Consider the following 105,431-nt stretch of genomic DNA (forward strand, 5'->3'; position numbering starts at 1 on the left):
TCTTCACCCACTCGTTCAGCGTATGGGCCGAACAACCGATCTTCGCCGAAATCGACACGATCGCCTGCCAGCGCGACCCATGCTGACCTTCGTTGTCGAAGACCAGCCGCACCGCCCGCTCGCGCACCTCAGGGGAAAACTTGTTCGTGGTCTTGCTCATGATGCTCCATCCTACTCAGGAGTTGGAGCCTCCGGCAAACCCGGCGCGGTTCAGAATCACGCCGCCAGCAGATGATCAATGGGTCCTGAGTCTAGTGATCCACGTCGGTACTTCAGTCTTGCATCTGCGCCAATCCTGTTCAAGCGCATCCCGAGATCCTCTGCCCAACGCATCCGTAACGTCGGGATCATTGAGATGTTCTGTCGTCCTACTCGTTGTATAGCGCCACGTTGTGCGGAGAGAGTAACCTTTCTATTCGGTTGAGCTACAAGTCGAAACGAAGCCCTTGGTTTGGAGGTTCCGAGGGCCAGAGAAATCAGGAAGCAACTTTCACGGTACGGAAAAAGGCCCTCCGAAGAGGGCCGTTCGGTCGCTTTCAGATCATTTCATGCCGTTTTCCGGCAAAGTGGACAATTTATCTGCACTTCCAGATCGGGCGCTGCGTGGGGGTCAGCCGCATTTGCTCTGGCCGCAGCTGCCGCAGGTCATGCAGCCTTCCACCATGCGCAGGTCATAGCTGCCGCAGCTTTCGCAGGCCTTGCCGGGGCGGGCGCCGATGGCGACGACCTCGGCCTTGGGATCGGATTTCAGGCCCATCCCCTCGCCCTCGATGAAGCCGATGGAGATCAGGTGCCGTTCGATCACGCCGCCGATCGCCGCCAGGATCGAGGGGATGTAGCGCCCTTCCATCCAGGCGCCGCCGCGCGGGTCGAAGACCGCCTTCAGCTCCTCCACCACGAAGGACACATCGCCGCCGCGCCGGAACACGGCCGAGATCATCCGGGTCAGCGCCACGGTCCAGGCGAAATGCTCCATGTTCTTCGAATTGATGAAGACCTCGAAGGGGCGGCGGTGGTTCGCGATGATGATGTCGTTGATGGTGATATAGAGCGCGTGTTCGCTGCCCGGCCATTTCACCTTGTAGGTCTGGCCCTCCAGCGCGGCGGGGCGATCCAGCGGTTCGGACAGATAGACCACCTCGCCGGCCTGCACCGGGGCATGCGCCTCGGCCGGGGTCTTTTCGCTGCTTTCCGAAACCGTCAGCACCGAGCCGGTGACGGCATTGGGGCGATAGGTGGTGCAGCCCTTGCAGCCCTGATCCCAGGCGGCCATGTAGACCTCCTTGAAATCGTCAAAGCTGATATCCTCGGGGCAGTTGATGGTCTTGGAGATGGAACTGTCGATCCATTTCTGCGCGGCGGCCTGCATGCGGACGTGATCGAGCGGCGGCAGGGTCTGGGCGTTCACGAAATAATCGGGCAGGGGCGCGTCGCCCTTGAGGTCGCGCCACAGCTTCACGGCGTAATCCACCACCTCTTCCTCGGTGCGCGAGCCGTCCTTTTGCAGCACTTTGCGGGTATAGGCATAGGCGAAGACCGGCTCGATGCCGGAAGACACATTGCCCGCGTAAAGCGAGATGGTGCCGGTCGGCGCGATGGAGGTCAGAAGCGCGTTGCGGATGCCATGGGTGCGGATGGCCGCGCGCACGTCCTCATCCATCTGCATCATGTTGCCGCTGGCCAGATAGGCCTCGGCATCGAACAGCGGGAACGGCCCCTTCTCTTTCGCCAGATCGACCGAGGCCAGATAGGCGGCGCGGGCGATGGCCTTCATCCAGGCCTCGGTCTGCGCGGCGGCCTCGGGCGCGCCATAGCGCAGGCCCAGCATCAGCAGGGCATCGGCAAGGCCCGTGACGCCCAGCCCGATGCGGCGCTTGTTCTGCGCCTCGGCCTCTTGCTGCGGCAGGGGAAAGCGGCTGGCATCCACCACATTGTCCATCATGCGCACCGACAGCCGCACGAGATTGTCCAGCGCGGCGGGGTCCAGCCTGGCCTTGGGCGTGAACGGATCGGTCACCAGCGTCGCCAGGTTCACCGAGCCCAGCAGGCAGGCGCCATAGGGCGGCAGGGGTTGTTCTCCGCAGGGGTTGGTGGCGGCGATCGTCTCCACATAGCCCAGGTTGTTCATCTTGTTGATGCGGTCGATGAAGATCACGCCGGGTTCGGCGAAATCATAGGTATTGCGCATGATCTTGTTCCACAGATCACGCGCCTGCACCGTGCGATAGACCTTGCCGGCAAAGACCAGCTCCCACGGGCCGTCGGCCTTGACCGCCGCCATGAAGGCATCGGTCACCAGCACCGACAGGTTGAACATGCGCAGGCGGGCGGGGTCTTTCTTGGCCTCGATGAAGGCCTCCACATCGGGGTGGTCGCAGCGCATCGTGGCCATCATCGCGCCGCGGCGCGAGCCGGCCGACATGATGGTGCGGCACATCGCATCCCAGACATCCATGAAGCTGAGCGGGCCCGAGGCATCGGCGGCCACGCCCTTTACCTCGGCCCCGCGCGGCCGAATGGTGGAGAAGTCATAGCCGATGCCGCCGCCCTGCTGCATGGTCAGCGCGGCCTCTTTCAGCGCGTCAAAGATGCCGGCCATGCTGTCGGGCACGGTGCCCATGACAAAGCAGTTGAACAGCGTGACGGTGCGCCCGGTGCCGGCGCCGGCGGTGATGCGCCCGGCGGGCAGATACTTGAACCCCTCCAGCGCAGTGTAGAACTGCGCCTCCCAATGGGCAGGGTCTTTCTCCACCTCGGCCAGCGACCGGGCGATCCGGCGCCAGGTATCCTCGACCGAACCATCGACCGGCGTGCCGTCGGCCTCTTTCAGGCGATACTTCATGTCCCAGATTTGCTCGGCAATCGGGGCGACGAATCGGGACATGGGGGGATTCCTTCATATGGTGGTCTGCGAGGGGAGGCCCTACAGGATACGCTTATCTGCGACAATTGCAAAAGCTTGTCCTGCCCGGTCTGCCGCTCTATTTCCAAGGAGGAAAACGGGGGGCGGCATGGCCGATTTCGTCAATCTTCTGAAGCTTTGCGTCGGCGCGGATTCGGTCGAGGATCTGGAGGACTGGCAGCAGTCGCAGGCGCATCGCTGGCCCGAGGGGCGGGCGGTGCATGTCACCCGCATGTGGCCCAAACGCGAATCCGAGGTGCTGGCGGGCGGGTCGCTTTACTGGGTGATCAAGGGGCAGGTGCTGGCCCGGCAGCGCATTCTGGGGCTGGAACGGGTGTCGGGGGGCGACGGGGTCGAACGCTGCGCGCTGCTGCTCGATCCGCAGGTGATCCGCACCCAGGCGGCGCCGCGCCGGCCGTTTCAGGGCTGGCGTTATCTGGCACCCGATGACAGCCCGCGCGACCTGCCGCCAGGGCGCGCCCAGGACGATGCCCTGCCCGAGGATCTGGCCCGCGCCCTGGCCGAGATCGGGTTGCGCTGACGCCTGTCGCATTCCCGTTACGCAGCTGTCGTAACACCGGGGCGACCCGGCAGCGCAGGCCCCCGATGCTTTACGCCTACCGGCCCCGCGCGGGCCGCCTCTTTCCGCTCGATCCCGATCAGCCGCTGGCGGCGGCGCTGTGGATCGACCTCTATCGCCCCATGCCCGCGCAGGTCGCGGCGGTCGCGGCACTGGGCGTCACGGTGCCCACCCTGGACGAGATGGAGGAGATCGAGATCTCCAGCCGTCTCTATCGCGAGAACGGGTTGGATTATCTGACGGTCGTGCTGCCCGGCCTGTCGGAAAGCCGCAGCCCGACATCCGGGCCGGTAACCTTTATCCTTGGCCCCGACCGGCTGGTGACGCTGCGCCATTTCGCGCCCCGCCCGTTCGAGACCTATCCTGACCGTGCCGACCGTGCCGGCCCCGGCTGCGCCCGGCCCGACCGGATCCTGCTGGGCCTGCTGGAGGAAATCATCGGTCGGCAGGCTGACTTGCTGGAGGGGATCGGCCGGTCGCTGGATGCGGTGGCGGCCTCGGTCTATCGGCCGGCCGATACGCGCGCCCGGGCCGAGGCGCTGCAACAGGCGCTGGAACGCGCCGGGCAAGAGGGCGAATTGCTCAGCCGGGTGCGGCTGGCGCTGCTGACGCTGGAACGCGCGCTGGGCTATTTCGGGCAGGGCTTGGCAGAACGTGAGGGCGGCCCCGCGCTGCGCCCGCTGGTCAAGGGTCTGATCCGCGATGTGCAGGCGCTGGAGGTGCATGCAGATTTCCTGGGGCAGCGCGTCGCGCTGGCTTCGGATGCGACGCTGGGTATGATCAACCTTGCCCAAAACGTGACGGTGCGCATCGTGTCGGTCGTGGCTGCGCTGTTCCTGCCGCCGACGCTGATCGCGTCGATCTACGGCATGAACTTTGCCCATATGCCGGAGCTGGCGCAGCCCTGGGGCTATCCGGCGGCGTTGGTGCTGATGCTGGCCAGCGCGGTGGGCACCTGGCTGTTCTTCAGGTGGAAGCGCTGGCTCTAAGCGCAAAGCGTTCCAGCAGCCGGAACGGCCCCTCAGGCGGTTCGCCAAACAGGCACAGCGCGTCGAACAGAAAGGGGCGCGGCAGCACCGGCGCGAAATGGGCGCGCAGCCGGGCCTCGGCGCGGTCGGCCAGATCGGGGTCAAGCCGGTTGGTCAGCGTCAGGTGAAAGCGGAACTCCTCCAGCACAAAGGGATAGCCATAAAGATCGAGCAACGCCCGCTGGCGCGGGGTCAGCCGTTCAGGGCGGCGGCGCGCGATTTCGGCATCTGAAAGCGGGGCGCGAAACGCATCAAGCCCGGTCACCACCCGCGCCGCCAGATCGCGCAGCGCCGTTGCATCGCCCTCGGGCGTCAGCGCCAGAAACCCGTCATGCCGGCTGAGCTGCAAACCCGGCAGGCTGACCGGCGCCAGTTCCGCGGCCAGCCGCGCCAGGGCGGTCCGCAGTCCGGCGACGTCTTGTCCGGGCGCCAGGCGGAACGGCGCCTTGATGGTGCCGTGAAAGCCATAGCGCCGCGGGTCGGTCGTCATGTCGGCGGCGGGCAGGCCCAGATCGGGCTGCGCCACCGCCTGCCCGCGCGCCGCATCCCAGCCCAGCCAGCCGGCGGCCCTTGTGGCAAAGGCACCCTCGGGCGGGGCGTAATAGATGGCGTAGCGTTTCATGCAAAGCCCTCCGCAAACTCGAAACCCGGCCGGTCGGCCAGCGCCATCACCAGATCCCGCAGCCGCACCGCGATCGGCGACAGCGGCCGCCGCCGCAGGCTGAGCAGATAGTAAGGCGAAACCCGCACCTCGCGCGGCAGGTTCAGCGCGGCGAAACCGGCCGCGACCGGCGGGCGGGTCAGCAGCAGCGCCACCTCCTCCGACATGGCGGCGACCGCGTCGGATTGCGACAGATAGGCGATCATGAACAGGAGCGACGGGCTGTTCACCACATTGGCAGGCTCGGCCAGGCCGACAGCGGCGCAGGCCTCGAGCGTGGCCTCGCGGATCGGCGCGCCGCGTTCCTGCATGATCCATTCATAGGATTGCAATTCGGTCAGCGTGACCGTCGCCGCCCGCGCCAGCGGATGCCCGGCCCGCACCAGCAGCGCCAGCTTTTCGTCGCGCATGGCGCGCACGTCGAACAGGCGGCTGTCGAATTCCGGCAGCACCCTGCCCAGGGCAAAGTCGATCTCGCCCGCCGCCAGTTGCCGCAGCAATTCGCGCGAGGGCGCCACGTCCAGCGTGACCTCCGCCTCGGGCGCGATCTGCTTGAGCTTGCGGATCGCGGGCACCATCAGCCCGACCGCCGGCCCGGTCACCGCGCCCACGCGCACGCTGCCACCCAGCCCGGCCTCAAGCGCGCGGATCTCGGCCTCCATGCTGCGCATTTCGCGCAGGATGGCGCGGGCGCGGCGGATCATCACCAGCCCGGCTTCGGTCGGCTCCATCCCCTTGGGCTGACGCAGGAACAGCGCCGCCCCCGCCTGCCGCTCGATCTCGGCCAGCATGCGCGAGGCGGCGGGCTGGGTCATCGCCACCGCATCGGCCGCCAGTTGCAACTGCCGCTGTTCGGCGATCTCGGTGATCAGGCGCAGCTGCGCGGGTTTCAGGGTCATTGAGATACCATTTGAGACATGCAGAATGTGCGTAATGTAATTTTACTGGTATGGCAAGGCGCGGTAAAACCTGCCGCAGGTCCGCCAGCGAGGCAGGCCGCAGGAGGACGGGGCCCCCGGGAGAGGTCAGCCCCATGTCAGGGAGAGACAAGATGAAACTGAAAACCGTCGCCGCGGCGCTGGCGATGTGCGCCTCTTTCGTGGCCTATGGCGCTGCCGCCGAAACCGTCGGCATCTCGATGCCCACCAAATCCTCGGCCCGCTGGATCTCGGACGGGGATTCGATGGTGAAGGAGTTTCAGGCCGCCGGCTATGAAACCGACCTGCAATATGCCGAGGACGATATCCCCAACCAACTGGCCCAGATCGAGAACATGATCACCAAGGGCGTGAATGTGCTGGTGATCGCGGCGATTGACGGCACCACCCTGTCCAACGCGCTGGAAAACGCCGCCGCGGCCGATATCAAGGTCATCGCCTATGACCGGCTGATCCGCGACAGCGGCAATGTGGACTATTACGCCACCTTCGACAATTTCAAGGTCGGCGTGCAGCAGGCCACCAGCCTGGTGAACGGGCTGAAGGAACGCTTCCCCGATGTGAAGCCGTGGAACGTGGAACTGTTCGGCGGCAGCCCCGACGACAACAACGCCTTCTTCTTCTACGACGGCGCAATGTCGGTGCTGCAACCGATGATCGACTCGGGCGAGATCGTGATCGGGTCGGGCCAGACCGGCATGGACAAGGTGGGCACCCTGCGTTGGGACGGCGCGGTGGCGCAGGCCCGGATGGATAACCTTCTGTCGGCCAATTACACCGACAAGCAGGTTCAGGGCGTGCTGTCACCCTATGACGGGCTGTCGATCGGCATCCTGTCCTCGCTCAAGGGCGTGGGCTATGGTTCGGGCGATCTGAAGATGCCGATCGTGTCCGGTCAGGATGCCGAGGTGCAGTCGGTCAAGTCGATCCTGGCGGGCGAACAGTATTCGACCATCTTCAAGGATACCCGCGAACTGGCCAAGGTCACCGTGGGCATGGTCGATGCGATGCTCAAGGGCGGCGAGCCGCAGATCAACGACACGACCACCTACAATAACGGCGTGAAGGTCGTGCCGGCCTATCTGCTGGAGCCGGTGGGCGTGGACGCGACCAACTGGGAACAGATCCTGATCGGGTCGGGCTACTATACTATGGACCAGATCAAGTAACGCATCCGTAGCGATGCCCGGGGCCGCCTTCGCCGCGAGGGCGGCCCCGTTTTCCCAGACCGCCGAGGCCCGCCATGACCGCCCTTCTGGAAATGCGCTCCATCACCAAGACCTTTCCGGGCGTCAAGGCGCTGGATCAGGTGAACCTGATCGTCCGGCAGGGCGAGATCCACGCGATCTGCGGCGAGAATGGCGCCGGCAAATCGACCCTCATGAAGGTGCTGTCCGGCGTCTATCCGGCCGGGAGTTATGAGGGCGAAATCCATTATGACGGCGCGCTGGCGCAGTTCCGTTCCATCCGCGACAGCGAGGAACGCGGGATCATCATCATCCATCAGGAACTTGCGCTGGTGCCGCTGCTGTCGATCGCCGAGAACCTGTTTCTGGGCAATGAACGCGCCGCCAGCGGTGTGATCGACTGGCCCGAGACCTTTCGCCAGACCGAGTCGCTGCTGAAGAAGGTGGGCCTGCGGGAACCGCCGGGGGTGCAGGTCGGCAAGCTGGGCGTGGGCAAGCAGCAACTGGTGGAAATCGCCAAGGCGCTGTCCAAGGATGTGCGGCTGCTGATCCTGGACGAACCGACCGCCGCCCTGTCCGAGGCCGACAGCCAGGCGCTGCTGGACCTGCTACTGGAACTCAAGGCGCAGGGCGTCACCTCGATCATCATCAGCCACAAGCTGAACGAGGTGAAGCGCGTGGCCGACAGCGTGACGGTGATCCGCGACGGCACCACCGTTTCCACGCTGGATGCCCACAAGGAACCGATCACCGAAGATCGCATCGTGCGCGACATGGTGGGCCGCGACATGGCGCACCGCTATCCCGAACGCGACCGCCGCGCCGGCGAAGTGCTGTTCGAGGTGCGGAACTGGAATGTCTGGCACCCCGAACAGGCCGAACGCCAGATGATCCGCGACATCTCCTTCACCGCGCGGGCGGGCGAGGTGGTGGGCATCGCCGGGCTTATGGGCGCGGGGCGCACCGAACTTGCCATGTCGATCTTTGGCCGCAGCTATGGGCGCAACATCTCGGGCGAGGTGACGGTCAAGGGGCGCAAGGCCGATACCTCGACCGTGCCGCGCGCCATTGCCGCGGGTCTTGCCTATGTGACCGAAGACCGCAAGTCGCTGGGCCTGATCCTGGAGGAGACGATCCAGAAGAATACCAGCCTCGCCAATCTGGAGGGCGTCGCCGCGCATGGCGTCATCAACGAGGCGCAGGAAACCGACGTGGCCGAGAAATACCGCCAGGCGCTGCGCATCCGCACGCCCAGCGTGTTCCAGCGGGTGATGAACCTGTCGGGCGGCAATCAGCAAAAGGTCGTGCTGTCGAAATGGCTGTTCACCGGCCCCGAGGTGCTGATCCTGGACGAGCCCACGCGCGGCATCGACGTGGGCGCGAAATACGAGATTTACGGGATCATCAATGACCTGTCGGCCCAGGGCAAGGCGGTGGTGATGATCTCCTCCGAACTGCCCGAACTGCTGGGCATGTGCGACCGGATTTATGTGATGAACGAAGGGGCCTTCGTGGGCGAACTGACCGCCGCCGAGGCCACGCAAGAGCGCATCATGTCGCTCATCGTGACGGAATAAGGGGGGCAGGGATGAACCAGACCGGCAAGGGCGGCGTCAGCGCCTATCTGATGAAACACATGCGCGATTACGGGCTGCTGTTCGCGCTGATCGCGATCATGGTCTTTTTCGAGATCGTGACCGACGGCACGCTGCTCAAGCCCGTGAACATCACCAACCTGTTCCTGCAAAACAGCTATATCATCATCATGGCGCTTGGCATGCTGATGGTGATCGTGTCGGGCCATATCGACCTGTCGGTCGGTTCGGTCATGGGCTTTGTCGGCGCGCTGGCGGCGGTGATGCTGGTCACCTGGGACCTGCCGGTCTGGGTGGTGATCCCGATCAGCCTGGTGGTGGGCGCGGCCATCGGCGCGGCGCAGGGGTATTTCGTGGCCTTCTGGCGCATCCCGTCCTTTATCGTCACGCTGGCGGGGATGCTGGTCTTTCGCGGCCTGTCGCTCTGGCTGCTGGCGGGACAGTCGATCGGGCCGTTCCCCAAATCGTTCCAGGCACTGTCCAACGGCTTCATCCCCGACCTGTTCGGGGTGGGAAAGCCCAATGTGACCGCCCTTCTGGCGGGCGTCGTCGCGGTGGCCGTGCTGCTGTGGATGGGCCTGAAGACCCGCGCCCGCAATGCCCGCTACGGGATCGAGGATGAACCGATGGGCTTCTTTGTCGCCCGCAATGCCATCGTCTCGGCCGGGCTGATGTTCGTGATCTGGAAACTGGCGGGCTTTCGCGGGCTGCCGAATGTGCTGATTTCCATGGTGGTGCTGACGGTGGTCTATGCCTTTGTCACCGAACGCACCACGCTGGGCCGCCGGGTCTATGCCATCGGCGGAAACGAAAAGGCGGCAAAGCTGTCGGGTATCCGCACCGAAAGGCTGACCTTCTACACCTTCATGAACATGGGGGTTCTGGCGGCCCTGGGCGGGCTGGTCTTTGCCGCGCGGCTGAACACCGCCACGCCCAAGGCGGGTTTCGGGGTGGAACTGGACGTGATCGCCGCGGTCTTCATCGGCGGGGCCTCGATGTCGGGCGGGTCGGGCAAGATCGTGGGCGCGGTCGTCGGCGCCTTCATCATGGGCGTGATGAACAACGGCATGTCGATCATGGGCATCGGCATCGACTATCAACAGGTCATCAAGGGGCTGGTGCTGCTCGCCGCCGTGTTCTTCGATGTCTACAACAAGCAAAAGCAGGGCTGATCCATGTTCCTTTCGCAAATCCGTCTGGCGGACAGGCGCGCCGTGGTGGCGCGCAACGGGGCGGGGGCGCATGTCGTGCCCGGCGCGGCCAGCGTGATCGACCTGGCGCAGGCCGCCATCGCCGCCGGGCGCGGTCTGGCCGCCGAAGTGGCGGCGCGCGGGCAGGGCGAAGCGGTCGATCTGGCCGCCGCACTGGCCGAGGGGCGCGTGCTGTTGCCGGTCGATCACCCCGATCCCTGCCACATGCACCTGACGGGCACCGGCCTTACCCATCTGGGCAGCGCCGCGACGCGCAACGCCATGCATGCCAAGGCCGACCCGGAGACACTGACCGACAGCATGAAGATGTTCCGCATGGGGCTGGAGGGTGGCAAGCCCCGCCCCGGTGCCATCGGGGCGCAACCCGAATGGTTCTACAAGGGCAATGGCCATGCCGCCGCCGCGCCCGGCGCGCCGCTGGTCTCGCCCGGTTGCGCCCTGGACGCGGGCGAGGAGCCGGAGGTCGCGGGCATCTACCTGATCGGCCCCTATGGCACGCCCTTCCGGCTGGGCTTTACCCTGGGCAACGAATTTTCCGATCACGTCACCGAACGCGGCAACTACCTGTGGCTTGCGCATTCCAAGCTGCGCCCGGCGGCCTTTGGCCCTGAATTGCTGTTGGGCGACCTGCCGCAGCATGTGGAGGGCGCCAGCCGTATCCGCCGCGACGGCGCGGTGATCTGGGAAAAGCCCTTCCTGTCGGGCGAGGGCAACATGAGCCACACCCTTGCCAATCTGGAACACCACCATTTCAAATACCCGATCTTCCGCCAGCCCGGCGATCTGCATGTGCATTTCTTTGGCACCGCCACGCTGAGCTTTGCCGATGGCATCGCCTGCCACCCCGGCGACGAATTCGAGATCGAGGTGCCGGCCTTTGGCCTGCCGCTGCGCAACCCGCTGGTGCAGGAACCGCCGCAAACCGCCCCCGTCACCGTTCAACCGCTCTGAGGCGAAGATGACCTTCAAACCCGCCCCCTGGCCCCGCAAGCTGCGTTCGCAACACTGGTTCGGCGGCACCTCGCGCGATACGATCTATCATCGGGGCTGGCTGAAAAATCAGGGCCATCCGCATGATCTGTTCGACGGGCGCCCGGTGATCGGCATCCTGAATACCTGGTCGGATCTGACACCCTGCAACGGGCATCTGCGCGAACTGGCCGAAAAGGTGAAGGCCGGCGTGTGGGAGGCCGGCGGCTTTCCGGTGGAGGTGCCGGTGTTTTCCGCCAGCGAAAACACCTTTCGCCCGACCGCGATGATGTATCGCAACCTTGCCGCCCTGGCGGTGGAGGAGGCGATGCGCGCCCAGCCCATTGACGGCGCGGTGCTGATGGTGGGCTGCGACAAGACCACACCCAGCCTGATCATGGCCGCGGCCTCGACCGACATCCCGTCGATCGTGGTGACCGGTGGGCCGATGCTGAACGGCTATTTCCGTGGCGAAAGGGTGGGGTCGGGCACCCATCTTTGGAAATTCTCCGAGGCTGTGAAGGCCGGCGAGATGACGCAAGAGGAATTTCTGGAGGCCGAGGCCTCCATGAGCCGCTCCACCGGGTCGTGCAATACGATGGGGACCGCCTCGACCATGGCGTCGATGGCCGAGGCGCTAGGCATGGCGCTGTCGGGCAATGCCGCAATCCCGGCGGTGGACAGCCGCCGCCGTGTCATGGCCCAGATGACCGGGCGCCGCATCGTGCAGATGGTGAAGGACGATCTGAAACCTTCGGACGTGATGACGAAACCGGCCTTTGAAAATGCGATCCGCACCAATGCTGCCATTGGCGGATCGACCAATGCGGTGATTCACCTTCTGGCCATGGCGGGCCGGGTCGGCGTGGACCTGACGCTGGATGACTGGGACCGCTGCGGTCGCGACGTGCCGACCATCGTGAACCTGATGCCCTCGGGCAAGTATCTGATGGAAGAATTCTTTTATGCCGGCGGCCTGCCTGTCGTCATCAAGCGGCTGGGCGAGGCGGGGCTTTTGCACAAGGACGCGCTCACCGTCTCGGGCGAGACGATGTGGGATCAGGTCAAGGATGTGGTGAACTGGAACGAGGACGTGATCCTGCCCGCCGAAAAGGCGCTGACCCAATCGGGCGGCATCGTGGTGCTGAAGGGCAATCTGGCGCCCAAGGGGGCGGTGCTGAAACCGTCGGCCGCGACACCCGCGCTGATGGTGCATCGTGGCCGCGCCGTGGTGTTCGAGGATATCGACGACTACAAGGCCCGCATCAACGACGAGGCCCTGGATATCGACGAAACCTGCGTGATGGTGCTGAAGAATTGCGGCCCCAAGGGCTATCCCGGCATGGCCGAGGTCGGCAATATGGGCCTGCCGCCCAAGGTCTTGCGCAAGGGCATCACCGATATGGTGCGGATTTCCGATGCCCGCATGTCGGGCACCGCCTATGGCACGGTGGTTCTGCATACCTCGCCCGAGGCGGCGGCGGGCGGCCCGCTGGCAGTGGTGCAAAGCGGCGATTTCATCACGCTCGATGTGCCCAACCGCACCCTGCGGCTGGAGATTTCGGACGATGAACTGGCCGCGCGGCTGGCAGCCTGGCAGCCCCGGCATGAACAGGCGGCTTCGGGCTATGCCTGGCTGCACCAGCAGCATGTCGAGGGGGCCGATACCGGCGCCGATCTCGATTTCCTCAAGGGCTGCCGCGGGCGCGAAGTCGGCAAGGATTCGCATTGATGGCACGGGAAAAGATCGCGCTGGTCGGCATCGGCAAGATCGCCATGGATCAGCATGTGCCCGCCCTTGCGGCCTCGGCTGACTGGGAACTGGCGGCGACCTGTTCGCGCCATGGCTCCGTGCAGGGGGTGCCCGGCTTTACCGATTTTGCCGACCTGCTGGCGGAACGGCCCGATATCGGCACGGTCTCGCTCTGCCTGCCGCCGGTGCCGCGCTTTGACTATGCGGCGGCGGCCTTGCGGGCGGGGCGGCATGTGATGCTGGAAAAGCCGCCCGGCGCGACGCTGGCCGAGGTGCATGAATTGCAGGCCATGGCCACTGAGCGCGGGCTTACGCTGTTTGCCACCTGGCACAGCCGCATGGCGCAGGCGGTGGAACCCGCCCGCGCCTGGTTGGCCGGCAAGACCGTGAACCGCGCCCATATCACCTGGCGCGAGGATGTGCGCAAATGGCATCCCGGCCAGGATTGGGTCTTTGAGCCCGGCGGAATGGGCGTCTTTGATCCCGGCATCAACGCGCTGTCGATCCTGACCCATATCCTGCCCGCGCCGGTGCATCTGATCGCGGCGGATCTGGATTTCCCCGCCAATCGCCAGACGCCGATCGCGGCGCGGCTGCGGTTCAACGGCGGGGTCACCGCCGATTTCGACTGGCGGCAAGAGGGGCCGCAGACCTGGGATATCGAGGTGGCGACCGATGCCGGCCCGCTGGCGCTGCGCATGGGCGGCAATGTGCTGGAAATCGCCGGGAAGACCGTGGCGGGCGAAAGCTCGATCATGGGGGAATATCCCGCGCTCTATGCCCGCATGGCCGATCTGCGGCGGCGCGGTCAGTCGGATGTCGATCTGGCGCCCATGGTTCATGTGGCCGATGCGTTGACGCTGGGCCGGCGCGAACAGGTCGCGGCCTTTGATTTCTGAGCCGCGCGAAAGGACGAAGAAATGAGCTTTACCCCCCATGGCCGGCATCTGATCGCCGGCGACTGGATCGCCACCGACACGCAGTTCACCAGCGAACCCGCGCATGGCCCGGCACATCGCTTTTCGGTCGGCACGCCCGATCTGGTGGCGCGGGCCTGTGACGCGGCCGAGGCGGCCTTTGCCGATTACGCGGCCACCCCGCGCGAGGCGCGCGCGCGGTTTCTGGAAACCATCGCTGATCAGATCGAGGCCCGGGCCGAGGCGATCACCGAAATCGGCAGTCAGGAAACCGGCCTGCCCGCCGCGCGGCTGCAAGGCGAACGCGGGCGCACCACCGGGCAGTTGCGGCTGTTTGCGGCCCATATCCGGGCGGGCGATTACCTCGACCGCCGCACCGATGCCGCCCTGCCCGACCGTCAGCCCTTGCCGCGCCCGGAAATCCGCATGATGCAGCGCCCGGTCGGCCCGGTGGCGGTGTTCGGCGCGTCGAACTTTCCGCTCGCCTTTTCCACCGCCGGGGGGGATACGGCGGCGGCGCTGGCGGCCGGATGCCCCGTGGTGGTCAAGGGCCATTCCGCCCATCCCGGCACGGGCGAGATCATCGCCGAGGCCATCGCCGCCGCCATTGCGGCCTGCGATCTGCCCCAGGGCGTGTTCAGCCTGATCCAGGGCGGCAATCGCGAGGTCGGCGCCGCGCTGGTGAGCCAACCGCGGATCAAGGCCGTGGGCTTTACCGGCAGCCTTGCCGGCGGGCGGGCGCTGTTCGATCTGTGCGCCGCACGGCCCGAACCCATCCCGTTCTTTGGCGAATTGGGCAGCGTGAACCCGATGTTCATCCTGCCCGAGGCTCTGGCCGCACGGGGTGCGGCCATCGCAACCGGCTGGGCCGCCAGTTTGACCATGGGCGCGGGGCAGTTCTGCACCAATCCCGGCATTGCCATCCTGCCTCAGGGGGCGGCGGGCGATGCCTTTGTCGCCACCATGGCCGAGGCGCTGCGCGCCGTGCCGCCGCAAACCATGCTGACCCCCGGCATCGCCCGTGCCTATCACGAGGGCAAGGCCCGCTTCGACAGCCGCAATTCGGTGCGCCCGATCCTGTCCACGCAAAGCGAGGGGCGCATGGCCAGCCCGAACCTTTATGAGGTCGCGGCCGAGGCGTTTCTGGCCGATCACAGCCTGCGCGAAGAGGTATTCGGCCCGCTGGGCCTTGTGGTCCGGGTGACCGATGCCGACGCGATGCCCGACCTTGCCGCCGCTTTCGAGGGGCAGTTGACCGCGACCCTGCATATGGATGACGGCGATCTAGCGCTGGCCCGCCGTCTGCTGCCGCATCTGGAGCGCATGGCGGGCCGGGTGCTGGCCAATGGCTATCCCACCGGGGTCGAGGTTTGCGACGCGATGGTGCATGGCGGCCCTTATCCCGCCAGCACCAATTTCGGCGCGACCTCGGTCGGCACCCTGTCGATCCGCCGCTTTCTGCGGCCGGTTGCCTATCAGAACCTGCCCGCCGCACTCTGGCCCGGCGCGGCATGATGACGGATCGCTGGATCGCCATCGATTGGGGCACCTCGGCGCTGCGGGTCTGGCGCATGGCCGGCACGCGACTAGAGGCGCACCGCCATTCGGATGCCGGGATGGGGCGGTTGCACCCCGGTCAGTTCGAAGGCGCCTTGCTTGATCTGGTGGCCGACTGGGTGACCGAGGGGCCGTTGCGGGCCGTGGCCTGCGGCATGGTCGGGGCGCGGCAGGGCTGGCAAGAGGCCACCTATCGTGCGCTGCCCTGCGCGCCGATCGGTGCGCCGCTGCTGACCCTGCACCCCGCCGACCGCCGCCTGACGGTGCATGTGGTGCCGGGCCTGTGCCAGCCCGCCCCCGCCGATGTAATGCGCGGCGAGGAAACCCAGATCGCCGGCCTGCTGGTGCAGGAGCCGGGCTTTGACGGCATTGTCGGCCTGCCCGGCACCCATATGAAATGGGCGCGGGTCGCGGCCGGGGTGGTGCGGCAGTTCCAGACCTGCATGACGGGCGAACTGTTCGATCTGCTGGCCGGCCAATCGGTGCTGCGCCATTCGGTCGGCCCGGGCTGGGACGAGACCGCCTTTGCCGCCGCGCTGGCCGAGATGCGCGCGGCACCCGAACGACTGATCCCCGCGCTGTTCGGCCTGCGGGCCGAGGGGCTGCTGCATGCGCAATCGCCCGATGCCGCCCGCGCGCGCCTCTCTGGCCTGTTGATCGGCGCCGAGCTTGCGGCGACCCGCGCGCTGTGGGAGGGACAGGATATCGTGCTGATCGGCAGCACCGGCCTGGCCGCGCGCTATCAGACCGCGCTGGCGGCCTTTGGCCAGACCGCGCGCCTGCTGGAGGCCGAAACCGCAACCCTGGCGGGCCTTGCCGAGGCGCGCCGCCTGATCGGGGGAGAGAACGCCTGATGTCGCGTCCCGTCATCGCCATTCTGCGCGGGATCACCCCGCCCGAGGCCGAACCCGTCGCCGCCGCCTTGATCGCGGCGGGGATCGACCGGATCGAGGTGCCGCTGAATTCGCCCGATGCCTTTGACAGCATCGCGCAGTTGCTCCGCGCCTTTGGCGCGCGGGCACTGATCGGCGCGGGCACGGTGCTGAGCGTGGCCGAGGTCGAACGCCTGCACGCGCTTGGCGCCGGGCTGGTCGTGTCGCCCGATTGCAACCCGGAGGTCATCCGCGCCACCAAGGCCGCCGGCATGCAAAGCTTTCCGGGCGTGTTCACCGCCACCGAATGCTTTGCTGCGCTGCGGGCGGGGGCGGACGGGCTCAAGGTATTCCCCGCCTCGATCATGGGGCCGTCGGGCATTGCCGCGCTGCGGGCCGTGCTGCCGCGCCAGGTGCCGGTGCTGGCCGTGGGCGGGGCGGATGCGGGCAATCTGGGCGATTGGCTGCGCGCGGGTGCCGACGGGTTCGGCATCGGCACGGCGCTCTATCGTCCCGGCGACAGCGCCGAACAGGTGGCGGCCAAGGCCCGCGCGCTGGTCGCCGCCTATGATGAGGCCGCGCATGGCTGAGGTCTTTGACAATCGCCCGTGTTTTCTGGGCGAAGGGCCGCTTTGGCACCCCGACCGGCGCATGCTGTTCTGGTTCGACATCATCGGCAAGCGCCTGCTGGCGCGGGGCCAGGACGGCACGCGGGACTGGCAGTTTGACGAACATGTCTCGGCCGCGGGTCTGGTCGATGCGGCGACGCTGCTGATCGCCTCGGAAACCGGGCTGTGGCGGTTTGACATCGACAGCGGCACCCGCAGCCTGCTGGCACCGCTGGAGGCCGACCGCCCTGAAACGCGCTCAAACGACGGGCGGGCCGATCCCTGGGGCGGGTTCTGGATCGGCACCATGGGCAAGCAGGCCGAGCCGGGGGCGGGCGCGATCTATCGCTGGTATCGCGGCGCATTGCGGGTGATCGCGCCGGGCATCAGCATTTCCAACGCGATCTGTTTCGCGCCGGACCGGAGCTGCGCCTATTACGCCGATACCGCGCGGCAGATCATGTGGCGACAGCCGCTGGATGCCGAGGGCTGGCCCGAGGGCGACCGGGCGATCTGGCGCGACTTCACCGCCGAAGGCCTGTGGCCCGATGGGGCGGTGACCGATGCGGCGGGCGGTATCTGGCTGGCTCAATGGGGGGCGGGCCGTGTGGCGCGCCATCACGCCGACGGGGCCTTTGACCGCGCGCTGACACTGCCCGCGCCGCATGCCTCTTGCCCCGCCTTTGCGTCCGGGCGGCTGGTGGTGACCACCGCGCAAGAGGGGCTGGACCCCGATGCCCTGCGCGCCGCCCCGCTATCGGGTCAGGTCTTTGATCTGGGGCCGGTGGCGGGCGCGCGGGATGAACCGCGCGTCATGCTTTAGCCCAGCATCTCGCGCACCAGCGGGATGACGCGGGTGCCATACAGCTCGACCGAGCGCATCAGCGTTTCATGTGCCGTGGTGCCGGCGGAATATTTCAGGCTGAACCTTTGCAGGCCCAGATCGCGGATGGTGTCCGCGATCTTGCGCGCCACGGTTTCAGGGCTGCCGACATATTGGCTGCCGCCCTCGACCTCGGCCAGAAAGGCGTCGCGGGTGATCGGCGGCCAGCCGCGTTCGCGCCCGATCCGGTCATGCAGCGCCTTGTAGCCGGTGAACGCGGCCTCGCGCGCCTCGGCATCGGTGGCGGCGATCAGGCCGGGGGAATGCACGCCCAGCGGCTGCACCGCCTTGCCCATCTTCGCCGCCGCATCGTGATACAGCCGCACGAAGGGCAGAAAGCGGCGCGGATCGCCGCCGATGATGGCCAGCATCATCGGCAGGTCATGGCGCACCGCCCGCACCACCGATTCCGGGCTGCCCCCCACGCCGACCCAGGTGTGAATACCCCCCGGCCCGGCGGGCGGATAGACCGCCGGCACCGCGACCGGCGCGCGGTGCCGGCCCTGCCAGGATACCGCGCCGCCCTTGTTCACCGCCACGAACAGCGCGAGCTTTTCCTCGAACAGCATTTCGTATTCGGACAGGTCGTGTCCGAACAGCGGATAGCTTTCGACAAAAGACCCCCGGCCTAGAATGATCTCGCCCCGCCCGCCGGAAATGGCGTTCAGCGTGGAAAACCGCTGATAGAGCCGGATCGGATCATCGGTCGAAAGCACCGTAACCGCGGTGCCCAGCCGAATGCGCGAGGTGCGCGCCGCGATATTGGCCAGCAGGATCTCGGGCGCCGAAATCGCGAAATCGTCGCGGTGATGTTCGCCCAGATTGATCGCATCGACCCCGACCTGATCGGCCAGAACCGCCTCGTCGATCACATGGCGCAGCACCTGATCCTGCGGCAGCAGGGTGCCTTGCGCATCGCGCGTCACATCGCCAAAGGTATCGAGGCCGAATTCCATGCTCTGTCTCCTGTCCGTTGCGGGCAAGATAGGCAGGGCAGGGCGACTTGTCGCCCTGCGTGAATGCACAGGTCAGTTGCGCATCGCCGCAGGGTGTTCATCCTTCAACAGCAAGAGCAGCGCAGCGATGGTCAGCCCGACGCCCGTCAGCACGGTCAGCGGCGGCAGCGGGCGGCCAAGCACGATTTCCCACAGCAAGACCCAGGAGGGCACCAGATAGGTATAGGCCATGACCTTGGCCGCCGGCAGGCGCAGGGTGGCGAATTGCAGCGCGACAAAGGTCAGCGCGGTCGCCGCGACCGAGACATAGATCAGGCAGATCCAGACAATCGGCGGCAATTGCGCCCAGTCTGTTTCCAGCATCGCCCGGGCGCCATAGATCGCCAGCAGCAGGAACCCGGCGACCATGACACCAAAGCTGAAGGTCACCGCCGGTTCGCCCCGGTTCAGGCGCCGCACCAGCGGCGTATACAGCGCATGTGCTGCGCAGCCCCAGAAATACAGCCATTCGCCATGGCCGATCTCCAGCCGCAGCGCCGCCGACAGGTCGCCGCGAAAGATCACCCAGCCCGCCCCGACGGCTCCGACCGCCAGCGCCAGCGCCATCCGCCCGGTCGTGTGCTGGCGCAGGGTCAGCCAGCCGAACCCCGCCGCCATGACCGGCGTCAGGGTGAATACCGCCGCCGTCGGCACCGCCGCCGCGGTTTTCAACCCCTCGAACATCAGGACGAAATAGATGGCCAGCAGCCCGCCCAGCACCAGATAGCGCCATGGTGCCACCAGCGACTCGCGCCGCAGCTTGCCCTGCGCCACGGCGGCCGCCCCGACCAGCGCGCCCGCCAGGGCAAAGCGCGGCACGGTCAGCGCCGCCGGGTCGATCAGCGGCGCGGCCAGCGCCCCCAGCGAGAACGACCCCGCGACCAGCGCGGAAAAGGCCAGCATCGCCAGATGACCGGCCTGGGCAGGCGAAAGGTTCATGCCGCGCCCCAGCCCGCCGCCGCGCGGCGCAGTTCGGTCAGAAAGCTCTGGACCTTGAGCGTGCGGTGCAAATCGACATGGGTCACGAGCCACAAGGGCGCCTCCCAGTCGCTTTGCGGCGGCATCACCTCGATCAGGTCGGGCTGGCTGGCGGCATGGCGCACCGGCAGAAAGCCGAGGCCAAGCCCCGCATGCACCGCCCGCGCGGTCGAATCCGGTTCGGTCGCGCGAAAGGAAATCGCGCTTTCCGGCACATGGGCGCGCAGCCAGCGGTAAAAAGGCGCCCGGCTTTCCAGATTGTCATTGCCGATGAAGCGGTGGCGCGCGAAATCGTCGGCGCTTTCGGGCAGGCCATGCGCCTCGGCGTAGCTGCGCGCGGCGTAAAGCGCCGAGCGCATGCGGATCAGCGGCTGCACCACATAATCCGGCTCTTGCGGCTGGCTGCCGGCGCGGATCGCCACATGTGCCTCGCCATAATCCAGCCGGAAGACGCGCATGTCGGTCAGGAAACGGATGATGACCTGCGGATGGGCGCGCTGGAAATCGGCAAAGACCGGCGCCAGCAGATCGGCGATGCCGGTGATCGCCGTCACCAGCAATTCGCCCGAGACCACCTCGCCCTGGCCCTTGATGCGGCTGGCCAGCTGCGCGAACTGATCCTCGGTTGACTGGGCCACCGTCAGAAGGTCGCGCCCGGCCTCGGTGGGGGTATAGCCCCGCGCATGACGCTGGAACAGCTTGGCGCCCAGCCGTTTTTCCAGCGCGTCGATATGGCGGATCACCGTCGCATGATGCACGCCAAGCGCATCTGCCGCCCCCGATACGGTGCCCAGCCGGGCCACCTGAAAGGCGGTGCGGATCTCGTCCCAATTGTCCATCGCGGCCCCCGTTCTGCCGCGCCAGATTATCCGCGCCACCTGCGGCGTCCAGCACAAACGCGAAGGGCCGGGGAATGTCTCCCCCGGCCCTCTGACGTCTCTGTGCGGCGGGTTCAGGCCACTTCGAATTGCAGCGGCTTGACCTGCTGGAACATGCCGGTCGCCTCCAGCGTGTCCACCACTTTCGGGTCGATCGCCTGATCCAGATACAGCAGCGCGATCGCATCCTGCCCCACGCCCGACCGGCCAAGGGTGAAGTTGGCGATGTTCACGCCGTTCTTGCCCATGGTCATGCCCAGAAGGCCGATGATGCCCGGCACGTCCTCGTTGGTGGTATAGAGCATATGGGCGCCGACCTCGGCGTCGATATTGATGCCCTTGATCTGGATGAAGCGCGGCTTGCCATCGGCAAAGCAGGTGCCCGCGACCGAGCGTTCGCGCTTGTCGGTGACCATGGTCACCTTGACATAGGCGTCGAACACCCCGGTCTTGTCCTGCCGCGTGGTGGAGATCTGGATGCCCTTGTCCTTGGCCACGATCGGGGCCGACACCAGGTTCACATCCGGGTTCTGCGCCTTCAGCACGCCCGCGATGACCGCCTGGTTGAGCGCGGCGGTATTCATCTCGGCCACGCGACCGTCATACAGGATGTTGATCGCACGGATCGGCTCGTCGGTCATCTGGCCGATGAAGGCGCCCAGATGCGAGGCAAGCTTGATCCACGGCCCCATGATCGCGGCCTGTTCGGCGGTGACATTGGGCATGTTCAGCGCGTTCTGCACCGCGCCGGTCAGCAGGTAATCCGACATCTGTTCGGCCACTTGCAGCGCCACGTTTTCCTGCGCCTCGGTGGTGGAGGCGCCCAGATGCGGCGTCACCACGACATTGGGGTGGTTGAACAGCACGTTCTCGGTCGCCGGCTCCACCTCGAACACGTCAAGCGCCGCGCCCGCGACATGGCCGCTGTCCAGCGCATCCTTCAGCGCCGCCTCATCGACCAGACCGCCCCGGGCGCAGTTGATGATGCGCACGCCCTTTTTCGTCTTGGCGAGGTTCTCGCGCGACAGGATGTTGCGGGTCTTGTCGGTCAGCGGCACATGCAGGGTGATGAAATCGGCCTTGGCCAGCAGCTCGTCCAGCTCCACCTTGTGCACGCCCAGCGTTTTCGCGCGTTCTTCCGACAGGAAGGGGTCATAGGCGATGACCTTCATCTTGAGACCGACGGCGCGGTCGCAGACGATGCCGCCGATATTGCCGGCCCCGATCACGCCGAGCGTCTTGTTGAACAGCTCGACCCCCATGAATTTCGACTTTTCCCATTTGCCGGCATGGGTGGAGGCCGATGCCTCGGGCAGTTGCCGGGCCACGGCGAACATCATGGCGATGGCATGTTCGGCCGTGGTGATCGAGTTGCCGAAGGGCGTGTTCATCACGATCACGCCTTTCTTGGACGCGGCCGGGATATCGACGTTATCGACACCGATACCGGCGCGGCCCACGACCTTGAGATTCGTGGCGCTTTCCAGCAGTTTTTCGGTGACCTTGGTGGCCGAACGGATGGCAAGGCCGTCATACTGCCCGATGATTTCGGCCAGCTTTTCCTTGTCCTTGCCGAGCTTCGGCATGTAATCGACCTCGACGCCGCGATCGCGGAAGATCTGGACGGCGGTTTCGGAAAGTTCGTCGGAAACGAGAACGCGGGGAGCCATATCGCTATCCTTTGCGAATATCTGTTCACATTGATGCGCGGGGCGCATCCGGGGGATGGGGAAAGGGGGGGGCGCATCCGCGCCCCCGAAAGGATCAGGCCGCTTCGGTCAGCGCCGCGATCTCGGCCGCGAAGGCGTATTCGATCCAGGGCATCAGCGCGGTCACATCGGCGGTTTCCACCGTGGCGCCACACCAGATGCGCAGGCCGGGGGGCGCGTCGCGATAGGCGCCGGCATCCAGCGCCACGCCGGCCTTTTCCAGCCGTTTCGCCACATTCTTGGCAAAGGTCGCGCCGTCCGCGATGCGCGGATCGGTGAACTTCAGGCAGACCGAAGTGCAGGAGGCCGTGGCCGGATCGACCGCCAGATTGGCGATCCAGTCCTTGCCGGCGATGAAATCGGCAATCGCCTTGGCATTGCCTTCGCTGCGCGCGATCAGCCCTTTCAGCCCGCCCAGGGATTTCGCCCATTTCAGCGCGACCAGATAATCCTCGACGCAAAGCATCGACGGGGTGTTGATCGTTTCGCCGACGAAGATGCCCTCGATCAGCTTGCCCTTGGAGGTCAGGCGGAAAATCTTGGGCAGCGGCCAGGCCGGGGTATAGCTTTCCAGCCGTTCCACCGCGCGCGGCGACAGGATCAGCACGCCATGGCCGCCCTCGCCGCCCAGCACCTTCTGCCAGGAGAAGGTGGTAACATCGAGCTTGTCCCAGGGCAGGTCCATCGCGAAGGCGGCGCTGGTGGCGTCGCAGATGGTCAGGCCGGCGCGGTTCGCCGGGATCGCGTCGCCATTCGGCACGCGCACGCCCGAGGTGGTGCCGTTCCAGGTGAACACCACGTCGCGGTCAAAATCGACGGTGGCGAAATCGACGATCTCGCCATAGCCGGCCTTCTGCACCTTGGCATCCAGCTTGAGCTGTTTCACGACATCGGTGACCCAGCCTTCACCGAAGGATTCCCAGGCCAGCATTTCGACCGGGCGCGCGCCCAGCAGGCTCCACAGCGCCATTTCCACGGCGCCGGTGTCAGAGGCGGGCACGATGCCGATGCGGTAATCGGCGGGCACGCCCAGAATGTCACGGGTGAGGTCGATGGCCTCTTTCAGCTTCGCCTTGCCAACGGCGGCACGGTGCGAGCGGCCCAGCGGCGCGTCAGCAAGCATGTCGAGGGTGAAGCCGGGAAGTTTGGCGCAGGGGCCAGACGAAAAACGCGGATTTGCCGGGCGCGCAGCCGGGGCGATCAGATCAGCCATGGTATCCTTCCAGATATAAGCCTCTCGTTGGGGAGAGGTGTCCCGCTGCCGGGATTACGCGAAGGAAATCGGCTTGGCAAGCGGATTTATGTCGCTTGCGAAATATGACGTGCCGCTTTTGAATTACGGTTTGCGATCCGGCCCCCCGGGGCCGGCGCGCCAGCGGGTGACCAGTTCAACCTCCAGCAGCTTGAAGGCCAGATAGAGCGCAAGGATCAACAGCCCGCGCAGCCCCAGCATCAGCGCCTGAATCAGCCCGCCATCCAGCAGCGCCATGCCGCCATGGCGCTGCACCAGATCGACATTCGCCATGGTCAGCCGGATCACGTCAAAGGACAGCCAGGCCCCGGCCCCGCCGACCAGCCCCATCACCAGAAAAAGCACCCAGGCGGGGTAACGCGCCAGCCCGCGCATCTGCTCAGCCCGGCCAGATCATCGCGGTGGCGAATTGCACCCCCGCGATGAGGGCAGTCAGCCCGACGGCGAGCGAGCCCAGATCCTTGGCGTTTTTCGCCATTTCCGACCAGCCCGGGGAAAGGTGATCGACGATCTCCTCCAGCGCGGTGTTCAGCGCCTCTACCGCCAGCAGGGCCAGCACCAGCATGGCAAAACCCGCGACCTGCCCGGCCGAGGCGCCGCGCAGCAGCAGCGCGGCCAGCCCCAGCCCGCCCCACAGGCATTCATGCCGCGCGGCGGATTCGCGCAAAAGCCGCCGCAGCCCCTGCAAGGAATAGCCGGTCGCATCGACCAGATGCAGCAAACCGCTGCGCGGCGGCACCACCTTGGGCGGTTCGGACATGTTACATCGCCTCTGTCTTGCGGCAGGACGCGACGAGATCGAGGTCATCGCTGCGCACGCCGGTCTGGATATCCATCAGACCTAGCACGCTGTGGAACAGGTTGTCATGGCTGACGGCATCCGCACCCTTGGCGGCAAGACAGGCCTTGTCGATGCCCATGGCGCCGGCAAAACGTTCCGACAGCCACAGCACGAAGGGCACACGGGTCTGCACCTCGGGCGCCATGAAGGCGGGCGCGGCATGCAGATAGAGACCACCCTCGCCCAGCGATTCGCCGTGATCCGACATGAACAGCACCGCCGGCAGAACATTGGGCGCGGCCTCGGCCATGTCGATCGCATGGGCGACCACGCGGTCGGTTTGCAGGATCGAATTGTCATAGGCGTTCACGATTTCCTCGGGCGTGCAGTCCGAGAATTGCGCGGTCCGGCAATCGGGGGTGAATACGGCCGCGGCCTTGGGATAGCGCAGGTAATAGGCCGGGCCATGGCTGCCGATCATGTGCAGGACCAGAACGGTGTCTTCGGTCATGCCCTTGATGGTGGTGTCGATCACCTTGAAAAAGGCATCATCGGTGCATTCGCCCTCGGCGCAGGAGGCGGGGTCGAATTTCGCATCCACCCGCTGCCATCCGGTGCGCGCGGCAACTTGCTGATCGCCGGTATTGTTGTCCCACCAATCGGCCTTGACGCCGGCATGGGCCAGCACATCCAGCAGGTTTTCCGACCCCAGATATTTCGGGCGCGAATAGTCGTCGCGCGCGAAGGGCGAGAACATGCAGGGCACCGAGACGGCAGTCGAGGTGCCGCAGGAACTGGCCTGGGAAAAGTTGATGACATCGCGCTTGCGCAATTCCGGCGTGGTATCGCGGGCATAGTCGTTCAGGCCGAAATTCTGCGCCCGCGCGGTTTCGCCCACGAACAGGATCAGCAGGGCGGGCTTGTCGGCGGCAGACAGATGCGGGCCCTTTTTCGCATCGGTGCCCAGCGGTTTCGCGGCAACCTGTGCGCCGCGCATCTGATCCTTGCCGTATTTGAACAGTGCCGCGATGGTCGCACCGGGTTGATAGGCGCCCATCATCTCCTTGTGTTCGCGGATCACGGCAGAGTAGGCCTTGAAATCGGTCATCAGGAAGGCGACGGTCAGCGCGAACCCTGCGACGATAGAGGTCGGCCAGCGCCAGACAAGATGCCGCAGCGGCGGCCATTTCACACGCGGCCAGAACAGCAGCACCGCTGGCAGCACCCCGGTCAGCGCCATGTGGCGCAGGTAATCGGCGGTGATCAGGTGCTTTGATTCCGTGACCGTGGTTTCCATGATGTTGCGGATCATGTCGCGGTCGATCAGCACGCCCAGCGTTTTCTGGTAATAGGCCGCCCCGGCGGCGACCAGGATCAGCACGGCCAGAAACGGCCGGTGCAGCCAGGGCAGCGACACCAGACTGAGCGTGAAGAACGTCACGCTCCAGACCGCGAGGCCGATGCCGATGACATCCAGCGGCGCACCTTTGAACAGGGTGCTGGCGGCGGCCCAGAAACCGCCATTGCTCACGACCATCAGATAGGTCGCGACCACGAGATTGAGCGCGAGCGGGGTGGTTTGCGGCCGGCGCCACAGCGCACTGTCCCGCGAAAGGATCGTAGTCATTCCATAGCCTGCAAGAGTGAGGAACGGGGCCGGCAGTTCCCTGCCAACCCCAGGCCCGCAAGGGGCGCTTCAATGGCCGCGCTTGTGGCCGTCAATCATCGCCGTCACGAGGTTCTCGCGGTGGCGCCAGCTTTCCACGATCACGCCCGCGACATGCACCGCCGCCAGCACAAGGATCATCGTCGCCGCCATCTCATGCACCTCCTCCAGCCATTCCGCGCCCCAGAAGGCATCGGTGGTCTGAAGCCAGCCGGTCAGCGCGGTGGCGCCCACCGCCAGGATCAGCGCGACGATCATCGCCCCGCCCGCCGGGTTGTGGCCCAGAAAGCGCGGCTCGCGTCCGGCAAGCAGCGCGGCCAGATAGGCCAGCACCTTGCGCGGGCCCCTGACAAAGTCGCTGAACCGCGCGTGGCGCGGGCCGACAAAGCCCCACAGGATGCGCATCACGATCAGCGCCGCCACGCCATAGCCCGAGGCCTGATGCAGCGTCTTGGGGCCGTCTTCGGTCAGCCAGCACACCGCGATCAGCGTCAGCAACAGCCAGTGGAACCCGCGCACGAACGGATCCCAGACCTTGACCATGCCGGGGGCCGTGGCGCGATCACTCATCGCTGCCGACGATTTCAAAGCTGGCCGGGTCGATGAAGACCTCGACCTTCTTGCCGTCCTGATCCTTGCCATAGACCTCAAAGCAGCCATCCTCGGTCTTGATGTTGCTGATGGTCCAGCCCTTGCCTTCCAGATCGGCGCGCAGGTCGGCTTCGGGGCGCCACTGGTCTTGCGGCACGTTGCAGCGCTCTTCCGCCAGGGCGGGCACGGCGGCGGCCAGGGTGACGAGGCCGGCGATCAGGAACTTGCGCATCAGTTTCTCCTATATGCTCGATGCTTGATGGCGACCTGATCGCAGCCCAACCTTGCGGCCGGCTTACGGTTTTGGAGGGGCACAAGTTTTTTCCAGCCGCGGGGAAACGGCTCGCCTTGGCGCGGCGGCGGCGCTATCTCTGGGGGCATGAGATTGCTGCTTGTCGAAGATACGCTTGATCTGGCCGAGGCCGTCGCGGGGTTCCTGCGCGGCGAGGGGCATGCGGTGGATCACGCGCCCGACCTTGCCACCGCCGATGCGGCCTGGGCCGTGGCAGATTACGCCTGTGTCATTCTGGATCTTGGCCTGCCGGGCGGGTCGGGGCTGGAACTGCTGCGCGCCCGTCGCGCGGCGGGGGACAGGACGCCGGTCCTGATCGCGACCGCGCGCGACCAGATCAGCGACCGCATCGCCGGGCTGGATGCCGGGGCGGATGACTATGTGGTCAAGCCCTTCGATCTTCAGGAACTGGCCGCGCGCATCCGCGCCCATGCCCGGCGCGGGCAGGGCCAGCCGGCAAACCGTATTGCGCTGGCCGGGCTGGAGATCGACCGCGCTGCCGCGAAGGTCTGGCGCGACGGGGCCGAGCTGCGCCTGACCTCGCGCGAATGGTCGGTGCTGGATGCCTTGCTGGGCCAGCGCGGCCGCATCATGTCGCGCCCCGCGCTGGAGGAAACACTTTATGCCTTTGACGACACGATCGAAGGCAACGCGGTGGAGGTCTATATCTCGCGCCTGCGGCAAAAGCTGGGGCCGGGGGTGATCGAGACGCGGCGCGGTCTGGGATATCTGGTGCCATGAGCCGGGGCTGGTCTCTGGCCGGGCGGCTGTCGCGCCACATCCTGCCGCTGGTGGCGCTGGGCTGGGTTGCGACCATCGGGCTGGTGGTCTGGGCGCTGGACCATGAAATCGGCGAGCTGATGGACGAAGAGATGGAGACGGTGGTGCAGACCACCATCCTGCTGCTCGATTCCGCCGAACATGGCCACGGGCGCGACCCGATCCCGCGCGAGCTGGGTCTGACGCCCGACAGCGACGAACAGGTGCTGCGCGTCACCGCCGCCGATCTGCCGGTCTCTCCGGCGCCCTGGGGCGTGCTGAAGCGCGATGGTTTCAGCAATGCGCAGGGTTGGCGCGTGCTGCGCCGGCAGGCCGATGGCGCGACGATCGAGATGGGGCATTCCCTGGCCTGGCGGCGCGAGGAGGTGCTAGAAAGCACCAATGTCCTCGTGGTGCCCATGCTGCCGCTGCTGGCGCTGGTATTATGGGCCACGCGGCGCACCATGCGGCGGTCGATGTCGCCGGTCGGGCGCTTTGCCTCCGAGGTGACAGGGCGGCGGCCCGACGACCTGTCGCCGCTGGAAACCGGCGGCCTGCCCGATGAGCTGCGCCCGCTGGCGCTGTCATTCAACGATTTCCTGCACCGGATCGACGCGCTGCGGCAGGCCGAGCGGCACTTTGTCGCCAATGCCGCGCATGAATTGCGCACGCCGCTGGCCACGCTGCGCGCCCGGCTGGAAACCGGCGGGCCGGATGTGGCGGCGCAGGACATCGCCACGCTGGATGCGCTGACCCGCCGGGTGGAGCGCCTGCTGCAACTGTCGCGCGCCGAGGCCGGGCTGGGGCGCGAGGCCGGCGAGGCCGATCTGGTCCGCATCCTGCGGCTGGTGCTGGAGGAGGAGGCCCGCCACAGCCCCGGGCCGATCCGGCTGGATGACGGCGATGTGGAACGTCTGCCGCTGCGGGTCGATCCCGATGCGCTGGCGATCCTTTTGCGCAACCTGATCGAGAATGCGGTGCAGCATGGCATCGGCGATGTGCGGCTGCGGCTTTACCCCGAGGGGCGGCTGACCCTGTCGAACGCCGCCGCCCCCGCCGCGGCCTTTCGCATGGCCCCCTTTGACAAGCGCGACGGCTCGCCCGGCACCGGGTTGGGTCTGGCCATCGTGCAGGCCCTGGCCGAGGATCTGGGTCTGACGCCGGAATGGCGCATCGCCGAGGGCCGCGCCAGCGTCACGCTGGATTTCGCGCCGCTGCGTCAGGGCTAGGGCCGGGCGAACAGCACATCCGACAGGGCGTCGGGCAGGATGGGCTTGGGCAGGATCGGCACCCCCATCCGGGCCGCGCGCTGGCGCATTTCCTCGCTGCGATTGGCGGTGACCAGCCGCGCGGGCACCGCATCGCCCAGCCGGTCGCGCAGCGCCGCCAGACAATCCAGCCCGTCCATCCCGTCGCCCAGCTGATAGTCGATCAGGCAGATGTCGGGTTCGACCCCGGTCGCGTCGATCAGCTCCAGCGCCTCTTCGCCCGAGGCGACATCCAGCACCGTGACACCCCATTGTTCCAGCAGTTGCACCATGGCGCCCGACAGTTCCGCGTCGTTCTCCACCAGCAGCACCAGCCGGTCCGAGGCCTCGGGGTCGCGTTCGGCGCCGGGGCGGGCGGGGCTTTCGGGCAGGGGCTGCGCCGGCCCGGTCGCCGGCGGCAGATCGACGGCAAAGCATGACCCCCGCCCCGGCGCCGAGCGCAGGTCCAGCGGGTGCTGCAACAGCGCCGCCGCACGTTCCACGATGGCAAGGCCCAGCCCCATCCCTTCGGCGGCCGAGGCATGGGCATTCACCCGATGAAATTCGCGAAAGATCAGCGCCTGATCGTCGGGCGCGATGCCGGGGCCGGAATCGCGCACCTCAAGCCGCCACAGCCCGCCGCGCCGCCGCGCCGCCACCAGCACCGTGCCGCGCGCGGTATAGCGCAGGGCGTTGGAGATCAGGTTTTGCAGGATACGCCGCAGATAGCTGCGATCCGAGACCACCACCGCCTCGGTCGGGCGGATCACCAGCCGCAGCCCCTTCTTCGCGGCCATCGGGGTAAATTCGTCGGCCAGTTGCCGAAACAACGGGCCAAGCGCCACGCTGCCCGGCTCCACCGCCGCGCGGCCCGATTCCAGCCGCGAGATATCCAGCAGCGCGCCCAGAATTCCCTCGACCGACCCAAGCGCGTTCTGCGCCTTTTCCAGCGTCTTGCGGGCCGGCGCCGACAGCGCGTCATCGCTGAGCGAGGCCAGAAACAGCTTGGCCGCCGACAGGGGTTGCAAGAGGTCGTGACTGGCCGCCGCCACGAACCGCGCACGCGAGGCATTGGCGCGTTCGGCCAGCGCCAGCGCATCCTCCAGCTCCAGCGTGCGTTCGGCCACGCGGGCCTCCAGCGTTTCGTTGGTCTTGCTCAGTGCGGCCAGCGCGCTGCGTTCCGAGGTGACATCCGACAGCGACATGACAAAGCCGCCATCGGGCAGGCTTTGCGCGAAGATCTCGTAGATCTGCCCGCCCTCGCGCGTGACCTCCATCTGGAACGGATGCCGCCTGCGGTGGCGCTGCACCCAGTCGGCCAGCCGATAGGGGCCAAGGCCGGAGGGAAAGATGAACTGCCCGCGCACCTGTTCGAACAGGCTGTCGAACTGCATGCCCTGCCGCAGCCGGGTGCGCGGCAGGGTCAGGAATTCGGCCAGCCTTTCATTCCATCCGAGCAGTTGCAGCCGCGCGTCAAAGATGCAGACCCCCAGTTGCAGATGTTCAAGCGTGGCGCGCAGCACCGCCGCCTGATCGTCCAGCATGCGGCCCCGCGCCTCGCGTTCGGCGCGGATCAGGTCGGTCACCTCGGTTTGCAGGATGACGGTGCCGCCATCGCGGGTGCGATGTTCCGAGACCTGCATCCAGCGATCCGGCCCCATGCGCTGCGTCAGGATGAAATGGTGCTGCTCGTGCCGTTGCAGCCGCATCTCGATCCAGTCTTGCGGGGTCATCCCTTCGGGCAGGCCCAGAAAGGCCGAACCGGCGGCGATGCGCAGGTAATCGGTGAAATGCAGGCCCGGCACCAGCCGGTCGCGGATATCTGGCAACAGCGCGTTGAAGCGCGAATTGCACATGACCAGCACATCCTGCGGGTCGAACAGGGCAAAGCCCTCTTGCACCGTCTCGATCGCGGTGGCGAGGTTTTGCCGCGCCGCCTCGGTCTCGCGGCTGGCTTCGGCCAGACGGGCATTCGTGGCGTTCAGCAGATCGAGCGTGCGTTCCAGATCGCGGGTGCGTTCGCGGACCTGATCCTCCAGCATGGCGGCGCGCTGGAATTGCGCATAGGCGGCGCCGCGATCCTCGGTCATCTCCTCGGCATGGCGGATCAGCGCGGCGGCGATGGTCAGCAGTTTCTGGTTTTGCCGCTCGGGCGTGTCCTGCGGATTGATGAGCGACAGCGCGCTGTCGAGGTCGCGTTCGGCCAGCCCGTTCATGCCGCCGCCCCGGGCGGATAGAAGGCAAGGCCGGTCATGGTCTGGTTCACATGCATCGCCCCCACCTGTTCGCCATAGGTGGAAAAGCCGGTCACCCCGTGGCGCGCGAGGATGTCGGAGATCTCGCGTCCGCATTGGCGGCCCTCGGCCTCCAGCCGGCGAAAAAAGCAGTCAAAGCCCAGAATGGCCGCCGGCGCCCCGTCGCGCGACAGGCGGGCCAGTTCCTCGGACAGGTGCCCGGCCATGTCGCGCGATTCCGCCAGCGTCAGGATCAGCCCCTCGGCAATGGCGGAAAAGAAGATCAGCGATCCGTCCGGTTCGGCGCTCTGAATGGCGCGGGCATGGTGACGGCCGCCCACCCGCACCAGCACCGGATGGGTGGCAAAGACAAAGGGTGACAGCAGCTCGGGGCGCAGGCCCAGCAGGCGGGCATATTCCTCGGCGGCGGGTTCGTCATTGATGCGCGCCACAATGCGATGCGCGGGGTCGGCATGGGTCACCACCATGCGCGCCCGCGTCGGTCGCAGATGATCGAGCGAGAAGGGCCGCACCCGCCCCTGCGACCGCAGCAGCGTCAGCACCGCCGCATTGCGCAGCACCTTGCCCTGCGCATGGACCAGCGTCTGCCGGAAGGCGCCGCCATCGCCCGCCGATCCGCCGATCACCGGCACGGGGCCAAGACCGCCCGACAGCGCGGCCATCAGCGCATCTTCCTGCCCCGACAGCCCATCGACCAGCAACACCGCGCATTCATTCGGTTTCTGCGCGGCGCGGTTGCCCAGATTTTGCCGCGTGCGCAGCAGATCGGCGATCACCTGACGCGGATCCAGCTGATCGAGATCCTCGATCACCAGCTGCGCCACTTCGAACCCGGCGGCGGGCAGGGCAAAGGCCACGATCTGCCCGTCATCATAACCCCGCCCCGTCAACTCGCCCGAGGTGGTGCAGCCGCTGACCCGGGCGGGGGCAAAGGCATGCGCCGCGCGGCGGCACAAGGCGGCGCAATCGGCGGCGGGGCTGACGAACAGAAACACCTGCGCAAAGGGGCCGGGGCCAAGCGCGCGCTGCAACTGGGCCAAAGCGTCCGGGGCATCGGCTGGGGCGGTGGCGGTCAGCGGCTGACCGGGGCGCGCCGGACGGGCATCGGGGGGGGCGGCGGCATCCATCCTGCGGCCGGGCCTATCGCCAGCGCCAGGGTTCGGCGACGGCGCCGGTCGAATGCGCCTCGCGCGCCAGCAGCACCGCCTGGGTGCGGCTATAGACCTCCAGCTTGCGCATGATCGCGGTGACATGCGCCTTGACCGTGGTTTCGGCGATCGACAGGTCATAGGCGATCTGCTTGTTCATCTTGCCCGCGCAGATCTGTTCCAGGATGTTGGCCTGCTGGCGCGTCAGCTGGCTCAGCCGGCGGATCGCCTCGTCCTGGGGGGTCATGCCATTGCCCTCGGCCAGGGCGTCACCGCTGCTTTCGGGCAGGAACACCTCGCCCCGGGCGATGGTGGCAAAGGCCGCGCGGAACATCTCGCGCCGCGAATGCTTGGGCACGAACCCCGCCGCGCCGGCCAGGATGGCAGAGCGGATGACCCGCGGTTCGTCATTCGACGACACCACCACCACCGGCAGATCGGGCGCGGTCTGGCGCAGGCGCATCAGCCCTTCTAGCCCGTTCACATCGGGCAGATTGAGATCCAGCACCACCACATCGGGCATCGGGCGGCGCGCCTCGATCCGGGCCAGCGCGGTGGTCAGGCATTCGGCGGTTTCCACCGTCTCGATCCCGGCCACGGCCTGCAAGGTCATGGTCAGCGCGTCGCAGAACAGCGGATGGTCATCGACGATCAGCGCCGTATGAAAGGCTTGGGCAGCAGCGGGGCTGGGGCGTTGCTCGGCGGTCATGCGACAGGCTCCGGGTCGGGCAGGCGGTTTCCGCAAGCCTAACAAGCCGGGCAGCAGCACCATATGCTCCATAAGTCGAAGCCGCAGCGCAGCGAAACCCGCGTACCGATGCCGCGCAGCGAAACGGGCGCCCGGTTTCCCGCGCGCCCGTTCCCCGTGTCAGATCATGCCGGTCAGTTGGCGGCGGCCAGCTGCTTGGGCAGGCGGAAGGTCCAGACCGTCGCGCCCTGGTTCAGGTAGTTGACCTTCTTGGCCACCTCGCCCCCCCAGAGCGGCACCGCCCCGCCCCAGCCCGAGATGACCGAGACATATTGCTCGCCATCCTGTTCCCAGGTGACCGGCTGGCCGACGATGCCCGAGCCGGTCTGGAACGACCACAGCTTTTCGCCCGTCTCGGCGTCGAAGGCCATGAAATCGCCCTCGGGGTTGCCGGTGAAGACCAGCCCGCCGGCGGTGGACATCACGCCACCCCAAAGCGGGGCGTCATTCTTGTATTCCCACTTCACTTCGCCGGTATTGGGGTCGATCGCCTTCAGGCTGCCGATGTAATCCTCGAACAGCGGCTTGATGGTGAAGCCGGCGCCCAGATAGGCCGCGCCCTTCTTGTAGCTGATCGGTTCGTTCCAGATATCCATGCCCCATTCGTTCGAGGGCACATAGAACAGGCCGGTCTTCTGGCTATAGGCCATCGGCATCCAGTTCTTGCCACCCAGGAAGGACGGCACCGCAAAGACCTGCTGGCCCTTGCCGCCTTCGGCCGCCGCATCCGGCGCGCCGGGGCGGTTGTCCTCGTTGTAGATCGGGCGGCCGGTCTCGTCGATGCCGCTGGCCCAGGTGATGTTCTTCACAAAGGGATAGGCGGCGACGAACTTGCCGTCTTCGCGGTTCAGCACATAGAAGAACCCGTTGCGGTCGGCGGTGGCATAGCGCTTGTTGCCGTCCTTGTCGACAAAGCCCACCACCTCGTTCACGCCGTCGAAATCCCAGCCTTCACGCGGGGTGGTCTGGAAATGCCACTTGATCTCGCCGTTTTCCGGGTCGATGCCCACGCGGCTGGCGGCATAGAGGTTGTCGCCGGTATTGCCCTCGACCGGGGTGCCGGCATTGCGCAGATGGCTGTTCCAGGGCGCCGGGTTGCCCGCGCCAAAGACCAGCGTGTTGGTATCGGCGTCGTAAGACCCGCCCAGCCAGGTCGCCCCGCCGCCGGTCTTCCACAGATCGCCCGGCCAGGTCGCGTTCAGCGTCCCGGTCATCGTGCTTTCCTTGCCCATATAGGTGCCCATATGGCCTTCGATCATCGGCCGGGTCCAGACCAGTTCGCCGGTTTCGGCGTTGCGGGCCTGCACTTCGCCGACGATGCCGAATTCACCGCCGGAATTGCCGGTCACCACCAGCCCGTTCACGATCAGCGGCGCGGCGGTATAGCTGTAGCCTTCCTTGTAATCGGCGATCTTCTTGTTCCATTTCACATCGCCGGTCTTGAGGTCGAGCGCGACGATCCGCGCGTCCAGCGTGCCGAAATAGATGTTGTTGCCATAGATGGCGCCACCCCGGTTGATCACGTCGCAGCAGGGCAGGATGCCTTCGGGCAGGCGGGCATCGTATTGCCACAGTTCCTTGCCGGTCTTCAGGTCGATCGCATACATCCGCGAATAGGATCCGGTGATATACATCACCCCGTCATGGATCAGCGGCTGGCTTTCCTGCCCGCGCTGCTTTTCCCCGCCCAGCGAAAAGGCCCAGGCCGGGACCAGGTTCTTGACGTTGTCGCGGTTCAGCGTTTCCAGCGGGCTGAAGCGTTGCAGGCTGCGGCCCATGCCATTGGTCAGCACGTCGCCGGGCGTATCCTGATCGGCCAGCAGATCGGCCTCGGTCACTTCGGCATGGGCGGCACCCATGCATGCAAAGGCCAACACAGTGGCCAGAACGAAACGGTTCATCTTGTTCCTCCTCCCCTTCGGTCCGCGCCCGCCAGGCGACCGGGCTGTCAGGCCGGGCGGTCAGGGTGGTGGGCATGGGCCAAGTATCGGCGGGGCACGCGCGGAACGTATATTGTCCATTGGTCTTACGACCCGCGCGCATGGGCGTTCAGCCGGGTCAGGACAGTGTCAGATTGGCCAGAAGCCGCGCCGCATCGCGGTCACCGCCCTGGGCCGCGCGGTCCAGCCAGAACCGGGCCTGCCCGGCATCGCGGGGCACCCCATGTCCTTGCAGCAGGGCAAGGCCATAGTGATAGGCGCCGGTTGCATAGCCCTGCGCGGCGGCCTGCTTGACCCAATAGGTTGACCAGGCCGCATCGGGTGCGGTGCCAAGCCCCTGATCATAGGCCTGTGCCAGCAGGATCATCGAGGGCGCGTTGCCCGCCTGGGCGCAAAGCTGCAAGCCCTTGAATGACGTGGCACTTTCTGCCGCGCCGCCCTTCTGGGTTTCATAGACGACCCAGCACAGGAACCCCGCGCGATCGGGGCGCGCGGCCAGTTCGGCGGCCAGATGGGCGATGCCGCCCTCCTCGGGGTTCAGGTTCCCCCAACTGTCCGCGCGGGCTTCGCCGCCCGGCATCAGCGCGATGATCGCGGCGGCCAGCCCCAGACAGGCCGCGCGCGACAGGATCGAAAATCGGGACATGCTGCTTTCCTCCTCTGCGATGAGGAACAGCCTGACACAACCCGGCAGGGCGCGGCTCTGCGACCTTGGTCGCAATTCCGGCCCGCCGCGCCGCCCTATTTCGACACCGAGACAAGATAGCTGACGATGAAATCCTGCACCGTCGGGTCGGTGATGCCGACATGGCGCATCTTGGTGCCGGGCACCAGCTCGTCATTGGCCTCCATCCAGGCCTTGAGCGCCCCGGGCGTCCAGACGAATCCCGCACCGGCCAACGCCTCGGAATAGGGGTAGCCCTCGAAACTGCCGGCGCGCCGGCCGACCACGCCTTCCAGCAGCGGGCCATAGCTGGCCTTGTCGGCATCGACGGCATGGCAGCGGTGGCATTCCGCGTCGAACAACTGCCGCCCCGCCGCCACCTTCACGGTCTCGAACGTGTCGGCCAGCGCGGGCGCGGCAAGGGGAGCCGCCACAAGGGCGGCGGCGATCCAGATGGCTTTCATGATGCTCTCCGTTCTGACTGTGCCGCGACTGTCGCGCGGCGGGCCGGAAAGCGGGTTGATCGAGGTCAAGCGCGGTCTAGCACTTTGGTCGTAAACGGGTCAGGAAACCGGCGCATATTTCCAGTTGTCGGCGTCGGGCGTCACCTCGTCCAGATCGTAATCCGCCGCCTGCAACCGCCGCGCCACCGGCAGCCCGGCCCGGGCGGCCTCATCCACCAGTGCCCGCCCGCGCGCCTCGTCCTGCGCGACGCCGCGCCCGCGCATCAGATCCAGCCCATAATTGAACTGCCCGACCGGGTCGCCCGCCTCGGCCGCCTGCCGGTCCCATTCCGCCGCGCCGTCGGAGTCCAGCGGGCCACCCAGCCCGTTATCCTCCAGCTGGCTCATCCAGGTCATCGCGCCGGTCCAGCCATCATTGGCGCAGGCCTCGAACAGCTCGCGCGCCTCGACATGCCGGCCGGATTTGGTGATGAAATATCCGCTGGCGCAGGTCGTCATCGAGGTTTCGCCGCGCTCGATGTTGCGCATCATGCGTTCCAGCGTCATTTCCTCGGGGTTCAGATCGCCGCCGCCTTCGACAGGGTCGGCGGCGGCGGGCAGGGCGGTCACGCCCAACAGCAGCGCCAGTTGCAGCATCTTGCGCATCTCGATCCTCCTCGATCCGGGTGGCCCATCGTAGCACGGCATGGCGTGCCCGTGGCGGGGCAGCGTCTAAGACATTGGTCTTATTGCTGCGCTATCCCCCCTCTCGCAGTCTGGGGGCGGGAGGACGACATGGCACGCATATCGGTCTGTCTGGCCTTGTCGCTGATCGCGGCACCGGCGGCGGCGGAAACCATTCGAATCGACTGGCTGGAACGGCAGGTAACGCCGCCGCCGGTGCAGTCGAACATGCAGGCCCGGCCCGAGCGGCTGGGGCTTGACGGCGCAAGGCTGAGCGTGGCGGATATCGCGACGACCGGGCGCTTTACCGGCATGGATTATCAACTGGTCGAAACCGTGATCCCGCCCGAGGCGCCCTTTCTGCCCGCGGCCGAGGCGGCGCTGGCCCAGGGCGCGCGGCTGCTGGTGGTCAGCGCGCCGGCGGCGGATCTGCTGGCCCTGGCCGACCTGCCCGCCGCGCGCGACGCGCTGATCCTGAATACCGCCGCCCCGGAAACCAGCCTGCGCGGCGCCGATTGCCGCGCCAACCTGCTGCATACCCTGCCCTCGGTGGCCATGCGCACCGATGCGCTGGCGCAGTTCATCGTGACGAAACGCTGGACGAACCTTGCCATGATCGCCGGCACCCTGCCCGAGGATCTGGCCTATGCCGAGGCGATGCGGTCCAGCCTGACCAAGTTCGGCCTTTCGCTGGCAGGCGAAAAGACCTGGCCCTTCCAGTCGGATCTGCGCCGCGCCGCCACGACCGAGGTGCCGCTGTTCACACAAGACCTGCCTGACCATGACCTGTTGCTGATCGCCGATGAGCGGGGCGATTTCGGGCGCTATGTCGCCTATAACACCTGGCTGCCGCGCCCCCTTGCCGGGTCGGAGGGGGCGCAGCCGCTGGGCTGGTCGGGGGTGGTGGAACAGAACGGCGCGGCGCAGTTGCAGAACCGCTTTCGCGATACGGCGGGGCGCGAGATGGCGCCCGCGGATTTCGCCGCCTGGGCCGCCATCGCCGCTCTGGGTGACGCCACCACCCGCACCGCGACCGCCGATCCTGCGGCGCTGCGAAGCTATCTGCTGTCTGATCGCGCGCGCATCGCGGGCTTTCTGGGCCGCCCGCTCAGCTTTCGGGCCTGGGATGGGCAGATGCGCCAGCCCATCCCCATCGTGACCGAACGCGCGGTGGTTGGCCTCGCCCCGTTCGAGGGGTTCCTGCATGCGGTCAACGAGCTTGATACGCTGGGCCCCGACCAGCCCGAAACCCTTTGCACCGCCTTTCAGGAGGGACCATGATCCGCAGCATTCTGATGGGCACCGCGCTGTCGCTCAGCCTTGCGCCAGCACTGGCAGACGAGATCTGGGTCACGAACGAGATCGACGATACGGTCAGCGTGATTGACGCGCGCACCCTGGAAGTGAAGGCCACCTATCCCACCGGCGAACGCCCGCGCGGCATCACCTTTTCCAAGGATTTCAAGCGGCTTTACATCTGTGCCTCGGATAGTGACGCGGTGCAGGTGATGGATCCCGATACCGGGCAGATCCTGCATGACCTGCCCTCGGGCGAAGACCCGGAGCAATTCGTCCTCGCCCCCGATGACCGGCTGCTTTACATCGCCAACGAGGATGACGCGATCACCACCGTGGTCGATACCGAAAGCCGCACGGTGGTGACGCAGATCGACGTGGGCGTGGAACCCGAAGGGATGGGCATCTCGCCCGACGGGCGCATTCAGGTCACCACCTCTGAAACCACCAACATGGCGCATTGGATCGACACCGAAACCCACAAGATCATCGCCAATACGCTGGTGGACAGCCGCCCCCGCCACGCCGAATTCCGCCCCGACGGGACCGAGCTTTGGGTCAGTTCCGAAATCGGCGGCACGGTGACGGTGTTCGACACCGCTACCCAGGCCGAAAAGGGCAGGATCGGCTTTGCCATCACCGGCATCCAGCCCGAAAAGCTGCAACCCGTGGGCATGCGCTTTTCGCCTGACGGGCAGCGCGTCTTTGTGGCGCTTGGGCCGGCGAACCATGTCGCTGTGGTGAATGCCGCCACGCTGGAGGTGGAGCGCTATATCCTGGTCGGCCGCCGCGTCTGGCATATGGAACTCTCGCCCGATCAGACACGGCTTTTCACCACCAATGGCGTCTCGGGCGATGTGACGGTGATCGACCTCGCCTCGCTGGAGCCGATTGCGACGGTCAAGGTCGGCCGCTTTCCCTGGGGCGCCGCCGCGCGCCCGACCCCCAACTGACGGAGCCTGCCATGCGTCTTGCGCTGATCCTTGCCCTTGCCCTGACTGCCGCCTTTCCCGCCCTGGCGGAGAGCGAGGACGACGACGCGGCACCGCCGGCGGGCCTGCTGGCGGGCGGCAACAAGGAAGACCTGCCCGAGGTGATCCTGTCGGTGGGCGAGCCGCTGGGCGGCCCCTGGGCGCTGAAATCCGGCCGTTATTACGAGGTGGAGATCACCGCCGACGGATCGGGCGAGATCGGCCTTCAGGGCAGCGATTTCTTTCGCGCGATCTGGGTGGACGAGGTGGTCATCAAGGGGCTGGAGATCCGCCCGATGGGCCTGCATTCGATCGAATTCGACCGCGCCGGCACGATGGAGATCGGCTTTGTCGCGGTCAAACCCGGGCGCTATGCTCTGGAAATTCCCGGAGCGAGCAGCGATGCGCAGCGGATCGAGATCACCATTGAATGACGCCGCGCTTGCCGTTTCGGGGCTGAACCACGCCTGGGGCGGCAAACCCGCGCTGCGCGATGTGTCCTTCAGCCTGGCGCCGGGGAGGTTCTGCGCGCTGCTGGGGCCGAACGGCGCCGGCAAATCGACGCTGATGGCGGTCTTGACCGGGCTGATCCGGCCCGCGCCGGCTGTGGTGCTGGTGGCGGGGCAGGATATGGGCCGCGCGCCGCGCCGGGCATTGGCCGGCATGGGGGTGGTGTTCCAGCAGCCGACCTATGATCTGGATCGCAGCGTGGTCGCCAACCTGCATTATTTTGCGGCGCTTCAGGGCCTGACCCGCGCCGAGGCCGATCGCCGCATCGCCGGGGCGCTGGCCCGGCTGGGCATGGCCGAACGGGCGGGTGAAAAGGTGGGCGCGCTGAATGGCGGGCATCGCCGGCGGATGGAGATCGCCCGCGCCCTTTTGCACCGCCCGCGGCTTCTCTTGCTGGACGAACCGACCGTGGGTCTGGATGCCCCCGCCCGCGCGGCGATCACCGCCCATGTCCATGACCTGACCGCCGAGGGGATCGCCGTTCTCTGGGCCACGCATCTGGTGGATGAACTGCGCGACAGCGACGATCTGGTGCTGCTGCATCGCGGGAAGGTCGCGGCGGCGGGGCAGGTGGGGGCGGTGCGCGGGGCGCAGCCCTTGCAGGACTGGTTTCTGGCACAGACGGGGGCTGCCGCATGACCGCCCTGCGCGCCGCCACCGCCATCCTGACCCGCGAGGTCGCGCGGTTCCTGACACAGCGCGAACGCTTCTTCGCCGCGCTGGTGCGGCCGCTGGTCTGGCTTTTCGTCTTTGCGGCGGGGTTCCGGGCGGCGCTTGGCCTGTCGATCATCCCGCCCTACAAGACCTATATCACCTACGAGACCTATATCGCCCCCGGCCTGTGCGGCATGATCCTGCTGTTTGCCGGGATGCAAAGCTCGCTCAGCCTGGTGAATGACCGCGAAAGCGGCACGATGCGGCTGATGCTGACCGCGCCCTGGCCGCGCTGGTTCCTGCTGGGGGCCAAGCTGGTGGCGGGGGCGGCGGTGGCGCTGTTGCAGGTGGCGGCCTTTCTGGCCATCGCCGCCGCCTATGGCATCCGCTTCAGCCCGGCGGGCTATCTGGCGGCGATTCCCGCGCTGGTGCTGGCGGGGCTGATGCTGGGGGCGCTTGGTCTGTTCCTGTCGTCGCGCGTGCGGCAGCTGGAGAATTTCGCGGGGGTGATGAATTTCGTGATCTTCCCGATGTTCTTCCTGTCTTCGGCGCTTTATCCGCTGTGGAAGATGCAGGAAAGCTCGCCCCTGCTGGCCATGATCTGCCGCGCGAATCCGTTTACCCATGCGGTCGAACTGGTGCGTTTCGCGCTTTATGGCCAGGTCAACCTGCCTGCCTTGGGCTGGACGGTGCTGGCGGGCGGGCTGTTCTTTGCGCTGGCGGTCTGGGGCTATGAACCCGCGCGCACCCGCCCCGCCCGCGGGGAAGGCTAGCGCGAAAGCAGCCGCGCCGGGCGCCCTTCCAACCGCGCCCGCCTTGTGGTCAGCCGCGCCAGCTCGGCCTCGGAATGCGAGGCGAGGATGACGGCGGGTCGCGTCTCCGCGATCAGCGCGGCGGTCAGATCCAGCAAATCCTCCACCCGTTCCTGATCGAGCGAGACAAAGGGTTCGTCCAGGATCAGCACCTCGGGGCGGGCGGCAAAGGCGCGGGCCAGCCCGACGCGCCGCGCCTGACCCAGGGACAATTGCCCCGGCCAGTGCTGTTCCATCCCCGCCAGCCCGACCCGCGCCAGCCAGCCCCGCGCCTCGGCCCCGGTCGCGCCCGTGGGCAGGGTGACATTGTCGATCACCCGCCGCCAGGGCATCAGCGTGGGCGACTGAAAGACCATCGCGCTGCGTCCGGCGGGATGCAGATCGCCATCGAAGCGCGTATCCACCCCGGCGAGGATGCGCAAAAGCGTGCTTTTGCCCGCGCCCGACGACCCCTCGATCCCCAGCACCTCGCCCGGTGCGACGGCAAGCGACAAGGGCCCCAGGATCGCGGTTGCGCCAAAGGATTTGCCCCGCAGGTCCAGCCGGATCATGCCGCCGCCCTCCAGCCCGTTGCGCGGCGCGCCAGCGGCGCCAGCACCAGCCATTCCACCGCCAGCATGACCGCCACGAAGGCCAGCGCATTGGCCAGAACGCCGGTAATGTCGAACATCTGGAAATTCAGATGGATGCGAAAGCCGATGCCGTTGGAGCGGCCCAGAAATTCGACCACCAGCACGATCTTCCAGATCAGCGAAACCCCCGCCCGCGCGGCGGCAAGCAGATGCGGCACCAGTTGCGGCAGCAGGATATGGCGCAGCCGTGCCAGCGGCGCCATGCGAAAGGCGCGGGCCATCTCGGCCAGGGCCGGGTCGCGGGCCTGCACGCCCTCGCGCAGGATCACGGCGACCAGCGGCACCTTGTTCAGCGCCACGGCGGCGATTGCCGCCGTCTCGTTCAGCCCGATCCAGAGGTAACACAGCACGATCAGCACCAGCGCCGGGATGTTGTTCCAGACCGTGAGCCAGGGGTCGAGCCAGTCATTCGCGCGGCGCGACAGGCCAAGGCCGATGCCAAGCGCCGTGCCCAGCCCCATGGCCAGCACGAAGGCCGCCGCCACCCGGCCCAGTGTCGCGCCCAGATCGGCCCACATCCGCCCTGAGGCCAGCCCCTCCCACAGGGCGGGCAGCACCTGCGCCGGGCCGGGCGCGCGCAGGGGGTCGTCCAGCAGCGCCGCCCCGGCCGCCCAGACCCCGATCAGCGCCAGCACCGACAGCATCGGGCGCAGCGGCCCCGCCCCCGGCGCGGGGGGCGGGGCCGTCAGGGCCGGAGCCGGGGGGGCGGCGGGGCGCGCCAAGCCCAGCATGCCCTATTGCGACAGGAAGGTGCCGGGCGGCAGGTCATGCACCTTGCCCACCAGCTCTTCTCCGCCCAGATCGGCCATCAGGGCCAGCATCCGCCCCGCCGCAGCCTGATCGACCGGCGCATCCGCGGGGATGCCGGCGCGATAGCCCGCCACCAGCGCCGCATATTGCGCGTCATTCTTGGCGTTCATCTGGTCGCGCAGCCGGGCAAAGGCCGCTTCGTCACGCGCCAGCAGTTCCTTGGCGGCGCGCGAGGCACGTTTCAGCCCGGCCACCATCGCGGGGCGTTCCGCGACCAGACGGTCTGACACCACATAGCCCAGAAGCGGGGTTTCGGGGTCAAGGCCAAGCGCCTGTGCCGCGTCCGACACGCTGACCAGCGTGGTCATGCCGCGCGTCTCCATCTTGGCCATGAAATGCCAGAAGTTGATGGCGGCATCCACCTCGCCCGACAGGGCCGATTCCATGATCAGGGGCGGCGCGCCGAACACCTGTTCGGTCTCGGTCGCCAGGTCCAGCCCCAGTTCCTTTTGCGCATAGGCGCGCAGGATCAGCCAGCTTTTGTCCAGCGGGCCACCGGCGATGCCGATCTTCTTGCCCTTCAGATCGCCCAGCGAGGCGATGCCGCCCTCGGGGCGCACCATCAGCCCGCCCACGGCGCGCGAATAGGGGATGAAGGTGAAATCCTGCCCCTCGGCCCGCATCCGCGCGACCCAGAACCAGTCGGTCACGATGGCATCGGCCTCGCCGCCTTGCAGGGCCACTTGCGCCGCCGGATTGCCCGCCACCGGCATCACCTCCAGCTCAAAGCCCTCGGCCTTGTCCAGCCCGTAATGGCGGATCGTATCGAGTTCCCAGTTGACCGTGCCGCCCTCAAGCGCGGCGACCTTCAGCACCGGCAGGTCTTCGGCCCGGGCACCGACGGCGCCCATTGCCATACATGCCGCCAGCAGGCAGCCCCAGAGTCGTTTCATCGCATCCTCCCTTGCCCCGGCATCGGGCCCTCGGGAAAAAGCCTAAACCCGGGTGGCGGCGGCGCTCTATTAGACCATTGGCCAATACGGTTTGCGCCCGGTTTGCCGCCAGTTTGCTCTGGTCGCGACCAAGGTCGAATGGCGCCGGGGCGGGCAGGCCGGTTAATCCCAAGGAACAGTGGATCGAGAGGGAGAGAGAGATGCTCGACACCCGCAGCCGCCGCGTTGTCGCGGCCCTGACGCTTGCCGGCCTCATGGCCCCCGCGCTGGCGCCTGTCGCCGTTCTGGCGCATGGCGATGTGGCGCCCCAGCCCGTGAACACCGATGCCCTGCCCGATGTGGGCGAGGAATGGCTGACCGAAAACCCCTACCGCGCCGAGAAGGCCGGCGAGGAAACCTGGCGCGCCGCCCTGCATATCGGCGATTCCGGCTATAACCAGAACTGCGCCCGCTGCCATGGGCTTGGCGCGGTGTCGGGCGGCCTGGCCCCCGACCTGCGTTTCCTTGAGGCGGCGGAATATGGCGATGAATGGTTCGCCGAACGGTTCCAGCATGGCTACACCCAGGACGGCACCACCAAGATGCCCGCCTTTGGCGAGGTTCTGGGCCAGAAGGCCGGCTGGGCGATCCGCACCTATATCGAGACGCGCCCCGAGGATGGCGCGCTGGATGGCCATTCCGACCGGTTGCACAAGCTGCGTGATGAACTGGCCGCCGGACAGGGCGATGGCGCCGCGATCAAGGCCGAGCTCATGCAGATCGCCGCCGAGGTCAAGACCGCCTCGGGCGCCCCCGTGGCCGACAGCGTGGTCAGCCGCGCCGCCGAGACGCTGACCGACGATCCTGCCAGCTTCAAGCACGCGGCCGAGGTGCTGACCATCGGCCTGTCCGCGGCGCAGTGATGCGCGCGCGCGGCAGGCCCGGGCGCCGCGGGGTTCTGGCGGCGATGGTGCTGGCGCTGGCCGGGCTGGGGTTTACCCCCCGCCCGGCCCTTGCCGCTTGCGAGGGGGTGGCGCCGGAACAGCGCCTGCAAAACACCGCGCCGCAGGATATCGGCCGGTCGCTGGATCGTATCCGCGAGGATGGGTGGATCGAATTCGCGCTTTATGAGGATTACCGCCCCTGGTCCTGGCAAGAGGCCGGTCAGCCGCGCGGCATCGACGTGGATATCGCCCGCCTGATCGCCGCCGATCTGGGGGTGGAGGCACGCATCCGTCTGGTCACGGCGGGCGAGACGCTGGATGCCGATCTGCTGAATTACGTCTACAAGGGCGCGGCGGTCGGCGGGCATGTTTCCAATGTCATGCTGCATGTGCCCTATGACGTGGATTATGCCTGCCGTTTCGATCAGGTGGTGTTTACCGGGCAATATGCCTCGGAACGGCTGGCGATTGCCTATGATCTGGCATCCTACCCCGAAAAGGGCCCGACCCCGGCGGTGTTCCGCTATGATCCGGTGGGGGTGGAGAATGACTCGATCTCCGATTTCTTCCTGACGTCGGTGGCGCATGGGGCGACGGCCGACAAGGTGCATCGCTTCAAATCCACCGGCGCGGCCATGGAGGGCCTGGCCCGGCATGAGGTCATGGCGGTGATGGGGCCGCGCGCGGAAATCGACGCTGCGATGACCGAGGGGCTGGCGGTGCATGAGCCGGGCCTACTGGGGCTGGCGCGGTCGAAATGGACGCTGGGGGTGGCGGTGTCGTTCCAGCACCGGCCGCTGGCCTATGCGGTGGACGATGCCATCGCCGCCGCGCTGGCAGATGGGCGCATCGCGGCGATTTTCGCGGGCTATGGCGTCGATTACATGGCGCCGGTCAGGTAAGGGCGATTTCGCGCAGATCGCCGGCCGCATCGACCAGCAGCACCGACCACAGCCCGAGCGCGGCCGCCGCCTTGCGGATGGCCGGCTCGGGCATCAGCACGAAGGCGGTGGAGGCCGCGTCGCAGATCGCCGCCTCTGGCCCCTGCACCGTGACGGTGGACCAGAGCGGCACCTCGCCCCGCGGGCCAAGGATATGGCTGCCGCCGGGCAGCGACAGCGCGGCGGGGGAGCTGGTGGCCATGGCGCCGCCGGTCAGGCTGCGCCAGCCCAGCAGGCCGGTCTGCGGATCCTCGATCCCCAGCCGGAACGCGCCGCCGATGGCCGCGAATTCGCCCATGTCGATCAGCGCATGGCGCAGCCCCTGCGCGGCACAGATCGCGCGGATGCGGTCGGCGGCATGGCCCTGCGCGATGCCGTTCAGCGTCAGGGCCTGACCCGGGGCCAGCCGGATGTCGCGCCCGATGCGCAGCCGGTCAAACCCGATCCGCCCGCGCGCCACCCGCCCGTCGCCCCCCTGTGCCAGCGCCTGCCAGAGCGGCTGCACCGTCGGGTCAAAGGCGGCGCCCGTTGCCGCATGAACCTGTGCCGCCTGTGCCAGAACGGCGCGCATCCGGGCAGAGCCGGGTGCCTGGCCCCGGGCGTTCAGCCGGGTCAGCTCGCTGTCGGCCATCAGCGAAAACGCGGCCTCGATCGCTGCGATCTCCGACAGGATCGCGCGCATCGGCGCGGGGCCGTCGGTCTGGATCACCAGATCCGCGCCGAAGGCCCGCCCGCGCCAAAGCGTGTCGGCCCGGGCCGGAAAGGCCATTGCCGCCGCCAGAACATGCAGGAACCGCCGCCGCTTCATGCCGCCCTCCGCGCCCGTTTCGCCGCCAGAACCAGCGGCACGCACTGGCCCGGGTCGTCATGGATTTTTACACAGTCAAGGCATTGGAAACATTCTGAATACCGGATCTCGCCCTTAGGGGCGATGGCCTGATAGCGGCATTTCACCCGGCAAAGCTGGCAGGGCGTGCCGCAGGCGTCGCGGCGCGGAATCCAGCGGCGCAGGCGCAGCATCCCGCCCAGCCGCATCGCCGCGCCCAGGGGGCAGAGCGACCGGCAAAAGCCCTTGAACCACACCGCCGAGACCGCGATCCATCCCGCCGCCCACAGCACATAGGGCAGGGGGCGGGCAAAATGCACGGTGATCGCGGTCTTGAACGGTTCGATCTCGGCCACCGCCTCGGCCCGGTCGGGGGAAAGAAAGGCGATGGCGATCAGCGCCACAAGGGCCACCGGCCCCGTCCAGAGCAGCGCGCGGCCAAGGGTCGGCGGCGGCTCCCATTGCGGCAGGCGCAACAGGCGGCCAAGGTGATGGGCGAATTCCTGCAAGGCACCGAACGGGCAGAGCCAGCCACAGAAAAAACCGCGCCCCCAAAGCAGAAAGCCGAGCCCCGCCGCCGCCCAGACCATCAGCCCGAACGGGTCATAAAGCAGCACCTCCAACCCGCCGCCGACCAGCCCGCGCAGAAAGGCCAGGATGGTGACGACCGACAATTGCCCCTGCCCCCAAAAGCCGACAAAGCCGGTCATCACCGCCAGCAGGCCCAACCGGATCGCGGTGAAATGGCGCTGCGCCGCCAGCCGCGACTGCATCGACAGCAGCCCGAACAGCAGGGCGAGAAACAGGCCCAGCCAGACCAGATCGCCCGCGCGATTGCGCAGCGCCTCGGCAAAGGGCGACAGCGGCGCCGGCGCCTCGGGGCGCAGGAAGAACCGCTCCGGCGTGGCCAGCGTCACACTGAAATACGCCGATCCCGGTTCGGGCTGAAACTGGCCATGCAGGCGGATGGCCTGAAGGCTCAGATCCCAGGGCCGGGTCGGATCGAAACCCAGCCGGCGATCCAGCCGCAGCACCATCTGGGTGGCGTCATGCAGGTCGCCGGGCAGATCGGAGGCCAGCGAGGGCAGGATATCGGCATCGCGCAGCGCCAGCGGCAACCCGTCTTGCTGGGCCGACAGCCGGTCGGGCGCGGTGTTGCGCACGAAATCCTCCGATACCAGGCCATGCCGCCCGGCCTCGATCAGCAGGAACAGTTCGTCATCCGGCGCGCGGCTGGAAAAACGTGCAATCTCGGCCAGCGTATCGGGCGCCAGCACGGCACGCGCCAGAGCCGGCGGGCCGAGGTCGATGACGTAAAGGTCGATATAGGGCGTGTCGCCCGGTGCCGCATCGCCGTCGGCGGCCCATTTCGTGCCGGCAAAGGCCGCGTCCAGATCGGTTTCCGACACGGTCAGCCGCCCGACCAGCCCCTGTTCCAGCAGATCGGCCCAACCCAGCCGTTCATCATGGGCGGGGTCGGGGCGGGGGGGCGGGCCGGCACTGACCCCTTGCATCTTTTCCCGCGCCACGGCCAGCGTGGCGGCGAGAATGGATTCATGCGCGATGCGCACGCTGGCCGTGGCCTTGGTCACCCCGTCGAGATAGACATTGTCCGAGGCCGCGCCGCCCTCGCCATAGGGGGTGCCGACGACCAGCGGTTCGTTGATCGCATGACCCCGATACTGGTCCAGAAAGGCGCGGAACGGTGCCTCGCCCAGGCCCGAGACGAAGATCGGCTCGTTCTGCGCCAACAGCCGCACGTCGATGAACCGCCCCTCAAGATCGAGCAGCACCAGCATGTTGATCGGCTGGCCGGAAAAGCCGGGCAGCGGCGCCAGTTCGCCGGTTTCAAAGACATAACCCGCCTCGCCCCCGCCGGAATTGCGCAGGCTCCAGACGCCCTTGTCATTCACCGGATCGCCAAGCGCATAGGGCGCAAGGATCAGCGGCTCCAGCCCCTCGCGCGACAGGGGGGCCGCGGCAAGGGGCGTTGCAAGCAGGAACAGAAGGACAAGCATGCGCCACATGCGCCCAGCCTAGAGCGCGCGGGGAAATTGCCTATTCGACCTAAGTCGCGCCCGGTCAGTCGCCCAGCTTGGCGTGGACCTCCTCAAGGTCGATCTCGCCGATCGGCATCTTGTTGTTCGGGTCGTCGAAATCGTATTTGAACAACTGGAAGTCGCGCTTGTAGATCTCCCACACCAGATGGCGCGACAGGTCGTCGAAATAATCGGCCACCGGATGCGCGCGCTTGGGGCCGTGGCCCTCGCTCTCGTTGAACTTGGGGATCTTCTTGAGGTTCACCTTCTTCTTCACCTTGATGTTGTCGAGGACGTGCTGCATGCCCTCGTCGAACTTTTCGGTAAAGAATATGTGGTCGTATTGCCCGCCATTCACGATGAAGGTGGAGATATGGCCCGACATGGCCGACCAGTGGATGTCCGGCTCCATCGGCTTGCGAAAGCGGATGGTGTCGCGCGCGAACAGCAGAAACCGGCGGAAGCTGCGGATCTGATCGAATTCGAACCCGTTTTCCGGGTCGCCCACCTCGATCCCGTATTTCTGGATCAGCAGCGGCACCAGATTGCCGCGATAGCGCTTGCCGTTGCGCTGGATGCCGCAGATCTTGTCAAAGAACGATGACAGGATCCGCGCATAGGGGTTGCGCACGCAGGTAAAGGCGTAGGACTTGTGCCCCTTCACATTCGCCTCGATCAGCGGCTGGCTGATCTCCTGGCTCCACTTGTGCAGGCCCGCGGTCGAATCGTGGATATCGCCATCAAAGAACTTGCCATGGTCGGAATAGAACATGATCTGCCCGATGGACGAGCAGGCACATTTCGGCACCACACGGTACACAACACTTTCACTCTCGGTCATCCAGGTGCCGGGAAAACCCATCTCTCTCGCCTCCAATCCGCAATCTCCGCGCGGCCGCACGGGTTGCATTGTCATGGTCGGAAAAAAGCAAACAAACTCTGTCTTTTCAATGACCCGTAAAGCACTTTATGGAGACAATACTCGCAAAGTGTGGTTCGAGTTTCCTGAATGGCAAAAATCGCCTACATTCTTTTGTGTCACAAAGACCCGGACGGGATCATCGCGCAGGCCGAACGCCTGACCGCGGCGGGTGACTATGTCGCCATCCATTTCGACGCCCGCGCCCGCAAGGCCGATTATGACCGGATCCGCAGCGCGCTGGCGCCGAACCGTTCCGTCGCCTTCGCGCGGCGCCGGCGGAAATGCGGATGGGGGGAATGGAGCCTGGTCGATGCCACGCTTCTGGCGGTGCAGGCGGCGGTGGAGGCCTTTCCGCGCGCGACGCATTTCTACATGCTGTCGGGCGACTGCATGCCGATCAAATCGGCCGAATATGCCCATGCCTTCCTCGACCGCGACGAGGTGGATTACATCGAAAGCTTCGATTTCTTCACCTCGGACTGGATCAAGACCGGGATCAAGGGCGAAAGGCTGATCTATCGGCACTGGTTCAACGAACGCACCCAGAAATGGCTGTTCTACGCCTCGATGGGGATGCAGCAACGATTCGGGCTGGAGCGGCAGATCCCCGAGGATCTGGCGATCCAGATCGGCAGCCAGTGGTGGTGCCTGCGGCGGCGCACGGTGGAATGGATCCTGGATTTCTGCCGCAAGCGCAGCGACGTCATGGCGTTCTTCCGCACCACCTGGATCCCGGATGAGACCTTCTTTCAGACGCTGGTCCGCCATCTTGTGCCGCAGGACGAGATCCGCACCCGGACCCTGACCTTCCTGATGTTCACCGATTACGGGATGCCGGTGACCTTTTACAACGATCACTACAACCTGCTCGTGTCACAGGACTATCTGTTTGCGCGCAAGATCTCGCCCGATGCGCGGCAGCTCAAGCAGCGGCTGGGCGATCTTTACAATTCCGAGGGCGAGGTGTTTCCCATCTCGAACGAGGGGCGCAGCCTGTTCAAGTTCCTCACCGGCCGGGGCCGCATCGGCCGCCGTTTCGCGCCGCGCTTCTGGGAAACCGAGGCAAGCCTGGGGCGCGAACGCACGTTGCTGATCGTGACCTGCAAGAAATGGCACGTCGCCAAGCGTCTGGTGGACAAGGCCCGGCAGGTGTCCGGTGTCGCGGCGGTGGATTACCTGTTCGATGAGGCCGCGACGGCGGTGCCCGATCTGGGCGGCATCCAGACCACGCTGGAAAAGCGCACCCGCCACCGCCGCGCGCTGGTGCGGATGCTGTTCGACTACTGGAATACCGACAAGCTGATCCTGTGCATCGACCCCGCCAATATCGAGCTGATCCAGGATTTCTATCACGACAAATCGACCGTCCGCCTGCTGGAGATCGAATGCGACTTCAGCGACGACTACCTGCTGGGTCATGCCCGGCGCGTCGGTCTGGCCGGCGACAGCACCCCGGTCGAGACGCTGGAGCGGCTGTTGCCGACCATCCGCTATGACGTGAAGTTTGAAAGCGACCGCCTGCGCGATGCCGATTTCGAGAACTTCCATCGTCTGCGCCAATCTGCCACTGTGGAGGAGAATACCGGCCCGCTGGCCGCCTTTCTGGGTGTGCCGCGCGACGAGGCGAAGCGGATCGCCGAAACCCATTATCTGTTCGTGGACTGACCATGCCCTATGACTACGACCCCCAGAACATCTTTGCCCGTATCCTGCGCGGCGAAATCCCCAACAAGACTGTGCTGGAAACCGAACATACGCTGGCTTTCCACGATATCGGGCCGCAGGCGCCGGTGCATGTGCTGGTGATCCCCAAGGGGCCTTATGTCACCTATGACCATTTCTGCCGCGATGCCTCGGATGCCGAGATCGTCGATTTCCACCGCGCCGTCGCGCAGGTCTGTGCGATGACCGGCGTGCAGCCGGGCGAGGGGGGGCAGGGCTTCCGCGCCATCACCAATGCCGGCGCCCATGGCGTGCAGGAAGTGCCGCATTTCCACCTGCATGTGCTGGGCGGGCGGGTGCTGGGGCGCATGTTGGCCCGCGCCGAATAAACCTGCATTCTGCCCGATCCGGCGGCTTTTCTGTCACATCCCTTGCGCATCGGGGGGTTAGGCCCTATTTGGGCCGCTCTTGTCCCTTTTGGCCCCGGGGGGGATTCTTTATGATCCAGACGCCTTACTACCTGATCGACCGGGCGAAGCTTTCGCGCAACATGGAGATCATCGACCGGCTGCGCGCGCAGTCGGGCGCCAAGGCCCTGCTTGCCCTGAAATGTTTCGCCACCTGGCCGGTCTTTGACCAGATGCGCGAACATATGGACGGCACGACCTCCAGCAGCCTGTACGAGCTGCGGCTGGGGCGCGAGAAGTTCGGCAAGGAAACCCATGCCTATTCGGTGGGCTGGTCCGATCACGAGATCGCCGAGGCCGTGGGCTATGCCGACAAGATCATCTTCAATTCCATCGGCCAGCTTGAACGCTTCGACAATCAGTCGGCGCAGATCGAACGCGGGCTGCGGCTGAACCCGCGCTTCAGCACCTCGGGCTTTGATCTGGCCGATCCGGCGCGCCCGTTCAGCCGTCTGGGCGAATGGGATGCGCGCAAGATCGAAACCGTGATGGACCGCATCTCGGGCTTCATGATTCATTACAATTGCGAGAATGCGGACTTCGACCTGTTCGACACCCAGCTTTCGCGGATCGAGGCCGAGTTCGGCGACCTGCTGAAACGCCTGAAATGGGTCAGCCTCGGCGGCGGCATCCATTTCACCGGCGAAGGCTATCCGGTGGACAAGCTGGCGGCGCGGCTGCGCGCCTTTCAGGATCGTTTTGGCGTGCAGGTCTACCTGGAACCCGGCGAGGCCGCGATCACCAATTCCGCCAGCCTTGAGGTGACGGTGATCGACACGCTGAACAACGGCAAGGATCTGGCCATCGTGGATGCCTCGGTCGAGGCGCATATGCTGGACCTGCTGATCTATCGGCAGGCCGCGAAGATGGAGGTCGCGGGCGATCACCCCTGGATGATCTGCGGCAAATCCTGTCTGGCCGGCGATATCTTTGGCGAATTCAGCTTTCCCACGCCGCTGTCGGTGGGCGACCGGCTGTCGATCGCCGATGCGGCCGGCTATACGATGGTCAAGAAAAACTGGTTCAACGGCGTGAAGATGCCCAGCATCGTCGTGCGGGAACTGGACGGCTCGCTGAGCCTGAAACGCGAATTCGGCTATGCCGATTACGAGAGCAGCCTTGGCTGAGGCTCTCCCTTCCCCCCAGTTACTTCCCACAGTCCTTAAAGGAGACGGTTCGAAGTGAAACGGAACGTGTTGATCATCGGCGCCGGTGGCGTGGCTCAGGTCGTGGCGCATAAATGCGCGCAGCATAATGACCGGCTGGGCGATCTGCATATCGCCAGCCGCACGCGGGCGAAATGCGAGGCGATCATTGCCAGCGTCCATGAAAAGGGCGCGATGAAGCAGCCCGGCATTTTCGAGGCCCATGCGGTGAACGCGATGGACAGTGCCGAAGTGGCCGCGCTGATCCGCAAGACCGGCTGCCAGATCGTGATCAATGTGGGCTCGTCCTTCGTCAACATGACGGTGCTGGAGGCCTGTATCGAAACCGGCGCCGCCTATATGGACACGGCGATTCACGAAGACCCCCAGAAGATCTGCGAAACGCCGCCGTGGTATGGCAATTACGAATGGCAACGCCGTGACCGCTGCAAGGCGGCGGGCGTCACGGCGATCCTGGGTATCGGCTTTGACCCCGGCGTGGTGAACGCCTGGGCGCGGGTCGCCGAAGGGATGCTCGACACCATCACCTCGATCGACATCGTGGATATCAACGCCGGGTCGCACGGCAAATGGTTCGCCACCAATTTCGACCCCGAGATCAATTTCCGCGAATTCACCGGCACGGCTTATAGCTGGCAGAATGGCGGCTGGCAGTCGAACAGCATGTTCGAGGTCGGCAAGACCTGGACCCTGCCGGTGGTGGGCGACCAGAAGGCCTATCTGACCGGCCATGACGAGGTGCATTCGCTGTCGGCCCGCTACAAGGACGCCGATGTGCGGTTCTGGATGGGCTTTGGCGATCACTATATCAATGTCTTCACTGTGCTGAAGAACCTGGGCCTGCTGTCGGAACAGCCGGTGAAAACCGCCGAGGGGCAAGAGGTGATCCCGCTCAAGGTCGTCAAGGCCGTGCTGCCCGATCCGGCCAGCCTTGCGCCCCACTATACCGGCAAGACCTGCATCGGCGATGTGGTGAAGGGCGTGAAAGACGGGGTGGAGAAGGAAATCCTGCTCTATAACGTCGCCGACCACAAGGAAGCCTATGAGGAGGTCGGCAGCCAGGGCATCAGCTATACCGCCGGTGTGCCGCCCGTGACCGCCGCGATCCTGATTGCCGACGGCATCTGGGATGTCGGCCATATGGCGAATGTGGAGGATCTGGATCCTCGGCCCTTCATCAACCTGCTGAACAAGATGGGCCTGCCCAGCCGGATCCGCGATGAAAACGGCGACCGGCCGCTGGAATTCTGAACCGGAACGGGGTGCTGTGTAAGCGGGGGCTGCGGCCCCCGTTTTTGTCTTTAGCGTTTCATCATCGCCAGACGGATCAGCGCGCGTTCCATCACCGCCATGGCCGGCGCGCGCGAGGCCGAGCGCAGCGTGAGGTCGGTTTCCACGATCAGCGCCAGCGCCTCTTCCAGCCGCCGCACGCCCCAATCCTGCGCCTGCCGCAGGATGCGGTCCCTGCGCGGGCCACGCACCCGGAACGAGGCCGGGCCGCGCGGATCGACGGCAATCGCATGCAGCAGCCGGAAATGCCGCATCGCAAAGATGCACAGCGTGACCGGCAGAACGCCTTGCCCCTCCAGCCGCCGCATCAATTGGCCGACCGCCGCGCCGCGCCCCTCCGACACCGCCTCCAGCACCTCATCCACCTCGGTATCCACCGTGGCCGGGGCCATGGCGGCGACCTCGGCCGGGGCCAGTGGCGTGGCATCGCCCCATTTATAGAGCGCGATCTTTTCGACCGTCTGGCGGAAATCGCCGGGATCGAGTTCCCGCGCCAGCGACTGAAGATCGGTCATCGCCTCGCGGCTGATCTCGGTCAGGCCGCTTTTGCGCAAGGTGGTCTCGATCTCCTCGCGCGAGGGCGGATCGTCATAGATGCCGACCGACCGCGCCGTCGGATGGGCGTCGAACAGTTTGACCAGCGCCGATTTGGTGGTGAGGCTGGATGAGGTCACGACGATCTGCGCATCGCCGGGCCGCCAATCCTTCAGCGCCTCGGTGATGGCGGCGGCGGCGCTGTCGGGGGTGTCCTCGACAAAGGCCACGCGCGGGCCGGGAAAGAACCCCTGCGCCTTCATCGCATCCATGATCAGCGCCGGATCCTTGCGCAGATCGCCGCCCTGAAGCCGGGTAAGCCGCATCTCGCCTTCGCCCTCGGGGCCGATCAGCGCCAGGATCACCTCTTGTCGGCGCAGCGCCACGCGCATGGCATCCTGTCCATAGATCAGGATCCCCGCCGCATCGGGGTCAGGTTTGGCGAAATAGCCGACCGCCGCCGCCCCGGACAGTTTCATGGGGTGTGGCCGACGCTGGCCAGCAGGCGCGTCACGATCTGGTCGGCCAGAATCCGCATCAGCCGATAGCCCGCATCCTCCTCGGCCGCGAGGCCCGACACGGTGGAGCCGGTGGCCGACCAGGCGGTAAAGCCCTCGGCCACACCCTCGGTCACGCTGCCGCCGGCCATGTCGGTCAGCCGCCAATCGACGCGGCCGCGCAGGTGATAGCGGGTGATCGCATTGCCGGTGGTGACGCCCACGCCGATACGGTCGGTCTTGATCTGATAGGCCAGCTTGAAGCGCGGATCGGTGGGGCGACCCAGCCGTTCCTCCAGCCGTTCGACCAGATCGAAACCGTTCTTGGTATCGGGGCTGTCCACCCGCACCGCGCCTTGCAGCGCCTCGGCGGGGCCGCCGGGCGCATAGGCGGGGGTAAAGGTGCAGCCCGCAAGGGCCGCACCCGCAAGGGCCATGAACTGACGGCGTTTATGCCACGACATTGATGATGCGCCCCGGAACGACGATGATCTTCTTGACCGGCTGCCCGGCCAGGAACTTGACCACATCCTCGTTCGCCAGCGCGATCTTTTCAACCTCTGCTGCCGCCATATCCTTCGGCACGCTGATTTCCGCCCGCCGCTTGCCGTTGATCTGGATCGGCAGGGTCACGGTATCATCGACCAGCAGCGCGGGGTCGGCCTTGGGCCAGGGCGCCTGCGCGCAAAGCCCCGCGCCGCCCTGATAGGACCAGATGGATTCCGCGATATGCGGCACCATGGGCGACATCAGTTGCGCCAGCGTGCGGATCGCCTGTTTCATCACCGGCGTCGCCGCATCGGCCTTGGCCAGCGTGTTGGTAAAGGCGTAAAGCGTCGCGATGGCCTTGTTGAAGGCAAAGCCCTCAATGCCGCGGGTCACCTCGTCGATGGCCTTGGCGGTGGCTTTCAGCAGCGCCGCATCATCGGGGCCGGTGTGGTCCGCCGGCATTTCGCCGATGCGCGAACACAGGTTCCAGACGCGGGAAAGATGCTTGTAAGCCGCCTCGGCCCCCGCCGCCGTCCATTCCACGTCGCGTTCCGGCGGGCTGTCCGACATCACGAACCACCGCGCGGTATCGGCGCCGAAAGAGGCGATGATGTTCATCGGATCGACGACATTCTTCTTGGATTTCGACATCTTGGCCGAGGGGATGACCTCGACCGCGGTGCCGTCCTTCAGCGTGGCGCCGGCCTCGCTGCGGATGATGTCTTCGGGCAGGTGATAGACCGGGCGGCCCTTGTCATCGGTGGTCTTGTAGATCTCGTGCGTGACCATGCCCTGCGTGAACAGCGCGTTGAACGGCTCGCGCGCCTTGGCGGGCAGGTGGCCGGTCTCGTTCATCGCGCGGGCGAAGAAGCGGCTATACAGCAGGTGTAGGATCGCATGTTCGATGCCGCCGATATACTGGTCCACATTCATCCAGTAATCGGCATCTTCGGCCACGGTCGGGGTGGTGGCGCGGGGTGCGGTGAAGCGGGCGTAATACCAGGACGAATCGACGAAAGTATCCATCGTATCCGTCTCGCGCTGCGCCGGGGCGCCGCATTTCGGGCAGGTGCAGTCGCGCCAGGTGGCGTGCCGGTCCAGCGGGTTGCCGGGCTTGTCAAAGCTCACGTCATAGGGCAGCTCGACCGGCAGGTTTTCCTTCCGCTCGGCCACCACGCCGCAGGTCGGGCAATGCACGACCGGAATCGGGCAGCCCCAGTAACGCTGACGCGAAATGCCCCAGTCGCGCAGACGGAATTTGGTGACACCCTGGCCAAAGCCCTTGGCCTCGGCCAGCGCAATCGCCTCGGCCACGCCCTCGTCGCCGGTCATCGGCTTGTTGTCGGCGATGCCGCGAACATATTGAACCCGCTCGGATTTCATCGGCACATAGGCATCAGTCAGCGGCGCATCCTCCGCGCCTTCGGCCACATAGACCGCCTTGATCGGCAGGCCGTATTTGGTCGCGAATTCGAAATCGCGCTGGTCATGCGCCGGGCAGCCGAAAATCGCGCCGGTGCCGTAATCCATCAGGATGAAATTCGCGATCCAGACCGGCAGCTCCCAGTTCGGGTCCAACGGGTGCTTCACCCGGATGCCGGTATCCATGCCCAGCTTCTCGGCGGTTTGCAGGGCCTCCTCGCTGGTGCCGATGCGGCGGCATTCCGCGACAAAGGCGGCGATCTGCGGGTTGGTCTTTTCCAGTTCCTTCGCCAGCGGGTGATCCGGGCTGATCCCGGCGAAAGAGGCGCCCATCAGCGTGTCGGGGCGGGTGGTATAGACCTCCAGCCGGTCAAAGCCTGCCGGCGCCGCCACGGTTTCAAAGCCGAATTGCAGCCCGCGCGACTTGCCGATCCAGTTGGCCTGCATCAGGCGCACCTTCTCGGGCCAGTCCTTCAGGCCATCCAGCGAATCCAGCAGATCACCCGCCATGTGGGAGATCTTGAAGAACCACTGGGTCAGCTCGCGCCGCTCCACCACGGCGCCCGAGCGCCAGCCCTTGCCGTCGATCACCTGTTCATTGGCCAGAACGGTCATATCGACCGGATCCCAGTTCACCACCGCCGCCTTGCGATAGACCAGCCCCTTTTCCATCATGTCGATGAACATGGCCTGCTGCTGGCCGTAATATTCCGGGTCGCAGGTGGCGAATTCGCGGCTCCAGTCGATCGACAGGCCCAGTGGCTTCATCTGCCCGCGCATGTCGGCGATATTGCCATAGGTCCAGTCCTTCGGATGGCCGCCACGCTCCATCGCGGCATTTTCGGCCGGCATCCCGAAGGCGTCCCAGCCCATCGGATGCAGCACGGAATAGCCGCAGGAGGATTTGAACCGCGCCACCACATCGCCCATCGTGTAGTTGCGCACATGGCCCATATGGATGCGGCCCGACGGGTAGGGGAACATCTCCAGCACATAGTATTTCGGCTTGGCCGCGTCGCGCCGGGCGGTAAACACCCCGGCCTCATCCCAGGTCTGCTGCCATTTCGGCTCGATCTGGCTCGGTTCGTAACGCGACATGCTCGCCTCATTCCGCTGGATTATCCGCGCGGAATTACACCGGACGGGCGGCGAAGGTCCAGCCCAAGCAAGAAGGCCGCGTGAAATCACGCGGCCTTCCGGTGAAAAGCGGGGGCTGTTCTTACAGCTTGCTGTCGCGCACGCGCAATTCGCGGGCCCGGGTCAGGATCGCATCCTCGACCGCGCGCTGCGTCTCGGGCGAAACAGAGCCGCCGCGCCCCTGAAGCGAGATCTTGAGCGACCGCGCGTCCAGCGCCGGATCGCTGACATAGATCGTAGCGCGATAGGCGCGGCCGCCGCCGGGCGGGGTGCCATAGCCGGTCACGATGACGCCGGTGAACGGATCGACCGATTCGATCGGCAGGAAATTCAGCACCTCAAGCGAGGATTGCCACAGATAGCGGTTCACCTGCACCGTGGTATTGGGGTCGCGCGAGTTGGTGAACAGATCCCAGATCGTGCCCTTGTCTTCCTGCTTGCGCGCCTCTTCGATCTTTTCGATGGCGTTGCGCTGTGCGCGGGCGGTCTGGCGCTGGTCGAATTGCTCGGCGCTCGGCACGCTGTCGCGGCGGCCAAAGGGGTTGGACCCGAAGCCCGACCCGCCACCCCCGCAGGCGGCAAGCGCCAGAACAAGGCTTCCGGCAAGGGTAGGTGCGGCGAGGCTCTTGAGGTTCATTCCCGGTTCCTTCGACGTGCTTCCTTGCTGTCTATACCGAGGGGGGCAAGGCAAACAAGGGCTTTTGCCCCGCCCGCCTCGCGTGCGAGTCATGCAGGATTCGCGCGCGAGCGGGCGGACGGGTGCCACTTTGCCGGGATGGACAGGCGGGATGAATGCCGTGTTTTTCGGCCCCGCGCCGGGGCACTGTGGCAAGCCTGCACCACCCTGCCCGCGTTTCGCCCGGGCCGCGCCGCGGCGATTGCAATCCGGGGCGGTTGGGCTGAAAAGGATGCCATACCCAACTCGGATTCCCCTGAGTTGGGCCGCACCTTGAGACAACGAGGGAAAACGATGAAAAAGATTCTTCTGGCGACCAGCATCCTGGCTGCTACCACCGGCTTCGCTGCTGCTGAAGTCGCCGTTTCGGGCAATGGCCGCATGGGTGTCGTGTATGACGGCAACGACGTGCAGTTCAGCGCTCGCGCTCGCGTTCAGTTCGATCTGTCGGCCGAGTCGGACAGCGGCCTGTCGTTCGGCGCTTCGTTCCGCGCCGACAACGCTGCTGGCGCTGCTGGCAACACCAACATGGGCGCTGGCACCATCTGGGTTTCGGGCGCTTTCGGCAAGCTCGCGATGGGCGACGTCGTTTCCGCTGGTGAAGCCGCTCTGGGCGACCTGTCGGGCGTTGGCTACACCGGCCTCGGCGACTACTCGGACATCCCCTACATCAACGGCGATGACGGCAACGACTTCGACGGCACCGGCGCTCTGTACTCGTACTCGGCTGGCGCTATCGGCTTCCACGTTGGCCTGACCGACGGTTCGGATGACAATCCGGCCACCGTTGACGCCGACGCTTCGTACTCGATCGGCGTCGCCTACGACACCGACGCCTACTCGGTCGCTCTGGCCTACCTGTCGGGCACCCCGGGCAACGACACTGCCGAAGAAATCATTCTCGGCGGTTCGGGCTCGTTCGGCGCTGCCAAAGTCAAAGCCTACTACGCTGACTTCAGCAACATGGCGATCGAAAAGTCGTTCGGCCTGTCGGTTGACTACGGCATGGACGCGACCACCCTCACCGCCTTCGCCCGTCGCGACGACTTCGGCGCCGCTGGCGACATGGACACCTTCGGTCTGGGCGTTGCCTACGACCTGGGCGGTGGCGCGAAAGTCAAAGCCGGTGTGGTCGACTCCGACTACAACGCCGACACCGTTGCCGACCTCGGCATCACCATGTCGTTCTGATCCAACCGGATCAGTTCGAGGGAAAGAGCGGGCATTGCCGCTCTTTTCTTTTTGGGTCCGGGCCATTATCCCGTCTGAAACAGGAGGGACCGCATGGCACTGGCAGAGATTTCCGCACGCATCGCCGCAGCCGAACGCGCCGCCGGGCGGCCCGAAGGCGCCGTGACGCTGATCGCCGTGTCCAAGGTGCAGCCGCTTGACCGTGTGGTCGCGGTGCTGGAGGCCGGGCATCGCATCTTTGGCGAGAATTATGTGCAGGAGGCCGCAGGAAAATGGCCCTCTCTGCGCGAACGCTTTGCCGGCACCTCGGTCCATATGATCGGGCCGCTGCAAACCAACAAGGCTAAGACCGCGCTGGAACTGTTTGACGCGCTACACACGCTCGACCGTCCGTCGCTGGCGGAAAAGCTGGCGCGCCTGGTGCAGATCCGCGGCACCTGCCCGGAACTGTTCGTTCAGGTCAATACCGGGGCCGAGCCGCAAAAGGCAGGCATATTGCCCGATCAGGCCGATGATTTCATCCGGGCCTGCGCGCTGATGGATCTGCCGGTGGCCGGGCTGATGTGTATCCCGCCCGAGGGCGAGGACAGCGCGCCGCATTTCCGCATGCTGGCCGCGATTGCGGCGCGCAACGGGGTTGCCGGCCTGTCGATGGGGATGAGCGGCGATTTTGAAAGCGCGATCGCCCATGGCGCGACCCATGTGCGCGTGGGCAGCGCGATCTTTGGCGCGCGCAGCTACGCCTGACGCTCAGACCAGCCAGAGCCGGGCCTGAGGCGGCAGCGCGATATGCCCGTCATGCAGCGCGACCGCGGCCTCTGACAGCTCGTCGTGAAAGCGGGTGATCCCCTGCGCGCGCAGCCAGTCGGCGGGCAGGTGGCTCCAGCCCTCGGAAAAGTTGTAGATACCCAGCAGGTTGTGGGTCGGCGCATGGCGGGCCGCGATGAACAGGCCCGGGATCGGCGCCGAGAGAATCTCGGTTGGCACGCCGCCATGCAGTTCCGCCACCGCCTTGCGCCGCGCCAGGATATGCCGCACGCCGCGGAAACAGCGCGCGGCAGGTGTGTCGGCGCTGTGCCGCGTGGCGGCAAGGGCCCAATCCATCATCGGACGATGCAGCCAGCGGCTGTCATGGGCATGGTCGGGCCGATCACGATAGCTGTAATCGTTCAGCGTCGCCAGTTCATCGCCCATATAGATCAGGGGGATACCGCCAAACCCCGCGATCAGCGCATGGCCCAGAAGCACCCGCTGCACCGCTTGTTCGGCGGCGCCCGCATCGCCCTCGCTCAGGGCCTTTTCCAGCCCGGCGAGCGAGGCAAAGCTGCCCGAAATCCGCTTGTCGCCGGTCGCCGGGTTTTCCTGAAACAGCGCGCCGCGCGCGAAACTGCCGGGAAAGCGCCCCTCGTAGAAATCCGCGAGATAGGCGCGATGTCCGGGCCCCGAGATGCCGAACACCGCCGCATCCTCATCGGTCACTGCCCAGCCGATATCGTCATGGCAGCGGATATAGGTCGCATAGGTCGCGTTGGTCAGCACCGGCGGGAAATGCGTCTGCATCACATGGGTCATCATCCGGGTGTCGCGCGTGGCCAGCGCGTTCCAGAACTGCACCATCAGGCTGTTGTGATAGGCCAGATTGCCCTCTTTGCCATCATGCGCACCGCGTCCGAAATAGGGCAGCATCTCGGCCGGGGCGACGATCGCTTCTTCCAGATGCAGCACGGCTGGGCAGGCAATACGGCAACAGGCGCGCAGCGCTTGCAGCAGCATATGCACCTCGGGCTCCGACTGGCAGCGCGTGCCGAGCCGTTTCCACATGAAGGCCACCGCGTCCAGCCGCAGCACATCCACCCCGCGATTGGCGAGGAACAGCATGATCTCGGTGATTTCCAGAAAGACCTGCGGATTGGCCCAGTTCAGATCCCACTGATGTTCGTTGAAGGTGGTCCAGACCCATTTCCCGAAATCGGGATAATAGGTGAAATTGCCCGGTGCATTGTCGGGAAATACCTCGACCAGGGTTTCCTCAAATCGCTTTGGTTCGGTATCGGAGTCGAACATCAGGTAATAGTCCTGATAGGTCGGGTCGCCCGCGCGGGCGCGTTCGGCCCAGTCATGTTCCTTGGCGGTGTGGTTCAGCACCAGATCGACACAGAGATTCATGCCACGCGCGCGCAGGGCGGTGGCGACGCTCTCCAGATCCTCCATCGTGCCATAGGCCGGGTTCACCGCGCGGTAATCCATCACGGAATAGCCGCCGTCGCTATCGCCTGGCCGGGGCTTGAGGCAGGGCATCAGATGCACATAGCTGACACCCAGATCCTCAAGATAATCCAGCTTGTCCAGCACTTTGCGCAGATCGCCGGCAAAGCGGTCGATGTAGAAGACATAGCCCACGCGATCAGGCCGCTGGAACCAGTCGGGTTCGAGGTCGCGTTGCAGGTCCAGCCGCCGCAGGTCTTTCGGTCGGTCAGCCCAGGCTGTGCGCAGCGCCGTCAGCAGGCGGTCGCGAAAGGCGGGATACTCCGCGCGATGGCCATAAAGCCGCTCCAGCATGGGCCAGAGATCGGGCGCGCTCCGCGCCAGACGCAGCGCAAAAATCTCGTCATCCTTCGCCACTGCCTTGCGCGCCATGCCATCCTCCGCCCTTGTGGGGGCAGAATAGCGATTTGAAAGCGTTTTGAGAAGCGCTTGCTACAGAAGATGCCCCGACTTGGTCGCCTTGGTCGCCAGATAGGCGCGGTTCTGCGCCGTCTCACCGACCTTGAGCGCGACACGCTCGGTCACGGTGATACCCTGGCCCTCCATCATGGCGATCTTGCGGGGGTTGTTGGTCAGCAGCCGCACCGCACCAAAGCCCAGCTGGCGCAGGATCGCGGCACCGATGCGGAAATCGCGCTCGTCATCCTCGAATCCCAGTCGATGATTGGCCTCGACCGTGTCAAAGCCCTGATCCTGCAAGGAATAGGCGCGCATCTTGTTGGCCAGCCCGATGCCGCGCCCCTCCTGGTTGAGATAGAGCAGCACACCCGCCCCCTCGGCTCCCATCTGGGCCAGCGCGGCGCGCAGTTGCGGTCCGCAATCGCATTTCAGACTGCCCAGCACATCGCCGGTGAAACAGGCCGAATGCAGACGCGCCAGCACGGGCTGATCGCGCGGGGGCTGGCCGATCTCGATTGCGTAATGTTCCTCGCCGCCATCCTCGGGGCGGAAGATATGCACCCGGCCCGCCTCGGAGGCCAGCATCGGCAGGCGCGCGGCGACGATCTCGTTCATCACCGCGGCGCGGTCCAACTCCGGCGCGGCCTCGGCCAGGTCGATCAGCGTCAGGTTCAGCCGCGCCGCCGCCGCGGCACCGTCGGTAACCGGCACCAGAAGCGCGGCCGGCAACAGATGCGCCGATTTCACCAGCCGCAGCGCCGCCCGGGCCAGCGCCGGATCGCCGTCGCGCAGGCAGAGGAACGGCCCCTTCATGGGCATGCGCAGATCATCGGCCGGGTCGGCCATGGCGCGCAGCCAGTCCACCCCCAGATCGGCGGGCACCGCGAGGCGGGCGCTGTCACCGTCATAGACCTGCGCGCGCAGCGTCTGCGCGCGCCGTGCGGTCAGCGCCAGTTCCGGCCTGCCGATCAGGCGCAGATCGGCGAGGCGCGGCTCGGTCAGCACCTCGACCGCGACGGCCAGCGCGGCGCGGCCCTGGCTGACCAGCACCACCGGCACGCCCATGCGCAGATCGCCCCGCGCGCGGGTCAGGCGTTCGACGATGCTCGGGCTCAGCGGCATGGCGGCTTCCTTTTTCCTTTCATGTAACGGTCGCGGCGCGGAATTGAAACATATCCCGGTCATGCGACACGTCCGCGTGAGGGTTCTGTCGCAAATCTTGTCGTGACGCCGGGCCTCGCGCATCTGTGAGGGGCAAACAAGGAGAGGTGCCATGGCCCAGCTTCGGAAGATCCTGCTCGTCGATGATGATGACGACCTGCGCGAGGCGCTGAGCGAACAGCTTGTGATGACCGAGGATTTCGACGTGTTCGAGGCCTCGACCGGGCTGGAGGGTATGGAAAAGGCCAAGGCCGACAATTACGACATCGTCATTCTGGATGTGGGCCTGCCCGATACCGACGGGCGTGAATTGTGCCGGCGGCTGCGCAAGGCCGGGGTGAAATGCCCGGTGCTGATGCTGACCGGGCATGATTCGGATGCGGATACGATTCTGGGTCTGGATGCCGGGGCGAATGACTATGTGACCAAACCCTTCAAGTTTCCGGTGCTGCTGGCGCGTATCCGCGCGCAACTGCGCCAGCATGAACAATCCGAGGATGCGATCTTTCAGCTTGGCCCCTACACGTTCAAGCCGGCGCAGAAGCTGCTGGTGGACGAGAAAGAACGCAAGGTTCGTCTGACCGAGAAAGAGACGAATATCTTGAAGTTCCTCTATCGCGCTCAACAAGGGGTTGTGGCGCGGGATGTGCTGCTGCATGAGGTCTGGGGCTATAATGCCGGGGTCACGACCCATACGCTCGAGACCCATATCTACCGTCTGCGGCAGAAGATTGAACCCGATCCCTCCAACGCCCGTCTGCTGGTAACAGAGAGCGGGGGTTACCGGCTGGTGGTGTGACGCATTCGCAACGCTGCGGCTTTAGGTGGAAATTAACATCTATGGGCCTTATTGTTGACAGGATGCGCACATAAATCTGGGTGAACGGCAGGGCGATGTTCCCCATTTCATCGTCTGGCCCATCGGTTCCCCTCGCCGTGTCGGGGTTATGACACGGCTCCTCCCTGTTGGACTGGCCGGGCATCTTGCCCGGCCTTTTTTCTGTCCGCCGCCCGGCGCGACATTGCTGGAATTCTCTTCTGGGTTGTGTTAGCCTGAACGGGTGAACGGCGCTTGGCAGTCTGCCGTTCGCCTCCCTGAGGGTGACTGGCCGGGCCTTGGGCCCGGTCATTTTCGTCTGGCCTGACGCGCGGCGCCGAATTCTCCCCCCTGGCGCGGCAGTTGAAACGCGGGGCCAAACCCCTATCTTTGGCACAAGGCGCACCCCGCGCCCGGAGGTCCGCGCAATGATCCTGCGTTGCATTCTGATGGTGGCCGGCCTGACCCTGGCCCTGCCGGGGCTGGCTCTGGCCGATGACGTGTCCTTTACCCTGTCGAACCAGACCGGGTCGGAACTGACGGAATTCTACGCCTCGCCCGTGGGCAGCGACAACTGGGAGGAAAACATCCTCGCCGGGGGCGCGCTGGCGGCCGGCAGCGAGGGGCAGGTGCAGATCGCCGGGGCCAGCGGCTGCGATTACGACCTGCGGATGGTCTTTGCCGATGGCGATGTGCTGGAAGACAAATCCAACATCTGCGAAGCGGGCACCTATACCATTCAGTAACCGCAGGCTCCGGGTTGCCCCAGGGCAGTCTGGCCCCTAGAAATAGGGGCCAAGGAGATGCCCATGACCTTTACCATTGCCACCTGGAACATCAATTCGGTCCGCCTGCGCGAGGCGCTGGTCTGCCGCCTGATGCAGGAGGAGGCGCCCGATATCCTCTGCCTGCAAGAGATCAAGACCCCGGTGGAAAAGTTCCCCTTCGACGGGTTCCGCGCCTTGGGCTACAGCCATGTCGTCGCGCGGGGGCAAAAGGGCTATAACGGCGTCGCCATCCTGTCGAAACAGCCGATCAGCGATGCCGGCGGCGAGGATTTCGCGGCCCTCGGCCATGCGCGCCATGTGGCGGCGCGGCTGGAAAACGGTGTGACGGTCCATAATTTCTATGTGCCTGCCGGCGGCGACATCCCCGACCGCGAACAGAACGTGAAATTCGGCCAAAAGCTCGATTACCTCACGCAGATGCGCGACTGGGCGCATGGCAACCGGCCTGAGCGGTCGATTCTGGTGGGCGATCTCAACATCGCCCCGCGCGAGGATGATGTCTGGAGCCACAAGCAGCTTCTGAAGATCGTGAGCCATACCCCGATCGAGGTGGAGCATCTGGGTGCCGCGCAGGAGGCCGGCCGCTGGGTGGATGTGACGCGGCAGGATCTGCCCGAGGGGCGGCTTTACAGCTGGTGGAGCTATCGCGCCGCCGATTGGGATGGCGCCGACAAGGGGCGCCGGCTGGATCACATCTGGGCCACGCCCGACATTTCCAACGCGGCGCATGGCTCGCGCATCCTGCGGCCCTGCCGGGGCTGGGATCAGCCCTCGGACCATGTGCCGGTGCTGGCGACCTTCGATCTGTGATCAGAGCCGCCGCACTGCCTCGGCCACGGCGGCGCCAAGGGTGGCATGGGCAGCGGCCTCGAAATGCACGCCGTCCAGCGGGCTGACCGCGATCACCTGACCCGCATCGAGGAACCCCGCCTTGCGCGAGGCCGCAAGCGCGGCATAAAGCGGCGGCAAGGCGCGGGATTTCGCGGCCGCCCCCCAGAAATCGGCGGCCAGAACGCCGGTTTCCATGACCGGCGGCGGGCAGATCAGCAAGACGCGAAAGCCGCCATGCCGGGTCTGCATCTCGGCCCCCGTCGCCAGATCGAGCAGCCCGGCGACCCCGCCCATCACGGTTTCGGGGCTGGCGCCAAAGCGGGTCTTCACGTCATTGGTGCCCAGCATGATCGTCAGCACGTCGATCGGCCCATGGCTTTGCAGCGCCTGGCGCAGGGCAGGGTGGCCGTTCATCAGCCCGTCCATGCCCGGATCGTCGAATTGCGCGGTGCGGCCGGGCAGGCCTTCCTCGACCAGATCCCAGCCAAGCGCGCGGGCCATGACCTGCGGCCAGCGGGTTGCCGCATCGAAACGGGCATAGGTCTCGGGGTCGGCCATGGGGGGCGTGCCGTGGGTATTGCTGTCGCCAAAGGTCAGGATGGTGGGCATTGCGCGCTCCTCGCGGGTTTGGCGCAGGCTATCGCCGCCGCGCGGTGCTGCAAACCCCCTTGGCCTTTGCGCCCGCGCCGCCCATATAGGGGGCAAAGCCATCCTGCGTGAGGATCCCATGTTCGGACTGACCGAAAACGCCCTGCCGCAAGGCGACCTGATCAAGGATTCGTCCGAGGCCACCTTCATGGCCGACGTGATCGAGACCAGCCGCGAAGTGCCGGTGATCGTCGATTTCTGGGCGCCCTGGTGCGGCCCCTGCAAACAGCTTGGCCCCGCGCTGGAGGCGGCGGTGACCGCGGCCAAGGGCCGGGTCAAGATGGTCAAGGTCAATGTTGACGAAAACCAGATGATCGCCGGGCAACTGCGCATCCAGTCGATTCCCACCGTCTATGCCTTTTGGCAGGGCCAGCCGGTCGATGGTTTCCAGGGCGCGCTGCCGGGATCCGAGATCCAGAAATTCATCGACCGCGTGGCGGGCATGGCCGGTGACGGCGGTCTGGGCGAGGCGCTGGACATGGCCGAGCAATCGCTGACCGAGGGTGACGCCCTCGGGGCGGCCGAAATCTTTGCCGCCATCCTGGGCGAAGATCCGGAAAACCCCGCCGCCTTTGGCGGTCTGGTCCGTGCGCATCTGGCTGCCGGCAATCTGGAACAGGCCGAGGCGTTCCTCGCCGGCGCGCCGGCCAGGATCGCGCAGGCGAAAGAGGTCGAGGCCGCCCGCGCCCAGATCGAACTGGCCAAGCAGGCCGCCAATGCCGGCCCCGAGGCCGAGCTGCGCGCCGCCGTTGCCGCCGACCCCGCCAACAATCAGGCGCGCTTTGATCTTGCCGTGGCGCTGAATGCCGCCGGCAAGGTCGAGGAAGCGGTGGATGAACTGCTCGATCTGTTCCGCCGCGACCGGGAATGGAATGACGGCGCCGCCCGGGCGCAGCTTTTCACCATTTTCGATGCGCTGAAGCCGCAAGACCCCATTGTGCTGAAGGGGCGGCGCAAGCTTTCGTCAATGATCTTTGCCTGATCGCCGTGGGCGGGCTAGGCTCTGAACCATGACAAGAACGACCGATCTGCCGGAGGTGATCCCGGTCTTTCCCTTGCCCGGGGCGCTGTTGCTGCCCCGGGGCCGTTTGCCGCTGCATATTTTCGAGCCGCGCTATCTGGCCATGCTGACCGATTGCATGAAGACCGATCACCGGCTGATCGGCATGGTGCAGCCGCATGACACGCCCGGCGGGCAGCGGCTGCATCTGATCGGATGCGCCGGTAGGCTGACCGGGTTTTCGGAAACCGAAGATGGCCGCTACATGATCACGCTGACCGGCATCTCGCGGTTCCGGCTGCGCGACGAGGTGGAGGGTTTTACCCCCTATCGCCGCTTTGCCGTGGATTGGGCGCCCTTTGCCCGCGATCTGGCCGGGGCCGAGACCTATCCCGGTTTCGACCGCGCCGGGTTTCTGGATCTGCTGGCGCGCTATTTCGCCTCGCAGGGGCTTTCGACCGATTGGGACAGCCTGCAAGAGGCCGAGCCCGAGCTGCTGATCACCACGCTGTCGATGCTGTGCCCCTTCGACGCCGCCGACAAGCAGGCCCTGCTGGAGGCGCCCTCGTTGCCCACGCGCTGCGAGACGCTGGTCACTTTGATGGAAATCGCCCTTCGGGGCGGCACGGACGGGGAGCCGCTGCAATGATGGACACGGTCACGGTAGAACGCCGGATGCTGGAATCGCTGGTCTGCCCGGTGACGCAGGCCCAGTTGACCTGGGATGCGGAGCGGCAGGAGCTGATCTCCAAGGCGGCCAATCTGGCCTTTCCGGTGCGCGACGGCATCCCGATCATGCTGGTTTCCGAGGCGCGCCCGCTGGAATAGCGCCGCGCCTCAGATCGGCCGCCCCGCCAGCAGCCGCGGCAGATCGCCGGTCAGCCCCGCCGCCTGCCGCATGAAGCCGCGCCGCAGCCCCGGCATGGCATTCACCAGCCCAAGCCCCAGATCGCGCCCGGCGCGCAGCAGCGGGTTGTCGTTGGAAAACAGCCGGTTCACGCTATCCATGCCAAGCGCCAGCACCGTGCTGTCGAACCGCCGCCAGCGCTGATATTGCTCCAGTGTGGTCAGGCTGCCGAAATCCTCGCCGCGGCGATGCGCCTCGATCACGACCTGCGCCAGCGCCGCCACGTCGCGCAGGCCAAGGTTCAGGCCCTGCCCGGCGATCGGATGCACGCCGTGCGCCGCATCGCCCACCAGTGCCACGCGTGGCGCGACAAAGCTGTTGGCCAGCGTCAGGTTCAGCGGATAGGTGAAACGCGCGCCGGCCAGCGCGATCTCGCCCAGAAAATCGCCGAAACGCGGGCGCAGCGCGGCCAGATAGCCGTCATCGTCCAGCGCGTGAATGGCCTGCGCGGTGGCGTCACTCTCGCTCCAGACGATGCTGGAATGGTGCCCCCCTGCCAGCGGCAGGATGGCCAGCGGCCCCGAGGGCATGAAGAACTGATGCGCGGTGCCCTCATGGTGCTTTTCGTGCCGGATCGCGGTGACCAGCGCGGTCTGGCCATAGCCCCAGCCGCTGCGGCGGATGCCCGCGCGGCTGGCCACGCCCGATTGCCGCCCGTCGCAGCCCACCAGCAGCCGCGCCGCGATCTGCCGGCCCGATGCCAGCGTGACCGTCACTCCCTGCGGGTCAACCTCTTGTGCCGTCACGGTTTCGCCGGACAGAAGCGTGATGCCCGGCATGTCGCGCAGAGCGGCCAGAAAGGCCGCGTAAAGATGCCGGTCTTCGACCATGAAGCCCATCGGGCCTTCTTCCAGTTCCGCCGAATCAAAGCCCAGCCAGAGAGGGGAGGGGCCGCGCCCGGCCACCCCGTCGCTGGCCTTGATCTTCAGGATCGGCTGGGGGCTTTCGATCCGGGGCCAGACGCCCGTCACCGCCAGCAGCCGCCGCGACGCCAGCGCCAGCGCATAGGCCCGCCCGTCAAACCCCGCCTCGGCGCGGGCCGGGGCAGGGCGGCTGTCCACCACGATGACCTTCAGCCCGCCCTGGGCCAGTGCCAGCGCCAGCGCCGGCCCGTTCAGCCCGCCGCCCGCAATCAGAATGTCGCAATCTTCGCTCATGGCGCCACTATGCCCCGCCGTTCGGGATTGTCCATGCGTTGTTGCGCCGCTAGCGTGGGGCGAAACAGGAGGGTCGGGCGATGATGGACAAATGGCTCGGGCGGAGCGCGGCGGATCTGGGCCGCGCGATCGAGGCGGGCAAGATCAACCCGGTGGACCTGACCGAAGCCTATCTGGACGCGATCGCCCGCCACCCCGAGGCACGCCAGATCTATGCGCGCACCACCGCCGATCACGCCCGTTCGACCGCCGTCGCCGCGGCAGGACGGCAGCGCGCCGGCACGCGGATCGGTCCGCTGGATGGTGTGCCGCTCAGCTGGAAGGACAATTTCGATGTGGCGGGCGTGGCCTGCGAGGCCGGCAGCGCGCTGCTGAAGGGCCGCATCCCCGCGCAGGATGCCGAGGTGCTGCACACCGCCACCACACAGGGCCTGGTCTGTCTGGGCAAGACCCATATGACAGAACTGGCCTTTTCCGGACTTGGCCTCAACCCGGTGACGGCGACGCCGCCTTGCATCAACTTTCCCGGTGCGGTGCCGGGCGGGTCATCCTCGGGCGCGGCGGCGTCGGTGGCCTTCGGGCTGGCGGCGGCGGCAATCGCGTCGGATACCGGCGGATCGGTGCGCCTGCCCGCCGCCTGGAACGATCTGGTCGGGTTGAAGACCACGCATGGGCGGCTGTCGCTCAAGGGTGTGGTGCCGCTTTGCGAACAGTTCGATACGGTCGGGCCGCTGGCCTCTACCGTCGAGGATTGCGCGCTGATCCTGTCGGCGCTGACCGCGCGTCGGCCGGCGGATCTGAAAGGCGCCACGCTGACCAATGCCCGGTTCGGCGTGCTGGATACCGTGGCCTTCGACCAGATCCGCGAGGCCCCCGCCAACGGGTTCGAGGATGCGCTGCATCGCATGGCCAATGCCGGCGCCACGATCGACCATTTCACCGCCCCCGAAGTGGCCGAGGCGATGGACCTGGCGGGCCTGCTGTTCACCCCCGAGGCCTATGCCATCTGGGGCGAGGTGATCGAGGGCGCGCCGCAAAAGATGTTTCCCCCGGTGCTGGAGCGGTTCCGCGCCGGCGCCACCGTCAAGGCCACCGAATATGTGCGCGCCTGGCGCCGCCTGGGCGATCTGCGCAAGGAATGGGAGCGGCGGACCGGCGGCTTTGACGCCGTGCTGCTGCCCACTTCGCCGATCCTTCCGCCCGATGCGCAGCGCCTGATCGACGATCACGCCTATTTCACCGCCGAAAACCTGCTGGCCCTGCGCAATACCCGCATCGGCAATCTGATGGGGCTTTGCGTGTTGACCCTGCCCACCATGCAGCCCTCTTGCGGCCTGTCGCTGATGGGGCCGGCCATGCAGGAGGAACGGCTGTTGCGGCTGGGCGCCGCGGTGGAGCATGCGCTTGGATAAGGCGCGGGCAAAAACGCCACAACCTGCGTGACGCCCCCACCTTTGGTGTGTCGTTTTGCTGGACCGGGAAGAACTTGCCCGTTATCCTGCCTGTCAAACGGGGCGATACGACCCTGACATGAGGCAGTATAATGGCGTTTCCTGAGCGGTTCTCGAACCTGCCGGATTATGCGTTTCCGCGTCTGCGGAAGCTGATTGATCACATGCCCCCGGGCGGTGCCCCGCTTGCCATGACCATTGGCGAGCCGAAGCATGACATGCCCGCCTTTGTCGGGCCGATCCTGGCGGCGAACCTTGCGGGCTTCGGGGTCTATCCGCCCAATGACGGGACGCCCGAATTGCTGGGCGCGATCTCGGGCTGGGTGGCGCGGCGCTATGGCGTGACCCTGGCCGAGGATCGGCTGATGGTGCTGAACGGCACGCGCGAGGGGCTGTTCAACGCCTGCATCGCGCTGAGCCCGGAAACCAAGCGCGGCAAGCAGCCGGTCGTGCTGATGCCCAACCCGTTCTATCAGGTCTATGCCGTGGCCGCGCTGACCGTGGGGGCAGAACCTGTCTATGTGCCGGCCACCGCCGCCACCGGCCATCTGCCCGATTATGCCGGCCTGCCCGCCGATCTGCTGGATCGCGTGACCGTGGCCTATATCTGCTCGCCCGCCAATCCGCAGGGTGCCGTGGCCAGCCGCGACTATTGGAAGACGCTGCTCGCGCTGGCGGAAAAGCATGATTTCCAGATCTTCGCCGATGAATGCTATTCGGAGATCTGGCGCACCGCCCCGCCGCCCGGCATTCTGGAGGTCGCAGCCGAGATCGGCGCCGACCCCGAACGCGTGGTGGCCTTTCATTCGCTGTCGAAACGGTCGAACCTGCCGGGCCTGCGGTCGGGTTTCGCGGCTGCCGGGCCGCAAAGCATGATCCGCCTGCGCAAGCTGCGCGCCTTTGCCGGGGCACCGCTGCCCCTGCCGCTGCAACGGGTGGCCGAGGCCGCCTGGGCGGATGAGGATCACGTCACCACCTCGCGCGCGCGCTATCAGGCCAAGTTCGCCATGGCCGACCGCATCTTTGGCGGCATGCAGGGCTATGCTTCGCCCGAAGGGGGCTTTTTCCTGTGGCTGCCGGTCGAGGATGGCGAGGCGGCGACGGTCAAGCTCTGGACCGAGACGGGGGTGCGGGTTCTGCCCGGCGCCTATCTGTCGCGCGATGTGGCCGGGCAGAACCCCGGCAAGCCCTATATTCGCGTCGCGCTTGTCGCGGCAGAAGAAGAAACCGAGCGTGGCCTGACCCGGCTGCGCGATTGTCTTTACGGCTGAGGTTCCCATGGCTCTTTATCAGATGCGTCAACGCGACCCGCTGGTGGACCCCAATACCCAGGCCGCATTGGAACGCCGGGCGCGCGAATTGATCGGGCTGGGGCTGATGGCGCTGGCGACGATCTTTGTCGCCATGCTGCTGAGCTATTCGCCCGAGGATCCGGGCTGGCTTGTCGCCTCGGACCAGCCGGTGAGCAACTGGCTGGGCGGGCTGGGGGCGGCGATCTCCTCGACCCTGATGATCATCATCGGGCGCGGCGCCTGGGCCATTCCGCTGATCCTGTTCGCCTGGGGGTTGCGCTTCGTGCTGCATCGCGGGGCTGACCGGGCGATGTCGCGCATGGTCTTTGCGCTGATCGCGGTGGCGATGGTCTCGGCCTTTGCCGCGACCCATGTCCCGGGCGAGGCCTGGGAACGCGCGCATACCTTCGGTCTGGGCGGCCGCTTTGGCGATGCCGTGGTGGGGGCGCTGCTGGGTGTGGCCCCGGTCAAGGCGACCTTCGGGCTCAAGCTCATGTCGCTGCTGATGGGGCTGGCGGCGCTGGCGATGCTGAGCTTCGTCACCGGCGTTGACCGCGAAGAACTGCTGGCGCTGCGGCATTTCCTGGCGGTCGGGTCGGTCATGACCTATTCCCAGGCGATGCAGCTTGCCGGTCGGGGTGGGGTCGGGGCAGTGCAGGCCGCGCAGGCCTTGCAGGAACGCCACCGCCAGCGCCGCGCAGATGCGCAGGCCCTGCGCACCGCCGAGGCCGATCTGATGGCCCGCGCGCCGGTCAACCTGTCGGCGCCGCCGCCCATGGCCGCCGCCGGCGCCCGCCGCAGCCGGGTGATCCGCGCCGAGATGGAGCCGCCGCTGTCGCATCACCCCGAAGACGATTTCGTGCTGGAAGATGACGCCGACTGGCAGCCCGATTACGGGACCGCGACGCCGCTGCGCGGCATGGCTGCGCCCATGCCCCAGCACGCGCCCATGGCCGAGGGCTATGAGCCGATACCCATGGCCGCGCCGAAAAAGCGCGAAGGGCTGTTGGGGCGCCTGTTCTTTGGCGCGCCCGAGCCTGAAATCCCCGAAATCCAACCCGCGTTTGAAGACTTCCAGATGGCCGACGACGACCTGCCCCCCGAAGACCGCATCAAGGCGCGCATCTCGGATGTGATCCGCAACCGCGTGCGGCTGGGCAAGGGCGCCGCGGCACCGCAGCCGCATATGACCCCGCTGCAAGCCGCGATCGCCCGCCGCGAACCGGCACTGGCACGGCGGGTGCAGCCGGGCCTGCGGGCAGAGCCGCCGCTGGTGGCCGCCCCCGTCGATCCGGCCGCGATGCCGGCGATGACTGCGGTATCGGCCGCCGTGGCCTCGGCCGCGGCGCGAGCGGCGGCGGCACAGCAGCAACTGGCGCAGCAGGTGGCACAGCGCCCCGTCGCCCCCATGACGGCCCCTGTCTTGGCCCCGGTGGCCCGGTCGGCCCTGGCCTCTCCGGCGATGCCGCCGCTGATGCTGCACCCGGCAGCCCCGCAATCTGCCGCACGACCGGCCCAGGGCGCGGCAGCCGCGGCCGCTTCGGCCGTGGCGGCGGCGATCCGTGCCGGCGCCGCCCGGGCGCAAGGACTGGCCCCGCAAGAGGTGCCGCAGGCCGGTCGCCCGGCGCCGCTGTCGCGCCCCCTCGGCGCACCGGCCGCGATGCAGCCGGCCCCGGTGATCGAACCCGTGGCCGAGACCATGGCCGAACCCGTCTGGGACGAGGCCCCCGCGCCCGCCCCGGCCTTCCTGCGCCGCAGCGCCCCCGCGCCGCACCTGCCGGAGCCGTCTTTCGGCCTGTCAGACGATCTGGCCGATTATGGCGACGATCCCGCCGATTGGCAGCCCGATACGCAGGACGATTTCGCCGAGGACGATTATACCCCCCTTGGCGCCGCGCCGATGCAGGTGCCGGGCAATCCGATGCCGCTGCGCGTCGCACCGCAACGCGATGGCGCGCTGCCGCATCCCGCGGCGCCGCTGGTCGCGCCCGAGGTCAAGCGCGGCGTGGTGCAGCACCCGGCGAAAAAGCCGCTGCAACCCTCGACCCGCGCCGTGGCCGAGGCCCAGCCCCGCCTGCGGTTCGAGGATCAGGTGACGCAGGAATACGAACTGCCGCCGCTCTCGCTTCTGGCATCGGCCTCGACCGTTCAACGCCATGCGCTGTCGGATGAGGCGCTGGAAGAAAACGCCCGCATGCTCGAATCCGTGCTGGATGATTACGGCGTGAAAGGCGAAATCGTCTCGGTCCGTCCCGGTCCCGTTGTCACCATGTATGAACTGGAACCCGCGCCGGGCCTCAAGGCCAGCCGGGTGATCGGTCTGGCCGACGATATCGCGCGGTCGATGTCGGCGCTGTCGGCGCGGGTCTCCACCGTGCCGGGCCGGTCGGTGATCGGCATCGAACTGCCCAATGCCAGCCGCGAAAAGGTGGTGCTGCGCGAGATCCTCGCCGCGCGCGACTTTGGCGACAGCAACATGCGGCTGCCGCTGGCGCTGGGCAAGGATATCGGCGGCGACCCGGTTGTGGCCAACCTGTCCAAGATGCCCCACCTGCTGATCGCGGGCACCACTGGCTCGGGCAAGTCGGTCGCGATCAACACCATGATCCTGTCGCTGCTCTACAAGCTGACGCCCGAGGAATGCCGACTGATCATGATCGACCCCAAGATGCTGGAACTGTCGGTCTATGACGGCATTCCGCACCTTCTGTCGCCCGTGGTGACCGACCCGAAAAAGGCGGTCGTCGCCCTGAAATGGGTCGTGGGCGAGATGGAGGAACGCTATCGCAAGATGTCGAAGATGGGCGTGCGCAACATCGACGGCTATAACGGCCGCGTGCGCGAAGCGCAGGCCGCGGGCGAGATGTTCCGCCGCACCATCCAGACCGGCTTTGACGAGGATACGGGCGAACCCGTGTTCGAGACCGAGGAATTCGCCCCGGTCGCGCTGCCCTATATCGTGGTGATCGTGGACGAGATGGCCGACCTGATGATGGTCGCCGGCAAGGAGATCGAGGCCTGCATCCAGCGTCTTGCGCAGATGGCGCGGGCCTCGGGCATTCACCTGATCATGGCGACGCAGCGGCCTTCGGTCGATGTGATCACCGGCACGATCAAGGCGAACTTCCCCACTCGGATTTCCTTCCAGGTCACCTCCAAGATCGACAGCCGCACCATCCTGGGCGAACAGGGCGCCGAACAGCTGCTGGGGCAGGGCGACATGCTCTATATGGGCAATGGCGCGCGCATCACCCGCATTCACGGACCCTTCGTTTCGGACGAGGAGGTCGAGGAGATCGTGAACCACCTCAAATCCTTTGGCCCGCCGCAATACATGTCGGGCGTGGTCGAAGGCCCGGATGACGAGGTGGCGGGCGATATCGACGCGGTGCTGGGGCTCAATGCCGGCGGCAATACCGATGGCGAGGATGCGCTTTATGATCAGGCCGTGGCGATTGTCGCGCGCGACCGGAAATGTTCCACCTCTTACATCCAGCGCAAGCTGGGCATCGGCTATAACAAGGCCGCGCGCCTGGTGGAACAGATGGAGGAGGAGGGCGTCGTGACCCCCGCCAACCATGTCGGCAAGCGCGAGATCCTGATCCCCGAAGCCTGACCCCGAACCCCGCCGCAACCGGCGGGGTTTTGCTTTGCCCGGCCGTGTGGCGGGGGTGAAAGCCCATGGCCGAATCTGCCCGCCCATGCTAGGTATCGTGGCATGATGCTCGATACCCCCAAGATGACGCGGCCTGTGATCCGCCAACTGGACGAAGCCGCGATCAACCGCATCGCGGCAGGCGAGGTGGTGGAGCGTCCGGCCTCGGCCGTCAAGGAACTGGTGGAAAACGCGCTGGATGCCGGCGCCCGGCGCATCACGGTCGATTATGCCGAGGGCGGCAAGACCCTGATCCGCGTCACCGATGACGGCTGCGGCATGACCGGCGATGACCTGCCGCTGGCGCTGTCGCGCCATGCCACGTCCAAGATCGACGGGTCGGATCTGCTGAATATCCGCAGCTTCGGCTTTCGCGGCGAGGCGCTGCCCTCGCTGGGCGCGGTGGGTCGGCTGAGCCTGACCTCGCGCGCCGAGGGGCACGAGGCGGTGTCGCTGGCGGTCGAGGGCGGACGCATGGGCGCGCTGCGCCCCGCCGCGCTGAGCCGGGGCACGGTGGTGGAACTGCGCGATCTGTTCTTTGCCACACCCGCGCGGCTGAAATTCATGCGCTCGGACCGGGCCGAGATGGGCGCCATCGCTGATGTCGTCAGACGGCTGGCGCTGGCCGAGCCGCATGTCGGCTTTACCCTGCGCGATGTGACCGGCGGCGGCGAGGGGCGGGTGGTGTTCCGCGCCGAGCCGGAGAATGGCGATTTCTTTGACGCGCTGCATGGCCGGCTGGCCCGGGTGATCGGCACGGATTTCACCGACAACGCGCTTCGCATTGATCTGGACCGCGAGGGGCTGCGGCTGGTCGGCTATGCCGCGCTGCCCACCTATTCGCGCGGGTCGTCGGTGGCGCAATTCCTGTTCGTGAATGGCCGCCCGGTGCTGGACAAGCAATTGTTCGGCGCCCTGCGCGCGGCCTACATGGATGTGCTGAGCCGCGACCGCCATCCGGCGGCGGTGCTGAACATCCAGTGCGACCCCGAGCGCGTGGACGTGAACGTCCACCCCGCCAAGGCCGAGGTGCGGTTCCGCGAACCGGCGCTGGTGCGCGGGCTGATCGTTTCGGGGCTGCGGCTGGCGCTGAGCGGGGCGGGGCATCGCGCCTCCAGCACCGTCGCGACCGAGACGCTGGAGGCGTTCCGCCCCGAACCGGCCCCCGCGCCCCGCATCTATCAGATGGACCGCCCGTCGCAGCCCGTTCTGTCGCGCGCCTATGCCGCGCAGGCCCCGGCGCCGCTGCCGGATTTCGGCTTTGCCGAGGCGCCCTCGGCACGGGTGGAGGCGGTAGCCCCCCCCGCGCCCGACCTGACCGAACGCCCGCTGGGCGCCGCGCGTGCGCAGCTGCACGAGAATTACATCATCGCCCAGACCGCGCGGGGCATGGTCATCGTCGATCAGCACGCCGCGCATGAGCGGCTGGTCTATGAACGGCTGAAGGCCCAGGCGGCAGAGACGGGCATCGCGGCGCAGGCGCTGTTGATCCCGGAAATCGTCGATCTGTCGGAACCCGACGCCGCGCGGCTGCTGGACATGACCGAGGATCTGGCCGGGCTGGGGCTGGTGATCGAACCCTTTGGCGGCGGTGCCATTGCGGTGCGCGAAACCCCCGCACTGCTGGGCAAGATCGACGCCGCCGCGCTGATCCGCGATATACTCGACGATCTGGCCGATCTGGGCCGGTCGGACCGGCTGAAAGGCCGCATCGACGCGGTGCTGAGCCGGATGGCCTGCCATGGCTCGGTCCGCTCTGGCCGCCAGATGCGCGCCGAGGAGATGAACGCGCTGCTGCGCGAGATGGAGGCGACCCCGATGTCGGGCCAGTGCAACCATGGCCGCCCGACCTATGTCGAGCTGCGCCTTGCCGATATCGAAAAACTGTTCGGACGCCGATGATCCGCCTGGGCCCCCTTGAACTGATGTGGAACGATCCGCTGGTGCTGGCCGTGGCGGGTGTGCTGGCACTGCTGTTCCTGATGCTGTGGCTGACGCTGCGGGCGGCGCGCGGGGCCTCGGCGCCCATGGTGCAGCAGGTGGGGCTGATGGCGCAGCGCGTGCAGTCGCTGGCTGAAGGGCAGGAGCGGCTGGCCGGCGGCCTGCACCACGTCTCCGAGGCGCAGGCAATGAGCCAGACCGCGATGTTACAGGTGATGGAACAGCGCCTGGCCGAGGTGCAGCGCCAGATGGGCGACAGCCTGCATGGCACCGCGACCCGCACCGCGCGCAGCCTGGGTGAATTGCAGCAGCGGCTGGAAACCATCGACAAGGCGCAGGCAAATATCGAGAAACTGTCGGGCAATGTGCTGTCCTTGCAGGATATCCTGTCGAACAAGCAGACCCGCGGCGCCTTTGGCGAGATCCAGTTGCACGATATCGTGCTGAAGGCGCTGCCCTCGGATGCCTATACGATGCAGGCCACGCTGTCGAACGGGCGACGCGCCGATTGTCTGGTGCATCTGCCCCAGCCCCCCGGCCCGATCGTGATCGACAGCAAGTTCCCACTGGAACCCTATGAGGCGTTGCGCCGCGCCCAGACCCAGCCTGAATTCGATGCGGCGGCCCGGCTGTTGCGGCAGGCGGTGCGCAGCCATATCCGCGCCATCGCCGACCGCTATATCCTGGAGGGCGAGACCGCCGACGGCGCGCTGATGTTCCTGCCCTCCGAGGCGGTCTATGCCGAATTGCACGCCAATTTCCCCGAACTGGTGCGCGAGGGGTTCGCGGCAAAGGTCTGGATCGTGTCGCCCACCACCTGCATGGCCACGCTCAACACCATGCGGGCGGTGCTGAAGGATGCGCGGATGCGCGAACAGGCCGGTGCCATCCGCAAGGAACTGGCGATGCTGTATCAGGATGTCTCGCGGCTGGGGGAACGCGTCGCCAATCTGGACCGCCATTTCGGCCAGGCCGCCAAGGATATCGACGAGATTCGCATCAGCGCCGAAAAGGCGGGCAAGCGCGCCCGCCGGCTGGACAATTTCGATTTCGAGGAACTGGCGCCCGAAACACCGCCGATGATCGGCGCGGCGGAATAGCGCTATTCCGCGGCCAGCGCGCCGGGCGGGGCCATGCCCGCGACGATTTCGGCCAGCACCGACCCGATCAGGCGGCGGAAGACGTCGAAATCGGCGCGTTTTTCGATACGGGCCTCGTGCATGTAAAGCGCGCGGTCGATCTCGATCTGCACGGCGTGATGGCGGCGCGAGGGGCGGCCATAGGCCTGGGTGATATGCGCGCCGGCAAATGGCACGTTCCGCGCCACCCGCAGACCGGCGCCACGAAAGGCGGCCTCGATCCGGTCCACCACATCGCGCGCGGCAGCGGCGCCGAAACGGTCGCCCAGCACCACATCGGGCTGCGGTGCGCCCAGCCGTCCATGCCCCTCGATCGCCTCATGCGGCATCGAATGGCAATCGAGCAGCACCGCCTGGCCAAAGCGACGGTGCGTTTCCTCCATCAGGCCGCGCAGGGTGAGGTGATAGGGGTGCCAGAACCGCTCCAGCCGCAGCTCGGCCTCGGCCCGGGGGATCTTGCCGCGATAGATCGGCCGTCCCTGCGCCACGACGCGGGGAATCACCCCCAGCCCGGAACAGATGCGCGGATTATGCGGCATCCGCGTCACACCTTCGATCAGCGCGGGGTCCAGCTCATCAGGGGCGCGGTTCAGATCGACATAGGCGCGCGGCACATTGGCCAGCAGCAGCGGCGCCCCCAGATGGGGCGCGTCGGCAAAGAGTTCGTCCACGAAAGCATCCTCGGACGACCGCAGATGATGCGAATCGAGCGCGGAACCCGCCAGAAAGGCCCGCGGATAGACCCGCCCGCTATGCGGCGAGGAAAATACCAGCGGCACCGCCTGTTCAACGGGGCGGATCAGGTCGCAGGCTTCGGTGGCGGTGCGGTGAACCATGCCCCCAGATATAGCGCAGAAATTTTCTGTGCCGAAACCCTCTTGATCCCCCCGGCGACTCTCTTTATAGACCGCTCCACCGACGCGGGGCTGCCGCGCCTGTTCTTTTGGAACAAGGGCTTGTGGCAACACCGGACGGAGCGTGGGCGGTTAGCTCAGCGGTAGAGCACTACGTTGACATCGTAGTGGCCACTGGTTCGATCCCAGTACCGCCCACCATTTTCACCGCTTTCGCAAGAAGGCACGAGTTTTCAAGGCGCACGCGCGCCGCGATATGGAGAGATGGCCATGAAGGTCAAGAACTCGCTGCGCTCGCTGAAGACGCGTCACCGCGACTGTCAGGTTGTGCGCCGTAAAGGCCGGGTCTATGTGATCAACAAGACCCAGAAGCGCTACAAGGCCCGTCAGGGCTGAGGCGTTCTGCCAGCAGATTGAAAGGCCGCGCGGGTAACCGGGCGGCCTTTTGCTTTGGCGATCAGCGCGCCATGGCGTGATATTCGGGGTTGGGCCGCATCTCGACCGCCGCGGCCAGCCGGTTCGACATGTTGTAGAACGCGGCAACGGCGCCGATATCCCAGATGTCATGGTCGTTGAACCCCTGCGCCCGCAGCAGGGCGCGGTCGGCCTCGGCCATCTCGGCGGGGCTATTGGTCAGCTTGACCGCAAAGGCCAGCATGGCACGCTGGCGCTCGGTGATCTCGGCCACGCGCCAGTTCTGGGCGATGGTCTCGGCCAGGGCGGGGTTGCCGGTCAGCTGCCGCAGCGCCGCGCCATGGGCTGTCAGGCAATAGACGCATTCATTCTGCGCCGAAACCGCCACCGCGATCATCTCGCGTTCGGCCTTGGTCAAGCCCGAGGGCGCCAGCATCAGGTCGTTATACATCGCGGAAAAGGCGCGCAGCTTTTCGGCGTCAAAGGCATAGGCCAGAAGCACATTGGGAATGAGGCCCAGCTTTTCCTGACATTTGCCGAAATAGGCGGCAATATCCTCGGGCAGCGGGCTTTCGGGTTCCAGGTCAAGCGCGGTCGCCCGCGCGGTATGGCTGTCGGTCATGGTGTCCTCCCTCTCGGGAAGCCTGCTATGACAGGTCGGCCGCGCCAACCGGGATCTCGCCCGGCGCAAAGTGACGTTACGGCATATCGACCGCAGATGATTCGGAAGGAGACCCCATGCGCCTGTTCCATTCGCCGACCTCGCCCTATGTCCGCAAGGTGCTGGTGGCCTTGCAGGAAACCGGATTGCTGGGCCGGGTAACGCTGGTGCCGGTGGCGGGCACGCCGGTTGCGCCGGATGCCACGGTGACGGCGCTGAACCCGTTGGGCAAGATCCCGGCGCTGGAACTGGACAGTGGAGAGGTGATCTATGACAGCCGCGTCATCTGCCGCTGGATCGACGCCGAGGCGGGCGCCGGGCTGTATGGTCCCGCCGGCGCGGAATGGCCGATCCTCACGCTGGAGGCGACGGCGGATGGCATTCTCGATGCGGCCTTGCTGATGGTTTACGAATGGCGTGTCCGCCCCGAGGAGCGGCGTCATTCCCCTTGGGTGGAAGGGCAATGGGGCAAGATCGCCCGCGCGCTGGACGCGCTGGAAAGCCGCTGGATGGGGCAGTTGAACGGGCCGCTGAACATGGGGCAGATCGCCGTCGGCGCGGCGCTTGGCTATCTGGATTTCCGCCATGCCGACCGCCCCTGGCGCGCCGCCCACCCGCATCTGGCAGCCTGGGAGGCCGAATTCTCGGCCCGCCTGTCGATGCAGCAAACCCGGCCGCCCGCGGCCTGAGCCCCCTGTTAGCGCCCGCATAGGAAGCGCCGGGCGCGCCTTCAAGGTCACACCGCGACAAAAGCGCCATTTCGCTGCACCTGCGCGCCTTTGACCGCTGGACGTGAGAGGAGGGCTTGGCTAAAACCCGCGCATCCGGGTTGCGGGAAACCGCCGCCCCCGATTTTGCATGGGTCGCATGAGGCGGCCCTTGAGAGGGAGAAGATCTCGTGTCCCACGCAGAAGATCACGCAGGCACCCGTCGGGATTTCCTGTACTACGCCACGGCCGGGGCGGGCGCTGTCGCGACCGGCGCCGCCGTCTGGCCGCTGGTCAACCAGATGAATGCCTCGGCCGATGTGCGCGCGCTTGCCTCGATTTACGTCGATGTGTCCACGCTGGCCGTCGGGTCGCAGCTGACGGTGAAATGGCTGGGCAAGCCGGTCTTCATCCGCCGCCGCACCGCCGAGGAAATCGAGGCCGCCCGCAAGGTTCAGATGTCGGAACTGGTGGACACGAGCGCCGAGAATGCCAACAAGCCCGACGCCGATGCCGAGGACCAGAACCGTTCGCTGGACGAAGCCGGCGAATGGCTGGTGATGATGGGCGTCTGCACCCACCTGGGCTGCGTGCCGCTGGGCGATGGCGCCGGTGAATTCGGTGGCTGGTTCTGCCCCTGCCACGGCTCTCATTACGATACGTCGGGCCGCATCCGCAAAGGGCCTGCCCCGCGCAACCTGCCGGTGCCGGTGGCCAAATTCGAAAACGAAACCACGATCAAGCTGGGCTGAGGGAGAGACCGATGGCCGGAATTCCGCACGACCATTACGAGCCCAAGACGGGTATCGAAAAGTGGCTGCATTCGCGCCTCCCGATTGTCGGGCTGGCCTATGACACGCTGATGATCCCCACGCCCAAGAACCTGAACTGGATGTGGATCTGGGGCATCATCCTGACCTTCTGCCTTGCGTTGCAGATCGTGACCGGCATCGTGCTGGTGATGCACTATACCCCGCATGTGGACCTGGCCTTTGCCAGCGTCGAACACATCATGCGTGACGTGAACGGCGGCTATGCGCTGCGTTACCTGCACGCGAACGGCGCCTCGCTGTTCTTTGTCGCTGTCTATCTGCACATCTTCCGCGGTCTCTACTACGGCAGCTACAAGGCCCCGCGCGAAGTGACCTGGATCGTCGGCATGCTGATCTACCTGGCCATGATGGGCACCGCCTTCATGGGCTATGTGCTGCCCTGGGGTCAGATGTCCTTCTGGGGTGCGACCGTGATCACCGGGCTGTTCGGCGCCATCCCGGGCATCGGGCCGGATATCCAGGCCTGGCTGCTGGGCGGGCCGGCCGTCGATAACGCGACGCTGAACCGCTTCTTCTCGCTGCACTACCTGCTGCCCTTCGTGATTGCCGCGCTGGTCGCCGTGCATATCTGGGCCTTCCACACCACCGGCAACAACAACCCCGCCGGGATTGATGTGCGCCGTGGCTCGAAAGAGGAAGCGCAGAAGGACACCGTGCCGTTCTGGCCCTATTACGTCATCAAGGATCTGTTCGCCCTGGCGGTGATTCTGGTGGTGTTCTTTGCCATCGTCGGCTTCATGCCGAACTACCTTGGCCACCCCGACAACTATATCGAGGCGAACCCGCTGGCGACGCCCGCGCATATCGTGCCGGAATGGTATTTCCTGCCGTTCTACGCGATCCTGCGCGCCTTCACCGCCGATGTCTGGGCCGTGCAATTCGTGCAGTTCATCACCTTCGGCATCGTGGACGCCAAGTTCTTTGGCGTGCTGGCGATGTTCGGCGCGATCGCGGTCATGGCGCTGGCGCCCTGGCTCGATACCTCGCGCGTGCGCTCGGGCAAGTATCGCCCGATGTTCAAATGGTGGTTCGCGCTGCTCTGCGTCGATTTCATGGTGCTGATGTGGGTGGGCGCGCAATCGACCGAGTTCCCCTATGACTGGATCTCGCTCATCGCCGCGACCTACTGGTTTGCCTACTTCCTGATCATCCTTCCGCTGCTCGGCATCATCGAAAAGCCGCTGCCGCTGCCGGCGACGATCGAGGAAGACTTCAAGGCCCATTATCCGGCGGCCGAGTGAGAAAGGACGTGACGAAGATGCTTCGCAAAATCGCAATCGCCGCTGTCACGACGCTGATGATGGCGCCCGGCGCGGCCCTGGCCGCAGGCGGCACCGCCCATATCGAGGACATCGCCTTCTCGTTCGAGGGGCCGTTCGGCAAATATGACAAGCACCAGCTTCAGCGCGGGCTTCAGGTCTTTACCGAGGTCTGCTCGGCCTGCCACGGCCTGAAATTCGTGCCGATCCGCACGCTCGCCGATGAAGGCGGGCCGGAATTGCCCGAGGATCAGGTGCGCGCCTATGCCGCCACCCTGTCGGTGATCGACAAGGAAACCGGCGAGGAACGCGCGGCCATTCCGGCCGACAAGTTCCCGGCCAATACCGGCGCCGGCGCGCCGGACCTGTCGCTGATGGCGAAGGCCCGCGCGGGCTTCCACGGCCCCTACGGGCTGGGGATCAACCAGTTCGTCAAGGGTATCGGCGGGCCGGAATACATCCACGCCATCCTCACCGGCTATTCCGGCGAGGAAAAGGAAGAGGCCGGTTCCACCTTCTATGAAAACCACGCCTTCCCCGGCGGCTGGATCAAGATGAACCCGCCCCTGTCGGACGATCAGGTCACCTATGAGGACGGCACGCCCGCCACGGTCGATCAGATGTCCCGAGACGTGTCGGCCTTCCTGATGTGGACGGCGGAACCCAAGCTGATGGATCGCAAGCATATGGGCTTTGTCGCCGTGCTGTTCCTGATCGGCCTCTCGGCCCTGCTCTACCTGACCAACAAGAAGATTTGGGCCGGCGTGAAGGGCAAGAAACTGGTCTGATCCGGGCCAGTGGCAAAAGAAAGAACCCCGCAGGAAACTGCGGGGTTTTTTGTTGTGCGGCTGTTGGGGGCAGGCGCGTCGATGCCGGCGCGAGGGCCGCTGTTGACGGTGGCTCACTCGCTGCCCAGAAGGGCGGTCTGCACCTCCATCAACGATTTGCCCGAGGCTGTCGCGGCCTCGGACAGCGGGCCGCTGCCGGGGGTGACGCCCGCGGCGGCAAGGCGCGCGGTCGCCTGTTCCACCGTCAGGCCAAGCGCGGGCGCCACCACGGCAAGCGGTTGCTGCATCACCTGATTGGCCAGACGGAACGGGGCCGGGCCGCCTCGGGTGCCGCCCGCATCTCCCGAGGGCAGCAGGAACACCCCGGCGGCGATGGTCGAAACCACCAGCGCCACGATCATCGGGCCACGCTTGAAATAGCTGACCATCGGCCGCCAGTTGCGCCACAGATGCAGCACGAAGGGGACGATCAGCGCCAGCGACAGGATTTCATGCATGCCATGAAAGCCCGAGGGGCCGATGTGGAAGAACAGCGCCAGCCCCGAAATGAGCGAGACAAGGAAAAGCCCCGTGATGAAGGGCGTGGCGTAACGGTAGAACAGGCTCGACATGATGGCTCCGGTCAGGGCGGCGAAAGGGTTCTTGCCGCTAACGCCGCCCGGCCGGATTTCCGTCGCTCAGATCGCCGGGCAATCCAGCCCCAGCCGGGCGCAAAGCGCCGCCAGCGTGGCGCGCGTGCCGGCATCCCAGACCGCGCGGCGGGCCAGGAAAAGTGTCGCCTGGCTTTGATGGATCACCGCATCTTGCAGGATCTTCAGGTGGTTGGCGCGCAGCGTCTCGCCGGTGGAGGTGATGTCGGCGATGGCCTCGGCGGTCAGGTTCTTGACCGTGCCCTCGGTCGCGCCCTGGCTATCGACCAGCTGGTAATCGGCGATGCCGTTTTCGGTCAGATAGTCGCGCACCAGCCGGTGATATTTGGTGGCGATCCGCAGCCGGAACCCGTGGCGCGCGCGAAAGGCGGCGGCGGCGGCGTCCAGATCATCCAGGCTGTCCACATCGACCCAGCAGGCCGGCACCGCGATGATCAGATCGGCATGGCCAAAGCCCAGCGGCGCCAGTTCGGCAACCTGCTGGTGCCAGTCGGCCAGCTTGTCGCGCACCAGATCCGACCCGGTCACGCCCATATGGATGCGCCCTGCCGCCAGTTCGCGCGGGATCTCGCCCGCCGACAGCAGCACGAGTTCGACCCCCGCGACGCCTTCGACCGCGCCGGAATATTCCCGCTCGGCCCCGGTGCGCGCCATGGTCACGCCGCGCGCACCGAACCAGTCAAAGGTCTTTTCCATCAGCCGCCCCTTGGACGGCACCCCGATCTTGAGGCTCATGCCCGGCCCCGCTTCAATGCGGCGACAAGGGCGGGGCGGATGATGCCGCCCACGGCGGGGATCGACCGGCCTTGCCCCAGAATCGCGGTCAGCGCGTCATAGCGCCCGCCCGAGGCGACCGGCGGCGCCTCCGGCCCCTGGAAGGAAAAGACGAAGCCGTCGTAATATTCCAGCGTGGTGCGGCCGTGGCTGGCCTCGAAGGGCAGGGTCGCGGTGTCGATCCCGCGCGCGCGCAGTGCCGCCAGACGCGCGTCGAAACGGTCCACCGCCGGGGCGATGGCGGGCATCAGCGGCTGGATGCCGCGTAGATGCAGCAGTGCCGCATCGGCCGGCGCCGCCAGCCCGATCAGGTCATAGATCAGCGCGGCCTCTGGTGCGGCAATGGCCGGGGCCTCGGCATCTTCCAGCAGGGCGGCGGCACGTTCGGCCACATCTTCGGCCGAACGCAGGCCGATCTGCGGCCCGGCCTCGGCCATCAGGGCGGCCATGTCCGACCCGCGCAGCCGCTCCAGCAGGGCGCGGCGGCTGTCGGGCAGCGGCGCGCGCCCGGCGAACCGATCCAGCAACGCGCGGAACCGCCGGGGGCGCCAGACATGCCGGCGCAGCGCGGCCTTGCGGCGGGGCGTGGTGGCCAGCCCCTCGATCGCGGCCAGCAGGATACCGATATCGCCGGTCAGCGCCTTGAGGCCCAGCCCGTCAAGCAGACGCGCGAACAGGGCAAAGACCTCGGCATCCGCCGCCACGGCGTCGCGGTCAAACACCTCATAGCCGACTTGCAGATATTCATGCGCGCGCGGCCCCAGATGATCCTGCTTGCGGAACACCTCGCCGCGATAGCAATAACGCGCAGGTTCGGCGCCGCCGGCCATATGCGCCTGCACCACGGGCACGGTGAAATCAGGGCGCAGCACCATTTCGCCTTGCAGCGGGTCTTGCGTCACATAGGCGCGGGCGCGGATATCCTCGCCATAGAGATCAAGCAGCGTGCCCGCCGGTTGCAGGATGTCGGCCTCCACCGGCGCGGCGCCGGTGGCGCAAAGCGCGGCGAACAGCGCCTCGGCCTCGGCGCGGGTTTCGGGCGTAACGGTCATTCGGCCAGCATCCGCCGCACCGCCGATACCAGATCGCCGCGCGCGACCTCCACCTGGGCGGGGCGGTCCTTCCATTCCTCGAGCGAGGCGCTTTGCGCGATCTTTGCGCCAAGGATCAGGTCTTTCAGCACCACGGTGCCCTTGGCCGCCTCATCGCCGCCCTGGATCACCGCCACCGGGCTTTCGCGTTTATCGGCATATTTCAACTGGTTGCCGAAATTCTTGGGGTTGCCCAGATAGGCCTCGGCCCGGATGCCCGCGCGGCGCAATTCGCCGACCATGGCCATGTAATCAGCCATGCGGTCGCGATCCATCACGGTCACGATGACCGGGCCGGGCGCGGCGGCGCCCACGCGGCCCTTGGCGCGCAGGGCGGCCAGCAGACGGTCCACCCCGATGGAAACCCCGGTCGCCGGCACGGCTTGCCCGGTAAAGCGCTTGACCAGATCGTCATAGCGCCCGCCGCCCGAGACCGAGCCGAACTGCCGCTTGCGGCCCTTTTCGTCGAGGATCTCGAAGGTCAGTTCGGCCTCGAAGACCGGGCCGGTGTAATAGCCGAGGCCCCGCACCACGCCGGGGTCGATCACGATGCGGTCGGGACCATAGCCCTGCGCGTCCAGCAGCTCGGCCATGGTTTCCAGCTCGCCCACGCCCTCAAGGCCGACGGCCGAGGCACCGACCAGATCGCGCAGGCGTGCGGCGGTGGCCGCGCCGGTGTCGCGCTTGGCGGCCATGAAGGCCATCACGACCTCGGCCTGTTCATCCGACAGGCCCGCGCCCTTGGTGAAATCGCCGCTTTCGTCCTTGCGGCCGGCGCCCAGCAGGGCGCGCACGCCGGCCTCGCCCAGGCGGTCGATCTTGTCGATGGCGCGCAGCACGATCCCGCGTTCGGACTCAAACCGGGTCGGGTCGGTCGGGTCCAGCACGCCCGCGACCTCCATCACGCCATTCAGAACCTTGCGGTTATTGACCCGCACGATGTAGTCGCCGCGCGGAATGCCCACCACCTCCAGCGCGTCCGACAGCATGGCGCAGATCTCGGCATCCGCCGCGACCGTCGGGCTGCCCACCGTATCGGCATCGCATTGATAGAACTGCCGGAACCGCCCCGGCCCCGGCTTTTCATTGCGCCAGACCGGCCCCATGGCATAGCGGCGATAGGGCGAGGGCAGGTCATTGCGGAACTGCGCCGCAACGCGGGCCAGCGGCGCCGTCAGGTCGTAACGCAGGGCGAGCCATTGGTCGTCCTCATCCTGCCAGCCAAAGACGCCCTCATTCGGGCGGTCCACATCGGGCAGGAACTTGCCAAGCGCCTCGACCGTCTCGACCGCGCTGGTTTCCAGCGGATCGAAACCATAGGCATGGTAAACCCCGGCGATCTGATCCAGCATCGCCTTGCGTTCGGTGACTTCGGCACCGAAATAATCGCGAAAGCCCTTGGGCGGTTCGGCCTTGGGGCGGCGGGCGGGTTTATCCTTGGACATCGGGGCGGCCTCGCTTGCAATCGGCCCTGCCTTAGCGGATGGGGCCTGGCAGAACAAGTGGAGGCAGGCGGATGGATGATCTTGTGGCACTGGAAGAACGGCTGGCGCATCTGACCCGCGCGGTCGAGGAGATGTCGGACGAGATGGCCCGCCAGGGTCGCGAGATCGACGTTCTGACCCGGCGGGTCGCGCTGTTGCTTCAGCGCGAGGCCGAGCGCGAGGCGATGGAGGGCGGGCTGGGGGCGATTCCCTTGGCCGATCAGAAACCGCCGCATTGGTAGGCAGTTCCGGCGGCCCTGCCTGCAGTCGCGGCAATAAAATTCCGGGCCGGAGGTCTGCCGCGCAAGGTTTCGCCGAGGGACCTTTGCTGCGCTGCAACAGGCGGGCAGATTCACGCTCAGGCCGTCACGGCACAGCGAGGTGATCTTGCAAAGCGCATCTGCTCACCGATATAGCACCGCGGAAAGGGGTGCGCCGTCGCGCGCCCCGTAAGTATCGGATATTCGCCATGTCCTACGGCCCTGCCGCCGTTTCCCGTCTCTCTCGCCGCGCGCTGATTCTTTCGGCAGTGTCGGCCTCTGCCGTGGTGTCGGCGGGCCTGCTGCCGCGCGGTGCGTTCGCGCAAGAGGCGACTGCGCCGGCCGGCGCGCAGGCGGCTTCCGCTGCGCCGCAGCAATTTTCCTTCGACATGCTGACCCTGTCGATGCAGGACAAGGCCAAGGGCGCCTATGTCGCCCCCGAAAAGATCAGCGGGTTCTTTGCCGGCCTGAAATATGACGATTACCGTCTGGTCAGCTACAACCCCGAGCGCGCGCGCTGGCGGGCCGACAAGGCCGCGACCGCCGAGGCGCCGGTCAGCCAGTTCCAGCTGCACGCCTTTCCGATGGGCTGGCTCTTTGCCGAGCCGGTGCAGATGTATGAGGTGAAGGACGGTCTTGCGACCGAGATGGCCTTCACCACCGACGATTTCCGGTTTCTGAACGAACTGGCCGCCAAGGTGCCGCCGGGCGAAAAGATGCCGGGCGTCGCGGGCTTTCGCCTGCATTACCCGCTGAACCGTCTGGATGTGATGGATGAGGTCGTGGCCTTCCTGGGCGCGTCCTATTTCCGCGCGCTCGGGCAGGGGTCGGGCTATGGCCTGTCGGCGCGTGGCCTTGCGATCAACACCGCGACCGATCAGGCCGAGGAATTCCCGCGCTTTTCGGCCTTCTGGGTGGAAAAGCCGGTGCCGGGCGCCCGCGATGTCGTGGTCTATGCGGCGCTGGAATCGCCCAGCGTCACCGGCGCCTATCGCTTTGTCATCCGCCCCGGCGAGGAAACCGTGATGGATGTCACCGCGCGGCTGTTCTTCCGCGCCGATGTGAAGCAACTGGGCATCGCGCCGCTGACCTCGATGTATCTGTTCTCGGAACGCAATCGTCACGCCTTTGACGATTACCGCCCGCAGGTGCATGACAGCGACGGGCTGCGCATCACCCGCACGGATGGGGATGTGCTGTGGCGCCCGCTGAACAACCCGCCGCGTCTGGCCGGGTCGCATTTCATGGAGCAAAGCCCGCGCGCCTTTGGCCTGCATCAGCGCGACCGCGAATTTGCGCACTATCAGGACTCCGAGGCCCATTACGAACGCCGCCCCTCGCTGGAGGTGGAGCCGGTGGGCGATTGGGGCAAGGGCGATGTGCGCCTGGTGGAGATCCCTTCGGATCTTGAGGTGAACGACAATATCGTCGCCTTCTGGGTGCCCGAAGGCGCGATCAAGGCCGGCGATACCCGCGAATTCAGCTATCGCCTGCGGTGGGGCAGCCTGCCGGTCGAGGATCGTGACGATCTGGCGCATGTGCTGGAAACCCGGTCGGGTGTCGGCGGTGTCTCGGGCGTCGAAAGCGCCGAGAATGTGCGCAAGTTCGTGGTCGATTTCACCGGCGGCCCACTGGATCCGCTGCCCGCCGATGCGGCGGTGGAGCCCGAAATCGTGGTGCATGGCGGCGAGATCGCCGCGCAGAGCTTTTCGCGCGTCTGGGGTTCGGATATCTGGCGGCTGGTGCTGGATGTGAAGGCCGAATCCGGCGCCACCGTGGAAATGGTCGCCCATGTCGCGGGCTTTGGCCGCAAGCTTTCTGAAACCTGGCTCTATCAGTGGATCAATGCGTGATGACGAAGATCGCTACCCTTTCCGCCGCCGAGATCGAGCAGCGGGTGCAGGAAATCGGCCAGCCGCTTGTGGCGCCGCTGGTCATGCCGAAACAGGTCCTGGAATCGGCTGAACCGCTGAGCCTGCGCCGCGCGGGCCGCGGCCTGCTGGCGCGTCTGCATCTGGCCCCGGCACGGCGTCAGGGGATGTAATCCATGCTTTCGCCCGTGGCGCGCGGGGGCACCGCGCGCGACAATGCCGCGCTTCCGCGCGCGGTGGCCATTGTCCTCAGCCTTGTGGCCGGGGCGGGCGCCTTCATGCTGTTTCTGCAATTCGGCTGGTCGGACGGGCTGGATTTCATCGACATCGCGCGGGCGGTGCTGATCCTGATTTCAACCTGGTGGCTGGCCTGGGGCGCGGTGCAGGGGCTGATGGGGCTGACGACCGAGGCGCGGCCGCCGGCGGTGACGCTGGCCGGGCCGCTGACCGAACGCTGTGTGGTGCTGGTGCCGGTCTATAACGAAGACCCGATCACCACCTTTTCCCGCGTCGCCGCGATGGATGAAAGCCTTCAGGCCACCGGCCATGGCGATCTGTTCCATTTCGCCATCCTGTCGGACAGCCGCAACGAGACCATCGCCGCGCGCGAACGCCTGTGGTTCCTGCGGCTGCTGGAGGATCGCAAGGCCGAGGGGCGCATCTTCTATCGTCGCCGCAGCGACAACCGGGGCAAGAAGGCCGGCAATGTCGAGGATTTCATCATGAAATCCGGCGGGGCCTATGATCTTGCGCTGATCCTGGATGCAGACAGCCTGATGGAGGGCGCGACCATCGTCGAGATGGCCCGCCGTATGCAGGCCGAGCCCGATATCGGCCTGTTGCAGACCCTGCCGGTGGTGACCCGGGCGCAGACACGCTTTGGCCGCGCGATGCAGTTTTCGGCCGCCTTCCATTCGCCGATCTTTGCGCGTGGGCTGGCGATGATGCAGGGGCGCACCGGGCCGTTCTGGGGCCATAACGCCATGGTGCGGGTGCGCGCCTTTGCCGAAAGCTGCGGCCTGCCCGAACTGCGCGGCAAGCCACCGTTCGGCGGCCATATCATGAGCCACGACTATGTCGAGGCCGCGCTGCTGGCGCGGGCGGGCTGGCGGGTGCGGCTGGACGACGATCTGGGCGGCAGTTTCGAGGAAGGGCCGGAAAACCTGGTCGATCATGCCAAGCGCGACCGCCGCTGGTGCCAGGGCAACCTTCAGCACGCGCGGCTTCTGGCCGCGCCGGGCCTGCGCGGCTGGAGCCGCTTCGTGTTCTTTCAGGGCATCATGGCCTATATCTCGCCGCTGTTCTGGATCGGCTTCATGCTGGCTTCGGTGGCGGCGCCGTTCTTTGCCCCGCCGCCCGATTACTTTCCCGAACCCTACTGGCCCTTTCCGATCTTCCCGCAGGCCGAAACCTCCAAGGCGATCGGGCTGGCGATCGGGGTGTTCGGCCTGCTGATCCTGCCGAAATTCGCCGTCGCCCTGAATGCGGCAATGAGCGGGCGCGCGCGGAGTTTCGGCGGGGCGTTCCGCGCCTTTGCCTCGATGTTGGCGGAGCTGCTGTTCTCGTCGATCTCGGCGCCGGTGCTGCTGGCCTACCAGACGCGCAGCGTGTTTCAGGTGCTGCTGGGCCGCGATGGCGGCTGGCCCACTAACAATCGCGGCGATGCGCGGCTGAGCCTAGGCGAGGCCTGGGCGGCAAGCCATTGGGTCGTGACGACGGGCCTGCTGAGCCTTGCGGCCACCTGGTATCTGGCGCCGGGGCTGGTGGTCTGGATGCTGCCGGTGCTGGTGCCGATGCTGCTGGCGCCGGTCATCATCAGCTGGTCGTCGCGGCCGATGACGGGCGGGCTGTTCCTGACGCCGACCGATCTGGACGAACCCGCCGTGATGCGCCGTCAACATGCGCTGCTCGCGGGGTGGGAGGGCGAAATGATTGCGATGAAGGATGTCTCCTTCGTGACGGAGGCGTCCCATGTCGGCAACTGAACCGGCCCGCAAGCAGCGGGATCTGCGGCTTGACGTATTTCGCGGGCTGGCCTTGGTGATGATCTTCATCAACCACACGCCCGGCACGATCTACGAGAATTTCACCACCCGGAACTTCGGCTTTTCCGACGCGGCCGAGGGGTTCGTGCTGATGTCTGGAATCGCGGCGGGGCTGGCCTATGGCAAGTTCTTTGCGACGCCCGCCCGCCCCTGGACCGGGGTCGCAAAGATCTGGCGCCGGGTCTGGACGCTGTATCAGGTGCATATCGTCACCACGATCATCGCCCTGGGCATCGCGGCGGCGACGGCCTATTTCCTGGGCGAATTCACCGCGATGCAAAAGAACGCGATCCGGTTTCAATGGCAGATGCCGCTGCAATTCCTGATCGGGATTCCGCTGCTGACCCATCAGATCGGCTATGCCAACATCCTGCCGCTCTATGCCGTGCTGCTGTTTGTCGCGCCGCTGACGCTGGCGGCGGGGCATCGCTGGCCGCGCCTGACGCTGGGCCTTTCCATCGGGCTGTGGCTGGCGGCGGCGATGATCTATTTCAACATGCCGAACTTTCCCATGAAGGGCGGCTGGTTCTTCAATCCGTTCAGCTGGAACCTGATCTTTACCATCGGGCTGCTGACCGGGCTGGCCTATCGGCAGGGGCGGCGTTTCGTGCCGGTGCGCTGGTGGCTGCTGGTGCCGGCAATCGGCTGGCTGCTATTCGCGCTGGCCTGCCAACTGTTCAAGCCGGTCTCGGATGCCTTTGGCCATTCGCTCTATCTGCTGGGCGAGGCGATGCCGGTGCATTGGATATTCACCGCCTTCGACAAGACCTTTCTGGGCCTTCCCCGGCTGAGCCATGCCCTTGCCCTGGCCTATGTGCTGAGCGCCTTTCCCGCGATCCGCCGGGCCTGCGGGCATCGGCTGGCGCGGCCCTTTGCCCTGCTGGGGCGCAACGGGCTGGCGGTGTTCGGGCTGGGGGTGGTGTTGTGCTATTCGGCCAACGGCATCAAGCTGGCCGCCGCGCCGAGCCTGTGGCTCGATACGCTGCTGATCGGCGGCGGCATCGTGCTGATGTTCCTGCTGGCCTGGTCGAAAGAGGCCTGGGGTCGCGCCGAAACCCGCGAAAGCCGGCCTGAACCTTTGGTATAACGCGGGCTGCGACGGCGAATATCACCTTCGGTTTACATCTTTTCCCTTGACCGGATGATAAACTTCACGCATGCGGTGAATGAACGTTCACTCCCTCGGAGCCGCGCGCCATGCAGGTGCAACTTGTCCCGTCGCCGCAGATGCCCGTCGCTGCCGACCCGAAAGAGCAGCGCGAGGCCGAGATTCTGCACAGTATCCGGACGACCTTTGCCGAAAAAGGGTTCGATGGCGCCTCCATGCAGGATCTGGCGCGCGCGGCGGGGATGAGCGTCGGCAATTTCTACCGCTATTTCCCGTCAAAGGCCGCCATGGTCGAGGCGATCATCCGCCGCGATCTGGCCGAGGTGGAGGCGAAATTCTCGCTCGTGCTGAATGCGCCCGATCCGGCGCTGGCGCTGCGGGCGGGCCTGCACGAACGCATCGCCGAGGAATGCGGTGGGTGCGTGGATGGCCCGCTCTGGGCCGAGATCAATGCCGCCGCCGCCCGCAAGCCTGAAATCGCGGACGTCGTGCGCGGGATGGAGCGCGAGATCTGCCGCTATCTGACGCAGGCTTTTGCCCGGATCACCGGGCTGCCGCAGGCCGAGGCGATGCAGCGCTTTGGCGCCCATGGCACGGTCGCGGTCATGCTGGTCAAGGCGGTCGCGATGCAGGGCGGTTGCAGCAAGGATCTGCAAGCATTGGTTCAAAGAATTATCGACGTCATTCTGGATGAAGTGGCGGCGGCAAGGTCGGAAGGGTGATGGAAATGCGGTTGATCAATTTGGCTCTTGTGGCGGCGTTGTCGGTCGGTGCGGCTCCCGCGGCACTGGCGCAGGAAGCGACGCCTGAACAGGCCGCGCCGCAAACGCCCGCGCTGCCGGCCATTTCGGTTTCGGTCGTGGCAAGGCGCGATCTGAGGGATCGGGTGATTGCCGGCGGTCTGGTGGGCGCGGTGGAAGAGGTGCTGGTGCAGCCCCTCGTCGAGGGCCAGCCGATCGAGACGCTGGAGGCCGAGGTCGGCGATTTCGTCGAGGCCGGGCAGGTTCTGGCCACGCTTTCGACCTCGACCCTGGAATTGCAGCGCAGCCAGTTGAAGGCCGCGCTGGCGGCGGCGCGGGCTTCGGTCGCGCAGGCCGAGGCGGGCGTGCTGGAGGCCAAGGCCTCGTCCGATGAGGCCGCGCGGGTGGCCGAGCGCACCAAGGCGCTGAACAAGTCGGGCAATGCAAGCCAGGCCGCGCTGGATCAGGCGGTCGCGACGGCGACGGCGGGGGCCGCACGGGCCACGGCCGCGCGGCAGACGCTGGAATCGGCGCAGGCACAGGTCGAAAGCGCCGAGGCGCAGCTGGCCAATATCGAGCTGAACCTGACCCGCACCAAGGTGGTGGCGCCGGTCTCGGGCGAGGTTCTGTCGCGCAATGCGCAGGTCGGCGGGGTGGCCAGTGCCGCCGGTGCGCCGATGTTCATTCTGATGAAGGACGGCGCGCTGGAGGTGAAGGCCGAGGTGGCCGAGGCCGATCTGGTCAAGCTGCAACCCGAAATGCCGGTCGCGATCCGCACCGCCGCCAACCCCGAACCGCTGCGCGGCAATGTGCGGCTGGTGGAGCCGGGGGTCAATTCGGCCTCGCGTCTGGGCATCGCCCGCATTGCCATCGAAAACGCCCGCACCGTGCGGTCGGGCATGTATGCCGATGCCGAGATCCTGGTGGCCGAACGCAATGTGCTGGCCGTGCCGGTTTCGGCTGTCGGTTCGACGGCGACGGGCGCCATCGTGCGCAAGGTGACGGAGGGCAAGGTGACCGAAGTCGCCGTGCAGACCGGCATCCGCGAAGGTGAATGGGTGGAGATCATCGACGGTCTGGCCGAGGGCGATCAGGTCGTGACCAAGGCCGGGGCCTTTGTGCGGGACGGGGATCTGGTGAACCCCGTTCTGGACGCGACGCAATAAGGGGGCGGCAATGAACTTTTCTGCATGGTCGATCCGCAATCCGGTCGGGCCGCTTCTGGTCTTTTTCATCCTGATGGTGCTGGGCTGGCAAAGCTTCAACGCCCTGCCGATCACCCGATTCCCCAATATCGACGTGCCGCTGGTGGCCGTGTCGGTCAGCCAGGGCGGCGCCGCCCCGGCCGAACTTGAAACCCAGGTGACCAAAGAGGTCGAGGATGCCGTGGCCGGCATCTCGGGCGTCAAGAACATCACCAGCAAGATCGTCGATGGCAACAGCCAGACCCTTGTGGAATTCCGCATGGAAGTGCCGACCGACAAGGCTGTGCAGGATGTGAAGGACGCCATCGACAAGATCCGCGGCAGCCTGCCCGCCGATGTGGACGAACCGATTGTCAGCCGCATCGACGTGGAGGGCCAGGCGATCATGACCTATGCCGTTTCGGCACCGGACATGACGATGGAGGAACTGTCCTGGTTCGTGGATGACACGATCAAGCGCGCGCTTCAGGGCCGCCCCGGTGTCGGCCGGGTGGACCGCTATGGCGGCGCCGACCGCGAGGTGCGGATCGAGCTGGACCCGGTGAAGCTGGGCTCCTGGGGTATCACCGCGCAGCAGGTTTCGGCGCAGTTGCGGGCGACCAACGCCAATATCGGCTCGGGCCGCGCCGAGCTGGGGGTCAACGAACAGTCGATCCGCACGCTGGGCAATGCGCAGACCGTGGAAACCCTGTCGAATACCATGATCTCGGTCGGGGGAGGGCGCCATGTGCGGCTGACCGATCTGGGCACGATCAATGACACCTATGAGGAAATGCGCAGCTTCGTGCGGTTCAACGGCGATCAGGTGGTGACCTTTGCCGTGTTCCGCGCCAAGGGCGCCTCGGAGGTGTCGGTGGCGGAAACCGTGAATGCCACGCTGGACGAATTGCGCGCCGCCCATCCGGGGGTCGGCATCTCGCTGGTGGATGATACGGTGTTCTACACCTATGGCAATTACGAAAGCGCGATTCATACGCTGCTGGAAGGCGCGCTGCTGGCGGTGCTGGTGGTGCTGGCCTTCCTGCGCAACTGGCGCGCCACGCTGATCACCGCGGTGGCGCTGCCGCTTTCGGCGGTGCCCACCTTTTATGTGATGGATCTTCTGGGCTTCTCGCTCAACCTCGTGTCCTTCCTCGCCATCACGCTGGCGACCGGGATCCTGGTCGATGACGCGATCGTGGAGATCGAGAACATCGCGCGCCATATCCGCATGGGCAAGACACCCTATCGCGCCGCGATTGATGCGGCGGACGAGATCGGGCTGGCGGTGATCGCGACCACCTTCACCATCATTGCGGTCTTTGTGCCGGTCAGCTTCATGCCCGGCATCCCGGGGCAGTATTTCCGGCAATTCGGCATGACCGTGGCGATTGCCGTGGCGTTTTCGCTGATGGTGGCGCGTCTGATCACGCCCTTGATGGCCGCCTATCTGATGCGCACCAAGGATGCCGAGGGGCATGGTGACGATCACGAAGATGGCTGGTTCATGGCGCATTACATGGCCCTGGTGCGGCGGACGACGGCGGGGCATCTGTGGTGGATTCCTGCGCGTTACATGACGCTGGCGGGCGCGATCCTTGCGCTGGTGGTGTCCGTCTTCTTCATGCTTCAGGTGCCCGGCAGCTTCATGCCGCCCGAGGATGTGAGCCGCATCTCGATCAGCGTCGAACTGCCACCCGGCACCACGCTGGACGAGACCGAGCGCGCCACCGATGACATGTATGCCCGCATCAAGGATGTGGAGGGGGTGGAACGGATCCTGATCGTGGGCGGCACCTCGCCCACCGGCGATCTGGACCTGCGCCGCGCCTCCATCGCGGTGATCCTGGAAAAGCTGGATCATTCGCTGCTGCACCGGATGGCCGGCATCGCGCAGCGCATTCCGCTTTTGGGGGCAGTGATCCCCGACCTACCCTCCGACGGGCGGGAGCGCCCGCAAAACGTGATCGAGGCCGAGATCTTTGACATCCTGCATGCGGTGCCGGATGCGCGGATCACCAAGCTGAACGACCGGGGCGAACGGGATGTTTCCTATTCCATCCTGTCCTCGAACGCGGACGATCTGAACCTCGCCGTCGCCCGGCTGGAGGCCGCGCTGGCATCCGAGCCGCTTTTGGCCAATGTCGCGTCGTCGGGCGCGCTGCCGCGGCCCGAACTGCATATCGAGCCGAAACTGCAAGAGGCCGCGCGGCTGGGCGTGACCACGGCGACCATCGCCGATGTGGTGCGGGTGGCGACGATCGGCGATTATGACGCGGCGCTGGCCAAGCTGACCATCGACAACCGCCAGATCCCGGTGCGCGTGCGGCTGAACGATGCGACCCGCAGCGACATCGCCCGGATCGCCGCGCTCAAGGTGCCGACGGTGACCGGCGGCACGGTGCCGTTGAATGCGGTGGCGGATATCTCGATCTCGCAGGGGCCGTCGATGGTGGAGCGGCTGAACCGTGAACGCAAGGCGACCATCGGGGCGAACCTGCCGGTGGGGGTCGCGCTCGGCTCTGCCGATGCCCGGTTCAAGGAAATCATGGATTCGGTCGAACTGCCGGCGACGGTTCGCATCGCCTCGGCCGGTGATGCGGAAATTCAGGCCGAAATGAACCAGAGCTTTGGCAATGCCATGATCATGGGGCTGATGCTGGTGCTGTCGGTGCTGATCCTGCTGTTCCGGTCGGTCATCCAGCCCTTCACCATCCTGTTCTCGCTGCCTTTGGCGATTGGCGGGGTGGCGGCGGCGCTGATCCTGACGCAATCGGCGCTGTCGATGCCGGTGATGATCGGCATCCTGATGCTGATGGGGATCGTGACCAAGAACGCCATCCTGCTGGTGGATTTCGCCATCGAGATGCGCGCGCGCGGCATGGACCGGTTCCAGGCGGTGATCGAGGCCGGACACAAGCGGGCGCAGCCCATCGTCATGACCTCCATCGCGATGTCGGCGGGGATGCTGCCCTCGGCGCTTGGTGTGGGCGAGGGCGGGGCCTTCCGCGCGCCCATGGCGACGGCGGTGATCGGCGGGATCATCGTATCCACCGTGCTGTCGCTGGTGGTGGTACCGGCCTTCTTCCTGATCATGGATGACCTGTCCGGCCTGATCTCGCGCTTTGCCAGCCGCCTGATCGGCCCCAAGGAGCGGGAGGTTGAGGTGCTGACGCCCGAAGCCGTGACCGAAGGGCTGAGCGATCTTGAGGCGCGGGTCAGCCAGCTGGAACGCCGCCCGCCGGCGGGCGAGGGCAAGCCGCCCAAGCTGATCGTGGCGGAGTGACCGCGACAGAAAATGGCGCCGCCCCCTGATCGGGGCGGCGCTTTTCTTTTGCGGCGGGCTTTGGCAGGGTAGCGCAAAACGGAGGCGAACATGGGCGATCTGGCAGCGGCCTTTCAGGCCATCGACGCGGCGAATGCCGCCGACCCCACGCAAGAGGCCGGCCGCCCGGCCGCGCTGCTCTATGGCGAGCGTATGTCGGCGGAGATGGACCGCCTGTTCCCCGGGGCCGATGATGTGCTGCGCATCGCCGCGCGCGGTCAGCATGTCGAACGCTGGCTCTTGCCGCGCCGCGACTACCCGGAGGGCAAGGCCGGCTATTTCGCGTGGCGCCGCGAACAGGGGCGGCGCCATGCCGAACGGGTGGCGGGCATCATGGCGGATGCGGGCTATGACGCCGCCGCGCAGGAACGGGTGGGTATCCTGCTGCGCAAGGAAGGCATCAAACGCGACGCCGATGTGCAGGCGCTGGAGGATGTGATCTGTTTCGTCTTCGTGCGCCACTATTTCGCGGGCTTCGCGGCGGCGCAGCCCGATCATGACATGGTCGATATCGTGGCCAAGACCGCGCGCAAGATGTCTGCCGCGGCGCGGGCGCGTCTGCTGGCCGAATTCGCCCTGCCCGAACCCTTGGCAGAGGCGGTGCGCGCGGCGGAATAGGGGGGCGGTCGGGTGAGGGCGCAGCCACCAGACATGCGGGGCCGGGCGTGAAGCTGGTTCTCCTCCACAAGGCCAATTCGATCTATGAGGACGAGCCTGATGTCGTCTACGATTTTCCGCGCGCCTATCTCAAGGCGATGCAAGAGGCGGTCGGCGATTGGGTTGTCTATTACGAGCCGGTCAAGGCCGGGCCGCGCGGCTATTTCGCGGTCGCCCGGATTGACCGCGTGATCCCCAAGCCCGGGATGGCGGGCCGGTTTCTGGCGCTGATCACCCCCGGCAGCTTTCTGGCCTTTGATCGCCATGTGCCGCGCCTGATGAACGGGCGCCCGCTGGAGGCGGCCTTGACCGGCGCGGCGGGGCAGGTCTTGCAAGGCGGGCGCGTGCAGCTTGCCGTGCGGCGCCTTCCCGAGCCGGATTTCGCCCGGATCGTCAATCTGGGCCTGCCCGAAAACCTGGAGGAGCTGGAGGCCCGGCGCTATGACCCCCATCCCCCGGCGCAATTTGACGAGGGCGCCGCGATATTCGAACGCCCGGTGGTGGAACGGCTGAGTCGTCGCCCCTATCGCGAGATCGCCTTTGCCCGCAAGGTGCGCGCGGCCTATGGCTATCGCTGTGCCATGTCGGGCCTGATGTTGCGCAATGGTGGCGGAAGGCCCGAGGTGCAGGCCGCGCATATCCGCCCTGTCGCGCGGCAGGGCAGCGATTCGCCCCGAAACGGGCTGGCGCTGTCGGGCACGCTGCACTGGATGTTCGACCGGGGCCTGATCTCGGTCGCCGATGATGGCGAGACGATCCTGGTGTCGCGCAACAAGGTGCCGGGCGAGGTTGTCAGCCGGCTGCTGGCGCCGGATGGCAAGCTGCTGCCACCGCTCGATCCCCGCGACGCGCCGCATCCTGAAAACCTGCGCTGGCATCGCGAGAATGTCTTTGGGCAGGTGCTGGCCGATGCGCCGGCAGACTGGCTGCCGCCGCAAGCCCCCGGGGGGATTGATCAGCCCTGATCCTGCCAATCGGGATGGCGCTTTTCGAGAAAGGCCTGAATGCCCTCGGCCGTGTCGCGCCAGAGCATGTTTTCCTGCATGACGGCGGCGGTATGGGCATAGGCCTCGGCCAGACCCATGTCGATCTGGTCGTAAAAGGCACGCTTGCCGATCTTGACCGCGGCGCCCAGCTTGCCGGCCACGGTCTGCGCCAGCGCCAGCGTGGCGTCTGACAGATCGGCATGCGGCACGACGCGGTTCACCAGCCCCAGATCGCGCGCGCGGTTGGCGTCGATGAATTCGCCGGTGGTCAGCATCTCGAACGCCTGCTTGCGCGGGATATTGCGGCTGAGCGCGACCATGGGGGTCGAACAGAACAGCCCGATATTCACCCCGTTGACGCCAAAGCGCGTGCCTTCGGCCGCGACGGCCATGTCGCAGGTGGCAACCAGCTGGCATCCGGCGGCGGTGGCGATGCCCTGCACCTCGGCGATGACGGGCTGCGGCAGGGCGGGGATCATCTGCATCACCGCGCCGCAGCGCTGGAACAGGTTCAGGAAATAGGCTGCCCCCTTGTCGGGCGCCACGCGGGCGGCCTGCATCTCTTTCAGGTCATGGCCGGCGCAAAACGCCTTGCCGGCGCCGCGCAGGATGACGACCCGCGTCGCGCCATCGCTGGCCAGCGCGGTGAAACGCTCGCGCAGCGCGGCCAGCATCGCATCCGACAGGGCGTTCAGGCTTTGCGGCATGTTCAGCGTCAGCCGCAGGACCGGGCCGTGACGTTCGGTCAGAATCAGGTCATTCATCTTGTCTTTCCTCCGCTTTGCGCGAAGGCTATCGGCGGGAGCAGAGGGAGAAAAGCGTGAACGAGACGGAATTGCAGGGCTTTCTGGCAGAGGCCTTTCCCCAGGTCGCCGAGGATTTCGTGGTCGAACAGGCCGGCGCCGAAACCGTGGTGCGGCTGGTGGTGGCCGAACGACATCTGCGGCCGGGCGGCACCGTATCGGGGCCCAGCATGTTCGCGCTGGCCGATGTGGGGGTCTATCTGGCGATCCTGCACCGTATCGGCCCGGTGGCGCTGGCGGTCACCACCAATTGCAGCATCGACTTCATGCGCAAACCCGCCGCCGGGCGTGATCTGATCGCGCGGGTGCGGCTGTTGAAGCTGGGCCGCGTGCTGGCCGTGGCCGATGCGCTGATCTTTTCCGATGGCGAGCCGGCGCCGGTGGCGCGGGCCAGCCTGACCTATTCGATCCCGCCCAGGGGCTAGGGCCGCGCTCAGGCGCTGCGGGTCAGGCGGCCCTCGATCTGGGCGCCGCTTTCGATCACCACAGATTTGTAATTGATATCCGCCTGCACCTGCGCCGCCGAGCGCAGCGTCAGCGTGTTGCAGGAGATCTTGCCCTCCATCCGGCCGCGCAATTCGACCGTATCGGCAGAGATCATGCCCTTGATCTGCCCTTCGGCCGCAAGGACCACATTGCGGGCGGCGACCTTGCCGTTGATGCTGCCGGCGATCTCGACCGTGCCTTCGGAGCCGATATCGCCAGTGATCGCCACATCGGCGGCGATGAGCGACCGGCCGGCGGCGGCGCGGGGCGATTCGGGGGCGGTGGTCATGCGCAGGCTCCTGTTCAGGGGTGGCCGCGATAGAAGGCGCTTGGCGGTGCAGCGTCAAGGGGGCCGGGCCGCGAAGCGCGTGGATCGGCGGGAAATGTCGTTTTCGGGCGTGACAAGCGGGGGCGCGGGCTGGTTCAGTGGCAATGTGATCAAATCAGGGGCCTGTCGGGGCCGAACGGGGGGCATCGTCATGCAGGATGGATACTTTACGCCGGTTTCGGGCTTTGACCTGCCGCGCTTTGCCGGCGTGCCGACCTTCATGCGGCTGCCGCATGTCGGGCTGGATCATCCGCGCATCGCCGAGGTGCAGGTCGGGCTGATCGGGGCGCCCTGGGATGGCGGCACCACCAACCGCCCCGGCCCGCGCCACGGGCCGCGCCAGCTGCGCGATCATTCAACGATGATCCGCGCGCAGAACGGGGTGACCGGGGTGCGCCCCTTTGAACTGGTGCGCTGCGCCGATCTGGGGGATGTCGGGCCGAACCCGGCGGATCTGATGGACAGCCTCGCGCGGATGGAGCGATTCTATGCCGAGGTTCGCGCGCGGGGCATCGTGCCGCTGACGGCGGGGGGCGATCATCTTTGCACCCTGCCGATCCTGCGGGCGTTGGCGAGGGAGCGGCCGCTGGGCATGATCCATTTCGACAGCCATACCGACCTGTTCCACAGCTATTTCGGCGGCACGATGTATACCCATGGCACGCCGTTCCGCCGCGCGGTCGAGGAAGGGCTGCTCGATCCGCTGCGCGTCACGATGATCGGCATCCGGGGCACCGCCTATGACAGCGAAGACCGGGATTTCGCGCGCAGCGTCGGCATCCGGGTGATTCCGATCGAGGAATTCCATGCCCGCGGCGTCGAGGATGTGATGGCCGAGGCCCGCGACCGCGCCGGCAGTGGCGAGACTTATGTGAGCTACGACATCGACTTTGTCGATCCGGCCTATGCGCCGGGGACCGGCACGCCCGAGGTGGGCGGGCCGACCTCGTGGCAGGCCTTGCAGGTGGCGATGGGGTTGCGCGGGGTCAAGGTCGTGGGCGCGGATCTGGTCGAGGTCTCGCCCCCCTTCGATCCGTCGGGGGGAACGGCATTTCTGGGCGTGTCGATCCTGTTCGAGATGCTCTGTGTCATTGCCGAGGGGCTGGCGGGGTAGGGGGGCGCTGCCCCCGCCGCGCGCGATGCGCGCGACTCCCCCGGGATATTTCGGAACAGATGAAGGATGACGGGATGCAGGCCGATCTGATTGTGACCAATGCGCGGGTGCTGACCATGGATGCCGGGCAACCGCGCGCCGAGGCGGTGGCGATCCGGGCCGGACGGGTGCAGGCCATCGGCACTGCCGCCGGCATTGCCGCGCTGGCCGGGCCGGCAACCCGGGTGATCGACGCGGGCGGGCGCAGCGTGCTGCCGGGTTTCGTCGAAAGCCACCTGCATCTGGTGTTGGGCGGCGCCGAGCTTGCGCAGTTGCAACTGGGCGGGCTGCATGGGATGGCCGCGCTGGCCAATGCCTTTCGCGCCTATGCCGCGCGCCATCCTGACGCGCCGATCCTGCTGGCTCAGGGGGCCGAATATGGCATTCTGGATCATCCGGTGACCCGGGCCGATCTGGATCACGTCATCGCCGATCGTCCGATTGCCATGATGGCGCCCGATCATCACACGGTCTGGGCCAATACCGCCGCGCTGCGGGCCGCGGGCCTGTTGCAGGGCGCCGAGATGCCGCATGGCCATGTGGTTGTCATGGGCGCCGACGGTCTTGCGACGGGCGAGCTGCGCGAGTTCGAGGCCTTTGGGCCGGTGCTGGCGCTTGGCGGTGAGGCTCATCTTCAACTGGGCATCGCCACCGGCGGCGAGCCGGAGCCCTGGCCCGATGCCGCGCAGCGCGCCGCCGACAAGCGCAAGATCGCGGCGGGCCTGGCCCATTGTGCCGCGCAGGGCATCACCGCGATGGTGAACATGGATGGCAACCGCTATACCTGCGCGCTGCTGGCCGAGATGGAGGCCGAGGGCACGCTGACCGCGCGCGTCAAGGTGCCTTTCCACATGAAGCCGCATATGGGGCTGGAGGCGCTTGACCGTGCCGAGGCGCTGCGGGCCGAATTCGACACGCCCTTCCTGCGGTCGGGCTTCGTCAAGATGTTCATGGACGGGGTGATCGACAGCCGCACCGCCGCCATGCTGCATGAGTATCCCGGCGCCCCGGGCGAACGCGGCGAGGCGCTGTTTGGCGCCGCGCAATTCGAGGCGATCTGCGTCGAGGCGGACCGGCGCGGCCTTCAGATCGCCGTCCATGCCATTGGCGATGCCGCGGTGCGCCGCACGCTGGACGGCTATGAGGCGGCGTTGCGCGCCCATGGCCGCGCCGATGCCCGCCACCGGATCGAACATATCGAACTGATCGACCGGGCGGATGTGCCCCGGCTGGGCGCGCTTGGCGTCACGGCCAGCGTGCAGCCCCCGCACCCGCCCGGCGTGATGGACTTCCCGCTGGAACCCACGATGAGCACGGGCTTTGCCCCCGCGCGCCGCCGCGATGCCTATCTGTGGAAGACGCTGCGCGACCATGGCGCGCCGGTCGCCTTCGCAAGCGACTGGCCGGTCACCGATGTCTCGGTGATGCGCGGGCTTCAGGCCGCGCTGACCCGCATCCCCTTTGATGGCGCCACGGATGAACGGCTGGACCGCATGGCATCGTTGCATGCCTATACGGCAGGCGGGGCCTGGGCCGCGCATCTCGATGACCTCTGCGGCTGCCTGCGCCCGGGGCTGGGGGGCGATCTGGTGGTGATCGACGGCGATATCGAGTCGATTCCCGCAGACCGACTCGGCCAGACGGGAATCGCCCTGACCGTGATGGCCGGGCGCATCACCCATGACGGGGGCATCCTCGCGCTTTAACCGCAGGGGGCGGCAAAGATTCGCACCAATGAAACAAGGGGTTGCACAGAAGTGTGACAGTTTTTTCGCGGTTCTTCGCTTTTTTGCTCTTGCGGCTTCCGGCGCCCCCGCCTAAATACCGCCTCACCGAAGCGACGGAGACGAAGCGACGGTGCAGAAATCGGAAATGACCGGTCGGAAAGGCTGAGAAATCAGCGCCCAGTCTGTTGTTTCCACGCTCTTTGACATTGATGGGAATGAAGGGATATGCGGGCGGTTTGGTCGTTTTCGACGGCGGACGTTTGCATATCGGCTCACTAGCTTCGGCGATGATGTGAGTGTCAGCTTCACGTTTGTGGGTCTTGTTCCTGAGGGGACTTGGC

100 protein-coding genes and 1 tRNA gene are annotated in these 105,431 nt (G+C 66.4%); 57 read left to right on the forward strand and 44 right to left on the reverse strand.

Translation table 11 applies throughout. From position 1 onward, the window contains the following. Both FOA17_RS18595 and FOA17_RS18600 read right to left on the reverse strand, forming a co-directional pair. Window positions 1-160 (reverse strand): transposase (locus FOA17_RS18595; RefSeq protein ID WP_238991876.1); only part of this gene is annotated, 160 nt, incomplete at its 3' end. Window positions 161-610: 450 nt separating this feature from the next. After that, window positions 611-2,884, reverse strand: coding sequence for an adenosylcobalamin-dependent ribonucleoside-diphosphate reductase (locus FOA17_RS18600; RefSeq protein ID WP_149143018.1), 2,274 nt, complete (start codon window positions 2,882-2,884; stop codon window positions 611-613). A 127-nt stretch (window positions 2,885-3,011) separates the two neighbouring features. On the opposite strand from FOA17_RS18600, the gene FOA17_RS18605 reads away from it, so the two are divergent. After that, on the forward strand, window positions 3,012-3,443 hold the full coding sequence (locus FOA17_RS18605; RefSeq protein WP_149143019.1) for a DUF1489 family protein: 432 nt from the start codon (window positions 3,012-3,014) through the stop codon (window positions 3,441-3,443). 65 nt (window positions 3,444-3,508) lie between these two features. Beyond that, window positions 3,509-4,471 (forward strand): magnesium transporter CorA family protein, encoded by a 963-nt coding sequence (locus FOA17_RS18610; RefSeq protein ID WP_149143020.1) that lies wholly within the window; start codon window positions 3,509-3,511, stop codon window positions 4,469-4,471. On the opposite strand, the gene FOA17_RS18615 is transcribed toward FOA17_RS18610, so the two are convergent. Both FOA17_RS18615 and FOA17_RS18620 read right to left on the reverse strand, forming a co-directional pair. After that, a complete protein-coding gene (locus tag FOA17_RS18615; protein WP_149143021.1) occupies window positions 4,449-5,132 on the reverse strand; it encodes a DUF1045 domain-containing protein in 684 nt (227 codons plus the stop codon). The two genes, FOA17_RS18610 and FOA17_RS18615, sit on opposite strands and share 23 nt — an antisense overlap. Next, a complete protein-coding gene (locus FOA17_RS18620) occupies window positions 5,129-6,070 on the reverse strand; it encodes a LysR family transcriptional regulator (protein WP_149143022.1) in 942 nt (313 codons plus the stop codon). The genes FOA17_RS18615 and FOA17_RS18620 overlap by 4 nt, the downstream gene beginning before the upstream one ends. A gap of 185 nt (window positions 6,071-6,255) precedes the next feature. Here FOA17_RS18620 and chvE point away from each other — a divergent pair, with 185 nt between their 5' ends. The 10 genes from chvE to FOA17_RS18670 all read left to right on the forward strand — a co-directional run bounded on the left by chvE (window position 6,256) and on the right by FOA17_RS18670 (window position 17,601). Further along, window positions 6,256-7,278, forward strand: coding sequence for a multiple monosaccharide ABC transporter substrate-binding protein (gene chvE / locus FOA17_RS18625; RefSeq protein ID WP_420841725.1), 1,023 nt, complete (start codon window positions 6,256-6,258; stop codon window positions 7,276-7,278). Window positions 7,279-7,352: 74 nt separating this feature from the next. Beyond that, the gene (gene mmsA / locus FOA17_RS18630; protein WP_149143024.1) at window positions 7,353-8,873 is read left to right on the forward strand and encodes a multiple monosaccharide ABC transporter ATP-binding protein; all 1,521 of its coding nucleotides are present in this window, start codon (window positions 7,353-7,355) and stop codon (window positions 8,871-8,873) included. An 11-nt stretch (window positions 8,874-8,884) separates the two neighbouring features. Then, entirely contained in the window at window positions 8,885-10,063 is a 1,179-nt protein-coding gene (mmsB, locus tag FOA17_RS18635) for a multiple monosaccharide ABC transporter permease (protein WP_149143025.1), read from the forward strand. 3 nt (window positions 10,064-10,066) lie between these two features. Continuing rightward, complete coding sequence (gene araD1, locus FOA17_RS18640; protein ID WP_149143026.1) at window positions 10,067-11,053, forward strand: AraD1 family protein; 987 nt, start codon at window positions 10,067-10,069, stop codon at window positions 11,051-11,053. A gap of 7 nt (window positions 11,054-11,060) precedes the next feature. Further along, on the forward strand, window positions 11,061-12,803 hold the full coding sequence (gene araD, locus FOA17_RS18645) for an L-arabinonate dehydratase (RefSeq protein WP_149143027.1): 1,743 nt from the start codon (window positions 11,061-11,063) through the stop codon (window positions 12,801-12,803). After that, window positions 12,803-13,723 (forward strand): Gfo/Idh/MocA family protein, encoded by a 921-nt coding sequence (locus FOA17_RS18650; protein WP_149143028.1) that lies wholly within the window; start codon window positions 12,803-12,805, stop codon window positions 13,721-13,723. Before araD ends, FOA17_RS18650 begins: the two co-directional genes overlap by 1 nt. 21 nt (window positions 13,724-13,744) lie before the next feature. Continuing rightward, window positions 13,745-15,256 (forward strand): aldehyde dehydrogenase (NADP(+)), encoded by a 1,512-nt coding sequence (locus FOA17_RS18655; RefSeq protein ID WP_149143029.1) that lies wholly within the window; start codon window positions 13,745-13,747, stop codon window positions 15,254-15,256. Next, window positions 15,256-16,152, forward strand: a complete 897-nt coding sequence (locus FOA17_RS18660) for a 2-dehydro-3-deoxygalactonokinase (RefSeq protein WP_149143030.1) — start codon at window positions 15,256-15,258, stop codon at window positions 16,150-16,152. Before FOA17_RS18655 ends, FOA17_RS18660 begins: the two co-directional genes overlap by 1 nt. Beyond that, window positions 16,152-16,760: a 2-dehydro-3-deoxy-6-phosphogalactonate aldolase gene (locus FOA17_RS18665; RefSeq protein WP_149143031.1), complete on the forward strand. Its 609-nt coding sequence runs from the start codon at window positions 16,152-16,154 to the stop codon at window positions 16,758-16,760. The genes FOA17_RS18660 and FOA17_RS18665 overlap by 1 nt, the downstream gene beginning before the upstream one ends. After that, on the forward strand, window positions 16,753-17,601 hold the full coding sequence (locus tag FOA17_RS18670) for an SMP-30/gluconolactonase/LRE family protein (RefSeq protein ID WP_149143032.1): 849 nt from the start codon (window positions 16,753-16,755) through the stop codon (window positions 17,599-17,601). Before FOA17_RS18665 ends, FOA17_RS18670 begins: the two co-directional genes overlap by 8 nt. On the opposite strand, the gene FOA17_RS18675 is transcribed toward FOA17_RS18670, so the two are convergent. The 10 genes from FOA17_RS18675 to FOA17_RS18720 all read right to left on the reverse strand — a co-directional run bounded on the left by FOA17_RS18675 (window position 17,598) and on the right by FOA17_RS18720 (window position 26,743). Further along, the gene (locus tag FOA17_RS18675) at window positions 17,598-18,617 is read right to left on the reverse strand and encodes an LLM class flavin-dependent oxidoreductase (protein WP_149143033.1); all 1,020 of its coding nucleotides are present in this window, start codon (window positions 18,615-18,617) and stop codon (window positions 17,598-17,600) included. The genes FOA17_RS18670 and FOA17_RS18675 overlap by 4 nt on opposite strands. A gap of 72 nt (window positions 18,618-18,689) precedes the next feature. Continuing rightward, window positions 18,690-19,595: a DMT family transporter gene (locus FOA17_RS18680; protein WP_149143034.1), complete on the reverse strand. Its 906-nt coding sequence runs from the start codon at window positions 19,593-19,595 to the stop codon at window positions 18,690-18,692. Further along, window positions 19,592-20,473, reverse strand: a complete 882-nt coding sequence (locus FOA17_RS18685) for a LysR family transcriptional regulator (protein WP_149143035.1) — start codon at window positions 20,471-20,473, stop codon at window positions 19,592-19,594. Before FOA17_RS18685 ends, FOA17_RS18680 begins: the two co-directional genes overlap by 4 nt. Before the next feature lie 113 nt (window positions 20,474-20,586). Beyond that, window positions 20,587-22,182: a phosphoglycerate dehydrogenase gene (gene serA, locus FOA17_RS18690; protein WP_149143036.1), complete on the reverse strand. Its 1,596-nt coding sequence runs from the start codon at window positions 22,180-22,182 to the stop codon at window positions 20,587-20,589. A gap of 94 nt (window positions 22,183-22,276) precedes the next feature. Beyond that, the gene (locus FOA17_RS18695) at window positions 22,277-23,434 is read right to left on the reverse strand and encodes a phosphoserine transaminase (RefSeq protein WP_149143037.1); all 1,158 of its coding nucleotides are present in this window, start codon (window positions 23,432-23,434) and stop codon (window positions 22,277-22,279) included. Between the two features lie 123 nt (window positions 23,435-23,557). Further along, window positions 23,558-23,848 (reverse strand): hypothetical protein, encoded by a 291-nt coding sequence (locus FOA17_RS18700; protein WP_149143038.1) that lies wholly within the window; start codon window positions 23,846-23,848, stop codon window positions 23,558-23,560. A 4-nt stretch (window positions 23,849-23,852) separates the two neighbouring features. Next, complete coding sequence (locus FOA17_RS18705; protein ID WP_149143039.1) at window positions 23,853-24,233, reverse strand: diacylglycerol kinase; 381 nt, start codon at window positions 24,231-24,233, stop codon at window positions 23,853-23,855. 1 nt (window position 24,234) lies between these two features. Continuing rightward, window positions 24,235-25,881 (reverse strand): phosphoethanolamine transferase, encoded by a 1,647-nt coding sequence (locus FOA17_RS18710; RefSeq protein ID WP_149143040.1) that lies wholly within the window; start codon window positions 25,879-25,881, stop codon window positions 24,235-24,237. A 69-nt stretch (window positions 25,882-25,950) separates the two neighbouring features. Further along, the gene (locus FOA17_RS18715; protein WP_238991889.1) at window positions 25,951-26,490 is read right to left on the reverse strand and encodes a cytochrome b/b6 domain-containing protein; all 540 of its coding nucleotides are present in this window, start codon (window positions 26,488-26,490) and stop codon (window positions 25,951-25,953) included. Beyond that, window positions 26,483-26,743, reverse strand: a complete 261-nt coding sequence (locus FOA17_RS18720; protein WP_149143041.1) for a PepSY domain-containing protein — start codon at window positions 26,741-26,743, stop codon at window positions 26,483-26,485. The genes FOA17_RS18715 and FOA17_RS18720 overlap by 8 nt, the downstream gene beginning before the upstream one ends. A 147-nt stretch (window positions 26,744-26,890) precedes the next feature. Here FOA17_RS18720 and FOA17_RS18725 point away from each other — a divergent pair, with 147 nt between their 5' ends. Both FOA17_RS18725 and FOA17_RS18730 read left to right on the forward strand, forming a co-directional pair. Then, entirely contained in the window at window positions 26,891-27,544 is a 654-nt protein-coding gene (locus FOA17_RS18725) for a response regulator transcription factor (RefSeq protein WP_149143042.1), read from the forward strand. Next, window positions 27,541-28,791 (forward strand): sensor histidine kinase, encoded by a 1,251-nt coding sequence (locus FOA17_RS18730; protein ID WP_149143043.1) that lies wholly within the window; start codon window positions 27,541-27,543, stop codon window positions 28,789-28,791. The genes FOA17_RS18725 and FOA17_RS18730 overlap by 4 nt, the downstream gene beginning before the upstream one ends. Here FOA17_RS18730 and FOA17_RS18735 read toward each other — a convergent pair. From FOA17_RS18735 to FOA17_RS18765, 7 genes are all read right to left on the reverse strand, one after another. After that, window positions 28,788-31,025, reverse strand: coding sequence for a PAS-domain containing protein (locus FOA17_RS18735; protein WP_149143044.1), 2,238 nt, complete (start codon window positions 31,023-31,025; stop codon window positions 28,788-28,790). The genes FOA17_RS18730 and FOA17_RS18735 overlap by 4 nt on opposite strands. Beyond that, on the reverse strand, window positions 31,022-32,191 hold the full coding sequence (locus FOA17_RS18740) for an FIST N-terminal domain-containing protein (protein ID WP_149143045.1): 1,170 nt from the start codon (window positions 32,189-32,191) through the stop codon (window positions 31,022-31,024). The genes FOA17_RS18735 and FOA17_RS18740 overlap by 4 nt, the downstream gene beginning before the upstream one ends. A gap of 13 nt (window positions 32,192-32,204) precedes the next feature. Further along, a complete protein-coding gene (locus FOA17_RS18745) occupies window positions 32,205-32,921 on the reverse strand; it encodes a response regulator (RefSeq protein WP_149143046.1) in 717 nt (238 codons plus the stop codon). 173 nt (window positions 32,922-33,094) lie between these two features. Beyond that, window positions 33,095-34,861 carry a PQQ-dependent methanol/ethanol family dehydrogenase gene (locus tag FOA17_RS18750; protein ID WP_149143047.1) on the reverse strand — a complete coding sequence of 589 codons (1,767 nt, stop codon included), beginning with the start codon at window positions 34,859-34,861 and terminating at the stop codon, window positions 33,095-33,097. Between the two features lie 157 nt (window positions 34,862-35,018). Continuing rightward, window positions 35,019-35,546 (reverse strand): tetratricopeptide repeat protein, encoded by a 528-nt coding sequence (locus FOA17_RS18755; RefSeq protein WP_149143048.1) that lies wholly within the window; start codon window positions 35,544-35,546, stop codon window positions 35,019-35,021. 95 nt (window positions 35,547-35,641) lie between these two features. Further along, on the reverse strand, window positions 35,642-36,028 hold the full coding sequence (locus FOA17_RS18760) for a c-type cytochrome (RefSeq protein WP_149143049.1): 387 nt from the start codon (window positions 36,026-36,028) through the stop codon (window positions 35,642-35,644). A gap of 99 nt (window positions 36,029-36,127) precedes the next feature. Further along, the gene (locus tag FOA17_RS18765; RefSeq protein ID WP_338029124.1) at window positions 36,128-36,673 is read right to left on the reverse strand and encodes a tetratricopeptide repeat protein; all 546 of its coding nucleotides are present in this window, start codon (window positions 36,671-36,673) and stop codon (window positions 36,128-36,130) included. Window positions 36,674-36,802: 129 nt separating this feature from the next. Here FOA17_RS18765 and FOA17_RS18770 point away from each other — a divergent pair, with 129 nt between their 5' ends. The 5 genes from FOA17_RS18770 to FOA17_RS18790 are packed head-to-tail and all read left to right on the forward strand — an operon-like array spanning window position 36,803 to window position 40,895. Next, window positions 36,803-37,972: an ABC transporter substrate-binding protein gene (locus FOA17_RS18770; protein WP_149143050.1), complete on the forward strand. Its 1,170-nt coding sequence runs from the start codon at window positions 36,803-36,805 to the stop codon at window positions 37,970-37,972. After that, window positions 37,969-38,940, forward strand: coding sequence for a YVTN family beta-propeller repeat protein (locus FOA17_RS18775; protein WP_149143051.1), 972 nt, complete (start codon window positions 37,969-37,971; stop codon window positions 38,938-38,940). Before FOA17_RS18770 ends, FOA17_RS18775 begins: the two co-directional genes overlap by 4 nt. A gap of 11 nt (window positions 38,941-38,951) precedes the next feature. Beyond that, window positions 38,952-39,392 carry a cupredoxin domain-containing protein gene (locus FOA17_RS18780; RefSeq protein ID WP_149143052.1) on the forward strand — a complete coding sequence of 147 codons (441 nt, stop codon included), beginning with the start codon at window positions 38,952-38,954 and terminating at the stop codon, window positions 39,390-39,392. Continuing rightward, entirely contained in the window at window positions 39,385-40,107 is a 723-nt protein-coding gene (locus FOA17_RS18785) for an ATP-binding cassette domain-containing protein (RefSeq protein WP_238991890.1), read from the forward strand. The genes FOA17_RS18780 and FOA17_RS18785 overlap by 8 nt, the downstream gene beginning before the upstream one ends. Beyond that, a complete protein-coding gene (locus FOA17_RS18790) occupies window positions 40,104-40,895 on the forward strand; it encodes an ABC transporter permease (protein WP_149143054.1) in 792 nt (263 codons plus the stop codon). The genes FOA17_RS18785 and FOA17_RS18790 overlap by 4 nt, the downstream gene beginning before the upstream one ends. On the opposite strand, the gene FOA17_RS18795 is transcribed toward FOA17_RS18790, so the two are convergent. The 3 genes from FOA17_RS18795 to FOA17_RS18805 are packed head-to-tail and all read right to left on the reverse strand — an operon-like array spanning window position 40,892 to window position 43,269. Beyond that, window positions 40,892-41,539 (reverse strand): ATP-binding cassette domain-containing protein, encoded by a 648-nt coding sequence (locus FOA17_RS18795; RefSeq protein ID WP_238991891.1) that lies wholly within the window; start codon window positions 41,537-41,539, stop codon window positions 40,892-40,894. The two genes, FOA17_RS18790 and FOA17_RS18795, sit on opposite strands and share 4 nt — an antisense overlap. Then, window positions 41,482-42,297, reverse strand: coding sequence for an ABC transporter permease (locus FOA17_RS18800; protein ID WP_149143055.1), 816 nt, complete (start codon window positions 42,295-42,297; stop codon window positions 41,482-41,484). Before FOA17_RS18800 ends, FOA17_RS18795 begins: the two co-directional genes overlap by 58 nt. A 3-nt stretch (window positions 42,298-42,300) precedes the next feature. Continuing rightward, on the reverse strand, window positions 42,301-43,269 hold the full coding sequence (locus FOA17_RS18805) for an ABC transporter substrate-binding protein (protein ID WP_149143056.1): 969 nt from the start codon (window positions 43,267-43,269) through the stop codon (window positions 42,301-42,303). A 200-nt stretch (window positions 43,270-43,469) separates the two neighbouring features. Between FOA17_RS18805 and pedF the strand changes: the two genes are divergently transcribed. Continuing rightward, entirely contained in the window at window positions 43,470-44,171 is a 702-nt protein-coding gene (pedF, locus tag FOA17_RS18810; RefSeq protein WP_162528323.1) for a cytochrome c-550 PedF, read from the forward strand. Next, complete coding sequence (locus FOA17_RS18815) at window positions 44,171-45,094, forward strand: transporter substrate-binding domain-containing protein (protein ID WP_149143057.1); 924 nt, start codon at window positions 44,171-44,173, stop codon at window positions 45,092-45,094. Before pedF ends, FOA17_RS18815 begins: the two co-directional genes overlap by 1 nt. On the opposite strand, the gene FOA17_RS18820 is transcribed toward FOA17_RS18815, so the two are convergent. The 3 genes from FOA17_RS18820 to FOA17_RS18830 all read right to left on the reverse strand — a co-directional run bounded on the left by FOA17_RS18820 (window position 45,087) and on the right by FOA17_RS18830 (window position 48,860). Continuing rightward, on the reverse strand, window positions 45,087-45,941 hold the full coding sequence (locus FOA17_RS18820) for an FAD:protein FMN transferase (protein WP_149143058.1): 855 nt from the start codon (window positions 45,939-45,941) through the stop codon (window positions 45,087-45,089). The genes FOA17_RS18815 and FOA17_RS18820 overlap by 8 nt on opposite strands. Then, entirely contained in the window at window positions 45,938-47,977 is a 2,040-nt protein-coding gene (locus FOA17_RS18825; protein WP_238991892.1) for a 4Fe-4S binding protein, read from the reverse strand. Before FOA17_RS18825 ends, FOA17_RS18820 begins: the two co-directional genes overlap by 4 nt. 64 nt (window positions 47,978-48,041) lie before the next feature. Next, window positions 48,042-48,860, reverse strand: a complete 819-nt coding sequence (locus FOA17_RS18830) for a sulfotransferase family protein (RefSeq protein ID WP_149143060.1) — start codon at window positions 48,858-48,860, stop codon at window positions 48,042-48,044. A gap of 147 nt (window positions 48,861-49,007) precedes the next feature. On the opposite strand from FOA17_RS18830, the gene FOA17_RS18835 reads away from it, so the two are divergent. From FOA17_RS18835 to FOA17_RS18850, 4 genes are all read left to right on the forward strand, one after another. Beyond that, on the forward strand, window positions 49,008-50,585 hold the full coding sequence (locus FOA17_RS18835; RefSeq protein WP_149143061.1) for a DUF5928 domain-containing protein: 1,578 nt from the start codon (window positions 49,008-49,010) through the stop codon (window positions 50,583-50,585). 2 nt (window positions 50,586-50,587) lie between these two features. Further along, complete coding sequence (locus tag FOA17_RS18840) at window positions 50,588-50,971, forward strand: HIT domain-containing protein (RefSeq protein ID WP_149143062.1); 384 nt, start codon at window positions 50,588-50,590, stop codon at window positions 50,969-50,971. Between the two features lie 110 nt (window positions 50,972-51,081). Beyond that, window positions 51,082-52,176 carry a carboxynorspermidine decarboxylase gene (locus FOA17_RS18845; protein WP_149143063.1) on the forward strand — a complete coding sequence of 365 codons (1,095 nt, stop codon included), beginning with the start codon at window positions 51,082-51,084 and terminating at the stop codon, window positions 52,174-52,176. A gap of 54 nt (window positions 52,177-52,230) precedes the next feature. Continuing rightward, complete coding sequence (locus tag FOA17_RS18850) at window positions 52,231-53,466, forward strand: saccharopine dehydrogenase family protein (RefSeq protein ID WP_149143064.1); 1,236 nt, start codon at window positions 52,231-52,233, stop codon at window positions 53,464-53,466. Between the two features lie 50 nt (window positions 53,467-53,516). Here FOA17_RS18850 and holA read toward each other — a convergent pair whose 3' ends face one another. The 4 genes from holA to FOA17_RS18870 all read right to left on the reverse strand — a co-directional run bounded on the left by holA (window position 53,517) and on the right by FOA17_RS18870 (window position 58,221). Continuing rightward, entirely contained in the window at window positions 53,517-54,518 is a 1,002-nt protein-coding gene (holA, locus tag FOA17_RS18855) for a DNA polymerase III subunit delta (RefSeq protein ID WP_149143065.1), read from the reverse strand. After that, window positions 54,515-54,973: an LPS assembly lipoprotein LptE gene (gene lptE, locus FOA17_RS18860; RefSeq protein ID WP_238991893.1), complete on the reverse strand. Its 459-nt coding sequence runs from the start codon at window positions 54,971-54,973 to the stop codon at window positions 54,515-54,517. The genes holA and lptE overlap by 4 nt, the downstream gene beginning before the upstream one ends. Window positions 54,974-54,986: 13 nt before the next feature. Next, on the reverse strand, window positions 54,987-57,545 hold the full coding sequence (gene leuS, locus FOA17_RS18865) for a leucine--tRNA ligase (RefSeq protein ID WP_149143067.1): 2,559 nt from the start codon (window positions 57,543-57,545) through the stop codon (window positions 54,987-54,989). 121 nt (window positions 57,546-57,666) lie between these two features. Continuing rightward, a complete protein-coding gene (locus tag FOA17_RS18870) occupies window positions 57,667-58,221 on the reverse strand; it encodes a DUF3576 domain-containing protein (RefSeq protein ID WP_149143068.1) in 555 nt (184 codons plus the stop codon). A 333-nt stretch (window positions 58,222-58,554) separates the two neighbouring features. Here FOA17_RS18870 and FOA17_RS18875 point away from each other — a divergent pair, with 333 nt between their 5' ends. Continuing rightward, window positions 58,555-59,451, forward strand: a complete 897-nt coding sequence (locus FOA17_RS18875) for a porin (RefSeq protein WP_149143069.1) — start codon at window positions 58,555-58,557, stop codon at window positions 59,449-59,451. Between the two features lie 93 nt (window positions 59,452-59,544). Then, window positions 59,545-60,198, forward strand: coding sequence for a YggS family pyridoxal phosphate-dependent enzyme (locus FOA17_RS18880; RefSeq protein ID WP_149143070.1), 654 nt, complete (start codon window positions 59,545-59,547; stop codon window positions 60,196-60,198). 3 nt (window positions 60,199-60,201) lie between these two features. Here FOA17_RS18880 and FOA17_RS18885 read toward each other — a convergent pair whose 3' ends face one another. Continuing rightward, a complete protein-coding gene (locus FOA17_RS18885) occupies window positions 60,202-62,088 on the reverse strand; it encodes an alpha-amylase family protein (protein ID WP_149143071.1) in 1,887 nt (628 codons plus the stop codon). 60 nt (window positions 62,089-62,148) lie between these two features. Then, window positions 62,149-63,237: a GTP cyclohydrolase II gene (gene ribA / locus FOA17_RS18890; protein WP_149143072.1), complete on the reverse strand. Its 1,089-nt coding sequence runs from the start codon at window positions 63,235-63,237 to the stop codon at window positions 62,149-62,151. 151 nt (window positions 63,238-63,388) lie between these two features. Between ribA and FOA17_RS18895 the strand changes: the two genes are divergently transcribed. From FOA17_RS18895 to FOA17_RS18905, 3 genes are all read left to right on the forward strand, one after another. Beyond that, a complete protein-coding gene (locus tag FOA17_RS18895; RefSeq protein WP_149143073.1) occupies window positions 63,389-64,075 on the forward strand; it encodes a response regulator transcription factor in 687 nt (228 codons plus the stop codon). A gap of 446 nt (window positions 64,076-64,521) precedes the next feature. Beyond that, a complete protein-coding gene (locus tag FOA17_RS18900; RefSeq protein WP_149143074.1) occupies window positions 64,522-64,839 on the forward strand; it encodes a hypothetical protein in 318 nt (105 codons plus the stop codon). A gap of 63 nt (window positions 64,840-64,902) precedes the next feature. Beyond that, complete coding sequence (locus tag FOA17_RS18905) at window positions 64,903-65,691, forward strand: exodeoxyribonuclease III (RefSeq protein ID WP_149143075.1); 789 nt, start codon at window positions 64,903-64,905, stop codon at window positions 65,689-65,691. On the opposite strand, the gene FOA17_RS18910 is transcribed toward FOA17_RS18905, so the two are convergent. After that, window positions 65,692-66,321: an SGNH/GDSL hydrolase family protein gene (locus tag FOA17_RS18910; protein ID WP_149143076.1), complete on the reverse strand. Its 630-nt coding sequence runs from the start codon at window positions 66,319-66,321 to the stop codon at window positions 65,692-65,694. It lies immediately after the preceding gene. Window positions 66,322-66,439: 118 nt separating this feature from the next. Here FOA17_RS18910 and FOA17_RS18915 point away from each other — a divergent pair, with 118 nt between their 5' ends. Genes FOA17_RS18915 through FOA17_RS18925 form a run of 3 tightly spaced genes read left to right on the forward strand, consistent with a single transcriptional unit; the run spans window position 66,440 to window position 68,188 of the window. Then, on the forward strand, window positions 66,440-67,342 hold the full coding sequence (locus tag FOA17_RS18915; protein WP_149143077.1) for a thioredoxin family protein: 903 nt from the start codon (window positions 66,440-66,442) through the stop codon (window positions 67,340-67,342). A gap of 28 nt (window positions 67,343-67,370) precedes the next feature. Further along, window positions 67,371-68,009: an LON peptidase substrate-binding domain-containing protein gene (locus FOA17_RS18920; RefSeq protein WP_149143078.1), complete on the forward strand. Its 639-nt coding sequence runs from the start codon at window positions 67,371-67,373 to the stop codon at window positions 68,007-68,009. Then, window positions 68,006-68,188, forward strand: coding sequence for a Trm112 family protein (locus FOA17_RS18925; protein ID WP_149143079.1), 183 nt, complete (start codon window positions 68,006-68,008; stop codon window positions 68,186-68,188). Before FOA17_RS18920 ends, FOA17_RS18925 begins: the two co-directional genes overlap by 4 nt. Window positions 68,189-68,197: 9 nt before the next feature. On the opposite strand, the gene FOA17_RS18930 is transcribed toward FOA17_RS18925, so the two are convergent. Beyond that, on the reverse strand, window positions 68,198-69,424 hold the full coding sequence (locus FOA17_RS18930) for an FAD-dependent monooxygenase (RefSeq protein WP_149143080.1): 1,227 nt from the start codon (window positions 69,422-69,424) through the stop codon (window positions 68,198-68,200). Window positions 69,425-69,507: 83 nt separating this feature from the next. Between FOA17_RS18930 and FOA17_RS18935 the strand changes: the two genes are divergently transcribed. The 5 genes from FOA17_RS18935 (at window position 69,508) to FOA17_RS18955 (ending at window position 78,863) form a co-directional block, all read left to right on the forward strand. After that, complete coding sequence (locus FOA17_RS18935; protein ID WP_149143110.1) at window positions 69,508-70,836, forward strand: amidase; 1,329 nt, start codon at window positions 69,508-69,510, stop codon at window positions 70,834-70,836. Between the two features lie 131 nt (window positions 70,837-70,967). After that, window positions 70,968-72,146, forward strand: coding sequence for an aminotransferase class I/II-fold pyridoxal phosphate-dependent enzyme (locus FOA17_RS18940; protein WP_149143081.1), 1,179 nt, complete (start codon window positions 70,968-70,970; stop codon window positions 72,144-72,146). Between the two features lie 22 nt (window positions 72,147-72,168). Then, window positions 72,169-75,783 (forward strand): DNA translocase FtsK, encoded by a 3,615-nt coding sequence (locus FOA17_RS18945; RefSeq protein WP_149143111.1) that lies wholly within the window; start codon window positions 72,169-72,171, stop codon window positions 75,781-75,783. 102 nt (window positions 75,784-75,885) lie between these two features. Beyond that, window positions 75,886-77,724: a DNA mismatch repair endonuclease MutL gene (mutL, locus tag FOA17_RS18950; RefSeq protein WP_149143082.1), complete on the forward strand. Its 1,839-nt coding sequence runs from the start codon at window positions 75,886-75,888 to the stop codon at window positions 77,722-77,724. Then, on the forward strand, window positions 77,721-78,863 hold the full coding sequence (locus FOA17_RS18955; protein WP_149143083.1) for a DNA recombination protein RmuC: 1,143 nt from the start codon (window positions 77,721-77,723) through the stop codon (window positions 78,861-78,863). Before mutL ends, FOA17_RS18955 begins: the two co-directional genes overlap by 4 nt. A 2-nt stretch (window positions 78,864-78,865) precedes the next feature. Here the strand turns inward: FOA17_RS18955 and FOA17_RS18960 are convergent, their stop codons facing one another. Next, window positions 78,866-79,738: an N-formylglutamate amidohydrolase gene (locus FOA17_RS18960; RefSeq protein WP_149143084.1), complete on the reverse strand. Its 873-nt coding sequence runs from the start codon at window positions 79,736-79,738 to the stop codon at window positions 78,866-78,868. A 144-nt stretch (window positions 79,739-79,882) separates the two neighbouring features. On the opposite strand from FOA17_RS18960, the gene FOA17_RS18965 reads away from it, so the two are divergent. Together FOA17_RS18965 and ykgO are read left to right on the forward strand one after the other, a co-directional pair. Continuing rightward, a tRNA-Val gene (locus FOA17_RS18965) sits at window positions 79,883-79,957 on the forward strand. A gap of 69 nt (window positions 79,958-80,026) precedes the next feature. Continuing rightward, on the forward strand, window positions 80,027-80,152 hold the full coding sequence (ykgO, locus tag FOA17_RS18970; RefSeq protein WP_054302743.1) for a type B 50S ribosomal protein L36: 126 nt from the start codon (window positions 80,027-80,029) through the stop codon (window positions 80,150-80,152). Window positions 80,153-80,213: 61 nt separating this feature from the next. On the opposite strand, the gene FOA17_RS18975 is transcribed toward ykgO, so the two are convergent. Then, a complete protein-coding gene (locus tag FOA17_RS18975; protein WP_149143085.1) occupies window positions 80,214-80,792 on the reverse strand; it encodes a peroxidase-related enzyme in 579 nt (192 codons plus the stop codon). A 116-nt stretch (window positions 80,793-80,908) separates the two neighbouring features. Here FOA17_RS18975 and FOA17_RS18980 point away from each other — a divergent pair, with 116 nt between their 5' ends. The 4 genes from FOA17_RS18980 to FOA17_RS18995 all read left to right on the forward strand — a co-directional run bounded on the left by FOA17_RS18980 (window position 80,909) and on the right by FOA17_RS18995 (window position 84,418). Beyond that, window positions 80,909-81,520 (forward strand): glutathione S-transferase, encoded by a 612-nt coding sequence (locus tag FOA17_RS18980; protein WP_149143086.1) that lies wholly within the window; start codon window positions 80,909-80,911, stop codon window positions 81,518-81,520. Between the two features lie 209 nt (window positions 81,521-81,729). Then, a complete protein-coding gene (petA, locus tag FOA17_RS18985) occupies window positions 81,730-82,290 on the forward strand; it encodes a ubiquinol-cytochrome c reductase iron-sulfur subunit (RefSeq protein ID WP_149143087.1) in 561 nt (186 codons plus the stop codon). Between the two features lie 11 nt (window positions 82,291-82,301). Beyond that, on the forward strand, window positions 82,302-83,612 hold the full coding sequence (petB, locus tag FOA17_RS18990) for a cytochrome b (protein ID WP_149143088.1): 1,311 nt from the start codon (window positions 82,302-82,304) through the stop codon (window positions 83,610-83,612). A gap of 17 nt (window positions 83,613-83,629) precedes the next feature. Then, a complete protein-coding gene (locus FOA17_RS18995) occupies window positions 83,630-84,418 on the forward strand; it encodes a cytochrome c1 (protein ID WP_149143089.1) in 789 nt (262 codons plus the stop codon). 113 nt (window positions 84,419-84,531) lie between these two features. Here the strand turns inward: FOA17_RS18995 and FOA17_RS19000 are convergent, their stop codons facing one another. From FOA17_RS19000 to hisS, 4 genes are all read right to left on the reverse strand, one after another. Then, the gene (locus tag FOA17_RS19000; RefSeq protein ID WP_149143090.1) at window positions 84,532-85,029 is read right to left on the reverse strand and encodes a DUF4405 domain-containing protein; all 498 of its coding nucleotides are present in this window, start codon (window positions 85,027-85,029) and stop codon (window positions 84,532-84,534) included. A gap of 66 nt (window positions 85,030-85,095) precedes the next feature. Next, a complete protein-coding gene (gene hisG / locus FOA17_RS19005; protein WP_149143091.1) occupies window positions 85,096-85,803 on the reverse strand; it encodes an ATP phosphoribosyltransferase in 708 nt (235 codons plus the stop codon). Continuing rightward, window positions 85,800-86,894, reverse strand: coding sequence for an ATP phosphoribosyltransferase regulatory subunit (locus FOA17_RS19010; RefSeq protein WP_149143092.1), 1,095 nt, complete (start codon window positions 86,892-86,894; stop codon window positions 85,800-85,802). Before FOA17_RS19010 ends, hisG begins: the two co-directional genes overlap by 4 nt. After that, window positions 86,891-88,378 (reverse strand): histidine--tRNA ligase, encoded by a 1,488-nt coding sequence (gene hisS, locus FOA17_RS19015; RefSeq protein WP_149143093.1) that lies wholly within the window; start codon window positions 88,376-88,378, stop codon window positions 86,891-86,893. Before hisS ends, FOA17_RS19010 begins: the two co-directional genes overlap by 4 nt. A 71-nt stretch (window positions 88,379-88,449) precedes the next feature. On the opposite strand from hisS, the gene FOA17_RS19020 reads away from it, so the two are divergent. From FOA17_RS19020 to FOA17_RS19065, 10 genes are all read left to right on the forward strand, one after another. Beyond that, window positions 88,450-88,659, forward strand: a complete 210-nt coding sequence (locus tag FOA17_RS19020; RefSeq protein ID WP_149143094.1) for a SlyX family protein — start codon at window positions 88,450-88,452, stop codon at window positions 88,657-88,659. 227 nt (window positions 88,660-88,886) lie between these two features. After that, a complete protein-coding gene (locus FOA17_RS19025; RefSeq protein WP_149143095.1) occupies window positions 88,887-90,530 on the forward strand; it encodes an OpgD/OpgG family glucan biosynthesis protein in 1,644 nt (547 codons plus the stop codon). Then, window positions 90,530-90,721 (forward strand): hypothetical protein, encoded by a 192-nt coding sequence (locus FOA17_RS19030; RefSeq protein ID WP_149143096.1) that lies wholly within the window; start codon window positions 90,530-90,532, stop codon window positions 90,719-90,721. Before FOA17_RS19025 ends, FOA17_RS19030 begins: the two co-directional genes overlap by 1 nt. A gap of 3 nt (window positions 90,722-90,724) precedes the next feature. Then, on the forward strand, window positions 90,725-92,533 hold the full coding sequence (mdoH, locus tag FOA17_RS19035; RefSeq protein WP_149143097.1) for a glucans biosynthesis glucosyltransferase MdoH: 1,809 nt from the start codon (window positions 90,725-90,727) through the stop codon (window positions 92,531-92,533). Next, the gene (locus tag FOA17_RS19040; protein ID WP_149143098.1) at window positions 92,520-93,680 is read left to right on the forward strand and encodes an OpgC family protein; all 1,161 of its coding nucleotides are present in this window, start codon (window positions 92,520-92,522) and stop codon (window positions 93,678-93,680) included. Before mdoH ends, FOA17_RS19040 begins: the two co-directional genes overlap by 14 nt. A gap of 110 nt (window positions 93,681-93,790) precedes the next feature. Beyond that, on the forward strand, window positions 93,791-94,423 hold the full coding sequence (locus FOA17_RS19045) for a TetR/AcrR family transcriptional regulator (RefSeq protein ID WP_238991894.1): 633 nt from the start codon (window positions 93,791-93,793) through the stop codon (window positions 94,421-94,423). A 5-nt stretch (window positions 94,424-94,428) separates the two neighbouring features. After that, entirely contained in the window at window positions 94,429-95,607 is a 1,179-nt protein-coding gene (locus FOA17_RS19050) for an efflux RND transporter periplasmic adaptor subunit (protein WP_149143099.1), read from the forward strand. A 10-nt stretch (window positions 95,608-95,617) separates the two neighbouring features. Beyond that, complete coding sequence (locus FOA17_RS19055) at window positions 95,618-98,911, forward strand: efflux RND transporter permease subunit (RefSeq protein WP_149143100.1); 3,294 nt, start codon at window positions 95,618-95,620, stop codon at window positions 98,909-98,911. Window positions 98,912-99,001: 90 nt separating this feature from the next. Continuing rightward, window positions 99,002-99,568, forward strand: coding sequence for a DUF4202 domain-containing protein (locus tag FOA17_RS19060; protein ID WP_149143101.1), 567 nt, complete (start codon window positions 99,002-99,004; stop codon window positions 99,566-99,568). Between the two features lie 47 nt (window positions 99,569-99,615). Continuing rightward, window positions 99,616-100,572, forward strand: a complete 957-nt coding sequence (locus tag FOA17_RS19065; RefSeq protein WP_238991895.1) for an HNH endonuclease — start codon at window positions 99,616-99,618, stop codon at window positions 100,570-100,572. Here the strand turns inward: FOA17_RS19065 and FOA17_RS19070 are convergent. Further along, on the reverse strand, window positions 100,563-101,447 hold the full coding sequence (locus FOA17_RS19070) for an enoyl-CoA hydratase (RefSeq protein WP_338029125.1): 885 nt from the start codon (window positions 101,445-101,447) through the stop codon (window positions 100,563-100,565). The two genes, FOA17_RS19065 and FOA17_RS19070, sit on opposite strands and share 10 nt — an antisense overlap. On the opposite strand from FOA17_RS19070, the gene FOA17_RS19075 reads away from it, so the two are divergent. Continuing rightward, window positions 101,414-101,821, forward strand: a complete 408-nt coding sequence (locus FOA17_RS19075) for a PaaI family thioesterase (RefSeq protein WP_149143103.1) — start codon at window positions 101,414-101,416, stop codon at window positions 101,819-101,821. The genes FOA17_RS19070 and FOA17_RS19075 overlap by 34 nt on opposite strands. Window positions 101,822-101,829: 8 nt before the next feature. On the opposite strand, the gene FOA17_RS19080 is transcribed toward FOA17_RS19075, so the two are convergent. After that, window positions 101,830-102,171, reverse strand: coding sequence for a bactofilin family protein (locus FOA17_RS19080; RefSeq protein ID WP_149143104.1), 342 nt, complete (start codon window positions 102,169-102,171; stop codon window positions 101,830-101,832). 190 nt (window positions 102,172-102,361) lie between these two features. Here FOA17_RS19080 and FOA17_RS19085 point away from each other — a divergent pair, with 190 nt between their 5' ends. Next, the gene (locus tag FOA17_RS19085; protein WP_149143105.1) at window positions 102,362-103,324 is read left to right on the forward strand and encodes an agmatinase; all 963 of its coding nucleotides are present in this window, start codon (window positions 102,362-102,364) and stop codon (window positions 103,322-103,324) included. 59 nt (window positions 103,325-103,383) lie between these two features. Further along, window positions 103,384-105,069 (forward strand): amidohydrolase, encoded by a 1,686-nt coding sequence (locus FOA17_RS19090; RefSeq protein ID WP_238991896.1) that lies wholly within the window; start codon window positions 103,384-103,386, stop codon window positions 105,067-105,069. On the opposite strand, the gene FOA17_RS19970 is transcribed toward FOA17_RS19090, so the two are convergent. After that, window positions 105,038-105,431: hypothetical protein (locus FOA17_RS19970; RefSeq protein ID WP_203232355.1), on the reverse strand; the 394-nt coding region annotated here is incomplete at its 5' end. The two genes, FOA17_RS19090 and FOA17_RS19970, sit on opposite strands and share 32 nt — an antisense overlap.

Source organism: Gemmobacter caeruleus (assembly GCF_008271655.1).
GTDB classification, from domain to species: Bacteria; Pseudomonadota; Alphaproteobacteria; order Rhodobacterales; family Rhodobacteraceae; genus Gemmobacter; species Gemmobacter caeruleus.

Coding starts and splice junctions, on each gene's coding strand:
- FOA17_RS18795 (WP_238991891.1), bottom strand. CDS start 41,539: ATGGCTGGTGCTGGCGCCGCTGGCGCGCCGCGCAACGGGCTGGAGGGC.
- FOA17_RS18815 (WP_149143057.1), top strand. CDS start 44,171: ATGCGCGCGCGCGGCAGGCCCGGGCGCCGCGGGGTTCTGGCGGCGATG.
- FOA17_RS19000 (WP_149143090.1), bottom strand. CDS start 85,029: ATGTCGAGCCTGTTCTACCGTTACGCCACGCCCTTCATCACGGGGCTT.
- lptE (WP_238991893.1), bottom strand. CDS start 54,973: ATGGCCCTTGCGGGTGCGGCCCTTGCGGGCTGCACCTTTACCCCCGCC.
- FOA17_RS18910 (WP_149143076.1), bottom strand. CDS start 66,321: ATGCCCACCATCCTGACCTTTGGCGACAGCAATACCCACGGCACGCCC.
- FOA17_RS18945 (WP_149143111.1), top strand. CDS start 72,169: ATGCGTCAACGCGACCCGCTGGTGGACCCCAATACCCAGGCCGCATTG.
- FOA17_RS18995 (WP_149143089.1), top strand. CDS start 83,630: ATGCTTCGCAAAATCGCAATCGCCGCTGTCACGACGCTGATGATGGCG.
- FOA17_RS18675 (WP_149143033.1), bottom strand. CDS start 18,617: ATGGAATTCGGCCTCGATACCTTTGGCGATGTGACGCGCGATGCGCAA.
- FOA17_RS19010 (WP_149143092.1), bottom strand. CDS start 86,894: ATGACCGTTACGCCCGAAACCCGCGCCGAGGCCGAGGCGCTGTTCGCC.
- FOA17_RS18790 (WP_149143054.1), top strand. CDS start 40,104: ATGACCGCCCTGCGCGCCGCCACCGCCATCCTGACCCGCGAGGTCGCG.
- FOA17_RS18715 (WP_238991889.1), bottom strand. CDS start 26,490: ATGAGTGATCGCGCCACGGCCCCCGGCATGGTCAAGGTCTGGGATCCG.
- FOA17_RS18620 (WP_149143022.1), bottom strand. CDS start 6,070: ATGACCCTGAAACCCGCGCAGCTGCGCCTGATCACCGAGATCGCCGAA.
- ribA (WP_149143072.1), bottom strand. CDS start 63,237: ATGCCGCTGAGCCCGAGCATCGTCGAACGCCTGACCCGCGCGCGGGGC.
- FOA17_RS18605 (WP_149143019.1), top strand. CDS start 3,012: ATGGCCGATTTCGTCAATCTTCTGAAGCTTTGCGTCGGCGCGGATTCG.
- hisS (WP_149143093.1), bottom strand. CDS start 88,378: ATGTCCAAGGATAAACCCGCCCGCCGCCCCAAGGCCGAACCGCCCAAG.
- FOA17_RS18755 (WP_149143048.1), bottom strand. CDS start 35,546: ATGTCCCGATTTTCGATCCTGTCGCGCGCGGCCTGTCTGGGGCTGGCC.
- FOA17_RS18940 (WP_149143081.1), top strand. CDS start 70,968: ATGGCGTTTCCTGAGCGGTTCTCGAACCTGCCGGATTATGCGTTTCCG.
- mdoH (WP_149143097.1), top strand. CDS start 90,725: ATGCTTTCGCCCGTGGCGCGCGGGGGCACCGCGCGCGACAATGCCGCG.
- araD (WP_149143027.1), top strand. CDS start 11,061: ATGACCTTCAAACCCGCCCCCTGGCCCCGCAAGCTGCGTTCGCAACAC.
- FOA17_RS18880 (WP_149143070.1), top strand. CDS start 59,545: ATGGCACTGGCAGAGATTTCCGCACGCATCGCCGCAGCCGAACGCGCC.
- FOA17_RS19060 (WP_149143101.1), top strand. CDS start 99,002: ATGGGCGATCTGGCAGCGGCCTTTCAGGCCATCGACGCGGCGAATGCC.
- FOA17_RS18980 (WP_149143086.1), top strand. CDS start 80,909: ATGCGCCTGTTCCATTCGCCGACCTCGCCCTATGTCCGCAAGGTGCTG.
- petB (WP_149143088.1), top strand. CDS start 82,302: ATGGCCGGAATTCCGCACGACCATTACGAGCCCAAGACGGGTATCGAA.
- FOA17_RS18895 (WP_149143073.1), top strand. CDS start 63,389: ATGGCCCAGCTTCGGAAGATCCTGCTCGTCGATGATGATGACGACCTG.
- FOA17_RS19050 (WP_149143099.1), top strand. CDS start 94,429: ATGCGGTTGATCAATTTGGCTCTTGTGGCGGCGTTGTCGGTCGGTGCG.
- FOA17_RS18685 (WP_149143035.1), bottom strand. CDS start 20,473: ATGGACAATTGGGACGAGATCCGCACCGCCTTTCAGGTGGCCCGGCTG.
- FOA17_RS18835 (WP_149143061.1), top strand. CDS start 49,008: ATGGCAAAAATCGCCTACATTCTTTTGTGTCACAAAGACCCGGACGGG.
- FOA17_RS18695 (WP_149143037.1), bottom strand. CDS start 23,434: ATGGCTGATCTGATCGCCCCGGCTGCGCGCCCGGCAAATCCGCGTTTT.
- FOA17_RS18920 (WP_149143078.1), top strand. CDS start 67,371: ATGACAAGAACGACCGATCTGCCGGAGGTGATCCCGGTCTTTCCCTTG.
- FOA17_RS18740 (WP_149143045.1), bottom strand. CDS start 32,191: ATGGATGCCGCCGCCCCCCCCGATGCCCGTCCGGCGCGCCCCGGTCAG.
- holA (WP_149143065.1), bottom strand. CDS start 54,518: ATGAAACTGTCCGGGGCGGCGGCGGTCGGCTATTTCGCCAAACCTGAC.
- FOA17_RS19045 (WP_238991894.1), top strand. CDS start 93,791: ATGCAGGTGCAACTTGTCCCGTCGCCGCAGATGCCCGTCGCTGCCGAC.
- serA (WP_149143036.1), bottom strand. CDS start 22,182: ATGGCTCCCCGCGTTCTCGTTTCCGACGAACTTTCCGAAACCGCCGTC.
- ykgO (WP_054302743.1), top strand. CDS start 80,027: ATGAAGGTCAAGAACTCGCTGCGCTCGCTGAAGACGCGTCACCGCGAC.
- FOA17_RS18680 (WP_149143034.1), bottom strand. CDS start 19,595: ATGAACCTTTCGCCTGCCCAGGCCGGTCATCTGGCGATGCTGGCCTTT.
- FOA17_RS18975 (WP_149143085.1), bottom strand. CDS start 80,792: ATGACCGACAGCCATACCGCGCGGGCGACCGCGCTTGACCTGGAACCC.
- FOA17_RS18725 (WP_149143042.1), top strand. CDS start 26,891: ATGAGATTGCTGCTTGTCGAAGATACGCTTGATCTGGCCGAGGCCGTC.
- FOA17_RS18885 (WP_149143071.1), bottom strand. CDS start 62,088: ATGGCGCGCAAGGCAGTGGCGAAGGATGACGAGATTTTTGCGCTGCGT.
- pedF (WP_162528323.1), top strand. CDS start 43,470: ATGCTCGACACCCGCAGCCGCCGCGTTGTCGCGGCCCTGACGCTTGCC.
- FOA17_RS18955 (WP_149143083.1), top strand. CDS start 77,721: ATGATCCGCCTGGGCCCCCTTGAACTGATGTGGAACGATCCGCTGGTG.
- FOA17_RS18820 (WP_149143058.1), bottom strand. CDS start 45,941: ATGAAGCGGCGGCGGTTCCTGCATGTTCTGGCGGCGGCAATGGCCTTT.
- FOA17_RS18610 (WP_149143020.1), top strand. CDS start 3,509: ATGCTTTACGCCTACCGGCCCCGCGCGGGCCGCCTCTTTCCGCTCGAT.
- chvE (WP_420841725.1), top strand. CDS start 6,256: ATGTGCGCCTCTTTCGTGGCCTATGGCGCTGCCGCCGAAACCGTCGGC.
- FOA17_RS19085 (WP_149143105.1), top strand. CDS start 102,362: ATGCAGGATGGATACTTTACGCCGGTTTCGGGCTTTGACCTGCCGCGC.
- araD1 (WP_149143026.1), top strand. CDS start 10,067: ATGTTCCTTTCGCAAATCCGTCTGGCGGACAGGCGCGCCGTGGTGGCG.
- FOA17_RS18730 (WP_149143043.1), top strand. CDS start 27,541: ATGAGCCGGGGCTGGTCTCTGGCCGGGCGGCTGTCGCGCCACATCCTG.
- leuS (WP_149143067.1), bottom strand. CDS start 57,545: ATGTCGCGTTACGAACCGAGCCAGATCGAGCCGAAATGGCAGCAGACC.
- FOA17_RS18925 (WP_149143079.1), top strand. CDS start 68,006: ATGATGGACACGGTCACGGTAGAACGCCGGATGCTGGAATCGCTGGTC.
- FOA17_RS18915 (WP_149143077.1), top strand. CDS start 66,440: ATGTTCGGACTGACCGAAAACGCCCTGCCGCAAGGCGACCTGATCAAG.
- FOA17_RS18775 (WP_149143051.1), top strand. CDS start 37,969: ATGATCCGCAGCATTCTGATGGGCACCGCGCTGTCGCTCAGCCTTGCG.
- hisG (WP_149143091.1), bottom strand. CDS start 85,803: ATGAGCCTCAAGATCGGGGTGCCGTCCAAGGGGCGGCTGATGGAAAAG.
- FOA17_RS18780 (WP_149143052.1), top strand. CDS start 38,952: ATGCGTCTTGCGCTGATCCTTGCCCTTGCCCTGACTGCCGCCTTTCCC.
- FOA17_RS19055 (WP_149143100.1), top strand. CDS start 95,618: ATGAACTTTTCTGCATGGTCGATCCGCAATCCGGTCGGGCCGCTTCTG.
- mmsB (WP_149143025.1), top strand. CDS start 8,885: ATGAACCAGACCGGCAAGGGCGGCGTCAGCGCCTATCTGATGAAACAC.
- FOA17_RS18600 (WP_149143018.1), bottom strand. CDS start 2,884: ATGTCCCGATTCGTCGCCCCGATTGCCGAGCAAATCTGGGACATGAAG.
- FOA17_RS18770 (WP_149143050.1), top strand. CDS start 36,803: ATGGCACGCATATCGGTCTGTCTGGCCTTGTCGCTGATCGCGGCACCG.
- FOA17_RS18845 (WP_149143063.1), top strand. CDS start 51,082: ATGATCCAGACGCCTTACTACCTGATCGACCGGGCGAAGCTTTCGCGC.
- FOA17_RS18660 (WP_149143030.1), top strand. CDS start 15,256: ATGACGGATCGCTGGATCGCCATCGATTGGGGCACCTCGGCGCTGCGG.
- FOA17_RS19025 (WP_149143095.1), top strand. CDS start 88,887: ATGTCCTACGGCCCTGCCGCCGTTTCCCGTCTCTCTCGCCGCGCGCTG.
- FOA17_RS19090 (WP_238991896.1), top strand. CDS start 103,384: ATGAAGGATGACGGGATGCAGGCCGATCTGATTGTGACCAATGCGCGG.
- FOA17_RS18960 (WP_149143084.1), bottom strand. CDS start 79,738: ATGGTTCACCGCACCGCCACCGAAGCCTGCGACCTGATCCGCCCCGTT.
- FOA17_RS18875 (WP_149143069.1), top strand. CDS start 58,555: ATGAAAAAGATTCTTCTGGCGACCAGCATCCTGGCTGCTACCACCGGC.
- FOA17_RS18825 (WP_238991892.1), bottom strand. CDS start 47,977: ATGCTTGTCCTTCTGTTCCTGCTTGCAACGCCCCTTGCCGCGGCCCCC.
- FOA17_RS18805 (WP_149143056.1), bottom strand. CDS start 43,269: ATGAAACGACTCTGGGGCTGCCTGCTGGCGGCATGTATGGCAATGGGC.
- FOA17_RS18930 (WP_149143080.1), bottom strand. CDS start 69,424: ATGAGCGAAGATTGCGACATTCTGATTGCGGGCGGCGGGCTGAACGGG.
- FOA17_RS18765 (WP_338029124.1), bottom strand. CDS start 36,673: ATGCGCAAGATGCTGCAACTGGCGCTGCTGTTGGGCGTGACCGCCCTG.
- FOA17_RS18655 (WP_149143029.1), top strand. CDS start 13,745: ATGAGCTTTACCCCCCATGGCCGGCATCTGATCGCCGGCGACTGGATC.
- FOA17_RS18840 (WP_149143062.1), top strand. CDS start 50,588: ATGCCCTATGACTACGACCCCCAGAACATCTTTGCCCGTATCCTGCGC.
- FOA17_RS18720 (WP_149143041.1), bottom strand. CDS start 26,743: ATGCGCAAGTTCCTGATCGCCGGCCTCGTCACCCTGGCCGCCGCCGTG.
- FOA17_RS18700 (WP_149143038.1), bottom strand. CDS start 23,848: ATGCGCGGGCTGGCGCGTTACCCCGCCTGGGTGCTTTTTCTGGTGATG.
- FOA17_RS18870 (WP_149143068.1), bottom strand. CDS start 58,221: ATGAACCTCAAGAGCCTCGCCGCACCTACCCTTGCCGGAAGCCTTGTT.
- FOA17_RS18935 (WP_149143110.1), top strand. CDS start 69,508: ATGGACAAATGGCTCGGGCGGAGCGCGGCGGATCTGGGCCGCGCGATC.
- FOA17_RS18750 (WP_149143047.1), bottom strand. CDS start 34,861: ATGAACCGTTTCGTTCTGGCCACTGTGTTGGCCTTTGCATGCATGGGT.
- FOA17_RS18665 (WP_149143031.1), top strand. CDS start 16,152: ATGTCGCGTCCCGTCATCGCCATTCTGCGCGGGATCACCCCGCCCGAG.
- FOA17_RS18735 (WP_149143044.1), bottom strand. CDS start 31,025: ATGAACGGGCTGGCCGAACGCGACCTCGACAGCGCGCTGTCGCTCATC.
- FOA17_RS18745 (WP_149143046.1), bottom strand. CDS start 32,921: ATGACCGCCGAGCAACGCCCCAGCCCCGCTGCTGCCCAAGCCTTTCAT.
- FOA17_RS18615 (WP_149143021.1), bottom strand. CDS start 5,132: ATGAAACGCTACGCCATCTATTACGCCCCGCCCGAGGGTGCCTTTGCC.
- FOA17_RS18650 (WP_149143028.1), top strand. CDS start 12,803: ATGGCACGGGAAAAGATCGCGCTGGTCGGCATCGGCAAGATCGCCATG.
- mmsA (WP_149143024.1), top strand. CDS start 7,353: ATGACCGCCCTTCTGGAAATGCGCTCCATCACCAAGACCTTTCCGGGC.
- FOA17_RS18830 (WP_149143060.1), bottom strand. CDS start 48,860: ATGGGTTTTCCCGGCACCTGGATGACCGAGAGTGAAAGTGTTGTGTAC.
- FOA17_RS18900 (WP_149143074.1), top strand. CDS start 64,522: ATGATCCTGCGTTGCATTCTGATGGTGGCCGGCCTGACCCTGGCCCTG.
- FOA17_RS18710 (WP_149143040.1), bottom strand. CDS start 25,881: ATGACTACGATCCTTTCGCGGGACAGTGCGCTGTGGCGCCGGCCGCAA.
- FOA17_RS18800 (WP_149143055.1), bottom strand. CDS start 42,297: ATGCTGGGCTTGGCGCGCCCCGCCGCCCCCCCGGCTCCGGCCCTGACG.
- FOA17_RS18705 (WP_149143039.1), bottom strand. CDS start 24,233: ATGTCCGAACCGCCCAAGGTGGTGCCGCCGCGCAGCGGTTTGCTGCAT.
- FOA17_RS18760 (WP_149143049.1), bottom strand. CDS start 36,028: ATGAAAGCCATCTGGATCGCCGCCGCCCTTGTGGCGGCTCCCCTTGCC.
- FOA17_RS19030 (WP_149143096.1), top strand. CDS start 90,530: ATGACGAAGATCGCTACCCTTTCCGCCGCCGAGATCGAGCAGCGGGTG.
- FOA17_RS19080 (WP_149143104.1), bottom strand. CDS start 102,171: ATGACCACCGCCCCCGAATCGCCCCGCGCCGCCGCCGGCCGGTCGCTC.
- FOA17_RS19040 (WP_149143098.1), top strand. CDS start 92,520: ATGTCGGCAACTGAACCGGCCCGCAAGCAGCGGGATCTGCGGCTTGAC.
- mutL (WP_149143082.1), top strand. CDS start 75,886: ATGATGCTCGATACCCCCAAGATGACGCGGCCTGTGATCCGCCAACTG.
- FOA17_RS18905 (WP_149143075.1), top strand. CDS start 64,903: ATGACCTTTACCATTGCCACCTGGAACATCAATTCGGTCCGCCTGCGC.
- FOA17_RS18670 (WP_149143032.1), top strand. CDS start 16,753: ATGGCTGAGGTCTTTGACAATCGCCCGTGTTTTCTGGGCGAAGGGCCG.
- FOA17_RS19020 (WP_149143094.1), top strand. CDS start 88,450: ATGGATGATCTTGTGGCACTGGAAGAACGGCTGGCGCATCTGACCCGC.